Raw genomic sequence first — 113010 nt, 5'->3', positions numbered from 1 at the left:
ATCGGCAGCGGATCCAGCGCGCCGCGGTCCCGGGCCGCGAGGACCTCCGGAACCATCACGATGTCACCGAGGTCGGTGATACCGCCCGGATCGGGGCGTCCGGCCGCCAGCGCCAGCGCGCGCCGCGAGGCCATCTCGAACAACACGCGTCCGTCGACGTCGTCCGGCAGGAACCGCGGCGGCCGGGTGGTCACCCAGGTGGTGTCGGTGACCTCCGAGATCTCGGCGACCAGCTGGGCGCCGGAGTTGCCGCCGCCGACCACCACGACCGCCTTACCGGCGAATTCACCCGGGGTGCGGTACTGCACGGTGTGCAACTGTCTGCCCGCGAAGCCGCGGGCTCCGGGACAAGCGGGCCAGAACGGTTGCTGCCAGGTGCCGGTGGCGCTGATCACCCGCCGTGCCCGCCACACCCGCTCCGCGGTGTCCACCCGCAGCCGCTCCCCGTCGTCGTCGCGGGTGACCGCCCGCACCCGCACCGGCCGCCGCACCGGCAGGCCGTAGCGGCGCTCGTACGCGGTCAGATACTTGATCACGTGCCGGGCGGGTGGGAACCCGTCCCGCCACGGCGGCATCGGCCATCCCGGCAGCGACGCGTACTCCGCGGGGGAGAACAGCCGCAGCGACGGCCAGGTGTGAGGCCACGCGCCGCCCGGTGTGGGCTGATCATCGAGGACGACGAACTCGAGCCCGGCCCGGCGCAGGTAGTACCCGGCGGCCAGGCCGGCCTGCCCGCCCCCGATCACCACGACGTCCACCTCGACCGTGCTCATCGTCTCCCTCGTCATCGCGTGCGCAGATCGTCGATCCCGGCCGTCAGGGGTGACCGGGGGCGTCGAGCAGGCTCGCCGCGGCGATCAGGGCGGCCTTGACGATCAGTCGTTCGGGGATCTCTTCGAAGGTGACCGGTCCGAGTGCCACTGTCCGGCACGGGGAGTCGCCGCACACCGAGCAGCATCGGCTGCTGCCGACGTCGGCGTCGAGCCAGTCCTCGAGCGGGCGGCCGGCGATCCAGATGCGGTTGGATTCGGCCGGGTTCGCGGCGAAGGCGGCGTCGTCGAGTTCGCGGACCTCGAGGTGCGGTGCGATGCCGAGCGGGCGCAGGACCTGCTCGAGCGTGCCGACCGCGTCCTGGACCTGCTCACCGGTGCCGGCGCAGCGGCGGCACGTCTGTCCCTGGCTGACCAGGCGTTGCCAGACGATGGGCAGTGCCGTCATCGCGCACCCCTTCTCGGTTCGCGGGGAAGGTGGGAGTCGACCCGGCTCCAGTGTGGCCGACCCGGCCGGGCCGCAGGGCGTGTCCTGGTGGATCCGGCCGGACACGCCCTGCGCTCGGTCAGCTGCGGACGGCGCCGGGGACGAGTTCGGCGATCAGCGCCTCGACCCGCGTCTTGATCTCGTCGCGGATGGGGCGGACCGACTCGACGCCCTTGCCGGCCGGGTCCTCGAGCACCCAGTCGCGGTAGCTCTTGCCGGGGAAGACCGGGCAGGTGTCGCCGCAGCCCATGGTGATCACCACGTCGGAGGCTTCGACGGCGTCGGTGGTGAGGATCTTCGGGGATTGGGTGGAGATGTCGATGCCGAGCTCGGCCATGGCCTCGACGGCGGCGGGGTTGACCTGATCGGCGGGGGCGCTGCCGGCGGAACGGACCTCGACGGCGTCGCCGGCGAGGGCGGTGAGGAATCCGGCGGCCATCTGGGAGCGGCCGGCGTTGTGCACGCACACGAACAGCACGGACGGCTTGGTGGTCATCGAGGGAACCTTTCGGGTGTCAGGCGGTGGGAACGGCGGTGAGGTCGGCGAGCAGAGCGCGGACCCGGGCGTCGACGTCGTCACGGATGGTGCGGACGACCTCGAGGGATTGCCCGTCCGGGTCGGGGACGGTCCAGTCGAGGTAGCGCTTGCCGGGATAGACCGCGCAGGCGTCGCCGCAGCCCATGGTGACGACCACGTCCGCGGCGGCGACGACGTCGTCGGTGAGCGGTTTGGGGAACTCGGCGCCGAGATCGAGGCCGAGCTCGGCCATGGCCTCGACCACCACCGGGTTGATCGCCGCGATCGGCGCGGAGCCCGCGGAGCGGACGTGGACGCGGCCACCGGCGTGGTGATCCAGCAGGGCGGCGGCCATCTGGGAGCGGCCGGCGTTGTGCACACAGACGAACAGCACCTCCGGAACGTCCTTGGCGACGGCGCCTTCGGCCTGGGCCAGTGCGGTCAGGCGTTCGGCGGCGAAGCGCGGGGCGAGCGCGGTCAGGTGGGTGTAGACGGTCGCGGTGCGGCGCAGCGCCGCATAGGACTCGAACACCACCCGTTCGACGGTCTGCGGGGAGAAGATCCCGTCGTACTTGTCGGCGAGGTGCTCGGCGGCACGCTGGAGTACCGCCTGCGGCATGAGCAGTTCGGGCTGGTGGCGGTCGGAGTGGTCGGACATGTCGGCTCCCTGGCTCTCGGGCTTCACGAAGCGGCGGGGGTGGCGGAGGGGGCGAAGCGCTTGCGTAGGGCGAGCGAGACGTAGACGAGGCCGACGAGCACGGGCACCTCGATGAGCGGTCCGACCACGCCCGCGAGGGCCTGTCCGGAGGTGACGCCGAAGGTGGCGATGGCCACGGCGATGGCGAGTTCGAAGTTGTTGCCGGCCGCGGTGAACGCGAGGGTGGTGGTGCGCTCGTAGCCCAGGCCCATCGCCGCGCCCAGGAGGTAGCCGCCGCCCCACATGATCGCGAAGTACGCCAGCAGCGGCAGGGCGATGCGGGCGACGTCCCACGGGTGGGAGGTGATCTGCTCGCCCTGCAGCGCGAAGAGCATCACGATGGTGAACAGCAGGCCGTACAGGGCCCACGGCCCGATCCTGGGCAGGAACTTCTGCTCGTACCAGGTCCGGCCCTTGGCCTTCTCGCCGAAGTGGCGGGTGAGGAAGCCGGCGAGCAGCGGGATGCCGAGGAAGATGAGCACCGACTTGGCGATCTGCCAGGGCGAGACGTCGAGGGTGGTCTGTTCGAGTCCGAGCCAGCCCGGCAGCACCGAGAGGTAGAACCAGCCGAGGCCGGCGAACATGATCACCTGGAAGACGGAGTTGAGCGCGACGAGCACGGCGGCGGCTTCGCGGTCGCCGCAGGCGAGGTCGTTCCAGATGATGACCATGGCGATGCAGCGGGCCAGACCGACGATGATCAGTCCGGTGCGGTACTCGGGCAGGTCGGGCAGCATCAGCCAGGCCAGGGCGAACATCAGCGCCGGCCCGACGATCCAGTTGAGGACCAGCGAGCCGATCAGCATCCGCCGGTCGCCGGTGACGGTGTCGAGCCGGTCGTAGCGCACCTTGGCCAGCACCGGGTACATCATGATGAGCAGGCCGAGGGCGATCGGCAGCGAGATGCCGTCGATCTCGACGGTGGAGATGATGTCGCCGAGGCCCGGGATCAGGCGGCCGAGCAACAGGCCGGCGACCATGGCGACGCCGATCCACACCGGCAGGAACCGGTCGAGGGTGGACAGCTTGCCGACCACGGCCGGGTGGTCGCGGGTGGTGGTCACGAGGCGACCTCCTCGAGGGTGCCGGCGGGCGCGCACGACGAGGTCGCGACGAGCCCGGATTCGACGGACAGCACCGCGGACAGCTGGGCCAGGGCGGCGGGGACGACCCGGTAGTGCACCCAGGTGCCGCGACGTTCGCAGTCGAGGAGGCCGGCCTCCCGCAGCACCTTCAGATGATGCGAGATGGTCGGTTGCGACAGGTCGAAGGACGGTGAGATGTCACACACGCAGCACTCGCCACCCTCGTGGCTGGCGATCAGGCTCAGCATCCGCAGGCGCACCGGATCGCCCAGGGCCTTGAACATGCGGGCCAGGTCACCGGCCCAATCGGAGGTGAGCGGCTCGCGGCTGAGCGGCGGGCAGCAGGGCTCGTCCCCGCGCGGCGGTTGATTCGGCATGCGTCTATATTGACGGTTGTCGAAACACGGCGTCAAACGGACAGCCGGCCCGGTCGAAAGGAAACCCTCCCGTGCACACACCCTCGGTGCTGTTCGTCTGCGTGAAGAACGGCGGCAAGTCCCAGATGGCCGCCGCGCTGATGCGCAAGGCCGCCGGCGGCCGCATCGTCGTGCACTCCGCCGGGACGGCACCGGGTGCGGCGCTCAACGCTCTCTCGGTGCAGGTGCTCGAGGAGGTCGGCGCACCGGTGGCCGGCGAGTACCCCAAGCCGGTCGATCCGCAGCTACTGACCGAGGTCGACCTCGTCGTCACCCTCGGCCGCGACGCCCGCGTCGACGCGGCGCACGCGGAGAACTGGGACACCGACGAGCCGTCCGAGCGCGGCATCGACGGCATCGAACGGATGCGCCTCGTGCGCGACGACATCGCCGCCCGAGTCGACGCCCTCGCCGCCCGGCTGCTCGACTCCGCTTCCCCCACCCGCTGATCCGACCAGGAGAAACCATGAGCACCATCGCAGTCTTCGAGCCGGCCCTGTGCTGCAACACCGGCGTGTGCGGCGACGACGTGGACCGCAACCTCGTCACCTTCACGGCCGACATGCAGTGGCTGAAGGATCAGGGTGCCACCATCACCCGCCACAACCTGGCCAACGATCCGCTGGCCTTCGCGCACACTCCCGCCGTCAAGCGCTTCCTCGAGGTCGCCGGCTCCGCCGGTCTGCCGCTCGTGCTCGTCGACGACGTCACCGTGCTCACCGGGCGCTACCCCGATCGGACCCAGCTCGCCGCGTGGGCGGGACTCGACGTCGCCGAGGCACCCGTCGGCGCGACGATGCTGAATGTCGCGGACGATGCCTGCTGCACACCCGGCGACGCCACCTGCTGCTGAGCCGTCGAGGACGAGGAGAGCACCGGATGACCACCCCCACGTTTCTGACCGACCCGCCGAGGTTCGTGTTCTTCACCGGCAAGGGCGGCGTCGGCAAGACCTCCATCGCCTGTGCGAGCGCACTGCGTCTCGCCCGCGCCGGGAAGAAGGTGCTGCTGGTCTCGACGGACCCCGCCTCGAACGTCGGTCAGGTCTTCGGCCTCACGATCGGCAACGCCCTCACCGCGATTCCCGCGGTGCCCGGCCTGTCGGCGCTCGAGATCGATCCCGAGCAGGCCGCCGATGCCTACCGGGAACGCATCGTCGGGCCGGTGCGGGGATTGCTGCCCGACGCCGAGATCGCCTCGATCACCGAGCAGCTCTCCGGCTCCTGCACCACCGAGGTCGCGTCGTTCGACGAGTTCACCTCCCTGCTGACCGACACCGACGGCGAGATCGCCTCGTTCGACCACGTGCTGTTCGACACCGCCCCCACCGGACACACCATCCGGCTGCTGCAGCTGCCCGGGAACTGGACCGAGTTCCTCGCGGCGGGCAAGGGTGACGCGTCGTGCCTCGGACCGCTCGCCGGGCTCGACAAGCAGAAGACCATGTACGCCGCCGCGGTCGACGCCCTGGCGGACCCGCAGCGCACCCGGCTCGTGCTCGTCGCCCGCGCCACCCGCTCCGCTCTCGCCGAGATCGACCGCACCCACGGCGAACTCGCCGCGCTCGGGCTGAGCCGCCAGCACGTCGTCGTCAACGGCGTCCTGCCGGCGCCGTCCGGCGACACGGACCCCCTCGCCCTCGCGATCCACCGCCGCGAACAGGCCGCGTTGGCGGGCATGCCGGCGGCGCTGAAACCCTTGCCGCTGGACCTGATCGAGCTCGAGGCCGCGAACATGATCGGTCTCGATGCCCTCGGGACGCTGTTCGAGACGGCCGACGTCGGCACGGACCTCCCTCCGGAGATCGGTGCGGTGCCGGACGTCGCGGATGCACCGCTGCGCGCCCTGATCGACGACATCGAGCGGGACGGGCACGGTCTCGTGATGTGCATGGGCAAGGGCGGGGTCGGGAAGACCACGGTCGCCGCGGCCGTCGCCGTGGCCCTGGCCGAACGCGGGCACGAGGTCCACCTGACCACCACCGACCCTGCCGCACACCTGACCGAGACCCTGCACGGCGACGTCGAACACCTCCATGTCTCGCGCATCGATCCCGCCGAGGCCACTCGCGCCTACCACGAGCGGGTGATGGCCACCAAGGGTGCGCACCTCGACGAGCAGGGCCGGGCGACCCTCGCCGAGGACCTGCGCTCCCCGTGCACCGAGGAAGTGGCGGTGTTCCAAGCATTCTCGCGGGTGATCCAGGAGTCCCGGCGCAAGTTCGTCGTCGTCGACACCGCGCCCACCGGCCACACCCTGCTGCTGCTCGACGCCACCGGGTCCTACCACCGCGACGTCACCCGGCAGCTGGGCCCGGGCCTGCACGCCGTCACCCCGATGATGCGCCTGCAGGACCCGGCTTCGACCAAGGTCCTGTTGATCACCCTCGCCGAGACCACTCCCGTGCTCGAGGCCGCGGGGCTCCAGGGCGACCTCGAACGTGCCGGCATTCACCCCTGGGCGTGGGTGATCGACAACTCCGTGGCCGCCGCCGCGCCCACCGCACCGCTGCTGCGCCGCCGCGCCGCCGCCGAACTCGGGCAGATCGACAAGGTCCGCACCGAACTCGCCGAGCGCTACGCGGTCGTGCCGCTGCTCGCGACCGAGCCGGTGGGAGTTCCGGCGCTGCGAGCACTCGGCGAGGCCCCCACCCGCGTCGCCGCCCGGTAGATCACGGCCACGAAAGGCACGGCCCCACCCCGGTATCCGGGGTGGGGCCGCGTGTGGGAGGCAGGATCAGGCGCCCGCAGCCTCGAGGCCGGTGGTGAGGTCGGCGAGGATGTCGTCGATGTGTTCGATGCCGACGGCGAGGCGGACCTGGCCGGGGGTGACGCCGGCGGCGAGTTGTTCGGCGGCGGTGAGCTGGGAGTGGGTGGTCGAGGCGGGGTGGATGACCAGCGAGCGCACGTCGCCGATGTTGGCGACGTGGCTGTGCAGGGTCAGCGCGTTCACGAACTTCTTGCCGGCGTCGACGCCGCCGGCGAGTTCGAAGGTGACGATCGCGCCGGTCCCGCGCGGGGCCAGAGCCCGGCCGCGCTGGTACCAGGGGGAGGAGTCGAGGCCGGCGTAGGCGACGGCGGTGACCTCGGGGCGGCGGGCGAGGAAGTCGGCGACCCTGCCGGCGTTGGCGACGTGGCGTTCCATGCGCAGGCTCAGGGTCTCGAGGCCCTGGGCGATGAGGAAGGCGTTGAACGGGGAGACCGCGGCGCCGAGGTCGCGCAGCAGTTGCACGCGGGCCTTGAGGGCGTAGGCGGGGGCGCCGAGGTCGGCGTAGACCACGCCGTGGTAGCTGGGGTCGGGGGTGGTGAACTGGGGGTGGCGGGCGGTGCCGTCGGGTCCGGCGGCGGTCCAGTCGAAGGTGCCGCCGTCGACGATGACCCCGGCGATGGCGGTGCCGTGGCCGCCGAGGTATTTGGTGGCCGAGTGCACGACGATGTCGGCGCCGTGCTCGAGGGGGCGGATCAGGTAGGGGGTGGCGACGGTGTTGTCGACGATCAGCGGCAGGGCGTGCTCGTGGGCGACGGCGGCGACGCCGGGGATGTCGAGGAGATGGTTCTTGGGGTTGGCGATGGTTTCGCCGTAGAAGGCGCGGGTGGTGGGGCGGACGGCGGCGCGCCACTGGTCGAGGTCGTCGGGGTCGTCGACGAAGGTGACCTCGATGCCGAGGCGGGGCAGGGTGTAGTGCAGCAGGTTGTAGGTGCCGCCGTAGAGGTAGGGGCTGGCGACGAGGTGGTCGCCGGCGGCGGCGAGGTTGAGGATGGCGTAGGTCTCGGCGGCCTGGCCGGAGGCGAGGAGCAGGGCGGCGACGCCGCCCTCGAGGGCGGCGATGCGTTGTTCGACCGCGTCCTGGGTGGGGTTCATGATGCGGGTGTAGATGTTGCCGGGTTCGGTGAGGCCGAACAGGGCGGCGGCGTGGTCGGTGTTGTCGAAGGTGTAGCTGGTGGTCTGGTAGATCGGCAGGGCGCGGGCGCGGGTGTCGCCGCCGGCGGGCTGTCCTGCGTGGATCTGCTTGGTCTCGAAGCTCCAGGAGGCTGCGGGATCGATGGGGATTTCGCTCATGGGGTTGCTGCTCCGTTGTTCGGTCGACGATCGTCTCGGGGTGACGTGACGGTTCCCGCCCGGGACGAGACACGGGGACGCCACGTCGATGCACACTCGGGATGCCCGGTACGGGCGAGGATCGGGTGCGGCCGGTCAGACGGCCGGACACCCGCACATACACATGCGCACGGCGTGGCAGCGGGCGGAGGGCCCCGGCATTGCCTGAATTCGTGTCCGGCTCACGCGCCCGACACTATCTGCTCCGCGGGACGCCGACCAGTGCGCCCCGAAATTCACGCGATCTCGACCACGGTTCGCACCGGGGTCGGGTTGCGCGTCAGATCGAGGACGGGGCAGTGGGCGTCCACCGCTTCCTGCAGTTCGAGGTAGCGTTCGCGCGGCTCCGGTCCCGACAGCGTAACGGCGACCCGCACCTCCCCGAATCCGGGGCGGACGTCGCCGAAGCCGAAGAACCCGCGCACGTCCAGATCGCCTTCGGCGCGCGCCGAGATGTCGTCGACGCGGATCCCGAGCTGCTCTGCCCAGACGCGGTAGGTCACCACCTGGCAGGACAGCAGCGAGGCGAGGTAGTACTCGACGGGGTTCGGCGCGGTGTTCTCCCCGCCGAGAGCCGGCGGTTCGTCGACCTCGACGCTGAACCTGCCGAGGGCGACGGTGCTGGCGACGGCGTCGTGCCCGTGCGCTTCGGCGCGGAAGACGGCGTGAGCCCGGGTGGGGTCGCCGGCGATCGCCTCACGATTCGTGTCGACGACGGCGCGCAGGTGGGTGGACGGAGCAGTGGTCATGAATGTGCTTCCTCGACAGTCGGTTCGGGGGAGAGACGGGCCTACGGGCACGGACACGTGGACGTCGCCGTGCGGGCGAAGTCGATGTGGCGGCGACGGGTCAGCAGGAGCACGGCGCAGACCGTAACCAATTCCCGACCGGAAAGCTAGGGATAGGTGAGTGTGTTCCGCGGCTCAGTGGGTGCACCCGGCGGACGTCAGTTCGGCCAGCCGGGCGATCACGTCCTGGGCGGTGCCGCCGGCGGCGAACACCCGTCGCTGCCGGACAGCCCCGTTTCCGCACGCCAGCACGGTGTGCAGGCCCTCGCGGGCGTGCTGGTAGCTGCCGAGATCCTCGAGGGCCGGCCGGACGTGCTCGATCATCGCCCGGAGCAGGTGCGCGGCCGGGCGGCGGGCGGTCGAGGGCAGGTCGATGCCGTCGCCGGGCAGGCCGTCGCGCGCCGCGCGCCAGTACGCGGCCCGCAGTACTTCGGAGGAGAAGGCCACGGCGGTGCGGCCCGCTTCGAGATCGCGCAGAGCCGTGAGCACCAGAGCGCGAACGAGGACGGCGACGAGGACCGTCTCGGCGACGGTCACGGGGACGTCGCACACCCGCACCTCGACGGTGGGGAAATTGGTCGACGGACGGACGTCCCAGTAGACCATCGCCTTGTCGAGGATGCTGCCGCACTCCAGCATGGCCGCGACGGTGTTGTCGTACTCCTCCACCGACGAGAAGTACGGTGGCGGACCGGCGCTCGGCCAGCGCGACCACAGGATCGAGCGCCAGCTCGCGTACCCGGTGTCGACTCCCCGGTGGATCGGGGAGTTCGCCGACAACGACAGCAAGGTGGGCAGCCACGGCCGGAGGTGATTGCTCACCTGCACGGCGGTCGCCCGGTCCGGCACGGCCACGTGCACGTGACAGCCGCAGATGCCCTGTTCGCGGGCCAGCATGCCGAAGTGGCGTTCCATCCGCAGGTACCGCGGCTTCTCCGTGACCGGAAGCTCCCGGGACCCGACGACCGGGACACCCACCGCCACCAGCCGGGAACCGCAACGGCGGGCGGCCTCGGCGACGAGGGATCGCCGGGTGGACAGGTCGGTGTACAGCTCGTGGGCGTCGTGGCAGACCCCTGACGCCGTTTCGACCTGGCACCGGTCCAGTTCGTACTGCAGTTCCACCCCGAGGGCGCGGGCCTGCTCGACGACGTCGGAGTTGTTGACGGCGGGTTCTCCGGTTTCCGCGTCGACGAGGAGGAATTCCTCTTCGACCCCCACCGTGGGGAGGTCGGACGATGTGGCCATGGTGCCCCCGGCGGGAGTCGCGGTTCGTACCTGAATTCTGCGCCGCCGCCGACGGCGGCGCAGCACTTGTCCGGATACGCGTTCCCGGAGCGGGTGCGCCGGCGACGGGATTCCGTCGAGGAGGCCCGGCGGACGGCCCGGCCGAGTAGGGTCGTTTCCCGAACCGGGGAGGCGTGGTGAACGAATCGGCATCGGTTCCGGGCGAGGCGTGGCCGCGATTGCGCACGGCCGACTGGGCCGCGACTCGGGACACCCTGCACATGTGGTTGCAGATCGTCGGCAAGATCCGGCTGGCTCACGCGCCGATGGTCAACCACTGGTGGCAGGCGACGCTGTACGTCACGCCTCGCGGGCTGGGGACCTCGTCGATTCCTTACCGGCACAACGTATTCGACATCGAGTTCGACCTCTGCGAGCACATCCTGCGCATCCGCTCGAGCGACGGTGGCAGCGGCTGCGTCCCGCTCGCTGCGCAGTCGGTGGCGGATTTTCACGGACGCGTTCTCGGCACCCTGGACGAGTTGGGCATCGCCACCCGGATCCAGGGCACCCCGAACGAGGTGGATCCGGCGATTCCGTTTGTGCAGGACCACGAGCACAACACGTACGACCCCGACGCGGCCCACCTCTTCTGGCGGCAACTGCTCGAGGCCGATCGCGTCCTGCACGAGTTCCGAGGGGACTTCCTCGGCAAGGTCAGTCCGGTGCACTTCTTCTGGGGCGCGATGGATCTCGCCTGCACGCGCTTCTCCGGGCGCACCGCGCCACCGCACCCCGGAGGCATCCCCAACTGCGCCGACTGGGTGATGACCGAGGCCTATTCGCACGAGCTCAGCAGCTGCGGATTCTGGCCCGGGGGCGCGGACGAAGGCGCCTTCTATTCCTACGCCTATCCGGCGCCGGAGGGTTTCGCCGAGTATCCGGTGCACCCGGACGCCGCGTACTACTCCACCGAACTGGGCGAGTTCCTGCTGCCGTACGAGGCGGTGCGGACCGCGGCCGACCCCGACGCGGAACTACTGCGGTTCCTGCGCAGCACCTACGAGGCGGCCGCCGATCTCGGCCGCTGGGAGCGAGCCGATCTCGAGCGGCCGACCGGATGAGGGTGCGTGCCGGCGACCCCGACCGGACGGGTCGCGCGAGACCCCACGACCTCGCGCGACCCCGCCGGTGACGGCTCAGAGCAGGTGGACCTTCTTGTAGAGAATCTTCGACGGCCCACCGATCAGGCCGACGCTGTCGAGGAACGTCATGAGCTTGGCGCCGGACTTGCGCACGCGGTCGTGGTAGTGGGTGTTGTTCGCGGCCTCGGCGAGTGCGCGGTCTCGGTCGAGTCCCGCGTTGCTGTACACGTCGGGATGGATCATGCTCTTGACCACGAAGTACACGGTCACCGCGGTGTTGATCCGCTCGAACTGCAGGCGGGCGCGGCTCGCCCCGGCCAGCCGGCGCGCGACCTCCTCGCGGGCGAACCGGATGTGCCGGGCCTCTTCGAGGACGTGGATCTTGCTGACCGTGCGGGTGACCGGCTGGACGCGTTCGTCGCGCATGAAGTCGCGCTGCATCATGTCCAGGATCTCCTCCGCGGCCATGACGCTCGCGTAGGCGTTGGCACCCCGGAAGAACCCGCCCCACACCCGGCCGAGGCGGTGGATGTAGCGGGCCGGGCCGTAGTCCGGCATGCCGAGGCGTTCCCCGGCCCGGCCGAACATGACGGAGTGGCGGCACTCGTCGGCGACCTCGGTGAGGGCGAACTGCACGTGGCGGGAGTGCTTGTCACGGTTGTAGACGTCGCGCAGCAGCATCTGCATGAGCAGGATCTCGAACCACAGGCCCACGCTCGAGACGCTCGCGGCCTCGTGCTTGGTCAGTTCGATGCGCTGTTCCTCGGTCATCTCGTCCCACAGCGCCGTGCCGTACAGCGTGCTCCACTCGGGGGTCATGCCGTACTTGTCGGTGGGGACGGGGGCGTCCCAGTCGACCTCCACCGTCGGGTCGTAGGACTTGCGGGCCGACGAGGCGAGCAGGCGCTGCGCGGTCTCCTCGCGCTCGGACAGCGGGACGCCGGGGACGAAGCCCTTGCTCTCGGCTTCCGACGGGCGGGTGAGCGATGCGGTCATGTCTCCACCTTTTAGTGTGACGACTGGTAACTGTTAACCCGAGGTTACCTCGACAGCCGTCGGTGCACAACGGGTGCGTGCGGATCGGGGCCGTGAGGGCCCGTGCGCGTCCGCCCCGGCAGTGCGTCGACGACACACCGCCGTGAATCGGGGCGCTGCTCAGCCCTGGGCCGGCCGCAGCACCGAGGGGCGCAGCCGATGGAAGTCCTTCACCCGCAGCGCCCGCAGGGGACGCAGCCGGAAACGGTTGTCGCCTTCGAGCACGTCGGCGAGGGTCGAATCGACCAGCACCGTCCCCGGTCGTGCGGCGCCGGTCAGTCGCGCGGCGATGTTGACCGCCGAGCCGAACATGTCCCCGAACCGGGCCAGGACCGGCCCCTGCGCCATGCCCACCCGCAGATCCGGGGCGTCGGGTCGCGAAGTCGACGACTCCTGCAGCGCGAGCGCGATCCGCGCCGCGTCCGCCGGATCCTCGGCGGCGAACATCACCTCGTCGCCCACGGTCTTGATCACCCAGCCGCCGCCCTGGGTCACGATGCCCGTCGCGGTCGACTCGAAGTCCTCGAGCAGATCGTTGAGCTCGTCGGCGTCGATCCGACGGGTCAGGCGGGTGTACCCCACCATGTCGGCGAAGCCGACCACCAGGACCCGGCCGGCGGACTCGCCCCCGGCCCGCACCACGTTGCGCCCGGTCGTGGCCACCAGGTGCCGGCGCCACACGTACAGCTGCAGGTTCTCGGTGAGCGGCAGCACCCGTTGCAGCAGGCCGTCGACGAACGACCGGATCTCCTCCTCGGACGGGGTGGCTCCGGTGTACTCGGTCTCGAGCCGGTCCAGGATGTGGGTGTTCATCAACGTCACCTCCCACTCGGCCAGTCGCGACATGGACTGCCCCAGCGACCGCGCGGCCGCGAGCTCCAGGTCGGGGTGCAGGGCGCCGCTGCTCACGATCGCGTCGATGTTGCGCAGAGCCGCGACGTCACCGTCCGTGAACGTCCGCGCGTCCGGGTCCGGGTCCACGGTGAATCCCAGCGCCTGCCAGAGCCGTTGGGCGCGTTCGAAGTCCACGCCGGCCAGGGCGGCGCTCTCCTCCTGGGTGTAGCGGCGTTCGCCGCCGAGCAGGGTCCGTTCGAGTTCGGCCTGCACGGCCTGCAGGAGCTCGGTCCCGAGCTCCGGTTGCTCCGACGCGCTCACGTCGCTCCTTCCCGGCCGCCGAAGGTGACCGGCCGACCCAGCATCGCCCACCACAGTTCGGGTGCGCAACGAATTCGCGAGAGTGTCGCACCTGTGTGCGACAGTGATCGCGCCTCCTGCACCCCCAGCACGAAAGGACGCGCATGCCGCCCCGCAGACGAGCCGGCGCCACCGGCCCGGATCACCTCACCGACGAGCAGCTCGCCGAGCTGACCTCCGCCGTCGCGGACGGTCGCCGTGCCACCGTCTATCTCATCGAGGGCATCCCGAGCCTGGGCATCGCGCCGGGCGCGTCGGCCCGGGCTGTGTCGGTGGCGGGCCGCACCGTCACCGTCCGGCCCAAGGGCGTCGACGACGAACTGCCCTTCGAGGCCGAGGAGTTGCGCCTGACGAAGGAGCCGGCCCGCAAGGCCGCGGATCGATCCACCCCGCGCCCCACCGCCCCGCGCCCCACCGCCGCGCGCCCCACCGCCCCGCGCACCCCCGCGCCGCAGCCGGCGGCATCGGGGGCCGCCCGCGGTCCCGCCCCGACGAGCTCGTCCCCGGCGTCCCCGCCCGCCACGAAGGAGACCACCGCCGTGCCGCCCACCGCACCCGAACCGCAGACCGGCGCGACCCCGAAGCCCAAGGCCGCGCCGCGCCGGGCCAAGAAGCAGCCCGGAGTGACCGTCACCATCACGATCGATCCCGAGCAGGAGTGGACGGTCGGTGTCGCGCAGGGCACCAGACGTCTGAGCAAGGCCAATCCCGTCAGCCCCGACGCCGTCGAGCGCGCCGTGCTCGAACTCGGCGACGAGGCGGCCCTCGAAGCGGTCCGGTCGGTGATCGACGCGGCGCGTCAGGCGGCGGAGGAACGCGTCGCGCAGCTCAGCCGTGAACTCGAGGAGGCCAGAAAGGCGTTGGAGAGCCTGGGGTCGGGTTCGACCGGGTAGGCTGACCCGCTGATGCGGCCGGAACCGGCCGGGCGGGAGGGCTCATGTTCAAGCGCGTTGCGATGGCGATCGTCGCAGGTGTTGCACTGCTGGCAGGTGGGACGGGCGTCGCGGTCGCGGCGCCGCCGGTTCCGCTCGGGGGCGGGTCGGGCATCACGCTCGGCAACGGTTCCGAGGATCTGTTCGACTGCACGCTCGCCACGATCGGCAACGACCGGGCCGGCCGGCTCGTCGGCTTCACCGCCGGACACTGCGGCGGGCCCGGGACGACCGTGAAGTCCGAGATGGACCTCGGCGCCGGCGTCCTCGGCCGGATCGTCGGGACCAACGAGGTGCTCGACTACTCGGTCATCGAGTTCGACCGCGGCCGAGTCGCACCGGTGAATCGGGTCGGCAACGTCACCATCACCGGCGTCGGCACCCCCGTGGGGTTCCCCAACGTGGCGTGCAAGGAGGGCCGCACCACCGGCAACACCTGCGGTGTCGTCTGGGGCGACGTGTTCAACTCCCAAGAGACCTGGACGCAGGTGTGCGTCGTCGAGGGCGACTCCGGTGCCCCGCTGGTCGTCGGCACGACCCTCGTCGCCATGGTCAACGCGTACCTGCTCACCCCGTGCATCGGCCCGGAGGTGGGCACCAACTTCGTCACGATCCTCGGCGACGTCGACGCCCGCGGCGGCGTCGGTGCGGGGTACCGCCCCATCTGACGTACCGGCGCGGGCTCGTCGGCTACGGGACCGACAGCGGTAGCGGCCGGCCGACGAGGCTCCGTCTCGGGGCCGGCAGGGCCGCGGCGATCTGCCGGATCTGCGAGACGGAATGGGCGTGCGGCGTCGCCACCACGGCCGGGACGCCACTGTCTCCCGCCGCGCGTAGCTCGATGTCGAGAGGCACCTGCCCGAGGAGCGGTGCCGCGATGGCCCGGGCCAGGCGCTCGCCGCCTCCGGTACCGAACAGCGGTGTGCTCGCCTGGCAGGACGAGCACACCAGGGCCGACATGTTCTCCACGACGCCGGCAACCGGCATCCGCAGGTCACGCGCCATGCGGCCCACCCGCTGGGCGACGGTCTGGGCCGCCGGTTGCGGCGTGGTGACGGCGAGGAGCGCCGCATCCGGCACGAGTTCGAGCAGCGAGAGGGTGACGTCTCCGGTGCCCGGGGGCAGGTCGACGAGCAGGACGTCGAGCTCACCCCAGTACACGTCGCGCAGGAACTGTTCGATCGCCTTGTGCAGCATGGGGCCGCGCCAGACCACCGGCTCGTCGTCGCGGACGAAGAACCCGACCGACATGAGAGCGACGCCGAAGGCTTCGACCGGCAGCATCGTTCCGTGCAAGGCGACCGGTGCGCGGCGCACTCCGAACAGATGCGGAACGGAGTAACCCCAGACGTCGGCGTCGAGAACGCCGACCCGCTTGCCCTGCTGGGCCAGCGCCACCGCGAGGTTGGCCGTGAGCGTCGACTTGCCGACACCACCCTTGCCGGAGGCCACGGCGTACACCCGGGTCGGCGAATCCGGACCGAAGGGGGGAGCGTCCGTGGGTTTCGCGCCGCGCAAGCGGGCGGCGAGTTGCCTCCGCTCGGTTTCGTTCATCGTCGCGAAGTCGACCTCGACGCCGGTCACGCCGGCGACTGCCCCGGCGGCCGCGGCGACGTCGGCGGAGAGGGTGGCCCGCATCGGACACGAGGCGGTGGTGAGCCGGACGGTCACCCGGACGAGTCCGGAGCGATCGATCTGCACCTCGCCGAGCATGCCGGCCTGCTCGAGCGGCAGATGCAACTCGGGATCCTCGACCCGGGCCACCGCGGCCCGCACCGCCGCCGCGGAGACTGCCGGGCCGGACGTCCTCCGCGACAGCAGACTCATGCTCGCTCCTCCGCCCCGGGCGCGCGGAAGGCACGCCGACGGGGTTTGACCGGCCGCATCAGGAACTCCGGGCGGCGCAGCCCGGACCGGCTGGGCCCGGGCCGGGTGCACTCCATCCAGGTGCGGTAGACCTCCCGGGACCGCCGGGTGTCCACCACCACGTCGCCGTACCGGTCGTCGGTGCGGGCCTTCTCCACGCGCACCTTCTGGTGCCAGCAGTGCATGCCCGACAGGGGGTCGGGGTGCACGGCGAAGGCGAGGTTCTGATGCACGCCGGGATCGTCCCAGTAGATCCGCTCGCTGTCGGGATCGTCGCTGCGGAACGGCTGTACCCCCTGCTTGTAGCGCAGCCGCCACACCCCGTTTCCGTCGTTGTCGAGATCGACGAGGCCCATGGCCCACCGGGAGCCGGCGTTCTCGGACGTGCGCCAGCGGCCCATGTGGTGCGAGAGCGCGAGGACGCCGGGGCGGATCGCCTCGGTGGCCCACACCCGGGCCACGAAGTACCCGATCTCGGTGTTGATCCGGACCAGATCGCCCGTGCCGACGCCGAAGCGCGCGGCGTCCGCGGGATTCGTCCACAGCGGATGCGTGTTGCTGATCTCGTTGAGGTACTTCGCGTTCCCGGAGCGAGTGTGGACCAGGGTCGGCAACCGGAAGGTCGGTACGAGCACGATCTCGTTGTTCGCCGGGTCGATCGAGCGGTGCCCGACGTGGGACTCGATGTAGCCCGGGGTGGCGTACTCCTCCCACCCGAAATCGACCATGGTCTCGCTGAACAGCTCGAGTTTGCGCGACGGGGTGAGCCACCCCGCGGTCCTGCTGCCGTCCTCGTGGACGACGCCGACCGCACCCGCCTCGCCGACGAGAGGTGGGGTCGAGTCCAGGGTCACGGCTTTGCGCAGGACCCCGTGCTCGTCCGGGTCCGCCCCCTCGGTCTCGGCGGCCGTCAGCGGCCGCTCGTCGAGTCGGTAGGTGTCCTTGGCGACCTCGAAGACGCCGTATCTGCGCATGTACTCCAGCGGGGTGAGCCCTCGGTCGGCTGCGGCCTTCGGCAGACCCGGCACGCTGTTCTCGAACACCCACCGGTAGTACTCGTCGACGGTGACCTTCTCCCCGGGCCGGTAGGGGGATTCGAAGAACTTGCGGATCCCGAGGCTGCCGTCGGGGTCGATGCGCCAGGACAGCTCGAACCAGAACTCGTTCTCCTCCCACACCTCTCCCGGATTGGACTCGCGGGAGTCGGACACGCTCCGGCCCATGCGCTCGAGCGCCACCCGGGTGACGGGCTGACGGAACCCGAGCCACTTGCCGGCGTACTGCTCGTAGGACTGGGTGTCGTGCCGCTCGGTGCTGTGGCCCATGGGCAGGACGTAGTCGGCGAAGGTGGCCGTCTCGGACCACGTGGGGGTCAGCGCGACGTGGCAGCCCACGAGCGATTCGTCGGTCAGGGCCTCCAGCCAGCTGAAGCCGTCGGGGTTGGTCCACACCGGGTTGTAGACGCGCGAGAAGTACATCGACAGCGTGCCGCGGCCGTCCCGGAGCAGATGCGGCAGCAGGATCGACATCTCGTTGGTCGACAGGGGGAACTCGGCGGGCCAGAGCAGCTCGTTCCAGGACTCGTGTCCCTGCGGCACGTTCGGGCCGTGCGCGATGATCTTGTCCCAGCCGTTGGGGCTGGTGCCCCCCTTGGTGCCGACGCTGCCGGTGAGCACGTTGAGGAAGAACAGGGCCCGCGAGACCTGCCACCCGCCGAGGTTGCCGGCGGTCGCCGCCCGCCAGACGTGCGCCGACAGGGCCGAACCGGCGGTGGCGACGATCCGGGCGAGCTCGGCGATCTGCGCCTCGGGAACCTGCGCTTCCTGTGCGGCGTAGGCGAAGGTGTACCCGGAGTAGTCCTCGGTCAGTGCGCCGACGAACGCGTCGAAGTCGTCGGCGGGCAGTTCGGGGTGGCGGTGCTTCATGTAGGTGGACCAGTTCACCCAGCGACGCAGGAAGGCCCGGTCGATGCGGTCGGTGCGCAGCAGATGCGATGCGACGGACAGCAGGATCGCGGCCTCGCTGCCGGGCCACGGGGCGATCCACAGGTCGGCGTGCGACGCGGTGTTCGACAACCGCGGATCCAGGACGACGACCTTGGCGCCGCCCTGGATCTTGCCCTCCATGATCCGCTGCGCGTGCGGGTTGAAGTAGTGCCCGGTCTCGAGGTGGCTCGAGATCAGCAGGATGACCCTGGCGTTCGCGTAGTCCGGGGAGGGCCGGTCGTAGCCGCCCCACAGGGAGTAGCCCAGCCGGGCGCCGGCGGAGCAGATGTTGGTGTGGCTGTTGTGCCCGTCCACGCCCCACGCCAGCAGGAACCGCTCGGCGAAGCCGTCCTCGCCGGGCCGGCCCACGTGGTAGACGACCTCGTCCCGGCGGTCCTCCACGATGGCGGCCCGGATCCGGGCGGCGATGTCGTCGAGGGCCTCGTCCCAGCCGATGCGCTCCCACTGCCCACTGCCGCGGGCACCGACGCGCTTGAGCGGGTGCAGGATGCGCTCGGGGTCGTTGATCTGGTTGATCGTCGCGGGACCTTTGGCGCAGTTGCGCCCGCGTGAGCCCGGATGGGCCGGGTTCCCTTCGAGTCGCTTGATGGACAGATCGGACTTGTCGACGTACGCGAGCAGACCGCATGCCGATTCGCAGTTGAAGCAGGTGGTGGGCACCAGCATGTACTCGTGCGGAACCTTACGCGGGTGGGCCTTGGCGTCGTATTCGACGTGATGGTCCCAGTTCTCGACCGGAGGAAAGTTCCGCAGCCGCTCGTGCGTGCGCTGACCGGGCAGCACCGGCTCGGCCGCGATGTGTTCCGGCTCGGCCGCGATGCGCTCCGTCTCGGCAGTCATGGCAGTTCCCTTCGGATGGATGGGCGGGTGCCCGGTGGGCCCCTCACGACAGCGGCGGATCCTGACCCGCCCGGACGAACACCGTCTCGTAGGCCAGCAGCGCGACCTGCGTCAGCAGACCGGCGGCAATCAGGAGGACGGCACCGGCGGAGCCGTTCCACGACGGGGCGGCCAGCGCGGCCGCCACCACTGCCGGGGCGATCGCCCCCAGCCGGAACAGCCGGGCGTAGCGGCCTCGGGTGACGATGTGCGCGGCGACGGTCGCCTGCCGGCTCGCATGCCTGCCGGAGTACTCGATGCCCAGCATCAGCAGATGCAGCACGGTCGAGATCACGAAGACGCGGACGAGGAAGGCGACCGCACCGTCGGTGAGACCCGCGAACGGCGCGAGGACGAGCAGTGCCCCGGTCCCGACCATGGCGGCCTGGACCAGCAGGTGCCAGAACAACAGCGGTGACTGCCACAGGTCGCGCCCCTCGGCCTGCCCGAAGAGGAACCCGGTGTAGCCGGCGACGAGCGCGCCGGAGGCGAGGGCGGCCCAGGCGAGTACCGTTGTCGCCCAGCTTGATTCGAGCAGGCTGGCGAGGACCCACAGGGCGGCGACACCGCCGAAGACGGCCAGCGCGTACGCGCCCCACACGAGCCACGAGGACCAGTTGGATTTGAGGAAGATGTTGAGAAAACGCTCGGGCCGCTTCAGGTCCCAGATCAACAGCACTCCGGTGAGCGCCGCGCCCGCCATGGCCACCACGGGGGCCGCGTAGTCGCCCAGCCACCCCAGGTCGATGCCGAGGAGGTGGGCCAGCCCTGCGACGGCGAGGGCGCCGGCTCCGACGGCCTTGGTCCACAGGTAGGTCGTCACGCGCCATCCCCACGGCCGCGGATGGGCCGTGTTCAGCGTGGTGCGCGCCTTGGTCGTGCGATCCCTGGGCAGGTCGGCGGCGGTCTCGCGGCGGTGCGCGTCCGGCTCCGCCCAGATGTAGGTGTCGGCGACCGGCGCGGCCAACGGATCGAGGACCGCCCGGTCGGCACCGAGATAGAAGACGTTCGGCCCGGTGTTCTGCTCCGGGGAACGCACGGTGGTCTGCTGCGTGCTGACCAGGGTGGCGATGCCGCTCGTCGGATCGTCGAGGTCACCGACCCAGATCGAGTGGGTGGGGCACACCACGACGCAGGCAGGCTCCATCTCGTTGTCGATACGATGCGCGCACATGTTGCACTTCGCCGCGGTGTGGGTGTCCTGATCGATGTAGATCGCGTCGTAGGGGCACGCCTGCATGCAGCTCTTGCACCCGATGCAGCGCTCGTTGTCGAAGTCGACGATCCCGTCGTCGCGCTTGAACAGGGCTCCGGTGGGGCAGATCTTCACGCACGGCGCATCGGTACAGTGGTTGCACCGCATGACACCGAAAGATCTTGTGGTGTTCGGAAACTCGCCGGAATCGACGTACTTCACCCACGTACGGAACTGGCCGAGCGGCACCTCGTGCTCAGTCTTGCAGGCGACCGTGCAGGCGTGGCAGCCGATGCACGTGCGCTGGTCGATCGCGAAGCCGTAGCGCACCGAATCACTTCTTCCGGATGAGGTAGCGGTGGATGCCGTCTTCGCTGTTGTTGTCCAGCAGTTCGTTTCCCGTGTCGTTCGCCCACGAGGGGATGTCGCGTCTCGATCCGCCGTCGGTGGCCTCGACGAGCAGGATCTGCCCCGACTCGAGCTTCTTGATCGCGCGCGAGGCGAGCAGCACCGGCATCGGGCACTTCTGTCCCTTGGCGTCGACGACGACGTCGATCTGGTAGTCCACGGTCGGCTCCTGTGTCGGGAACGGATCAGATGAACAGGCTGATCTGGGACCTGCTCATGGCGGAGAGGGCGGTGGCTGCACCGACGGGCTCGCCGACGCCCTCGATGAGCTGGTCGTGGCGCACACCGAGCAGGTCCATGCTCATCTCGCACGGCCACAGGTTCACCCCCATTTCGGTGCACATCTCGACCAGCTCGGCGGGATGGGCCACATTCTTCTGGCGGGCAAGCTTTTTCATCATCCACGGGCCGGCGCCACCCAGGTGGAGCTTGGACAGTTTCATGTGCTGCATCCCGGGCCGGTTCATGCCGGCCAGCGCCTTGGTCATCGCGTCGGTCCCGGTGATCCGGACGTCGTCGCGCACCAGGGGGAACAGTCCCCAGAAGGTGAAGAAGATCGTGGTGGACATTCCGTAGGCGGCACCGGTGGAGCCCAGGATCAGCGCCGGCCACATCCTGTCCAGATCGCCGCTCCAGGCCACGATCGTCATGCTCTCGTCGTCGACGTCACGCTGCGGGTTGTCCGACATGCGCCGGCCCCTTTCGTGGTTGCCGGGGAGGCCTTGTCCGGCCTTCGCGCGGAGTGTTGCGATATGTGATCCAGGACACTACATTCGTGTATGCGCATACCGCAAGATGGTTCGGAAAGTCGCCCTCCCGGTGTGCGGACCACCCGCCCGTTTCGTCCCTGGGAGGACACGTGGCCGATACCGTCACCGCATCGGAGCTGTTTCTCGAGCTCCGGGCGGGCACCGTTCCCGAGATCCTCGACATCCGCAGCACCGAGGATTTCCGGGCCGGCAGGATCGAAGGACCCCGGCCCGTTCCCACTCGCCACGTCCCGGTCTATCGGGTGATGGAAGAGCTCGAGGAACAGGCCGCCGCCACGCGGTCGGGTGCCGTCGTCGTCTGCGGGCAGGGCAACGGCTCCGAACTGGTCGCCGAGGAATTCGAGACGCTGGGCCTGCGCACCCGTTCCCTCGAGGGCGGTACCGACGCGTGGAACCGGCTCCTCGTTCCCGTCGAGATCACCGGACTGCCCGGCGACGTGCGCATCTGGCAGTTCCAGCGCCCGGCGAAGGCCTGCCTGTCGTACCTCGTCGGCGTGCCCGGCGGCCGCGGCATCGTCGTCGACCCCGCCAGGTCGACCGAGGCATACCTGGAACTCGCTCGAAAGCAAGATGTTTCGATCGTGCACGTCGTGGACACCCACGTGCACGCGGACCACGTCAGTGGTGGCCCGGCGCTGGCGGCCCGGCTCGATGCGGAGTATCACCTGCCGCCGGAGGACGCCGGCGGCATCGTCCCGTTCCCCAACCGGCCGCTGAAGGAGGGCGACGAACTCGACCTGGGATCCGCCGCCGTCCGGGCCATGACCATGCACCTGCCGGGCCACACTCCCGGCACGACGGCACTGCTGGTCAGCGAATCGGTCCTGCTCGTCGGCGACACCGTCTTCGTCCGGGGCCTCGGCCGGCCCGACCTGACCGGCCGGGCCGAGGAGCTGGCGCGGGATCTGTTCCGCAGCGTGCACGACAGGCTGCGGCCCCTCGACCCGCGAACGACGATCGCCCCGGCCCACTGGTCGAGCAACGAGGAGATCAACGCCGACGGACTGGTCGTCACCACGCTCGAAGAGATCTTCACCGCCACACTGCTGAACGAGCACGCCCTCGAACGCTTCGTCGAGCAGATCGTGAACTCGCTGCCCGCCGCCCCGGACACCTACGAGACGATCCGCCGCGTGAACGCCGGACAACTCGCTCCCGCCGACGACGAGATCGACGTCCTCGACGTCGGCCGCAACCAATGCGCGGCCTCGACCTCCCTGAAGGCCGCCCACTGAGCGGCACGGCCGCCGACGACACCAGCACGCTCGCCGCGCTCGCGCCCCGGCCGCGATCCGGGACGCCGCTGCCCCCCGACCGGCACACCTATACTCGGCACCCGACGCTCGGAGGAGTGATGGAACAAGACATCGCGGCACAGTTGCAGGAACTCCACGCCCGAGTCTGCAAGGCCATCGCCGACCCCAAGCGACTGCTCATCATCAACGAACTCCGGGACGGTGAACTCAGCGTCGGTGACCTGTGCGAGGCGCTGGGCTTCAGCCAGTCCAACGCCAGCCAGCACCTGTCCGTTCTCCGCGAGCGCGGGATCGTGAACGCGCGACGTTCCGGCAACAACGTCTTCTACTCGCTGCGCAGCCGGAAGATCGTGCAGGCGGTGGACCTGCTCCGGGAATTCCTGGCCGAAGACCTGGCCGACCAGGCGAACCTGCGGGGCGCCCTCGACGGCCGGAAAGTCGACCTCGGCCTCGATCGGTAGGGCGCCGTCGCGCAGGCCGATTCTCCACCGTCCCGACGGATCCGCGAATCGGGTCAGCCGCAGACCGCCCCGCCCGACGCCGAACCGACCAGCTTCGTGTACTTGGCCAGCACCCCGCGCGTGTAGCGGGGAGGCAGCGGCTCCCACCCCTGCCGGCGGGACGCGAGTTCGTCGTCGTCGACCAGCACGTCCAGGGTGCCGTTCGCGACGTCCAGCCGGATCGGGTCGCCGTCGCGGACGAACGCGATCGGGCCGCCGTCCACGGCTTCCGGCGCCACGTGCCCGACGCACAGGCCCGTCGTGCCCCCGGAGAACCGGCCGTCGGTGAGCAGCAGCACGTCCTTGCCGAGCCCGGCGCCCTTGATCGCGCCGGTGATGGCGAGCATCTCCCGCATTCCCGGCCCACCCTTCGGGCCCTCGTACCGGATCACCACCACGTCGCCCGCCGTGATCGTGCCGTCCTCGAGGGCATCCATCGCCGCCCGCTCGCGCTCGAAGACCCGGGCGGTGCCCTCGAACACCGACTCGTCGAACCCGGCGGACTTCACCACCGCCCCGCCCGGGGCGAGACTGCCCTTCAGGATCGTGATGCCACCCGTGGGATGGATGGGCTCACCCAGGGCGCGCAGCACCTTGCCGTCCGGATCGGGCGGGGCGATCTCGGCCAGGTTCTCGGCGACGGTCCGCCCCGTGACGGTGAGGCAGTCACCGTGCAGCAGACCCGCATCGAGCAGCGCCTTCATGATCACCGGGACGCCACCGATGTGGTCGACATCCTTCATCACGTGCCGGCCGAACGGCTTGACGTCGGCCAGATGCGGAACGCGAGCACCGATGCGGGAGAAATCGTCCAGCGTCAGCTCGACCCGCGCCTCGTGCGCGATCGCCAGCAGGTGCAGCACCGCGTTGGTCGACCCGCCGAACGCCATCACCACGGCGATCGCATTTTCGAACGCCTCCTTCGTGAGGATGTCGGAGGCCGTGATGCCGCGGCGCAGCAGGTTCACCACGGCCTGGCCGCTGCGGCGGGCATATCCGTCGCGGCGGCGGTCCGTCGCCGGCGGCGCCGCGCTGCCCGGCAGCGACATACCGAGCGCCTCGGCCGCGCTGGCCATCGTGTTCGCCGTGTACATGCCGCCGCACGCGCCCTCGCCGGGGCAGATGGCCCGCTCGATCGCGTCGACGTCCTCCCGGCTCATCAGCCCCCGGGCACACGCGCCGACCGCCTCGAAGGCGTCGATGATCGTCACGTCGCGTTCGGATCCGTCGGACAGCTTCGCGACGCCCGGCAGGATCGACCCCGCATACAGGAACACGGCCGCCAGGTCGAGACGCGCGGCGGCCATCAGCATCCCGGGCAGGGACTTGTCGCACCCGGCGAGCAGCACCGACCCGTCGAGCCGCTCCGCCTGCATGACGGTCTCCACGCTGTCGGCGATCACCTCGCGTGAGACCAGCGAGAAGTGCATCCCCTCGTGGCCCATCGAGATGCCGTCGGAGACGGAGATCGTGCCGAACTCGAGCGGGTAGCCGCCGGCGGCGTGCACGCCGTCCTTGACCGCCTGCGCCAGCCGGTCCAGCGACAGGTTGCACGGGGTGATCTCGTTCCACGACGAGGCCACCCCGATCTGCGGCTTGTCCCAGTCGTCGTCGCCCATGCCGACTGCACGGAGCATGCCGCGTGCGGCGGTCTTCTCGAGGCCGTCGGTGACGTCGCGGCTGCGGGGCTTGATGTCCGGCTCGGTCACACTGCTCGCCTCCGGCTCGGTCACACTGCTCGCCTCCGGCTCGGTCACACTGCTCGCCTCCGGCTCGGTCACACTGCTCGCCTCCGGCTCGGTCACACTGCTCGCCTCCGGCTCGGTCACACTGCTCGCCTCCGGCTCGGTCACACTGCTCGCCTCCGGCTCGGTCGCCCTGCTCGCCTCCGGCTCGGTCGCCCTGCTCGCCTCCGGCTCGGTCGCCCTGCTCGCCTCCGGCTCGGTCGCCCTGCTCGCCTCCGGCTCGGTCGCCCTGCTCGCCTCCGGCTCGGTCGCCCTGCTCGCCTCCGGCTCGGTCGCCCTGCTCATCGCGTTCCTCCCGGCCGGGGGTCGCGCCCGGTCAGCGCCAGCAACCGGTCCTGCAGGGGCGCGTCGTCGGGCATCGGCACCGGCGGCGCGAACAGCCCGCTCGCACCCAGCATCTCGCGCTGTGGCTGCAGGTCCTCCCAGACGGCCGTCACCAGGTCGGGGTCGAGGGTCTCGTCGGCGCCGACGGCCCGCGCCAGATCCCAGGTGTGGATCGCGATGTCGCCCACCTGCTGTCGCAGATAGTCCCGCGCGGGGACCATCCCGTACGACAGGTGTACCTGTCTGTCCGGATCGGTGGACGCCCACGCGACGGACGCGTCGACCGCGTGCCGGTCCCACTCGGCCGACAGGTCGTCGCCGAGGGGGACGAGGTCGGCCTCCGCCTCGGCGATCGTCTTTCCGGCGAGGAGGGGCGGCACCCACCGTTGCTCGTCCACCACATGCCGGACCAGCGTGGCGACGTCCCATTCGGTGTCGGGGGTGGGGGCGGACCAGTCGGTGACCGCCGAGAGCCGGTTCTCGAAACCCTGCCGGGCGATGCGCTGCAATTCGAGCCAGTCGTACGACATGGATTCAGCGTAGGCGGGTGGTGGCGACGGCACCGGGTTTCCCGGACGTGCGCCGGATGCCGATGTTCGGAAGGATCGAGCAGGCGCGCCCGGCGCGCCTCCCGCTCGTCCGACATGCACTGGAGAATTCATGCCCGTCCCCACCGTCGCCCTCGCGCCCGGCCTGACCGTCAGTGCCCAGGGATACGGCGCGATGTCCGTCTCGCCCGCCTACGGCCCGGTCGACCTCGACGAGGCCCTCGCCACGCTGCATCACGCGGTCGATCTCGGCATCACGTTCGTCGACACCGCCGACGTCTACGGCGACGGCACCAGCGAGCGGGTCGTCGGGAAGCTGCTGAAGGATCGCGGCGACGAGGTGCAGGTGGCCACCAAATTCGGCCTGGTCGGCGCGCTGGGTACCGGCAACCGCGGTATCGACGGCCGCCCCGAATACGCGAAGCGGGCGATCGACGAGTCCCTGAGCCGGCTCGGGGTGGACAGCGTCGACCTGTACTACCTGCACCGCGTGGACCCGACCGTCCCGATCGAGGACACCGTCGGCGCCCTCGCCGAGCTGGTGCAGGCGGGCAAGATCCGGCACATCGGCCTGTCCGAGGCCACCGGCGACGAGTTGCGGCGCGCGCACGCCGTGCACCCGATCGCCGCGATCCAGTCCGAATGGAGCATCGTCTCCCGTGACGTCGAGAAGAACGTCGTGCCGACGGCCGCCGAGCTGGGCATCGGATTCGTGCCGTACTCGCCGGTCAGCCGGGGTCTGCTCACCGACGACTTCGACGCCGGACAGATCGGCGACCGGGATCTGCGCCGGCGTTTCCCCCGGTTCGACGCCGAGGCGCTGCCCGCCAACCTGCAGGTGCGCGCCGCGGTGCGCGCGGTCGCGGACGAGGCGGAGGCGACCGTCGCCCAGGTGGCGCTGGCGTGGCTCGACGCCAGGGCGCGGCAGTTCGGGTTGCCGTCGATCGCGATCCCGGGCAGCCGCTACGCCGCGCGCGTCACCGAGAACGCCGGGGCACTCGACGTGCGGCTCACCGACGAGCAGCTCGTCCGGCTCGACGCCCTCGCCGACACCGTCGTGGGCGGGCGGGCCGCGGACCCGACCTGGGTGTCGTGGGGCCGGGAGTGACTACCGGCGGGTAGACGCCTCGCCGCGTAGGGTCGTTTCATCATGAAACGGGTGTGGTGGGTGTGGGGCGTGGGTGTCTTCGCCTATGTCGTGGCCGTCATGCATCGCACGTCGTTCGGCGTGTCCGGTCTCGCCGCCACCGAACGTTTCGACATCACTCCGGCCGTGCTCTCCGGATTCGTGGTCCTGCAGATCGTGGTGTATGCGAGCATGCAGATCCCGGCCGGGGTGTTGCTCGACCGGTTCGGTTCGCGGGTGATGATCGCCTCGGGTGCGGCGATCATGGCGTCGGCGCAGCTGGTGCTGGCGTTCACCGAATCCCTGCCCGCCGCCTATGCGGCCCGAGTCTTCGTCGGCGCGGGCGACGCGCTCACGTTCATCTCGGTGCTCCGACTGGTGCCGGTGTGGTTCGACGTGCGACGGGTGCCGCTGGTCTCCCAGCTCACGGGCATCCTCGGGCAACTGGGGCAGGTGCTCTCGGCGCTGCCCTTCGTGCTGATCCTGAACGGATCGGGGTGGAGCGCGGCCTTCGCGAGCGCTGCCGCTCTGGGGGTGCTCGCGTGCGTGCTCGCCGTGGCCGTGGTGCGCGATGCACCGCCCGGCGTGGTCGTGCGGACCCAGGCTGCGGGGATGCGGCAGGTGCTCGGGCAGCTCGGGGTGGTGTGGCGCCGGCCGGGGACGCGGCTCGGGTTCTTCACCCACATGGGGACCCAGTTCTCCATCACCACGTTCGCGTTGTTGTGGGGCATGCCGTATCTCCAGTCGGCGCAGGGACTGTCCGCGGCCGCCGCCGGTTCGCTGCTCACCCTCTCCGTGGTGTCGGCGATCGCGGCCGGCCCGGTGCTCGGGATCCTCAGCGGCCGCTTCCCGCTGCACCGCTCGTGGCTGGTGCTGTCGATCATGGTGAGCAACGCGGTGATGTGGACGATCGTGCTGCTGCTGCCGGCGCCGGCCCCGATGTGGCTGCTCGTCCTGCTGATCGTGATCATCTCGGTCGGCGGGCCCGGGTCTATGATCGGATTCGACTATGCGCGGACATTCAACCCGAGCACCGCGCTCGGCACCGCCCAGGGCATGGTCAACATCGGCGGATTCCTGGCGTCCCTGCTGGTGATCCAGGCGATGGGGGTGATCCTGCAGCGTCTCGGTGGCTACACCTTCGAGGCGTTCCGGGTCGCCTGGCTGGCGCAGTATCCCGTGTGGATCGTGGCGATCGTCGGGGTGCTCGTCACCCGCGGCAAGGCTCGCCGCGAGGCGGGCGTATCGCCGCGGACGTTGCGGCAGGTGCTGCGCGACGGTCGTCGCGCAGGGCCGGCGAATCCGCAGACGCGCGTCGAGGAGGCTGGCGATGACGGGGATCGGACCCGAGCGGACTGACAGCCCCCGACGGGATCCGGCCGGTGTCGGCAGGTCCGGCGGATTCGCCCTGGAGGACTTGCGGACCAAGGTCGGAATCGTGCGGGACGAGTTCGTCGATCGTCACGGCTACGACCCCGTCGAACACGTCGAGTCGTGGACAGCCGCTGCCGCGCCGTCGTCCGGGCTCGCCGGAATCCGCATCACGTGCGGAGTGAACGCCGACGTGTACCGGCTGCGGGATCTGCTCGCCGTCCGGCGGGACGTGCGGGTGGTGGAGGCGCGGGACTACATCAGACGCGCGGGTCCCGACGGATACCGGGGTCTGTGCCTCGTCGTGGAGGTTCCGGTGGCACGGTCGGACGGCGTGCGCGCGGTGCGCGTCGAGGTGCAGATCCGCACCGGGATCATGGAATCGTGGGAGTTCGTGGCGACCCGGCTGCGCACCGGATTCGCCGATCACCTGCCTCCGGAGATGCTCGACGAGCTGGGCGCGGCAGCCGAGCGTGCCCGCGACCTCGACTCGCGGATCGGCGCCCTGCACCGGCGCATGGAGGACCGCATCGCCGGGTCGCAGCAGGAGGCGCCGCCGGCCTAGGCCCGGCCGTGCACTTGCGCGCGCAAAACCTTGTCGCGCGGGCATTTACGGGCGCATACAGCACCACCCCGCGCGGGGACGACGACGGCACGGACCCCCGCCGAGAACTCGACGGGGGTCCGCGGTGTGAGGCTCAGTTGTAGCTGTAGAAGCCCTGGCCGGTCTTGCGGCCGAGACGGCCGGCGTCGACCATGCGGCGCAGCAGCGCCGGCGGCGCGTAGTGCGGCTCGGCGAACTCGTCGTACAACGACTGGGCGGCGTTGAGCGTGACGTCGAGGCCGACGGTGTCGATGAGGGTGAGCGGACCCATCGGGTAGCCGCAGCCGCCCTTCATCGCGGCGTCGATGTCTTCCTTCGTCGCATAGCCCGACTCGAGCATCCGCACGGCGGAGGTCAGGTACGGGATCAGCAGCGCGTTGACGATGAAGCCCGCGCGGTCGCCGGCGCGGACCGTCGTCTTGCCGAGGGTGTTCTTGACGTAGTCGAAGACGGCGTTCGCCGTCTCCTCCTCGGTGGTCAGCGCCGAGATGATCTCCACCAGCGGCATCACCGGCACCGGGTTGAAGAAGTGCACACCCACGACCTGACCCGGACGCGACGTCGCCTGGGCCATCTTGATCACCGGCAGCGACGAGGTGTTGGTCGCCAGGATGCCGGACGGCTTCACGACCGCGTCGAGCTTGGTGAAGATGTCGACCTTGAGCGACTCGATCTCGGGCGCCGCCTCGATGACGAGATCACGGTCGGCGAGATCGGTGACGTCGGTGGTGACGCGGACCCGCGCGACGGCGGCGTCGGCCTCCTCCTGCGTGATCTTGCCGCGGGCGACGCCCTTGCCGATCGAGCCGGCGACACGCTTGCGTGCCGCCTCGGCGAATTCCTCGCTGGTCTCGAGCACGATGACGTCGCTGCCGGCCTTGGCGCACACCTCGGCGATGCCGGCACCCATCGTGCCGCCACCGACCACGCCGATCAATTCCACTGCCACGGGGGATTCTCCTCGTTACGAAGGTTGGACCAGGGTGAACTTACTGCCGCGGGGTCAGCGCAGCAGCGCGCGGGACATGACGACCCGCTGGATCTGGTTGGTGCCCTCGTAGATCTGGGTGATCTTGGCGTCGCGCATCATGCGCTCGACCGGGAAGTCGGTGGTGTATCCGGCGCCGCCGAACAACTGCACGGCGTCGGTGGTGACCTCCATCGCGACGTCGGACGCGAAGCACTTGGCGGCGGAGGAGATGAAGCCGAGGTTCGGCTCGCCGCGCTCGGCGCGTGCCGCCGAGGTGTACACCATCAGGCGTGCGGCCTCGACCTTCATGGCCATGTCGGCGAGCATGAACTGCACGCCCTGGAAGTCGGAGATCGGCTTGCCGAACTGCTTGCGGTCCTTGGTGTAGGCGATCGCGGCGTCGAGCGCGCCCTGGGCCAGGCCCACGGCCTGCGCACCGATGGTGGGCCGGGTGTGGTCCAGCGTGGCGAGGGCGGTCTTGAAGCCGGTGCCGGGCTCGCCGATGATGCGGTCGCCGGGGATGCGGCAGTTCTCGAAGTACAGCTCGGCGGTCGGGGAGCCCTTGATGCCGAGCTTCTTCTCCTTGGGACCGACCACGAAGCCCTCGTCGTCCTTGTGGACCATGAAGGCGGAGATGCCGTTGGCGCCCTTGTCGGGGTCGGTCACGGCCATGACGGTGTACCAGCTGGACTTGCCGCCGTTGGTGATCCAGCACTTCGAGCCGTTGAGGATCCAGTCGTCGCCGTCGGCCTTGGCACGGGTACGCATGCCCGCGGCGTCGGAGCCGGCCTCCCGCTCGGACAGCGCGTACGACGCCATCTCGCCCTTGACCAGGTCGGGCAGGACCTTCTGCTTGAGCTCCTCGGAGCCGGACAGGATCAGGCCCATGGTGCCGAGCTTGTTCACGGCCGGGATCAGCGAGGACGAACCGCAGACGCGCGCGACCTCCTCGATGACGATGCAGGTGGCGACGGAGTCGGCGCCGTCGCCGCCGTACTCCGTGGGGACGTGGATCGCGTTCAGGCCGGACTTGTTGAGGGCGTCGAGCGCCTCCTGCGGGAAGCGGGAGTTCTCGTCGACGTCCTTGGCGAAGGGCGCGATCTCCTTCTCGGCCAGCGCGCGGATCGCGGCGCGAAGCTCGTCGTGCTCCTCGTTCAGCTTGAACAGACCGAACTCCGGGTTGAAGGCCATGACGGCGGACTCCTATCGGCACGCAGTGCCAGTATCTGAGTTGGTGTCGCCTTCACCCTAGCGGACGTAGGGCGCGCGACGTCATGAAATTGCATCAAGTGAAGCACGGCACTCAGTGCCAAGTCAATGGCTGTGCTGGTCGGTTGTCCCCCGCGACGTCAGTCCGGTGTCCCCTCGAGCTGCGCCTGCACCCGACGGGCGACCTCCGCAGGCGGGGTACCCGGCGGATAGGTCACGACCGTGATCGCCCGCTCGCCGGTGGCGTGCGCGGCATCGGGGGCCCCGCCCTGTCCCGGTGCGACACCGAACGACCGTCGCACCTCGAGCAGCGCGCGGCGCAGTTCCTCCGCCGTCGCGGACTCGTCGCCGCGGATCATCGCGCGCAGCAGGAAGTTGTGCGTCGCGGTCATCGCGGCCGCGAAGCTGACGATCCGCACCCCCGACTCCGACGGCACGGCGGAACGCAGGTAGTCGGTGAACAGCCGCTCGTAGCGGTACGTCGTGACCAGCTCCCGCTCACGCAGCGCGGGCACCCGCTGCACCACCCGGTACCGCCACACCGCAAGCTCCCGCTTGTCCCGGAAGTGCCCGAACACCAGCTCCGCGGCCTCGGCGGTGGCCGCCCACGGATCCGCGAAATGCCCCGACAGGTACCGCGCGACCTGCTCGAGCAGCGACTCGTGATCGGCGAAGATCACGTCCTCCTTCGAGCGGAACTGCCGGAAGAAGGTCCGGCGCGAGACCCCCGCGGCCGACGCGATCTGCTCGACGGTGGTCGACTCGTAGCCGTACTCGGAGAACAGGCGGATCGCCTGCGTCACCACGTGCACCCGGAACTGGGCGGGATCGGGGCCGGTCGCGTCGATGCGGCGGGTGGAGTCGGGACCGAGTGCCATGGTTGTCAGTATCCAATCCGCCGCATCGAAGTCGAAACGGCCGCGCCGCCGATCCTTGCGCCGCGGCCGGCCTCAGGCCTGCGGCGAGTGCGCGGCCCGCAGCTCGAACTTGAGGATCTTGCCGGTCGGCGTGCGCGGCAGATCCAGCGGGAACACGATCTCCCGCGGCACCTTGTACCCGGCGAGCAACGTGCGGGTGTAGGAGATGAGTTCCTCGGCCGTGACGGTCTCGTCCTTCTTCAGGATCACGAACGCCTTGGGCCGCTCGCCCCACTTCTCGTCGGGCACGCCCACCACCGCGACGTCCAGCACGGCCGGGTGGCTCACGATGGCCTGCTCGACCTCCACGGTGGAGATGTTCTCGCCCCCGGAGATGATGATGTCCTTCGCGCGGTCCTTGAGCTGGATGTAGCCGTCCGGGTACATCACGCCCAGGTCGCCGGTGTGGAACCAGCCGCCCTCGAACGCCTTCGCCGTGGCTTCCGGATCCTTGAAGTAGCCCGCCATGACGTTGTTGCCGCGCAGCACGATCTCGCCCATCGTCTGCCCGTCGGCGGGCACGTCGTTCATGTTCGCGTCGACGACCCGCGCGTTCTCCGCCTGCAGCATGCCCACGCCCTGACGCGACAGCAGCGCCGCGCGTTCCTCGGCGGGCTTGTCGTCCCACGAGTCCTGGTACTCGCAGATCGTGTACGGCCCGTAGACCTCGGTCAGGCCGTACACGTGCACCACGGTCACGCCGATCTTCTCGAGCTGTGCGATCACCGTCGGCGACGGCGGCGCGCCCGCCGTGGTGATCCGCAGCGGCCGGTCCAACCGGTGGGCCTGCGGGGCTTCGGCGATGGTCGAGCACACCGCCGGAGCGCCGCACAGGTTGGTGACCCCGAGGTTGTCGATTGCGTCCCATATGGCGTCGGCCCGCACGGCGCGCAGGCAGATGTGCGTCCCGCCCGCCGCCGTCACCGCCCACGGCGTGCACCACCCGTTGCAGTGGAACATCGGCAGGGTCCACAGGTACTGCGTCTTCCCGTCGAACGCGTTGTGGAACGTCTCGCCGAAGGAATTGAGATACGCGCCGCGATGCGTGTACATCACGCCCTTCGGCTTGCCGGTGGTGCCCGACGTGTAGTTCAGGGTGATGACCTGTTCCTCGTCGTCGACGCCCCAGTGCAGCGGGGTGTCGTCGAGGCCGTCGGCGGCGGCGAGGAACTCGTCGTACCGGGCGGTGACGATCCCGGCCGGAACGTCCGGGTACGGAACCGTCGAATCCGGCACCTCCACGACCTCGGTCAGCGACGGCACGCTGTCCGCGACGCCCGCGACCGAGCCGACGAACTCCGAGTCGACGAACAGCAGCGACGCTTCGGCGTGACCGAGGATGTACTCGAGCTCGGGTCCGGCCAGCCGGGAGTTCAGCGCGATGAGCACGCCACCGGCGAGCGGCACCGCGAAGTGCGCGATGAGAAGTTCCGGCACGTTCGGCGCCAGGAACGCCACCCGGTCGCCGGGCTGGATGCGGCTGCGCAGAACCCGTGCGAAGCGCTGTGCCTCGTCGGCGAACTGCGCGTACGTGTAGCGGCGGTCGCCGTGGATGATCGCGGTGCGATCCGGGAACACGGACGACGATCGTTCGAGGAACCGCAGCGGGCTGAGCGGGGTGTGGTTCGCCGTTCGGGCGGCGGAGCTGGACGTGAGGGTGGACGACGGGGTGGACACGGATACCTCCGGAACTTCGGCACTCGGTCGGTGTACGCCATTGTGATCGCTGCAACACCGGAACGGGTGGAGGTTATGGGTCACGGGAGATCCCCCGCTACCCTCCGAAGTGGGTATTCGTGGTCTCGGAGGTGGTTCCGGTGAGTTCTGTGTCGGAGAAGCTCGGGACGTCGACTGCTGCGCCGACGCGGCCGGGCCGGCACGCGCAGCTGCGGCCGAGCGACGAGGACGCGCTGCGCGCCGAGCTGCGCCGGCTGCAGACCTCCACGGGGATGCCCGTGCTGTTCGGCGGCACCGTGCACGGCGGGGACATGCTCCTGTCCGGGTTCGTCGGCACGCGCAGCGGCATCCTCCGCGACCTGGTGATCAGCTCCGAGTGCGGGCTCGGCGGCAAGGTGGTCGCCGAGCAGCGGCCCGGCGCGGTGTCGGACTACTTCAACTCCCGCCAGATCTCCCACGAGTACGACCGTGAGGTCGCGGGTGAGGGCATCGAGTCGCTGCTCGCCGTGCCGGTGGTGGTGCGCCGCCGCACCCGCGCCGCCCTGTACGGCGGCCTGCGCACCAACCTGCCCATCGGCGACGTCGTCGTCGAGCAGGTGCTGCGGTCGGCCCGCACCCTCGCCCGCGAAATCGAGATCCGTGACGAGGTGGACCGGCGGGTCGCCCTCCTCGACAACGCCCGCGCCGCGGCCCCGCCGGTCGTGTCCGCGGCGGTGTCGGAGGGCATCACCGAGAGCTACCTGGCCCTGCGGGAGATCGCGGCACAGACGTCCGACCCGGCGATCGAAGCGCGCCTGCGGGAGGTCGAGGAGAAGCTGCGGACGCTGACCGGTGGGAACGCGGCACCGGCGGTGCGGCTGTCGGCGCGGGAGCGGGACGTGCTGGCGTACGTGGCGCTCGGGTGCCGCAACGCCGAGATCGCCGAGCGGCTGGCGCTGAGCGTGGAGACCGTCAAGAGCTACATGCGCAACCTGATGGGCAAGCTCGAGGTGGGCAGCCGGCACGAGGCCGTCGTCGAGGCCCGCCGGCAGGGCCTGCTGCCCTAGCGAAGCTTTGTCGCAGCCCACCTGCGTAGCGGACCGAGTCGGATTCCCGGCTCGGCGCCAGCCGGTAGCGGTGGGCAGCACCGGTATCGGATGAGCTTCTTCAACAGATCTTCACGGGATTTCGTGCCCGACTACAGAAGTGGACACCTACGGTGGGTGAACCCGCCGCAACCGCGGTCGGAGAAGGCGCCGGTGGCGCGCGCATGCCTCCGAGGTGAGAGATGTCTGCACCCGAAGCTGGTTCTGCGGAATCCGTAGGTGGATCGGGTGGTTCGACCCAGGCCCCGCTGCTGACGGCAGAGGGGGTCGAGAAGAGTTTCGGTCGTGGCTGGTGGCCGCGGCGGCACCGCACCGCGGTGCTGCGCGGGGCGGAACTGGAGTTGCACCCCGGCGAGGTGGTGGGGTTGGTGGGGGAGAACGGCTCGGGCAAATCGACGCTGATGAAGATTCTCGTCGGGGATCTGCGGGCCGATGCCGGCAGTGTGCGTCGTCCGCGGCGACTGGGCTATTGCCCGCAGCAGCCGGTGGTCTACGACCGGCTCACCTGCGACGAGCACTTCGAGTTGTTCGGACGGGCGTACCGGATGAGTCCGGAGGCCGCGCACCTCTCCCGCGGCCGCCTGTACACCGCGTTGGGGTTCGACCGCTACGCCGGTACCCGTGCCGACCGGTTGTCCGGCGGGACGCTGGCGAAACTGAACCTGGGGCTGGCGCTGCTGGCCGATCCGGAGGTGTTGTTGCTGGACGAGCCGTATGCCGGGTTCGACTGGGACACCTATCTGCGGTTCTGGGAGATCGTGGCGCAGCGTCAGCAGGCGGGTCGCTCGGTGCTGATCATCAGTCATTTCGTGGCGGACGAGCAACGGTTCGATCGCATCGTCGATCTGCGGGGGGGGCGGACGGTGCCGCGATGATCCTCACCCCCACCGCGCGGTCCGCGGTCGACGATGTCCGGGCGCTGAGCGGCCGGTTCCTGGCCGACTACGCCCGCAACCCGGTGAATCTGCTGGTGCTGGTGGTTGTGCCGGTGGTGTTCGTGATCGTTGCGGCCGGCGCGATGGCCGATGCGGCCCGGCTGCTCGGGGGTGCGAGCGGCCCGGCGGTGGAAACGGCGACGGCCGGGTGGGCGGCGGGTTTCCTGGCCGGGATCGCGATGTACTTCCAGATCAATGCCGCCCGCGCGGCGGACCGTCGACTGGTGTCGGCGGGCCTGACGGCACGGCGGCTGGTGCTGGCCCGGCTCGGTACCGGAGTGGTGTTGGCGGTGCTGGTCTCGGCGGTGGCGTTGCTGGCGCTGGCGGTGCGGGTCGGAATCGATGCTCCGGTGCGGGTGACGGTGGGCACGATGATGTTCGCGGTGATCTATCTGGCCATCGGGGCGATGGTCGGGGCACTGGTGCGCAACCCGGTCAACGGCACCGTGCTGATCCTGTTCGTTTGGATCGTCGACGTGTTCTTCGGGCCGGCGATCGGCTCGGCGCAGCGGGTGGCCACCCGCGGATTTCCCACCCACTTCGTGACGCTGTGGATGGTGGATGTGCCTTCCCGACACGGCGGGAAGGTCGGGGACCTGGGATGGGCACTGGTGTGGATGGCCGGGGCGCTGCTGCTCGGGGCGATGGTGGTCACCGCCACCGTCGGGGGATTGCACGGGCACCGCAAGCGCACCGGCCGGGGTGGGCGGGCGGACCGGTTCTCGGTCGGTCTGACCATGGGATTGCGGGACTGGCGCCGCAATCCGGTGCTGTGGGTGCTGCTGGTGGTGGTGCCGATCGTGTTCATCGCCTTGTCGAAGGCGATGACCGTCCCCGAGTTCGGAATGTTCTCCCTGGTCGAGGACGGACAGGCGGTGACGGAGGTGTTCTGGCTGCCGGACGTGCATGCCGGGACCATGACTCCGATCGCGATTGCGTCGCTGTCGGCGCTGGCCGGGTTGTTCGTGGTGCTCGATGCGCGCAGCGGTGATCGGCGACTGTCGCTGGCCGGCTTCGGCGCCGGGGTGCTGCTGGCGGTCCGGTTGACGGTGATCGCGGTGGCGGCGATGGTGGTGACCGCCTCGTCGTTGCTGGTCACCGCCGCGGTGTTCGATGCCCGTCAGTGGGGCCTGTACGCGGCCGGGAATCTACTGCTGGCATGGACCTACGGGCTGGTGGGCGTGTGCCTCGGGCCGCTGTTCGGGCGGGTCGGCGGCGTGTTCATCGCGTTCTTGGTGCCCTTCCTGGATCTGGGGATCGGGCAGAGTCCGATGCTTCGTCCGCAGCCGCCGCAGTGGGCGCAGCTGCTGCCCGGCTACGGCGCGACCCGGATGATCCTCGACGGCGGGCTGACCGACAGCTTCGACACCGCCGGCCCGCTGCTGGCCGCGTTGGGGTGGCTGGTCGGGCTCACCGCGGTGGCGGCCTGGTTGTTCCGCCGGGCCCCGGCAAGCACACCGCGGCCCGGCGCCGGGCTCTGAACCACCCGGCAGGTCAGTAGCTGGCAACGGTGAGCAGCGCGACCGTGTCGGCGACGGCGTCGATCCGGTGCCGGGTGCGGGGCAGGGCGATCAGGTCCCCGCCGCGCCCGTCCCAGCTCGCCTGGTCGGCGACGACCCGCAACCGCCCGCGCAGGATGTACACCGTTGCCTCACCGGGACCGACGTGCTCGGCCGTGGACTGCCCGGCCTGCAACACCATCAGAGTCTGCCGCAGCACATGGTCGTGCCCACCGTAAACGGTTTCGGCACTTCGACCGCTGGATGCGGTGGCGGCATGCGCGGCCAGGTGCCGGGCGAGCGCGTCGAGCGAGAGCTTCCTCATCGCCGCCCCCGTCCGCTGGTGCCGGCCTGCGCGGTACCGCGGGCAGGGATGGTGCGCGCGGTGCTGCGGGCACCTGCGGCGGCGGTGGCGGGCAGGCGCACGGTGAATCGGGCGCCGGTTCCGGGTCCGCCGCTGGAGGCGGTCAGCGTACCGCCGTGGGCCTCGACCAGGGCGCGGGCGATGGTCAACCCGATGCCGCTGCCCCCTTCTTGCCGGCGACGGGAGGGGTCGGCACGGTAGAACCGGTCGAACAGGTGTCTCAGGTGTTCGGGGGCGATGCCGTCGCCGGTGTCTGTAACGGTGATCTCGACGTCGCTGTCGACGGTGGTGGCGGCGAGGGTGACCGTGCCCCCGGTCGGCGTGTGCCGCAGGGCGTTGTCGAGCAGATTGCCCAGCACCTGCCCGATCCGATCCGGGTCGGCCGTGACCGCGTCGGGGTGCTCGACGTCTTCGACAAGCGCAACGCCCTTGGCGGCGTAGCGGTCGGCGGCGACGCGGACGGCGGCGTCGACGAGGGAGCGGGTGTCGGTGCGCGCGGGCGTGACGGACAGCCGGCCTTCTTCGGCACGGGAGACGGCGCCCATGTCCTCGGCAAGCCGTCCGAGCCGGGCAGTGCTCGACCGTAGGACCGCGAGGGTCTCGGCGTCGGGAACCCGGATGCCGTCTTCGAGGGCCTCGATGTGGGCATCGAGTGTGGCCAGCGGGGTGCGCATCTCGTGCGCGAGATCCGAGAGCATGCGCCGCCGGGTGGTTTCCACCGAGTCCAGCCGATCGGCGAGCTTGTTGAATGTTTCGGCGAGCTGGTCGAACTCGTGGCCGAGACCGGGGCCGGGCAGACGCACGTCGTAGTGGCCGCCGGCGATCTCGGTGGCCGAGGTGGCCACGCCGGTGACCGAGCGCTGCACCCTGCGGGTGAAATACCAGCTCACCGCCAGCGCCATCAGCGCCGAGACCACCAGCGCGATGGCCAACGAGATGATCATCGCCGAAGTGAACGCCTCCTCGACGTGCGCCGCCTCGGTCGAGACGTGCTCGATACCGGCCTGCTGGAGGTGATTGTGGAACAGTCCCGGGGCGACGGCGGCGGCCACCAGCCAGGCGCTGATTGCGCCGCCGACGACGACGATCGCTTGCGCGGCCAGTAGTCGGCTGCCGAAGCCTGCACTGCGACGCCCGGACCTCCGTCCTGCGGCCGCGGGTGGGGTCGTCATTGCCCGGCTCCCATGCGGTATCCGACCCCACGCACGGTGCGGACGAACACCCCGCGGGTGGCGTCGTCACCGAGCTTGCGACGCAGATGCCCGATGTGCACGTCGACCAGGTGTTCGTCACCGACCCAGCTCGGCCCCCACACCGCGGTGATGAGCTGCGCCCGGGTGAACACGACGTGGGGGTGCGCCGACAGCGCAGCGAGGATGTCGAATTCGGTGCGGGTCAATGCGATCGGGACGCCGTCGACCCACACCTCGCGTCCGGCGGCATCGAGGGTCAATGATCCGAAGGTACGGCGGCCGGTGTCGGCGCCGGACGACGCAGACGCAATGCTGTCGCCGGTCGAGGGCCGGGGGCGACGCAGCATTGCCTGGATGCGGGCGATGAGTTCGCGGGGGCTGAAGGGTTTGGTCATGTAGTCGTCGGCGCCGACCGAGAGCCCCACGAGGGTGTCGATCTCGTCGGCGCGGGCGGTGAGCATCACGACATAGGCATCGGAGAACGTGCGCAGCTGCCGGCACACCTCGATCCCGTCCAGACGCGGCAACCCCAGATCGAGCACCACGACATCCGGATCGACCTGGCGGGCACGCTCGACGGCAGCGAGCCCGTCGTGTACGAGCGTGATCTCGAAGCCGGCGCGTTCGAGGTAGGTGCCTACCACCGTGGCCAGCGCCATTTCGTCTTCGACGACCAGCGCCCGCAGACCGGTCGGGGGGCCCGGTGCGGTCGCGGCGGGTACAGGGACGAGCTGATCGGAACCGGAGGCCATGGTCCTATCGTGGCCGTCGCAGCAGGCTGGTGGCGACGTTCTTCAGCGAACCTTCATCGAACCCCCACCCCCGGCGTCGGGTAACGCACCCAGACTCGGATGCGAGACTTTCGAGAAGGGAGCAGCCGTGATGTGGGGTACGGGTGCGATGGGCTGGGCCGGCTGGATGGTCATGGGGCTGGTGATGATCGGTTTCTGGGCCCTGGTGGTCTTCGGCATCGCCGCAGTGTTCCGCACCGGTAAGCCACCGCGCCCGACATCGGGGGATCCACTGCGCGTCCTCGACGACCGGTTCGCCCGGGGCGAGATCGACGCCGAGGAGTACCGGGCCCGGCGTCGGGCCCTGCGTCCCCAACCGTGAGTGGCGCCGACCCCGTGTCGTGCGTTGTCGTCGCCAGTCGATCCAGGAGATCGTGTGATGCAGATGTCCCGCCGTTCGTTTCTGCTCGGTGCGTCCGCAGCCGCCGGGGCGATGGCCCTCGGTGGGCTGACCGGCTGCGCCCGCCCCGGTGTGGCGGGAGATCCGGTCGGGCCGAGTGCCGAGGTGGTGCGCCGGCTCGAGGCCCAGCGCCGTACCGCAGGGCAGACGGTGGTCGCCGCGCAGGTGACAGCGCGGCCGGTGCAGGTCGAACTCGGCGGTGCGGTGGTGTCGACCTGGGGATACGGTGACTCGTTGCCCGGTCCGCTGCTGCGAGCCGGAGCCGGAGATCTGCTGCGAGTGCAGGTCGACAATCGGCTCGACGTCGACACCAGCATCCACTTCCACGGCATCGCGATGAGCAACGACATGGACGGGGTCCCGGGACTCACGCAGCAGCCCATCACGGCCGGGGAGTCGTTCACGTACGAATTCACCGCCCCGCACCCAGGCACCTACTTCTACCACTCGCACAGCGGGCTGCAACTCGACCGCGGACTGTACGGAGTGGTGGTGATCGACGATCCGGCCGAGCCAGGCGGTTACGACGACGAATGGGTCGTCGTGCTCGACGACTGGGTCGACGGCACCGGTCGAACCCCCGAGGATGTCGCCCGCGAGCTCGGCATGCCGGCCCCCGGCCGGCCCGCCCCCCGCACGGGTGGGATGGGCTCGATGATGGACCACGGCGCGATGGGCGACATGGGCTCGATGATGGGTGCAGAGAGCATGCGCTCGGACCTGCTCGGCGGCGCCGGCGATGTGAACTACCCGTACTACCTGCTCAACGGCCGCACCCCTGTCGACCCGGTGACCTTGACCGCCGCGCCGGGACAGCGGGTGCGGATCCGGCTGGTCAATGCCGCCTCGGACACCGCCTTTCGCGTCGGGCTCGGCGGACATGCGATGACCGTCACCCACAGCGACGCCTTTCCTGTGACACCGGTCGACACCGACGCGGTGTTGCTCGGCATGGGCGAACGGTTGGATGTGCTGGTCACCCTCGCCGACGGGGTGTTCCCGCTCTTCGCCGACGCCGAAGGCAAACCCGGTCATGCGGTGGCCGTTGTGCGCACCGCCGCCGGGACAGCCACCACCGATACCCGGCCCGACGAGCTGGATCGACTGGTGCTGCTCGGTACCGACCTGTCCCCGGCCGAGCAGGTTCGCCTGCCCCGACGCTCCCACGACAACTACCTGAGCGTCGACATGGGCGGCACGATGATGCCGTACCGGTGGATGCTCAACGGCGCCACCTTCCCCGACGCCGCGCCGCTGACCGTCGCCGAGGGACAACGGGTGCGGATGCGGCTGCGGAACATGTCCGACATGTTCCATCCGATGCACCTGCACGGCCACACCTTCGCCCTGGTCGACGGCGGAGCCCGCAAGGACACCGTGACGGTGCGCCCGATGCAGACCGTGGAGATCGAGTTCGACGCCGACAACCCCGGCCAGTGGGCCCTGCACTGCCACAACGCCTACCACCAGGAAGCCGGGATGATGACGACCCTGTCCTACCGCGCCTGAAGAAGCGCCTGGAGACAACGGAGCCTGCGTATGACAACTCCTCCCGGTGACCGTCCCGGCACCGCCGAAGCCACGAGTATCCCCTCGGCGGCCCTGCCGTCACACAAGCGTCCGCTGGCCGCAGCCTGGAACGCCGTGTCCGCGACCCTCGGCGCGGTGATGGGGCTCGTGCCGCACGTGCTGCATCACGTGGGCCTGATCGCCGGCGCCGCGCTGGTCACCGGAGCCGGGGGCAACCTGTTGTTCTTCGCCCTCGGGGTGGTGCTCTCGATTCCGTTGCTGCGCCGACTGTATCGGCGGTTCGCCACCTGGAAGGCCCCAACGATCGCCCTGGTGGTGTTCGCGGTGATGTTCGCGTTGTCGGCGTTCGTGATCGGACCGGCCCTGACCGGCCGCTCGGATCCCGATCCGGCGCCGGGACCGAGTCCGGTGCCGACCTCCACCGTTCCGGCCGACCACGGCGAACACCACGGCGGTTGAGCAACTGGCACCGCAGGATCGGCCGGTACGGGTCCGGGCCACCTGCGATGCCCACCTCCGAATCTTCAACCGATCTTCACGGAACCGCCAGCCGAAACACGTACCGGGACCGGAAGAGTCATCGGTGGGCGTGGTACTTCCACCCGCACATCGCCGATCCGAGGAGGCGAGATGGTCGACGCGCCGGGAGTGAACATCACCGGAGTCGAACGCGTGGGGCGGATGTTCCTCGGCGGCGCCACCGGATGGACCGTCGTGCCGGCGGTGCTGCCGCCGGCGGCCGGGGTGGACCTGCCGGTCACCGCAGCGATCGGACACTGGCCGCTGTACCACGAGTTCAGCTGCGTGCCGACGTCGTCGAGGACGGAATCGCGATGAACGAGACGAACGCACACGACTGGCGTCCCAGGGAATCGGTGGCCTCCGACCCCCCGACGGAACCGGCGGGCACCGGGGGACGGATCCGTCACCGCTGGATGATGCTCGTCTGCTGCGTACCGATGTTGATCATTGCCGGGGTGCTGGTAGTGACCGGAAATGTGAGCGTCGGCGGGCTCGTGTTCGCGGTCGTCTGCGTGGCGATGATGGCGATGATGATGGCCTCAGCCGGCAGTCACCGCCATTGACCGTCCCCGAACTGCTGCCGGAGGTGCAAGGTGAACGTCATCGGTGAGCCGGTTGCGTCCCGACCGTCTCTTCGGTCCCGACGTCGGCGCCGGAGTGCGGTGACCGCCACGGTCTTTCTCACGGCGGTGGCGCTGGCAGGGTGTTCCGAGGAAAGCGGTCCCACCCCGGGTCCGGCCTCGACGGCGGCCACCTCCGGCCCGCCCGGGCCTGTGACCGGGTCGGTGTGGGTCGCCGACGAGGACGGCAACAGCCTCACGGTCCTGGACGCGGCCACCGACGAGGTGGTGACGACCGTGACCGGGGTGGACTCCCCGCACAATGTTCAGGTCGGGCGCGACGGTGCGACCGTGTACACCGTCAGCGGTGACGACCGGGTGATCGAGATCGATCCCGCCACCTATGCGGTGCGCGCCGTCGCGCCCACCGGTGCAGCGCCGGCACACGTGATCGACGCACCCAACGGCAAGGTGTACGTCACCGATGCGGGGAACGGCACGGTCTCGGTGTTCGCGACCCCCGGACTGCAGCCGGCAGGGCGAATCGAGCTCGGCGGGATGCCGCACGGTCTGCGGCCCGCGGCCGGCGGCTCGGTGATCGTGGTCGCCGACACCGCAGCCGGCGTGGTGCACGTGATCGACCCGGCCGCCGATCGGGCCATCGGGGCGGTACCCGTCGGCGCCGCCCCGGCTCAGGTCGCGGTCACCGGCGACGGACGGTTCGCCTACGCCGGGACCACCGAGCCGGCCGCGGTGGTCAAGGTGGATCTCGCTGCCCGCCTGGTCGTGGGTGCCGCTCCGGTGCCGGCCGCGCCCGTGCAGCTGTACCTGTCCCCGGACGAGAAGACCGTGGTCTCCGCAGACCAGGGCACCCGGCAGCAGCCCGGGAGCACCCTCTCGGTGATCGATACAGCCGAGATGACGATCCGCGGGGCGGTCGGCACCGGCGCCGGTCCGCACGGGGTGGTGATCGATCCCTCGGGTACGCGGGCGTGGGTGACGAACACTTACGACGACACGGTGTCCGTGGTCGATCTGCCCAGCCTGTCCGTGGTGGCGACCGTGCCGGTGGGCGAGCGGCCCAACGGGGTCAGTTTCTCTCCCCGCTCGCCTGCGGTGGCCGGCAGCCGCACCCAGTTACCGCTTCCCACGTCGACCACCCCCGGTCACGGCACCGACGAGGGGGCCGAGCGAGAGCATTCGGACGAACACGGACCCTGACCCGAGACCCGGAGTTCTTCAACGAATCTTCATCCAACCGCCAGAAGATGCCACGGCGGGGCCGAGCAGACTCGGACACGGTCGGCGACGAGCGTGTATCGGTGCCGACCATCGGTAGCGGTATCGGAGCATCGCACCGCGCAGAGGGCGGGCATTGCGTGCCCGGCCATGAGAGGGAGGGACCGGATCGTATGAACCGAACCACCGTTCTGGAAGTAGGCGGCCTGCACTGGGCGACGTCGACGTCGGCCATCGAATCCACCTTGCTGCGCCGACCGGGGGTGTCCGCGGTGGAGGCGAATGCGGTGAATCAGACCGCCACTGTCACCTACGACTCCGACCGCACGTCGGTGGTGGAGCTGTCGGGGTGGGTGCGGGACTGCGGCTATCACTGCGCCGGACGGTCGGTGCCCGAGCACGTGTGCGACCCGATGAGCGAACCGGCTCCCGGCCCCGGCGCACCCGCACATCCCCCGCACCCGGCGGCGCACAGCCACGTCGAACAACAGGGACCTGCCGGGAAGGAGCACCGCCCCCACGCCGAGCACGGCACCCGCTCCGCCCAGGAGATGATGGGTCACGGCGGGCATGCGGGGATGTCGATGGATGCGATGGTTCGGGACATGCGCAACCGGTTCCTGGTGGCGCTGGCGCTGTCGATTCCGATCATGTTGTGGTCGCCGATGGGCCGCGACATGTTCGGTTTCACGACGCCGGCGCCTTTCGGGTTGCGCGACGACGTGTTCGCCCTGGTGCTGAGCCTGCCGGTGATCTTCTATTCGTCCTGGATCTTCTTCGACGGCGCCTACCGGGCTCTGAAGGCCCGGACCCTGGACATGATGGTGCTCGTCGCCGTCGCCATCGGCGCCGGCTGGCTCTACAGCGTGGGCGTGACCCTGACCGGCGGCGGCGAGGTGTTCTACGAGGCCGCTTCCGTGCTGGCGAGTTTCGTGTTGCTCGGGCACTGGTTCGAGATGCGTGCTCGCGGCGGCGCCAACGATGCCATCCGCACCCTGCTCGAACTCGCGCCCCCGAAGGCGGTGGTGCTGCGCGGCGGTGAGCCGGTGGAGGTCCCCACCGCCGAGGTCGTGGTCGGGGATCTGCTGCTGATCCGGCCGGGGGCGAAGATCCCGGTCGACGGTGTCGTCGTCGAGGGCAGCTCCGAGGTCGACGAGTCGATGGTCACCGGTGAGTCCCTGCCGGTGACCAAGGCCGAAGGCGCGGAGGTGATCGGTGCGTCGATCAACACCACCGGCACCCTGCGGGTCCGGGCGACCAAGGTCGGCTCCGACACGGCCCTCGCCCAGATCGTCGCCCTGGTGCAGGAGGCGCAGAACTCGAAGGCGCCCGGTCAGCGCCTGGCCGATCGGGCCGCGTTCTGGCTGGTCTTGGTCGCCCTGATCGGCGGGGTGAGCACCTTCCTGGTGTGGTGGCTCGTCGACGGTGACGTGCAGAGGGCGCTGCTGTTCGCGATCACCGTCGTGGTGATCACCTGCCCCGACGCGCTGGGGCTGGCCACCCCGACGGCGATCATGGTCGGCACCGGCCTGGGCGCCAAGCGCGGCGTGCTGTTCAAGAACGCCACCGCCCTCGAGACCTCGGCGCGGATCGACACGGTCGTGATGGACAAGACCGGCACCTTGACCAAGGGCGAGCCGGAGGTCACCGACGTCGTGGCCGACGGGCTGCCGGAGGACGAGATGCTGGCCTTGGTGACCGCGGTCGAACGCGAATCGGAGCATCCCCTGGCGGGGGCGATCGTGCGCTACGCGACCGCCCGTGACATTCCAGAGGTGTCGTTGGGGCACTTCCGCAACGTGCCCGGTCACGGCGCGGTCGCCGAGGTGGCGGGCCGGCGGGTGGCCGTGGGCAACCGCAAGCTGATGGTGGCCGAGAACGTCGACTTCGGCGCGTTGACGGACCGGCGCGACCAGCTGGCCTCGACCGGGCGTACCGCGGTGCTCGTGGCGGTCGACGGCCGCGGCGTCGGGGTGGTCGCCCTGGCCGACGCCGCCCGGGAGACCTCGGCCGAGGCGGTGGCGTCGCTGCACGATCTCGGCATCGAGGTGGTCATGCTCTCCGGCGACAACGAGGCCACGGCCCGGCGTATCGCCGGGCAGTTGGGCATCGACACCGTCATCGCCGAGGTGCTGCCCGGTGACAAGGCCGACAAGATCGCCGAACTGCAACGCGGCGGGAAGAAGGTCGCGATGGTCGGCGACGGTGTCAACGATGCCCCGGCCCTTGCGCAGGCGGATCTGGGCATTGCCATCGGTGCCGGCACCGATGTCGCGATCGAAACCGCCGACCTGGTGCTGATGCGTTCGGACCCGCTGGATGTGCCGATCGCGCTGCGCATCGGCCGCGGCACCTTGCGCAAGATGCGGCAGAATCTCGGTTGGGCGATCGGTTACAACACCATTGCGCTGCCGATCGCCGCCGGCGTGTTCGAACCCGCCTTCGGACTGGTGCTCCGCCCGGAGATCGCGGCGCTGTCGATGTCCGGCTCGAGTCTGATCGTCGCGGTCAACGCGCTGATGCTCAAGCGGCTGCAACTGCCGTCCCCACCGCAGGAGCAGCCGGCCCCGCGCCCGGCGCCGGAGCCGATTCCCACCAGTCCGCGCCGCTGATCCTTTTCGGGCCGCTGATCCTTTTCGGGGTGCCGGTGCATCAGTGGGCACCGACGAGAAGTCGGGTGGGCCGGCGTGGCGGTAGAATCGGTGGTGTGGTCCTCGTATACGAGATCGCGCTCGTGCTGGTGGCCGTGCTGATCGTCTGGTTCTCGGTCTATGTGCTGTACCGCCTGGTCACCGACGACTCCACCGGTCGCCACTACCGTCGCTGACACCGCCGCTTCCGGTCCCTGCGCAGCGGACGTGGGCGGAGCGATCGAATCCGATTGCAGGGGTCACGCTTTCGGGTCCGGACGATGGGTGTGCAAGGCGTCGAGACGGCGCCGGTATTCGTCCTCGTCGATCTCGCCCCGGGCGAAGCGCATGGCTACGACCTCTTCCGGCGTCGGGGCATAGCCCGACGGGGGCGGTGTCGACCGGGGAGCCGCGGCGCGCACCAGCATCACGATTCCGACGATCACCAGGGCCCAGAACGCCACCATCCCGACTGTCATGAGCACATAACCCCAACCGCTCATGCCGTCGCCGTACCAGAACATCATCGTCAACCACCCTTCCTCGGTCGGTGCCCGTGCACCGACTGTCCGGCCCCCGCACAGGGCCCACAGTGCCGGTCCCGTGCTCAGCGGCGCGATCCCGGTTCTGCGCTGTCCACGGTGCCCGGCCCGGGTGCGTTCTTCTCCGTCGTTTTCGTGAAGATCTGCTCAAGAACTCCGGTGACGGCCGCTCGGACGCCCGGGTGGAGTTCTTCAGGAAATCTTCACAGAATGGTCCGGGCTGCCACCGGGTGCAGCTGCCAGGCTCGGATCCGAACAAGGTGCACCGGCTCACCGGCCGGTCTGCAGCGCCGGCGCCCGCAGTGGTCCGCGTCCCGACGAGGGGCCCGTAACGGGACCGGGTTTGCCGCCTCCCCTGTGAGGGGATGCTTGCGATATCGCCACCGCGGGGCCTGCCGGTGCGCGTACACAACGGAAAGGAATGTGCTTGTGAGGAAGAAGTCCCTGGCCACCGGCGCGGTGGCAGTTGCCGCGGCGCTCACCCTGGCCGCCTGCAGCGACTCCGGCAACGATCAGGCCTCGCAGGCGAGCCCGTCGGCGACGGCGACCGCGAGTGCCTCCGCCGAGGCTGCCGCCGACCACAACCAAGCCGACGTGACCTTCGCCCAACAGATGATTCCGCACCACAGCCAAGCCATCGAGATGAGCGATGTCATCCTGGCCAAGGAGGGCATCGACCCACGGGTCACCGAACTCGCCCAGCAGATCAAGGCCGCCCAGGGTCCGGAGATCGAACAGCTGCAGAGCTGGCTCGCCGACTGGGGGCAGCCCACCATGCCCATGGGCACGACCAGCATGCCGATGACCACACCGAACATGCCCATGTCGTCACCCGGCATGGAGATGCCCGGTCACGACATGCCCATGCAGTCCACCCCCATGCCCGGCGGCGGACAGATGGGCGGCGGCATGAGCGGAATGATGTCGGCCGAAGACATGGCCGCGCTGCAGAACGCGGAAGGCGTCGACGCCTCCCGCCTGTTCCTGACCCAGATGATCGAACATCACCGCGGCGCGATCGAAATGGCGCAGACCGAGATCGATACCGGGCAGAATCCCGAGGCGGTGGCCATGGCCCGCACCATCGCCGAGACCCAGCAGCAGGAGATCGCGACGATGGAGAACATCCTGTCCTCGTTGTGATCACGAGAGAGTCGGTGAGCTCGCGGGACCGACACGGCAAGGCCCGGCACACACGTGTGCCGGGCCTTACCGGTTTGCTGGGCCGCAGCGCGGCCGGTCGCGTCAGGTCAGGGTGTACAAGGCCTCGGCGGTAGCGGCGTAGGCGGTGTCGAACCCTGTGGCGGTCAGCGCCTCCACCGCCCCGACGAAGACCCGCTGCTCCCAGGCGGCTCCGTCCCGGCTGCGCCAGGCGTAGCCGTCGGTGTCGATGCCCCACAGTCCGTCGCCGGTGCCGGTGAGCAGCACGAGGGCGGGTGTGTCCTCGACCGGGGTGAAGGTGTGTGCCAGGTCGGTGCTGCGCTCGAGCCCGGCCGGCGTGATCGCCCACACCGTGGCCGGGGTCAGCGCCAGGGCCGCAGCCGCCACGGGAGCACCGGCGCTCCAGGTGGTGCCGGCGTCGGTGGATACCCGGATCCCGCGGGTGCCGTCGAAACCGACCACCACCGTGCCGTCCGTGGCCAGAGCATGAAAGTCCACCTCTCCGACCAGGGACCGATCGGTCCAGGTGCGCCCGCCGTCGTCGCTACGGCGCAGTCCCAGCGGGTTCGGACCGGGGTTCGACGGCCCCGGGTGGCCCGAGGCGACCAGGACGTCGCTGCCGGGCACCCCGGCCAGCCCCATCAAGTCGTCGTCGGAGGTGCCGACCTCGGTGGTGGTGCCGGACGGCGCGAGAGCGACCAGTCCGCTGTGGGTGCCGGCCAGGATAGTGCCGGCGGAATCGACGGTCAGCCCGTGCACGTGATCGAGCGTCGGGGACAACGCAACGTGCGGTGCGACGACAGCGCCGGGAGGTGCGGTCGCCGCGCTCCGGGTGTCGGGGGACGAGCACCCTGCCACGAGCAAGGCGGCTGCGGCAATTGCCGACACGGCGCCCGGCAGGCGGGACACAGACATACGGGGATTCCTCTCTTCGGGCCGGACGAAAGGGTGCCGGCGGGGGCATCATGCCGAGGCCGAGACCTGCTCGTCGGTCGGCGTCGGGGGTGGCGCGGTGAGCCGGCCGGTGCGGTGGAGCAGAAACAGCGCTGCCGCGCACCCGATCCCGATCGCGGTGAGCAGCACCCAGATCAGCCATTCCAGGCCGGCGTCGGCGGCCCACCCGAACACCGCCCCGGTGCCGAGGTTGCCCAGCAGGATGCCGACCCCGACGACGGTGTTGTAGAACCCGTAGTGGGTGGCCACAAGCCGGTTCCCGGAGAGTGCGACGACGGTGTCCATCTCGAACGGGAACACCGCCGCCGTACCGACGGAGAGGATCACCGCCGACAGCACCAACGCCCCCGCGGCCATCGCCCAGCCGGTCCCAGTGGGGGAAGAGAACACCGCTACGGGTACGAACGCGGTCGCCATGACCACCATCCCGACGGCCAGGCTGCGTCCGGGTCCCCACCGGTTGCCGCACCAAGAAGTGATACGTAGCTGCCCGGCGATCGCCACCAGCCCGGAGACCGCGAACAGCGAGGTCACGAGCACCGTGGCCGATACCTGGTCCGGGGCGACGACCTCGGCCTGCAGCGGCAGGGCCAGATACACCTGGAACGAGAGAACGTACGAGCCGATCATCGCCGCCGCGAACAGCACGAACGACCTGTTGGTCACCACCGTGCGCCAGTCGTCGAGTATCGAGGGGCGGGGTCCGGCAGGGGTAGTGGCCTCGACGGTCTGCGCCGGCAGCGCTCGGATCTGCGTCAGCGTCAGCGCCGCGAATACCGCCGCTGCCACCAGCGCGGTGATCCGGAAGTCCACCGCGGTCAACGCCAGACCGACCAGCGGACCGAGCAGGATCCCGGCCTGGTAGAAGACGTTGAACACCGCGAAGGCCTCGACGCGGCGGGGCCCGGCGTCTGCGGCCAGGTATGCCCGCACCGCGGGGTTGAACAACGCGCCGGCGAATCCGGTGGCTGCTGCGGCCACCAGCACCGCCGGCAGCGAGTCGACGGCGGCGAGCAGCACGAACCCTGCGGTCCGTAGCAGGCAACCGGCGACGATGAGCGGCTTGTAACCCAGCCGGTCGGCCAGGGTGCCGCCCACCAGGAACATGCCCTGCTGGGAGAAGTTGCGCACCCCCAGCACCAACCCGACGGCCCAGGCTGCCAATCCGAGCGGTCCGGCCAGGTAGCTCGCCAGGTACGGCATGAGCATGTAGAAGCCGACGTTGATGGAGAACTGGTTGACCATCAGCACCTGGCTGGGGCGGTCGAAACTGCGGAATCGGGTGATCAGCGCCTTCACGACCGCAACTCCGCGGGGTCGACGACGGTGGCGCACCGCGTCCACGAGCGTACGACGCGGTCGGTGGGATGGTCGATGGTCATCGGTTCGGTCGGCGCCGGTCCGTCCAGCAGGCCGTGCTCGGCGCAGAAGTCGTCGTTGTAGACGGTGTCGAAGTACCGCTGGGGGCCGTCGGGGAAGATCGCGGCGATCCGAAGGTCGGGGGCGTGGGTGCGGGCGAGCCAGCCGGCGGCCAGGGCGACCGCCCCCACACTCCAGCCCCCGCTGGCGTGGTGAGTGGCGGCCAGGGTGCGGCACGACCACACCGCTTCCCGCGGAGCGACCCAGTGCACCTCGTCGAACGCGCCGTAGTCGATATTGCCCGGATGGATGCTCGAGCCCAACCCGCGCATCAGGCGGGAGGTGACCGGCTGGCCGAACAGGGCCGAGCCGACGGTGTCGACGCCCACCAGTTTCAACTGGGGGCAGAACTGGCGCAGCACCCGGGCGATGCCGGCCGAATGCCCACCGGTACCGACCGAGCAGACGAGTATGTCCACGCGACCGAGCTGGCCGAGCAGTTCCAGGGCCAGTGACTGGTAGGCCTCGACGTTGTCGGGGTTGTTGTACTGATCCGGGCACCAGGAGCCGGGGTGGGCCTCGAGCAGCTGACGCACCCGGTCCCGCCGGGCTTGTTGCCATCCGCCGGTCGGGTGCGGTTCGGTGACGAGCTCCACGTCGGCACCATAGGCGGCGAGCATGCGACGGATGATCGGTTCGAGACCGGGGTCGGTGACCACGGTCACCGGGTGACCGTGGACGATGCCGGCCAGCGCCAGGCCGAGTCCGAGAGTGCCGCTGCTCGACTCGATGATGCGGGCCCCGGGGGCCAGCTCGCCCCGGCTGCGGGCGCGTTCGACCATGTGCAGGGCGGGGCGGTCCTTCATGCCGCCCGGGTTGTTCCCTTCGAGCTTGGCCCAGAACCCGGCGCCGGCATCGGCGAAGGGTTCACCGATCCACAGCACCGGCGTGTTGCCGACCATGGTGGTCGGCTCCGGGCAGCACGGGGCAGAGGTCAACAGCCGAGCCGACGATTGCGGCGGAGTGGAAACGGGGAAGACAGCACTGTTCATGACGAGTCATCTCTGTGGTGGCGCGCAATGAGCGCACGATGCGATGGGCAGCACGAGACGGGCCGACAGGGGGTCCCTGCGGCCGGTCCGCTGCCGATCAGCACCTGCTGATACAGAGTTCGTCGAGGATCGCCCGGCCGCTGCGGGCCGGGGCGGGCGCCGGTGGCGGGGCCCGCGACAGGGTCGGGGCGTGCCGCCGGGCGATCGCGGCCGTAACCACCACCGCGACCACCGTGACCACCGCGATCGGACGCCCGGCGTTGTCCGCACGAGGGCCGAGGAACAGTTGATCGTGGTGAGGATCGAGGCCGGACGAGTCGTGATCGACATGGGCATGCCCGGGCGCCGTTTCCGCACCGGGTTGCGCGGTCGCACTCACGTGCACATCGTCGTGATGATGGCCGTCCGCCACGGTGAGACCGCACTGCACCAGGGTGTAGCCGAGAAGGTAGAGGACGACCAATGCGACCGCGGTCCGCAGGGGCGGAGAAGTCGATCGGGCCGTCACAACTTCCCGACTGTAGCAGTGCAGCACCGGCGACCCGGCCGACCGTACATCCCGTCGCCCCGTTTCGGCACCCGCTCCGACACTGCTGGGTCAGTGGGTGAGGATGCGATTACAGAGACACAAGTGATGAAAGTGCACTAGCGTTACGGTGTGTCGCCTTGACAAACCCCCATATACCTCTCCAATCGGACATTTCTCGTGAGGCGGCGGGAGGAAGTGCCATGCACCGCACGCACAGCGGCCGGTGGGCCGCGTTGATCCTGGGAGCGTCGACGGCGGGACTGACGGTCCCGTTGCTCACGGCCCCGACGGCCGGAGCGACGCATCTGTCACCGGAGCCGGTGGCGGCGTCCGTGGCCGATGCGCTGACCATCACCGGAGCCGACCCGGCCGGGCAGGTGGTCGATCCCGCTCGATGGCAGACGGTGGCGAACATCGCCGCCGCCGGCGTGCGCGCCGCCCGGGACAACGGCGCACTCGACGACACGGTCGCCACCCTGCAGTCCCTGGCCGGCTGCGCGGCCCGATGGAGCGCCCAGGGCACCGGGGCAAGCCTGTTGTCGGTGTGCCGCACCGAACTGGCCGGACTGGATTACAGCATCGCTCCGCGTCTGCTGGCAGCGTTGGCCGCCGACCCCGGTACACCTACGGCACCGGGTCGTCACGGCCCCCCGGCACCGGAGCCCGGGACGCCACCCGAGGAAGACGATGCGCCGGCTGCGGGCGCACCCGATACGGCCCCCGGGAACGAGGGCGCCACCCGGCTGGAAGACCCCGGCGCCGCACCGGCAAGCCCTACCCCGCCGCGCCCGGCCGAGGGCGGGCGTTGGGGTGGGACCGGCCGGCCCGTCGCCCCGACCGCCGGGGTGATCACCTCCACCTTCGGTGACGGGCGCGGACACGGAGGCATCGACATCGCCAACACCATGGTCGCACCGATCGTCGCCGTCGCCGACGGAGAGGTCGTCAGCGCCGGACCGGCACAGGGTTACGGGTTGTGGGTACGCATCCGGCACGACGACGGCACGGTGACCACTTACGGCCACAACAACGCCAACCTGGTGAAGGTCGGGCAACGAGTCGAAGCCGGGCAGAAGATCGCCACCATCGGAGATCGCGGCAACTCCACCGGACCCCACTTGCACTTCGAGGTCGAAGACCCCTCCGGCGCCAAGACCGACCCGGCGCAGTGGCTGGCCGACCGCGGCACCCCCCTCATCGCTGCGGACTGACCTCCGAGCGGGCAACCGCACCTCCTCCTGCCGTGCCGGGACCCCGATGGTCGAGATCCCGTGAAGATCTGTTGAAGATCCCGGATCTCGCACTCGAGGCGGCACATCGGGATCGTCGGCGGGCGATAGTGGGACGATCCCTCCCCGAGGACTACTCGGCTCCAGGAAAGGTCACGGCCGTGAACATGATGGGCATGATGGACCAAGCGCACACCCTGCTGCACCAGCTGATGATGTGGCTCCACGAGATGGGTGGGATGCCCATGATGAACATGCCGATGTAGCGCCACCGCTCGTCGCATCTCGCCGACTGTCCGGGGCCCGCCCCAGCCGGCAGTTCCGGCCGTCTACAGTGGAAGATCCCAGGCGGGAACACCCCCACGGTCGCCTGCGCGGCGCGCCGCAACAGGGACCGCGTGTGCGGCGCCGGTTCACACATCCAGCGTCACCGAACACGACCATCCTCCCGGTCCGCGCTCGAGGCGCAGCCCGTGCAGCGACACGGCCTTCGGGACCGCACCCACCTGTGTGACCGAGGCGACGTCGGCCATCGAGAACCGCACTTCCGCCGTGCCGGCACCGGAGTCGACGGCCACATCGACCGGGACCTCCCCGGCCGCGTCGAGCAGGTAGACGATCTCGTCGAGTACCGCGACGAGCAGGTCCTCGTCGCCGTCGGCTGTCAGCCGGCGGGTGCGCACCCGGACCGGCCCGGCGGAGGAGGTTTCCGCGAAGCTCGCGACGGCGCCGTGCACCGCCTGCGCGATGCACTCGTCACGGGTGGGTGCCCACGCCTCGATGCGCAGGTCCGCCGTGTGCGGCACCGACCGGTATCCGCTTTCGTTCATGACGCGCTCCTGTGCAGCGGGCATTGCAGATTCTATGGTGGAACGAAGCCGCCGACGCCGCGTTCTCCGCCCCGGATCGGACAGTGATGAGGATCGTCGAGGAGACCCAGTACCGGTTCCGGATCGACCGGACCGGCGCGATGCGCGTACCCGGGATCGTCTTCGCGGCCCGGTCCCTGCTTCCCGCCGCGGAAGGAGACGAGGCGCTGACCCAGGTCGCGAACGTCGCGACCCTGCCGGGAATCGTCACCGCGTCGTTCGCCATGCCGGACGTGCACTGGGGTTACGGCTTTCCCATCGGTGGAGTTGCGGCGACGGACATCGACGACGGCGGCGTCGTCTCTCCCGGTGGGGTGGGCTTCGACATCTCGTGCGGCGTGCGGCTGCTGATCGCGCGTGACGCCGACCGGTCCGCGCTCGCGCCGCGCCTCGGGCTGCTGATGGACCGGCTCGGTCACGTCGTGCCCCGTGGCATGCAGACCCGGGGCGTGTGGGAGCTGCCGAACCGCAGCGTGCTGCATAGGGTGCTCGAGGGCGGCGCCCGGTTCGCGGTGGACCAGGGGCACGGTGTCGTCCGCGATCTCGAGCGGTGTGAGGACCGGGGCGTGTTGGCCGGCGCCGACTCGGCCGCGGTGAGCGACCGGGCCGTCGAGCGGGGCCTCGGTCAGCTCGGCAGCCTGGGGTCGGGCAACCACTTCCTCGAGGTGCAGGCCGTCGAGCAGGTCTTCGACCCGGCCGTTGCCCGGCCGATGGGTCTCGACGTGGGCACGGTGTGCGTGATGATCCACTGCGGGTCCCGCGGTCTCGGCCACCAGATCTGCACCGACCACGTACGTGAGATGGAGAAGGCGATGGGCCGCTACGAGATTCACGTTCCCGACCGACAGCTGGCGTGCGTGCCGGTCCGGTCACCGGAGGGGGAGGCGTATCTCGGGGCGATGGTGGCGGCGGCCAACTACGGCCGGGCCAACCGGCAGTTGCTCACCGAGGCGACCCGCCGGGTCTTCGAGGACACGGCCGGTACCACTCTCGACCTCCTCTACGACGTCTCGCACAACCTGGCGAAGATCGAGCGGCACGAGGTGGACGGGCAGGTCCGCACCCTGTGCGTGCACCGCAAAGGCGCGACGCGATCACTGCCGCCCCGCCATCCCGACGTCCCCGAGGACCTGGCGGACGTCGGTCAGCCCGTGCTCATTCCCGGCACGATGGGCACCGCCTCGTACGTGCTCGCCGGTGTCGCCGGGAACCCGGCGTTCTTCTCCACCGCGCACGGGGCCGGCCGGGTGCAGAGCCGGCACCGCGCCGCTCGACACACCGACGGCCGGGCGGTACGCGACGCGCTCGAGTCCCACGGCGTGCTCGTGCGGGGGAGTTCGTGGCGGGGACTGGCCGAGGAGAAGCCGCAGGCGTACAAGGACATCGACGCGGTCACGGAGGTGAGCGAGCGGGCCGGTCTGGCCCGTCGGGTCGCACGGCTCGTGCCGCTCGGCGTCGTCAAGGGGTAAGCACCCCCGCCCTGGGCCGAATGTCACATTCGGTCGACTACATCGATGCGATGTGACATTCGGTCGCCCCGCCGGGCGGTGTCGTGAGGGTCGACGTCGAAACCCGGGCGCGGCAACAGCTCTCAAGCGATACCGCGAATGGGCCACTGCGGGTCCACATCCGACACGTCGCGCCCGAGACCCGCGAGATACTCGGCGAACGTGCGTTGCCGCTCCGCGTGCCAGGCCGCCTGGTCCGTCATGATGTCCAGGTCGGCGAGCTGCGGGAAGCGGGTGCACAGCGCCCGCGCCAGTTGCCCCGCCGCGAGGGCGTCCGCCTCGGCCTGATGCGCGGCGGTCAGCGCGATGCCGTACGCATCGCAGACCGCCTGCAGGGTGCGGCTGCCCTCGCGGTCGCGGTCCATCTCGCGGTCGACGACGTACGGGTCGAACACCAGGCCCGTCTCGAGTCCCGGCAGGCCCAGCCGGCGGCCCTCGGCGTCGACCACCGTGAGGTCGTAACTGGCGTTGAACGCCACGACGATGTGATCGCGGACCCACGCCTCGCACAGCGCCTCGCGGATCTGGGTGTAGCCGGCCGTGTACTCGAGGCCCTCGGCGCGCGCCCGCTCCGTGGTCACGCCGTGGATCGCCGCCGTCTCCTCCGAGATCTCGATGCCCGGATCGAGCAGCCACGTCCGCGACGAGACGGTGTCGCCGTCGAGGACGACGACGGACGCAGTCACGATGCGCGCGACCCGCGGATCGCGGTCGGTGGTCTCGAGGTCGAACGCGCAGATCGGTCGATCGGGCCAGTGCGTCATCGGGGGGTCCTGTCGTCGGTCGGTCGGGTCGGTCACGGCGATTGTGGCCGCAGCCACCGACACCGCGCGCGGCGCGACGCCGTGCACGGGACCGGCTGGCTCCGCACGGCACGAAGGCGTACGCTGCTGGGGGTTCGTCAGGCCCCCGGCACGGTTCCGGGTGATGTGGAGGAGGTGGGACTCGCGATGCGCAGTCGACCTCCGAGTACCAGCTGACGGCAGCCCGTACGCGCCCTGTCGGTGCGCGACGGTTGCCGTCGCGTGTGCGTCCCACGGCGACCACCCTCGCCGTCGCCCTCCGTGCCTCCGAAAGGCCGTGCCGACATGCTGCCCAACCGTTCCGTCCGTGCCCTGCTGCCGCGTCGCTCCGCCCCGGCGACCGCCGACCCGTCCGCCGGTTTCGGCGCGTCCCTGAATCCTGCCGCCGCGCAGAGCCCCGGCCGGGACGGTGCGGCGCGGGCGGAGAACAGCATCGTCGACAGCGCGGTCTACCGGGACGGCCGCCGCGTCGCGTCGCCGGCGACACTCGCGCAGGCCCTCGATTGCCTGCCCGAGCCCGGTTCGATGGCCTGGATCGGGATGTACCGGCCCACCGACGCGCAACTCCATGCCGCCGCAGAGCAATTCGGACTGCACGAACTGGCCGTCGAGGATGCCATCGCCGCCCACCAGCGCCCGAAGCTCGAGCGCTACGGCGACACCCTGTTCGTCGTGCTGCGCGCTGCCCGCTACGTCGACGAATCCGAGCGGGTCGACTTCGGTGAGGTGCACGTCTTCGTCGGACCGACGTTCGTGCTGACGGTCCGGCACAGCGAATCGCCCGACCTGTCGGCGGTGCGGGACCGGATGGAGAGCGAGCCCGATCTGCTGCGGCTCGGTCCCGAGGCGGTTCTCTACGCGATCCTCGACGCCGTCGTCGACGGGTACGCTCCGGTGGTCGCGGGCCTGCAGAACGACATCGACGAGATCGAGACGGAGGTCTTCAGCGGGGATCCCGGGGTCTCGCGCCGCATCTACGAACTCTCCCGCGAGGTCATCCAGTTCCAGCGCGCGGCCAAACCGCTGCTCACCGTGCTGTCGGGTCTGTCGTCGGGCTTCGCCAAGTACCGCACCGACGACGAACTGCAACGCTACCTGCGGGACGTCACCGACCACGCGACGACGGTCGTCGAGCAGGTCGACAGCTTCCGGCAGTTGCTCGGCAACATCCTCACGGTCAACGCGACGATGGTGTCGCAGATGCAGAACGAGGAGATGCGCAATCTCAGCCGGGCGAGCATCGAGCAGAACGAGGAGATCAAGCGTATCTCGGCGTGGGCGGCAATTCTGTTCGCGCCCACGCTGATCGGCACGGTCTACGGGATGAACTTCGACACCATGCCGGAATTGCATTGGGCCGCAGGCTATCCCATGGCCCTGTTGATGATGGTCATGACGTGCGCGGGTCTCTACGCGATCTTCCGCCGCCGCGGCTGGCTGTAGCCGGCCGCGGCGGACGGCGGCCTCAGAGCGTGTCGGTGCAGACCACGAAACGACGCTCGCTGTAGACGAATCCACCCTCGGAGACGGAGCAGTCGTTCACGTTGTCGGTGTTCTGCAGGATCTCGGTGACCTTCTCCGTTTCGGGGCCGGGTGCGGCGCAGTCGATGCGCTGCGGGTCCTCGCCGGAGATGTCCATGCAGCTGTCGACCACCCAGTCGACGTCGAGGCACAGGGCACCCACCTCGACCCCGGCGGAGGACTCGTAGTAGGTCTGGTCGGCGTCCGAGACGCACTGATCGCTCGTCTCGACGATGTCGATCACCTTGTAGTTCGAGTCCATGCTGCCGCAGGTCGCATTCTCGATGGTCGCGTCGTCGACGGTGCCACCGAGGCGCACGCAGTCACCGATCTCGACGTCGATGTCCAGACCGGAGGAGCCGGGGGACGTCGGTGCCGTGGTGGTGGTCGGACGGCCGGTGGTCGTCCGGGTATCCGATGCGCTCGCCGACGTGGTCTCGGACCCGGGCTCGGGCACCGCCCGGGGCTCGACGTCCGATCCGCACGCGCCGAGCACCAGAGCCGCCGCAGCCACCGCGACGACGGTGCCGCTCACCCGTCGAATGAAGTTCATGGGGGGAGAGTACGGAATGTCCGCCTCGGGCGGGAACCGTAGGGCGATTTCTCACAGATCCGGCGGGCACGTGTCGGCCCCGGGTGCGACCATGAGCCGGTGCAGCTGCCAGTCGAACCGCCGATCGCACCGATGCTCGCCAAGGCCGTGCCCGAGGTTCCGGCCCAGCCTGCCGACGGCGACCCCGAGTGGTCGTACGAGCCGAAGTGGGACGGCTTCCGGGCTGTCGTGTTCCGCGACGGCGACGAGGTGGTGCTGAGCTCGCGGGGCGGGAAGGACCTGGTGCGCTACTTCCCGGAACTGACCGCCGCGGTGCGGGCGGAGCTGCCCGCCCGGTGCGTGGTCGACGGGGAGATCGTGGTGCCGCGCCCGCACGACGGCCGTAGTCGGCTCGACTGGCAGGCCCTGTCGGAGCGTATCCACCCGGCGGCGAGCCGCATCGCGCTGCTCGCCGAACAGACCCCCGCGCAGTTCGTCGGCTTCGATCTGCTCGCCCTCGGCGACGAGAACCTGATGGAGACGCCGTTCGCGCGGCGCCGGGAGCGGCTGCGGGCGGCGGTCGGGGGCGGCCCGAGCTGCCATGTCACCGCCGCGACCCTCGACGCGCAGATCGCCGGCCGATGGTTCGCCGAGTTCGAGGGCGCCGGCCTCGACGGGGTCGTCGCCAAGCGTCTCGACGGACCCTACGTGCCGGACAAGCGGGAGATGCGCAAGGTCAAGCATGCCCGCACCGCCGACTGTGTGCTCATCGGCTACCGCCCGCACAAGAGCATCGACGGGGTCGGGTCCCTGCTGCTGGGGCTGTACGACGGCGGGGACGAACCGGTGATGGTCGGGGGCGCGTCGGCGTTCACCGTCGAGCAGCGCCAGGAGTTGCTCGCCGACCTCGCGCCGCTGCGGGTCGGTGCCGACGTCGTCGCCGAGGGCGAGCCGAGCCGGTGGCGGACGGCCGCGGACCGCCGATGGATACCGCTGCGGCCCGAGCGGGTCCTGGAGGTGGCCTACGACCAGATGGAGGGCAACCCGGAGGCCGGCCTGCGGTTCCGGCACGCGGCCCGGTTCCTGCGGTGGCGGCCCGACCGCGATCCGCGCAGCTGCACCTTCGAGCAGTTGGACGTGCCGGTGCGGTACGACCTCGCCGACGTCCTCGACCGGACAGGAGTGTGACCTGCGGTGCCCGACGCGAAGCGCTCTCCCGCGATGGAACTGGACGTCGGCGGTGTGCCCGTCCGCCTGTCCAACCCCGACAAGGTCTACTTCCCCCGCCTCGGTGAGGCCGGCAGCAAGCGCCGCCTCGTCGAGTACTACCGGACCGTCGCGACGGCCGGCTCGGCGCCGCTGCTGCAGGCGCTGCGGGAACGGCCCACGCACCTGCAGCGGTTCCCGGACGGGATCGAGGGCGAGGAGATCTACCAGAAGCGGGTACCTGCCCGCCGGCCCGACCACATCGCGACATGCGAGGTCACGTTCCCGTCCGGCCGCACCGCCGACGTGCTGCGGGTGCGCGCCGCCGCGGACGTCGTGTGGGCGGCGAACCTGGGCACCGTGACGTTCCATCCGTGGGCGGTGCGCTGCGGGGACGTCGACCGCCCCGACGAGTTGCGCATCGATCTGGACCCGCAGCCGGGGACCGCCTTCGACGACGCCCGAGCGGTCGCCCTCGAGGTGCTGCGGCCGCTGCTCGACGAACTGGGTCTGGTCGGGTTCCCGAAGACGTCGGGGGGCCGCGGCCTGCACGTGTACGTGCGCATCGTCCCGGAATGGGACTTCGTCGGTGTGCGCCGCGCCGGGATCGCCCTGATGCGGGAGGTGGAACGTCGCAGCGGCGGACGGGCCACCACCGCGTGGTGGAAGGAGGAGCGTGGGCAGCGCATCTTCCTCGACTTCAACCAGAACGCCCGGGACAAGACGATCGCATCGGCCTACTCGGTGCGGCGCACCCCGATCGCGACGGTGTCGACACCCCTGACGTGGGACGAACTCGCCGACGCCGACCCGGACGATTTCACGATCGCGACCGTGCCGGGGCTGCTCGAACGCCGCGGTGACCCGATGGCCGCGATGGACGAGACCGCGCAGACGCTCGACGTGCTGCTCGAGATGGCCGAGCGGGACGCCGCCGCAGGCCTCGGCGACCTGCCCTACCCGCCCACCCACCCGAAGATGCCGGGCGAGCCGAAACGGGTGCAGCCGTCGCGCGACACGGATCGCAAGCGGCCCGGTTAGGCATTCCGCTGGGCGTAGTCACCGGAGCGGTGACGTCCCGTGACCGCATCGATGCCCGCCCACCCGGTGAACCGGTGCGCGTCTCCGTAGACTCCCCTGAGGGGATTCGGTTTGCGGGGGACGAGGCCGGAGGAGGCAGTCACCGTGTCGGTGGTAGCGGATGCACGGAAGTCGGTTCGGGTGCTCGGCGGTGGTGCGGTGGTGGTCGCGGGTGTCGCGGCCGCACTCGTCGCGGCACCGCCCGCCCAGGCGGTGACGTGCGCGGCGCCCCCGGGTTCGGCGACCTCGGTCACCCAGCTCGACGGGCGGACCGCGTGCGGTGCGGTCGCGGATGCGCCGAGCGGCGCGTGGGGCTACGGCGACGGCGGAGTCGGCTTCGCCGACGCCCGCACCGGGGCGCGCGTGCTCGCGGCCGGACTGGCTGGGGGTGTCGGGGCGGGCGAAGCTGCGGGAGGTCCTCTCGCCGCCGTCGGCTACGGCGAGAACGCCCTGGCACTGGGGATCGTCGAGGAGCCCGCGGCCGCGCTCGTCGTGGCCGGCCCGCAGTCCCAGGCGTTCATCGGTGACCTGCGCGATCCGGTGCTGTGTGAAGGGTCCGCCGCGACCGCGGTCAACCTCACCACGGGACGGGGCTGCGTCGTGCTGGGGACGTTCCGGTACGTCGCCCCCTGACGGGACCCTTCGGCAAAACCCGTTCGGGAACGGACGCTGCGACGTAGCCTGGCGGCACGAAGTCGACTGGGAGGTATCACGGATGACAGCCCGACCGGTGCGGGGCGCGGCGGCGGTCCAGGACCCGCCGCCGACCGAGATGCACGTCGACCGGCGATTCCTGCCGCTCGCGGATCGCTTCTTCGACCTGTACCGGCTGCCCCGGCACGGCGGCGGTGCCCTCGCCGCCTACCTGGACGGCGAGAAGGTACTCGACATCTGGGCGGGCTGGGCCACCCGCGACCGGCGGTGGAACCGCGACACGGTGTCGCTGTCCTTCTCCACCGGCAAGGGCGTGGCGTCGACCGTGGTGCACCGCCTCGCAGACCGCGGCCTGATCGACTACTTCGCGCCGGTCGCCCGGTACTGGCCGGAATTCGCGGCGGCCGGTAAGGAGCACGTCACCGTCGCGGACGTCCTCACCCACCGGGCCGGACTGCACCGGGTGCGCAACCTGCGGCCCGGCCGGATGGGCATCGTCGACTACGACGCGACGGTTCGTGCGCTGGCGGCGGCGCCGCCCGATTCTCGGCGGCTGAGCGGACCGGGGTACCACGCGGTGACCTACGGCTGGCTCGTCGCGGAGATCGTGCAGCGGGTGACCGGGCTGCCGTTCGTCGACGTCGTCCGGCAGGAGATCGCCGAACCCCTGGGCACCCCCGAATTCTGGTTCCGGGTTCCGGAGGACCAGCGGCACCGCATCGCCAAGCTGTTCCCGCGGATCAATCCCGCCGGACTGCACTGGGGGATGACCGCTTCGGTGCTGTCGCGGGTGAGCCTCACCCGCGGTCTCGCGGAGGCTGCGATGCCGGAGGAGTTCGACGAGCTGGTGCGTGATCCGTCGGTGCACGACGCGGTGATGCCCGGGTGGAACGGGGTGTTCTCGGCGCGGGCGCTGGCACGGATGTACGGGGCGATCGCCGCGGGCGGCACGATCGACGGAGTGCAGTTCCTGAAGCCGGAGACCGTCGAGGCCATGAACGAGGTCCGGGTACGCGGGCGCGACTACGTGCTCGGCGTCCCGATGGCGTGGCGCCTCGGCTACCACCAGCCGGTGTTCGTCAGCCGGGAACGGCCGCGCGGGGCGCTCGGCCACTACGGGGTCGGCGGTTCGGGCGCCTTCGCCGACCTCGACACCGGCCTGTCGCTCGCGTTCACGACGAACCGACTGGGCAGCGGCCCGATCGCGCTGGGCGATCTGCGGCTCGCGCGACTGGGTGCGGTGGCGCGTGAACTCGCCCGTCGCGCGTGAGAGGACGGCCACGAGTGTTCGAAGCAGTTCGATACGGAGGGAGCGAAGCTGTGAGCCACGTGTACCGGGTGATCGAGGTGGTGGGGTCGTCGACGGACAGCGTCGACGACGCGATCAAGCAGGCCGTCGCGCGGGCGGCGGAGACCACGCGCCATCTCGAGTGGTTCGAGGTGATGAACGTCAGGGGCCACATCGACGACGGGGCCGTCGCGCACCTCCAGGTGACCGTGAAGATCGGCTTCCGTATCGAGCCGAGCGACGGCTGACCCCCGGCGCGGGGGACACGCCGGGAGAGCAGGTGCAGCGAACCGGATCTCGACCGGAATTGGAACACGTTATAGTCTGGGGGGGTCGTCGAACCCCCGGCACTTCAGGCAGGTATCCACCGTGGTTTACGTGATCACCCAGGCGTGTTGCAACGATGCCTCGTGCGTCGAGGTCTGCCCCGTCAACTGCATTCACCCCACGCCCGACGAGGCGCCGTTCGCCACCACCGAGATGCTCTACATCGACCCGGACACCTGCATCGACTGCGGCGCGTGCGTGGACGAATGCCCGGTGGACGCGATCTACGCCGACAACGAGCTTCCCGCCGAGCACGAGCCGTACCTGAAGATCGCCGAGGACTACTACCGGCGCTACCCGATCGGACCGGACTGGCCCGAGGAGCGCGACCGCACCAAGATCCCCGCCGAACTCGGCTCCCTGCGGGTCGCGATCGTCGGTTCGGGCCCGGCCGCCTGCTACGCCGCGCTGGAGCTGACCAGCCGGTCCCGCGTCGAGGTCGACATCTTCGACCGTCTGCCCACCCCGTACGGACTCGTCCGCGCCGGTGTCGCCCCGGACCACCAGAGCACCAAGTCCGTCGGTGAGCTGTTCCGCAGCGCCCTCGGCCACAAGAAGAGCCAGTGCTGGTTCAACGTCGAGGTGGGCACCCACATCAGCCACGAGGAACTGCTCGCGCACCACCACGCCGTGATCTACGCCGTCGGTGCCGCCGCCGACCGGCACCTGGACGTGCCCGGCGAGGACCTGCCCGGCTCGCACGCCGCCACCGAGTTCGTCGCCTGGTACAACGGGCACCCCGACTACGCCGACCGCACCTTCGACCTGTCCGGCGAACGCGCGGTGATCATCGGCAACGGCAACGTCGCCCTCGACGTCGCGCGGGCACTGGTCGCCGACCCGGACGAGCTGGCGAAGACCGACATGGCCGATCACGCCGTCGCCGCCCTGCGCGCGTCGAACATCCGCGAGGTCGTCGTCGTGGGACGGCGCGGACCCGCCCAGGCCGCCTACACCAATCCGGAACTGCTGGCCCTCGGTCAGCTCCGGGGCGTCGACATCGTCGTCGACCCGGCCGACGCCGAACTCGACCCGGCCAGCCGGGCCCTCGTCGACGACCCCGCCGTCGAACCACGGATCGCACTGAAGGTCGAACAGGTCCAGGGCTTCGCCCGCCGGACCCCGACCGAGGACAACAAGCGGATCGTGCTGCGCTTCCTCGCCGCACCCGTCGCGCTGAACGGGGACGGCCGGGTCGACTCGATCACCCTCGAACGCACCGAACTGGCCGAGACCAACGGCCGCCTCGAGGCGCACCGCACCGGGCAGACCGAGACCCTGCCCACGGGCCTGGTCCTGCGGTCGGTCGGCTACCGGGGGCGTCCCGTCGCCGATCTGCCGTTCGACGAGACGCGCGGCATCCTCCCCAACGAGGAAGGCCGGGTCGTGGACCCGGAAACGAACGAGCCCCTGCCCGGGGTGTACACCGCAGGCTGGATCAAGCGCGGGCCCACCGGCGTCATCGGCACCAACAAGCAGTGCTCCGCGCAGACCGTCGAGCACCTGGTCCAGGACTTCGTGGCCGGCCGCCTCGTCGCCCCCGTCGCCGACCGGGAGAAGCTCGCGGCGCTGATCTCCGAGCGCCGGCCGGACTACGTGGACTACCGGGGCTGGCAGCAGATCGACAAGCAGGAACGCGCCCGGGGCGGTGCTGCGGGCCGCTCCCGCGTGAAGTTCGTCGCTGTCGACGATCTCCTCGCTGCCTCCCGAATCGAGTCCTGACCTGGCGTCGAGCTCCCGACGGGCCACCGGACGGGCGCGGTCGAATTGCCCGCCCGCAGGTGTGCTGTGTCTAATGGGTGCGCCAAGTCGTCGCTGTCGGGGCGGACGTGGGTGCGACGGCACGAACGAACGATGGGTTGTCGAATGTTCGAGAAGAAGGGTCGGCCGAACAGTCGCGGCCGCGCCGGACGCTGGTCCGGCCGTGTCGTCACCGCGCTGGTGGGCGTCGGCGCCGCCACGCTCACCATGACCGGACCCGCCGCCGCGGTACCCCTGTGGCCCGGCGGACCCGAACTGCCGAGCGTGCAGGAACTCGTCGAACGGCTGCCCGGCCAGGCGCCGGAACCCGCCCCGTTCTCCGCCCCGTCGATCAACCCGTCGAACGGTGAGACGGTGGGCGTCGCGCAGCCGATCATCATCCGCTTCGACGAGCCGATCACCGACCGCGCCGCCGCCGAGCGGCACATCGAGGTCCAGGCCGACCCGCCCGTCGACGGGCACTTCTACTGGGCGTCGGACCGGCAGGTGCGCTGGCGGCCCTACGAGTTCTGGCCCGCCCACACCCAGGTCACCGTGAACGCCGGGGGCACGCAGTCGTCGTACACCGTCGGCGACGCGCTGGTCACCGTCGCGGACGACGCCACCAAGACCATCACCGTCACCCGCAACGGTGAGGTCGTCAAGACCATGCCGACGTCGTTCGGCAAGCCGGGCTACGAGACGCCCAACGGCACCTACATCGTCGGCGAGAAGTTCCGTGACATGTACATGGACTCGTCCACGTACGGCGTGCCGGTGGACTCGCCCGAGGGGTACCGCACCTACGTCGAGTACGCGACCCGCATCTCCAACAGCGGCATCTTCGTGCACGCGGCGCCGTGGTCCGAGTGGGCGCAGGGCAACACGAACGTCAGCCACGGTTGCCTGAACGTGAGCACCGAGGACGGCCGCTGGTTCTTCGAGAACGCCCGGAAGGGTGACCCGGTGATCGTGCAGAACACCGGGGGCGGCATCCTCAACGGCTGGGACGGCCTCGGCGACTGGAACCTCTAGCCGGACAACGGCCGGCGCCGGCGAGCACTTCGTACCTCGACGGTGACGAGAGTACTCGTCGGCGCCAGACCGGCGTAACCTCCGGTTCGTCCGCGGCAGACACACTGCCGCAGTGCGCTCGAGTCCGGAAAGAGTACTGCCCCGAACCGACCGGGGTCCGTGGGGACGCCCGTGGGGCGACTACGCGCTGTTCGCCGCGCTGATCGGGCCGAATCTCGCGCTGCTGGTCCTGTTCACGTACCGGCCGCTCGTCGACAACATCCGACTGTCGTTCTTCGAGTGGAACATCTCGAGCCCCACCGCGACGTTCGTCGGACTGGGCAACTACCGCGAGTGGTTCGGCCGTGCCGACACGTGGCAGATCGTCGGCAACACCGTCGTCTTCACCGTCGCGACCGTCGCGGGCTCCATGCTGCTCGGACTGGCGCTGGCGCTGCTGCTGGATCGGAAACTGCTGGGCCGCAACCTCGTCCGGTCCGCACTCTTCGCGCCGTTCGTCATCTCCGGTGCCGCGGTGGGGGTGGCGTTCCAGTTCGTGTTCGATCCCAACTTCGGCCTCGTCCAGGATCTGCTGGGCAGGCTGGGGCTCAACACCCCGGACTTCTACCAGGATCCGGCCTGGGCGCTGGTGATGGTCACCCTCACCTACCTGTGGAAGAACCTCGGCTACACGTTCGTCATCTATCTGGCGGCCCTGCAGGGCCTGCGTCCCGAACTGTCCGAGGCCGCCGCGATCGACGGCGCCTCGTCGTGGACGGCCTTTCGGCGCGTCCTGCTGCCGCAGCTCCGTCCCACCACGTACTTCCTGTCGATCACCGTGCTGCTCAACTCCTTCCAGGTCTTCGACATCATCAACGTGATGACCCGGGGCGGGCCGCTCGGTACCGGCACCACCACGATGGTCTACCAGGTCTACAACGAGTCCTTCCGGAACTTCCGGGCCGGCTACGGTGCCACCGTCGCGACGATCATGTTCCTCGTGCTGCTGGCCGTCACGGTCTACCAGGTGCGCCTGATGGACCGCGACGACACTGCGCGCCCCGCCCGCCGTCCCCGGCGCGCGCGTGGGGGTAGGCGTGGGCGTGCGACCGAATGTGACACGCGTTCGATCACATCGAAGCCATGTGACATTCGGTCGGTCCAGCGGACGGGGGGTGCGGAATGACGACGCTCCTGGAGCGCCCGGTCACGACCACGGAACCGGCAGCGGCGCAGCCGTATCGGCGTCGCGAGCGCACGATCCGGGTACTCGCCTACGCCGCGATGGTCGTGGCACTGCTCGTCGTGGCGCTGCCGCTGTACTGGATCGTGGTGACCTCGTTCAAGCAGCGACCCGACATCTACACGCTGCCGGTCACCTGGTGGCCCTCCGTGTTCCATCCCCGGAACTACACGGAGGCAGTCACCTCGGTGCCGTTCGGCACGTTCCTGCGGAACTCGTTGATCATCACCACGGTGCTGTCGAGCGTGAAGTTCGTCCTCGGCATCCTGAGCGCCTACGGTCTGGTGTTCCTGCGCTTCCCCGGCAAGAACCTCGTGTTCCTCGGTATCGTCGCCGCGCTGATGGTGCCGAACCAGATCACTGTCATCTCCAACTACGCGCTGGTGGCGGAATGGGGGTGGCGCAACACCTTCCAGGGGATCATCGTGCCGCTGGCAGGTGTGGCATTCGGAACGTTTCTGCTGCGCAACCATTTTCTGTCCATTCCCGCCGAGATCATCGAGGCGGCGCGGATGGACGGGGCCGGGCACGTCCGCCTGCTGTGGCGGGTCGTGCTGCCCGTGTCCGGACCGACCCTGGTCGCGTTCGCGCTCATCACCGTGGTCAACGAGTGGAACGAATACCTGTGGCCGTTTCTCATGGCCGACGACGCGTCCGTGGCGCCGCTGCCGATCGGGCTGACCCAGCTGCAGAACAACGACGGCGTCACCAACTGGGGGCCGGTGATGGCCGGCACGGTGCTGGCCATGCTGCCGATCCTCGTGATCTTCCTCGCGCTGCAACGTCACATGATCAAGGGCCTCACCTCCGGTGCGGTCAAGGGCTGAACTCTCTAGGAGCAATTTCGTGAACATCGACAGGCGTGGATTTCTGGGACTGACCGGGCTCGTCGCCGCGAGCGCCGCGCTGGCGGCGTGCGCCGGCACCGGGTCGTCCGGGTCCTCGGAATCCGCATCCGCGGCGAACACCATCAAGTTCTGGTCCAACCACCCGGGCAAGTCCCAGGACGTGGAGCGCGAGCTCATCGCCCGGTTCGAGGCGAAGTACCCGGACCTGACGGTCGACCTGATCGACGGCGGCAAGAACTACGAAGAGGTGTCGCAGAAGTTCAACGCGGCCCTGTCCGGAGGCGACCTGCCCGACGTCGTCGTCCTGTCGGACGTGTGGTGGTTCAACTACGCGCTGACCGGCGCGATCACCCCGCTCGACGACCTCTTCGCCGAGGTCGGCGTGGACACCGGGGACTACGTCGATTCCCTACTGGCCGACTACCTCTTCGAGGGTCGCCACTTCGCGCTGCCCTACGCCCGCTCGACGCCGCTGTTCTACTACAACCGCGACGTCTGGCGGCAGGCCGGTCTTCCCGACCGCGGACCCGCCACCTGGCAGGAGTTCGCCGAGTGGGGTCCCGAACTGCAGCGGGTGGTCGGGTCCGGCAAGCTGGCACACGGCTGGGGTAATGCCAAGGACTACCTCGGCTGGACGTTCGAAGGACCGATCTGGACGTTCGGCGGAGCCTACTCCGACGGCTGGCGGCTGCGTTTCGGCGACGCGGAGACGATCGCCGCGGGACAGTTCCTGAAGGACATGATCCACACCGGGAGGTACGCGGGCGTGTCCACGGACATCGCCAACGACTTCTCCGCCGGTATCATCGCGTCCACCATCGCCTCGACCGGCGATCTGTCCGGCATCACCGCGAACGCCGCGTTCGACTTCGGCACCGCGTTCCTGCCCGCCCCCGACGGAACGCCGGGATGCCCCACCGGCGGTGCGGGACTGGCGATTCCGGCGAACATCTCCGACGAGCGGAAGCGCAACGCGCTGAAGTTCGTCGACTTCGTCACCAACGGGGAGAACACCGCCTACTTCTCGCAGAAGATCGGCTACATGCCGGTGCGCAAGTCCGCCACCGAGGATCCCGGGATGAAGGCGTTCCTCGAGCAGAACCCCAACGCCCGCACCGCTGTCGACCAGCTCGCGCGCACCCGGTCACAGGACTACGCGCGCGTCTTCGTGCCTGGCGGCGACCAGATCATCGGCACCGGCCTCGAACAGATCGCACTGCAGGGGGCCGACGTGCCGACGGCGTTCGGCGACGTCGCGCGGCAGCTGCAGCAGATCATCGACCGTCAGATCACCCCGAATCTGTAGGGAAAGCATTGGCAAGCATACGTTTCCGGTCCGTCACCCACCGCTACCCCGGTGCCGATCGGCCGTCGGTGGACCGCCTCGACCTCGATGTCGCGGACGGGGAGTTCCTGGTCCTGGTCGGTCCGTCGGGCTGCGGGAAGACCACGAGCCTGCGCATGCTCGCGGGCCTCGAGGCGGTCGACGACGGTCGCATCGACATCGGCGGGGCCGACGTGACGGGACTGCCGCCCAAGGCCCGCGACGTGGCGATGGTGTTCCAGAACTACGCGCTGTACCCGAACATGACGGTGGCCGAGAACATGGGTTTCGCATTGCGCAACGCCGGCGTCGGCAGGGTGGAACGGACGGCGCGGGTGCTCGACGTCGCGCGGATGCTCGAACTCGAGCCGCTGCTCGACCGCAAACCGGGCAAGCTCTCGGGCGGGCAGCGACAGCGCGTGGCCATGGGCCGCGCGATCGTGCGACGGCCCGCGGTGTTCTGCATGGACGAACCGCTGAGCAACCTCGACGCGAAGCTGCGCGTCAGCACGCGTTCGCAGATCGCCGGACTGCAGCGGCGACTCGGCACGACGACCGTGTACGTCACCCACGACCAGGTGGAGGCCATGACGATGGGGGACCGGGTGGCCGTCCTCGACGGCGGTCGCCTGCAGCAGGTCGCCGCACCCCGCGTCCTGTACGACAACCCCGTCAACACCTTCGTCGCCGGGTTCGTCGGTTCGCCCGGCATGAACCTGCTCGACGCGCCCGTCCGCGACGGCGCGGCCGTGCTCGGTGCTCTACGGGTGCCGGTTCCGGCCGACGTCGCCGCCGACCGGATCGTCGTCGGGGTGCGGCCCGAGGCATGGACCCCCGTGGGCGCGTGGCGGTCCGGGACGCTGTCCCTGACGGTGGACCTGGTCGAGCAGCTCGGCGCGGAGGCCTTCGTCCATGCGACGGCGACCGGGCCGGCCGACTGGTCGAGCGCGACGGGCAAGGTCGTCGTACGGGTGGATCGACGAGTTGCGATCGGTCCGGGGGAGCAGGTGCACCTGCTCCCGCAGCCGGGGGAGGTCTACTTCTTCTCCGCGACGACCGGTGCTCGCCTCGGTGTCGGCGACCGAATGTCACATACGTTCGATTCGATCGAACGCGTGTGACATTCGGTCGAACCGGCGGCATGCGGTCGAACCGGCGGCATGCGGGCGAACCGGCGGCATGCGGGCGAACCGGCGGCATGCGGGCGAACCGGCGGCATGCGGCGGGCGGGCTCAGTCCGGATACGGCGGGTACTGCCGTTCGCGCAGCACGGTGCTCAGATGGACGGCGTTCCGTGCCAGTGCCTGCGTGGTCGTGGATACCTGTTCCGGAACCTCGGACAGGTCCTTGAAATCCGTGCCGGACATCGCTTCCCCGTTCCAGTAGGTGCAGCCCTGGGCCGGGATGCTGAACCCGATGTCGTTGAGACCCTGGAACAGGTCGGCGACGATCTTGTGCGCACCGTCCTCGTTGCCCACGACCGCGGCGACGGCGACCTTCCCGACCATGCGTGGCCGGTTCTCGTCGTCGGTGCTCGACAGTTCCGCGTCGAGGCGTTCGAGCACGCGCTGGGCGACGCTGGACATGTGGCCCACCCAGGTCGGCGTGGCGACGATCAGGATGTCGGCGGCGGCGACGCGTTCGAGCAGGCCCGGCCACTCGTCGCCGTCACCCATGTCCGCCTCCACACCGGGACGGACGTCGTGGTCGACGACGCGCACCGATTCGGTGGTCACGCCGTGCCCGGCGAGCGCGGACAGGACATGCGACACCATCAGGTCGGTGCTGGACTCCGCCGGGGACGGTTTGAGTGTGCAGTTCAGGGCGAGGGCACGAAGGGTGGTCATGGGTGCGGTTACCCGGTCCGGTGGGTGTCAATCCCCGGCCGCGGGTTTCCCCGGGCTCGGTTCGGGCACCCGGGTGATCGCATCGGTGCCGTAGCGAGCGGCGCCGGCGCTCAGAGCGAAGTGCGGACCGGAGGAACACCTGATGACAGAGCCGAATTCGTATCGATACACCGCAACGGCCGAGGACACCTCGGTGCGCATCGACGGGCATTCACCGGACCTGCGCGTGACGACGCCGGACAACGCCGCCGGGTTCGACGCGGTGACGCCCGAGCAACTGTATGCGGCGGCATTGGCGGCGTGCGTGTACCAGACCCTCATCGCGACGGCGTCGGCCGGCGATCACGACCTGGGGGAGTGCGCCGTGGACGCCCGCGTCGAACTCACTTCACGGGGCAACCAGGAGTTCGATCTCTCCGCCGAGGTCGACGTGCGGCTGCCTCGTGTCGAGGATCGTGATGCCAGGGAAACCCTCGCGTTGCGGGCCGTCGAACGGTGTCCGATGGCCAAGTCGGTCCAGGTGCGACTCGCCGGCGCGCACGCGTAGTGACGAGCACGAGCCGGAACGCACGGTGACCGCGCCGTCCGGATGGAGCGGACGGTCGAGCGCTACCGCTCCGCGGTGGCCGGCGCCTACCCGGCGGGAAGGCACGGTCCGTCGGGCGGCGGGGTGTGTTCGTAGCCGGGGTAGCAGGGCAGTACCTGTGGTGCTGCGGGCGCCGGTGCAGGTGCCGGGGCGGGCGCGGGAGCCGACCCGGCGGGAAGGCACGGTCCGTCGGGCGGCGGGGTGTGCTCGTAGCCGGGGTAGCACGGCAGTACCTGTGGTTCTGCAGGTGCAGGTGCAGGTGCCGGGGCGGGCGCGGGAGCCGACCCGGCGGGAAGGCACGGTCCGTCGGGCGGCGGGGTGTGCTCGTAGCCGGGGTAGCACGGCAGAACCTGTGGTCCTGCGGGCGCAGGTGCCGGAGCCGGGACGGGGGCAGGGGCAGGAGCCGGCGGTGCCGATCGAGGCGCCGGCCTCGCGGGGGCGGCGTCCTGGGGTGGAACTTCGCCGTCCTGGGCTGGAACCTCGGCAGCCTGGGACTCCGTCCGAGGTGGCGTCGGCTCCTGTTCCGCGGCTGTCGAGGTGGTCGGTGCGGCCGAGGGCGTGGACGTCGGAGAGGCCGGCTGCACCGCGATGGGGACGGGCGTCGGGTCGGCGTCGTCGGACGACACGGCCCCGAGGGCCACGCCGCCGACGACGAGGACGGCGACGATCGCCGCGAGAACCGGGATCATGACGCGCCGGTTCCGGGTGAGCGGAGCGACCGCGGGAACGGACCTGCCGGTGGGATGTGACGGCGCGGCCGCGGCGCGTGCCGCCGCGGCCAGCTCGCTCACCGATCCGTAGCGCCGCGCGGGTTCGGGTGCCGTTCCGCGTGCGACGACCTCGACCATGCCGGCCGGAAGATCCGAGACCGCCGACGACGACTGCGGGGCCCCCGCTCGTCCACCCGAGGACTGGAAGAGTCTGCCGGTGAGGCATTCGTACAGCACCGTCGCCAGGCCGTAGACGCCCGTCGCCGCGCCGGGATGCGGGGGGAACCCGACGTCGGTGAGGAGAACATTTCCGTCGCCCTGCACCAGGACGTTCGCCGACGTCACTTCCTGTTCGACCAGCCCGGCCGCGTGCACGGCCTCGAGCGCCGACGCCAATTGCTCGACGACACCGACTGCCCGCGGGACGTCCATCGCGCCGGTGGACCGGAGCATCGTCTGCAGATCGGTGCCCTCGACGACGGGCGTTGCGAGGAAGAGCCGGGTGCCGATCTGCCCGAAGTCGTGGATCGGGAGCACACGAGGGTTCCGGATCCGGGCGGCGATCTCGGCTTCGCGTTCGAAACGAGCGCGGTACTCGTCGTCCTCGGTCACCTCGGGTGGCAGCGCCCGCACCGCGACGTTCCGGCCGGTGGTGGTGTCGAACGCGGCCCATACCTCGCCCGTCGCGTCCACCGACAGTGGACGGTCCAGGCGATACCTGCCGAACAGGGCACCAACTTGCATCTGTCACTCTCCGCCCCTGGAAGTAGCTGTGGCTGCGGATCCGTGCACCGGAAGGATCGACCGCCTCCTCCACCGGAAGTCTATGCGGCGGATGTGCGCAGTGTCGCGCTCGGCCTCGAACCGCGCTCCTACGCTGGTTCTTTCGCCCGCGACCTCAGGCCACCGGCTGCGTCGTTGCCGGAAGCGCTGCCCGGGAGAAGCGCACGGCGCCGTCCTCGAGTCGTCCGCGGCGCATCATCACCAGGTCCCGGACGTAGTTCTGGAACAGCCGCCACGGCGCCGCGGGGCCCTGCCTGGGCATCGAATCGATGCTGCGCAGGACGTACCCGGACGCGAGATCGACCAACGGGGACGTCGCGGTCGTGGTCGCGGGGGCCGTCGGGGTGCAGTAGGCGTATCCGCGGGCGTCCATGTGGCGCAGCAGGCGGCACACGTATCCGGCGACGAGATCGGCCTTCAACGTCCACGACGCATTGGTGTATCCGACGGTGAATGCGAGATTGGGCACCCCGGAGAGCATCATCCCCTTGTACGCCAGCGTCTTTCCCATCTCGACGTCGCGACCGTCGACGCTCACGGCCATCCCGCCGAGCAGAAGCAGGTTCAGTCCCGTCGCGGTGACGATCACGTCGGCGGCGAGTTCCTGCCCGGATTCCAGGCGGATCCCGTGTTCGGTGAAGGTGTCGATCGTGTCGGTGACGACCGTCGCCCGGCCCTCCCGCAGCGCCCGGAACAGGTCGCCGTCGGGCACGAAACAGACGCGCTGGTCCCACGGGTCGTATCGCGGCCGGAAGTGCACGTCCACCTCGTAGTCCGCGGGCAGGTGGCTCTGCACGCCCTTGCGTAGCAGCCGCTTGACCAGATCGGGCCGGCGCCGGCTCAACTGGAAGAAGGCCATGCTGCCCAGCACGTTCGCCCAGCGGACGACAGGGTAGGCCAGCTTCAGCGGTATCCGGCCGAGCAACGCGCCGGCGACCGGGTCGATCGAGGGACGCGACATGACGTAGCTCGGGGAGCGCTGCAGCATCGTCACGTGTGCGGCCGTCCTCGCCAGTGCTGGGACGAGAGTCACGGCGGTGGCGCCGCTGCCGACGACGACGACGCGCTTGCCGGTGCAGTCCAGGTCCTCTGGCCAGTGCTGTGGGTGTACGAGGGTGCCGGTGAACCGTTCCACGCCGGGAAACTCGGGGGTGTAGCCCTCGTCGTAGCGGTAGTAGCCCGAATTGACGAACAGGAAGCCGCACGTGAGGCGAACTCGTTCCCCGGTGTCGGTGCGCTCGGCCGTCACGGTCCAGCGGGCGGCCGGCGTGGACCATTCGGCGCGGACCACGCGATGCCGGAACCAGACCTTCTCGTCGATGCCGCGATCCCGTGCGGTGCGGCGGACGTAGTCGCGGATGGACGGGCCGTCGGCGAAGGTCTCGGGCTCGGCCCACGGCTCGAACGAGTACCCCAGGGTGAACATGTCGGAGTCGGACCGGATGCCCGGGTAGCGGAAGAGGTCCCAGGTGCCGCCGATGACGTCGCGTGCCTCGAGGACGGTGAAGGTCTTGTCCGGGCATTCGTCCTGCAGGTGACAGGCCGCGCCGATACCGGAGAGTCCGGCGCCGACGATCAGGACGTCGACGTGTTCGTCGTGCATCGCGCTTCTCCGTTCCCGGGGGTCTGGGCGACCGGGGCAGCTGACGCAGACACTACCAACGCGCCGAGCACTCGGCGGCGACGCCGCTGTGGAATCAGCGGCGACGCCGCTGTGACATCGGCGGCGACGCCGCTGTCGTATCGGCGGTGATGCCGCTGTGGAATCAGCGGCGACGCCGCAGCGCCCCCTGCAACGCTGCGGTGCCGCCGATACCTGCTGCCAGCACGAACAGCAGCAGGACGACATTGGCGGTCACGGCTGCACCTGCCGTGCCGCGCTTCGGAGACCGCACCCGCGGGGTGTGGTCAGGATGGCGAGCAGATGGACCATGGCTGTTCCTCCGTCGACACTTCCGACTGCTGGAGCAACGCCCGTCCGGGCAGGGAGCGCAGCAGTCGCCTCTACGAGACGAAACCGGCTGCTTCTCAACCTTGTTTGCAAGAGTAACGTCTCCGCGGCGTGCCCGTAGGCCGAATCCGTGAAGATTCCGTGAAGATGCCGGAAGTCCCGTCGCGGCCGTGGCCCGAGCATCTCAGCGGGCTCCGGAGCGTACGGACCGTACCGACCGCGGATCCGCCGGGACACACCTCTCGTAGGTGCGCACGGCGTCGGCCGCGGAACGGTCCCACGAATAGCGGGTGCTCGCCCGGTCGTGGCCGGCGAGACCGAAGGCGGTGCGCTGGACGTCGTCGGTGAGCAGGGTGTGTACCGCCGCCGCGACCGCGTCGGCCGCGTGCGGGGGCACCAGCGTGCCCGTGACCCCGTCGACGACCGTGTCGAGCAGGCCGCCGACCGCGGTGGCCACCACCGGCCGCCCGCATGCCATGGCTGCGAGCGGCACCAGGCCGAGCGGTTCGTACCAGGGCGTGCATACGACGACGTCCGCCGACCGCAACAGCGCCGGCATGTCCGTCCGGGACACGTGCCCGGTCATGTGCACCCGGTCGAGCACGCCGTGGTCCCCGGCGACGGCGCGCAGACGTGCGGCCTCGTCGGGGGCGCCGTCGTCCGCCGGTCCGCCGGCGATCATCAGTTCCGTGCCGGGGAGCAGGGCCAGCGCCCGGATCGCCACGTCGAAGCCCATCCGCGGCACGAGCGGCCCGACAGCGACGATGCGGCGCCCCGGCCCGCGCGCCGGAGCCTCGGGGCCGGTGGGTGCGAACTGTGCGAGGTTCACCCCGCAGGGCACGACGGACGTGCGGGTGCGGGGCAGGCCCAGCGCGGCGAGCTCGAACACCTCGTCCGTGCAGGTGGCGGCGACCCGGCTCGCGCCGCGCGCCAGGAGCCGCTCGATACGGATCCGGTTCGGCGACCCGGTCTGCGCCCCGCCCCGGTGCCGGCTCTCCACCACACCCAGGGTGTGGAAGGTCTGCACCGTGGGCACCGTGACGGTGCGGGCGGCGAGCTGCGTCGCGATCCCCGGCATCCAGCAGTGGGCGTGGGCGACGTCGGGCCGATCCCTCGTCCATTCCCGTTCGAGGAAGGTACCGAGCTCACCCATCCGTGGGAGCAGCTCGTCCGCCGGTAGCGGAGCCGGCGGACCGGCGGGGACGTGGACCACCTCGTACCCGTCGTCGGTCGGGACTCGCTCGGGTATGTCGGGGTCGTCGCGACGGGTGTAGACGGTCACGTCGTGTCCTGCGCGCACCAGCGCCGCCGACAGCTCGGCGACGTGCACCTTCCGGCCGTCCGCATCGACGTCGCCGGGGACCGTGAAGGGGCTTGCGTGATCGGACACCATCGCGATCTTCATGGCCCTTCCCTTCTGCGGATCGTCGTGCCCGTCGCCTCGCCTGACAGCGCCTCGCCTGACAGCCTCGTCGCGCCGCCCGACCGCGCGTACGACCCGCGGACCCACCGCCGGTCGTGGTGCAGGTCCGGACTCCGAACGTGCGGGGGCATCACGTGCGGGGGCATCGACGAGCCGTGGACGTGCCACGACGGCACGTTCACCGAGGACGCCATGGGTGCAGGGTTGCCGATTCTGCGGCAGGTAAACCGCGCGGACGGAAATTGCCGCCGGATCGGTGCGGGCACGTTTACTCGCGTGGGTCGGGGGCACACGAATCGAGAGACCGTGAGGCACCGACGAAGGAGTAGCTGTGCACGCCGATCGATTCGCAGACTTCACCACCGCGACCGGCCCGTTCGCCTCGGTGTACTACGAGGATTCGCACGCGACCGAGGATGCCGCAAAGGTTGCGGAACTGACCTGGCGTTCCATCGCGGAGCAACTGGAACAACTCGGGACTCCGCAGGCCGTGCTCGGCCACGTCGAGCGCGCGGTGACCGAGGCGCCGGCGGCGGTCGGCAGCGGTGGCCGCGCGATCGTCGCGAACCCGGACGGGGTACTCGTGCACGAGCGGCTCGTGCGCCCGCCGCTGCGCACCGAGGTGCGACTGTCCGACATGCCTTACCTGCTCCCGCTGGTGGAACACGGCACGAGCGGCCGGCCCTACCTCGTGGCCGCCGTCGACCACGCGGGCGGCGACCTGACCGTCTACGACCGGCACGGCGGCGTGCTCCACGAGGAGACGGTCGCCGGGGAGGGCTACCCGATCCACAAGGCGGCCGGCGCCCAGTCGCCCGGTTACGGGGATCCCGAACCCAACGTCGAGGAGCAGCGGCGCCGCAACATCGCCGCCGCCGCCGACCGCATCACCGAACTGGCCGACGAGCACCACGCCGAGCCGGTGTTCGTGATCGGCGAGGTCCGCTCCCGCACGGACCTGGCGGAGGCCCTGCCCCAGCGCACCGGCGACGTCCTGGTGCAGGTGCAGACCGGTTCTCGCGCCGACGGCTCCGACCGCGAGCGGATCCGGGATGTCATCCAGGAGGAACTGGCGCAGCGTCGCCTCGCCGAGATGGACGACGTGGCCGAGCGCTATCGGGCCGGCGCCGGAACCGGCCTGGCCGTCGAAGGGGTGACCGAGGTGACGGCGGCGCTGCGCGAACGGCGGGTCGACACGCTGATCCTGGGGGACCTCGACGACACCACGGTGCTCGTGGGCGACGACCCGTCGCTCGTGGCCGCCGACGCAGGAGCGCTGTCCGAGATGGGTTCGGGCAGCGAGCGCGTCTGCCGCGCCGACGAAGCCCTGCCGTTCGCGGCCGTGGCCACCGGCGCCGCCGTGCTCCGCATGGACGAGCGCCTCACGCCGGCGGACGGCATCGGCGCCCTGCTGCGCTACTGACGGCCGGTGTCAGGACTGCACCGGCCACGGCACCGTCGCCTGCAGGACAGCCTCCTGCAGCGCGTCGGTGCGCCACGCCGTGACCCGCTGGTACTCGGGGTCGGCGACCATCTCGGAGAAGGCACGCCGCGTCGGGTAGCGCACGAGCAGGACCGCGTCCCAGTCCTGCCCGGTCTCCGCCACGAGCGCGGTCGACCCGTCGCCCGCGTAGAGCACCTCGCCGCCGTAGCGCGGCAGGAACGTCTCGTGGAGGGCGTCGGCGTAGCGGGCGTAGATCTCGCGACCACCGGTGCCGAACCGCAGCAGGTTCAGCATCACCACCGGCCCGCCCGGGTCCTCGGCGAGAAAGCGCTTCAGGTCGGCACCACGTGGATCGACAGCCATGTTCCGGAGTCTGGCACAACATCGGACACGCCGTGCTCTCCGACTGCCGGCGCGGCGGCCGGTCATGGGGGCCGAACCGCAGTCGCTGCCGTACCGCGTACGGTCGGAGAACGTTCCGTGCACCCCTGGTTCAGGAGCCCACCACATGACCGAGCCCGCCGAACCCATCGTCGTTCTGCTGGTCGAGGACGACGCCGGCGACGAATTGATGACCCGCGAGGCCCTGGAGGACCACAAACTGGCCAACGCACTGCACGTCGTACGCGACGGTGAGCAGGCGTTGAGCTTCCTCTTCCGGCGCGACCCCTACGCCGACGCGCCGCGGCCCGATCTGATCCTCCTCGACCTGAACCTGCCCCGCTACGACGGCCGGGAGGTCCTCGCACAGATCAAGGCCGACCCGGAACTGCGGCACATCCCGGTGGTGGTGCTCACCGCCTCCGCCGCCGAGGAGGACCTGCTCCGCAGCTACCGGCTGCACGCCAACGCCTACATCACCAAGCCGGTCGACTTCCCGCAGTTCGCGGAGGTGATCCGGCGGATCGACAACTTCTTCCTCCACATCGTGCGCCTTCCTCGTTCCCACTGAGTTCCGTCGGCGGCAGGTTTGGTTCGTTGCGCAGGGGGTAGCGCCTCCGGTATGACGCGTACGGACCGGATCCGGGACCCGTGGGGTGCTCGCACTCCCTACGGTCCCGGTGAGACGTGGCCGACCAGGGTGGACATGTATCTCGCCGAGGGGGTGGACGAGGACGACGTCGACACCTGGGTGCAGTCGGCGACGATCCTGCACTCGAACGGGGACGGGCTGGATATCGCCGTCGAGAACGGGCGCATCGTGGGCGTGCGGGGCCGGGCGGTCGACCGGGTCAATCACGGCCGGCTCGGTCCGAAGGACCTGTTCGGCTGGCAGGCGAACCATTCGCCGGATCGGTTGACCACACCGCTGATCCGGCGCGACGGTGCGCTCGTGGAGACGGACTGGGACACGGCGATGGACGCCGTCGCCGGGCGCACGAAGGAGTTGCTGGCCGAACGCGGTCCGAGTTCGATCGGCTTCTACACCACCGGTCAGCTCTTCCTCGAGGAGTACTACACGCTGGCGCTGATCGGACACGGCGGCATCGGCACCAACCACATGGACGGCAACACCCGGCTGTGCACGGCGACGGCGGCCGCGGCGCTGAAGGAGTCCTTCGCGTGCGACGGTCAACCGGGGTCGTACACCGACATCGACCACGCCGACGTGATCGCCCTGTACGGGCACAACATGGCCGAGACCCAGAGTGTGCTGTGGACCCGGGTGCTCGACCGGCTCGCCGGCCCGAACCCCCCGGCGATCGTCTGCGTCGACCCGCGGGAGACGCCGGTGGCGCGCGCGGCCACCGTGCACCTCGCACCCCGGCCCGGCACCAATGTGATGCTGATGAACGGGCTGCTGCACGAGATCGTGCGGCACGGCTGGATCGACCGCGACTACGTCGACGCCCACACCGTCGGCTTCGACGAGCTGGAGAAGCAACTCGAGGGCTACCCGGCGGAGAAGGTCGCGCAGGTGTGCGACGTCCCGCTCGCCGACCTGCGGGCGGCCGCCCGGCTCCTGGGCACCGCCGAACGGTTGCTGTCCACCGTGCTGCAGGGTTTCTACCAGTCCCATCAGGCCACCGCCGCTGCCGTCCAGGTGAACAACGTGCACCTGATCCGCGGCATGCTCGGGAAGCCGGGGTGCGGGGTGCTGCAGATGAACGGCCAGCCCACGGCGCAGAACACCCGCGAGTGCGGGGCCGACGGCGACCTGCCGGCGTTCCGGAACTGGGCCAACGACGAACACATCCAGGAGCTGGGGCGGGTGTGGAACATCGACCCGATGCGGATCCCGCACTACACCGCGCCCACCCACCTGATGCAGATGATGCGGTACGTCGAGGACGGTTCGATCCGGTTCCTGTACGTCAACGGCACCAACCCGGCGGTGTCGTTGCCGGAACTCGGCCGCATCCGCGAAATCCTGTCCCAGAAAAGGCTTTTCCTCGTCGTGCAGGACATCTTCCTGTCCGAGACCGCGCAACTCGCCGACGTCGTGCTGCCGGCCGCCACGTGGGGGGAGAAGACCGGCACGTTCACCAATGTCGACCGCACCGTGCACCTGTCGGAGAAGGCCGTCGACCCGCCCGGGCAGGCCCGGCCCGATCTGGACATCTTCCTCGACTACGCCCGCCGGCTGGGACTGCAGGACAAGGACGGGCAGCCCCTGGTCAAGTGGTCCACGCCGGAGGAGGCGTTCGAAGCCTGGAAGCAGTGCACCGCGGGACGGCCGTGCGACTACACCGGCCTCTCGTACGACAGGCTCCGCGGCGGCAGCGGCATCCAATGGCCCTGCAACGACGAGCACCCCGACGGCACCGAGCGCCTCTACGCCGACGGGAAGTTCTGGAGCGCACCGGACTACTGCGAGAGCTACGGTCGCGACATGGTCACCGGCGCCCCGCTCGAACCGACCGAGTACAAGGCGATGAACCCCCTCGGCAAGGCCGTGATCAAGGCAGGGGAGTACCTGCCCCCGCACGAGGTGGTCTCCGAGGAGTTCCCCTACCTGCTGACCACCGGGCGGACCCTCTATCACTTCCACACCCGCACCAAGACCGGGCGGGCACCGCAGCTGCAGAACGCCGCCCCCGAGGTGTGGGTGGAGATGTCCGCCTCCGACGCCCAGCGGCACGGCTGGGGGGAGGGCGACCTGCTGCTCATCACCACCCCGCGTGGCCGGGTGGAGGCACGGCTGCGGATCAGCGGCATCCGCCCCGGCGTGCTGTTCCTGCCGTTCCACTACGGCTACTGGGACACCCCCGGCGGGCACGAGCCGGGCGACTCCGAGGGCCGCGCCGCCAACGAACTGACCGTCACCGACTGGGATCCGGCGTCGAAACAGCCACTGTTCAAGACCGGCGCCGCCCGGGCCGAGCGTCTCCTGGCCGGGGACGGCACACCGTCCGCCGCGCCGACGACCACCGCCTCACGACCGGTGGGCACCGACGTTCCCGACACCGTGGGCGGTCCTTCCGGCACCGCGACCGAGACCGTCGTCGACACGAGCGGAGGCGCATCGTGAACAAGGTAGGTCTGGCAATCCGCGAACTGCACCGCGCCGAGAACGACCTGGCGGGGGAATTGCTGCAGATCTCGGACCGGCAGAAGGCCGACCACGAGATCTTCTACCTCGGACGGGATCTCGCACGCTGGTCCCAGGAACACGTGCGCGAACTCGCCCGGGTCGGGCGCGACTACGACCTCGACCTCGACGCCGAACCGGAGGACGACCACACGATCCTGGCCCGCCTGCGGCAGAAGGGCAGCGAACTGCTCGGCCGGCGCCACGAGCCCGGCCTGCTGCTCCTGCACGACCTGCGCGAGATCCACCGGATGGCAGCCGGGGTCTCACTGGACTGGGAGATCCTGGCCCAGACCGCGCAGGCCATGCAGGACCGGGAACTGCTCGCCACGGCCGAACGCTGCCACCCGCAGACCCTGCGTCAGTTGCGCTGGGCCAACGCGAAACTCAAGGAGAGCGCCGCGCAGATCATGGTCACGGGCTGACCGGTACTCGTCCACGAGCACCGACTCCCGTGGTGAAGACAATTCCGCGGGAACGGATTACCTGTCGGAACCGCCCCCGAGTTCGAGGATGTCGACAACCTTCTCGGCCCGGGCGATCCACTCCCGTACTCGCGTCCCGGAAACCCGGCGGGGAAGCTGCCCCAAACGCAGCGTGCGCGTGTAGCCGCCCGCTCGGTCGCGAACCGGCAGTACGACGGAACCGATGTCGTAGGTTTCCTCTTCCTCGAGGTCGCGCAACGTGTAGTCGACCGCCGATTCGACCACGCGCTCGCGGATGTTCCGCTCCTGCGCCGGGGTCAGTCTCCCGTTCGCATAACGGTGGGTGGCGTCGCGCATCCCTTCGTATGCGGCTCCGCCTTCCCGAGGAAGGAACGACAGCAGGAACCCGTGTGCGCGGACGAAGTCGAGACGGTCCCGGTAGAGCTGCCTCCCGGGCTCCTCGACGCCGTGGGCCTTGGCGAGCCACCGCTCCTGATCTTCCGGCGGGAGATCGAACACGAGCGAGTCACCGATCGGGGGCACGATCGGAACTCGCTGCGCCAGGCCGTTCTCCGGATCGACTCCGGGAGCCGACGCCGAGAGTACCGTTGCCATCTCGTCCCGACCGACCGCGGTGTAGACCGTGACCTCGCAACCGATGTCGTGCGCGAGGTCCTCGACGGCCGTCCGTGCGCAGTCCGCCTCCCGAATCGCCGACAGCAGCCGGTGCTCCATCCGAGCCATCAAGGAGGTCCCGACGAAACTCCCGTAACCGCCCTGGAAGAAGATCAGCGGGGCCACCGGGTTGGTGACGGCCATGTCCGCCACAGCGCACAGGACGATCCAGTGATCGCCCGCCTCCACCGTGTCGGTGATGCGGGTGTCGATCCATGCCACCGAGTCCGCCAGCACCGGATCCCCCGACGGGGACGGGAACCAGTCGATTCCGTCGAACTTGTTCTCCCAGCGCCGGGCGAGGGTGGAGACCAGTTCCTCCTGCTCACCGCCCACGATGTTGATGCACAGCGACGCGCACTCCCGCATCTTGGCGAACGTCTTCGACGTCTTCATCGGCATGAAGGAGACGAGGGGCGGATCGAGAGACACCGACCCGAAGGTCCCGACCACCAGCGCCAGCAGTTCGCCGTTGTCCGCACGGCCGGTCACGACGGCCACTCCGGTCGGGTAGTGCCCCATCACCTCCCGGAAGAGCCCTCGGTCGACCGGGGTCGCGATATCCGTCATTGCGGTCCTCCTGATCTCGGGGACGGGATGGCTCCGGCGTGCATCGAGATGCCGGTTCAATGCTTGACGTACTCGGACTGCAGTTTCCGGCCGAGGCTCTCGGGCCGGAGGAACAGGATGCAGAGCACGCCGCCGACGAGGAGGATGATGCCGGTGATGGTGAATGCCTGGTGCACACCGACCGCCATGTTCGTCGCCATTTCGGGAGCCAGTGTGCTGCCGGCAGGGGGCGAGACATAACCGGCGCGGGCCATCAGCCAGCCCACGAGCGTCGGGGAGACGATGGCACCGATCGAGGCCACGCCGCCGAGCGTGGCCATGAGAATCGGTCGCTGCTTGGCGCCGACCGCATAAGCGATCGCAGAGGCGGTCATCGGGTACGCGAGGCTGCAGCCGGCGGCGAGGCACAGCAGGGCGACGGCCGGCACACCCGACGTCGTCTGGACCAGGATGAAGCAGATTCCGGCCACCAGCGCTGCGATACCGAACGGGACCGCGATCGCGCGATGCGCGTTGTGGCCGTGCTTCATCAACCGGTGGCCGAGGAAGCCGAGCAGCAGCAACACGGCGGCACCGAGGATCCAGGGAATGGTGGTGACGGTGCCGACCTGAGGAAGTGACAGGCCGACCACGGTGCCGAGGTACTGAGGCAACCAGGTCGTGACGAAACCCTGGACCCAGAAGTTGGAGGCCCCTCCGATCACCGCGGCGAGGAAGGTCATGCTGAGCAGGGCGCGCCATACGACGACCGGCTTCTGCTCGTCCACCTCGGCCGTGGCGACCTCCGCGGTGCCCTGCGCCGGCTTCCGGTCGCCGGTACGGTCGTTCGCCGGAGTGTGCTTGCCGTGCCCGGCGAACGGTCCGTCGGCGGCGATCAGGAGCCAGGCGACGACCCACACGAATCCGACGATGCCGAGGACGCCGAAGGCCCAGCGCCAACCCCAGGCGACGATGACCCAGGCGAGGGCAGGCGCGGCGATGACCGGTCCCAGGGTCGAGCCGGCAGCAACCAAGTTGGACGGCAATGCGCGACGACGCGGCTCGAACCACGAATGAGCCGAGGTGAGGGACATCGCCGTCGCGGGGCCTTCAGCGCCGCCGAGGACGATGCGGGTCATCAGCAGCACCGCAGCACCGCCACCGAGGAGCATCGGGAACTGCATGACCGCCCAGACGACGCCCATCGTGAGGATGATCCACTTGACCGAGAATCTGGCAGCCAGGAAACCCGTGATCACGGAGACCACTGCGTAGAGGAAGAAGAACGCACTGCCGATGAATCCGAACTCGACGGCGGAGATTCCGAGATCGGGCATGGCCTCGGAGGCCACCAGGCCTAGTACGGCCTTGTCGGCGAAGGCCACGATCTGGAAGAGGACGAGCAGCGCCGTCACTATCCACGCCTTGCGGTTCATCCTGTGGAAGTCGATCCTCTTCTCCCCGTTTTCCGGGGAGGCGGAGACATCGGGCGCCACGGTCGAAGCCATGAGCAGCCACCTTTCCTAGCGAGCCGCGGATGCTGAATCCGTCGGCGAGTCGACAGTGGTTCAGAAGCTATTTCCACGCATCCCTACTGCGGTAGGAGGGAAACCTTTACTGTCGGCTCCCGCCGTGTTCACCCAGAATGAAGGGGTCGAGACCGGAGGAGGACTATGAGCACGCGCGCGTCGGACCTGTCCCTGGGTGAGCAGGTCGGGGCTGTCCGAACCGGGTCGGTGACGGCCGAGGACCTTGCTACGCAGGTCAGACGAGCGATCGAGCTGCGGGAACCGGAACTCGGTGCGTGGGTGTGCCTGTCGTCGACGATTGCGGAGCAGGCCCGTGCCGTCGACCGGGACTCCGGCTCTGCACCGTTGGCCGGGCTGTCCGTCGGAGTCAAGGACCTCATCGACGTCGCCGGGATGCCGACGCGCGGCGGTTCCGCAGTGACCTCCCCGAATCTGGTCGGCACCGACGCCGCCTGCGTGAGCCGCCTGCGTTCCCTCGGTGCGATCGTCCAGGGCAAGACCGTGACGACGGAGTTCGGCTACTTCACCCCCGGGCCCACCCGCAACCCGCACGCCCTCGGTCACACCCCCGGCGGGTCCTCCAGTGGCTCTGCTGCGGCCGTCGCAGCGGGGACCGTGCCCCTCGCGCTCGGCACCCAGACGGCCGGCTCGCTGACCCGGCCGGCCTCGTACTGCGGAGCCGCCGGCATGGTTCTCGCGCACGGCACCACGGACATGTCCGGCATCACCGGTCTGAGCGAGTCACTGGACGCCCTCGGCCTGCTGACCCGGTCCGTGTCCGATCTTCGCTTCGTGCACAACGCATTCAGCGGCCACGGGCACTCGGAGGTCCCGGCTCCGGAGCCGGTGACTCGGGGCCTGGTCTGGAACGCCGGTGCCCTCCACCCCGTGGAGCCCCCAATGTCGGCGTTGCTGGAACATGTGCCCGCCCTGTTGGAGGAGATCGGGGTGAAGGCCGAGCCTCTCGACTGGGACGATCATGTCCAGACCTTGTCCGAGGACCACGTCACCGTCATGTCGTACGAAGCCGCGCGGGCGCGGGCCCACGAATTCGACGAACACGCGGGTGCACTGAGCGCGCCGATCCGGGATCTGCTGGAGAACGGCCGCAGGATCGCCGGAACCGAGTATTCCGCGGCCCTGACCCGTCGGGACCGCTCCCGGGAACTGCTGGACGCGATTCTGGCCTCCGATCCGATCATCGTCGGCCCTGCAGCGCTGGGACCGGCCCCGCTCGGTCTGTCCGCAACCGGGTCGCCGATACTCAGCCGCCCGTGGCAGCTGCTCGGATTGCCGGTCGTGGTCGTGCCAGGTGCCCGCACGTCCGCGGGACTGCCACTGGGTCTTCAGATCGTCGGGCTACCGGGGCACGAGGACCGGCTGCTCGCCGTGGGCGAGAAGCTCGAAGTGCTCCTTCGCGAACTGCCGGAGATTGCCGTCTGAGCCGGCAAGCTCGCTCGGCTCGGTGAAATCTGCTCGCTCGGCTCGGTGAATCTGCTCGCTCGGCTCGGTGAATCTGCTCGCTCGGTAGAAAGGACCGCTCATGCTCGAACCCCGCCCGACCAACCATCACAGGATGTTCCTCACCTGCTACGAGGACACCTTCGACCGCGGTTGGCACCACGTCGATCTGTTCGTCCACGACGAGTACGGCCGTGAGGTCAACTGGGTCCACTGGACAGTGGAGGCCGACGGCCCGGAGGCGGCCGACGAGTCGGTTCGCAGAGAGGAACCGCTCCTGCGACGGACCACGGAGTGGCAGCACCGGGTGAGCGCCGCGGGAATGGACTATTGGACTGCCGATGCCTGCTGGGACGACGCTCCGGCGGACGTTGCGTGAACCGGTCGTTCCCGCCCGGCGGGGGCGGGGACAATGTCGGGAGTCGGGGAGAAGCCCTGGCTCCCGAATTCGGAGGTGGTGACGAGCCATGGTGGAAAGCGCGGAAGACCTCCGAGCCGAGACGACGGTGTACGTGGTCGACGACGACTTCGAAGTATGCGAATCCGTCGACTGGTTGCTGGAGAGCATCGGGATCAGACCGGTGGTCTGCCACAGCGGCGAGCAGTTCCTCGACGCCTACGACGGCAGCCGGCCGGCCTGCATCGTCCTCGACGTGCGCATGCCCCGTATGAGCGGGACGCGGTTGCAGGAGAAGCTCAACGAGTTCGCGCCGCACGTCGCGATCATCTTCGTCTCCGCCCACGGTGACATCCGGATGTCCGTCTCCACCCTGAAGGCGGGTGCTCTGGATTTCCTCGAGAAGCCCTACGATCCGCAGCGGCTGTTGGACGCCGTGCAGGCCGGGGTGGAGAAGGCCCGCCTCCGTTTCACCGATCACGTACTGCGAGAATCGGTGCGGAGCAAGGTCTCGTCCCTCACCCCGCGCGAGCGCCAGATCCTGGCCCTGGTGGTCGAAGGTCTGCCCAGCCAGAACATCGCCCGGAAACTCGGCATGAGCGTGAAGACCGTCGACGTCCACCGCGCTCGCATCAAGAGCAAGACCGACGCCGACAGCATCAGCACCCTCGTACGGGACGTGCTCCGGTACGGGGTGGACGTGCCGGTGGAGGATCAGTAGTAGTCCAGCACCAGGCGCTCGCCGGCGGCCCGCGACACGCAGACCGCCATGACCTCGCCGGACTCCTTCTCGGACCGCGTGAGAACGTTGTCCCGGTGGACCGGAGTCCCTGCGACCACCTGCATGATGCAGGTACCGCAGATGCCCTCCTGGCAGGACGTGTCGACGTCGCAGCCGTTCTCCTGGAGCACCTCGACGATGCTCCGGTCGGCCGGGACCCGATAGGTCTCCCCTTCCAGTTCCACCTCGAACGCGGAGTTCTCGGATGCGTCCGGCTGTTCCGTCGCGTGGAAGTTCTCGAGGTGGATCGATCCGGCCGGGACGTGCCGGCTCGCGAGCGCAACGACCTTGTTCATGAACCCGTCGGGTCCGCACGTGTAGACGTGGGTTCCGGGATCCGTTCCCGCAAAAATGGTTCCGAGAATCTCGTCCTGCTCGTCCCGGCCCACCCCGAGATGGGCATGGAGCTTGTCCGGGCAGCGCTCGCGCAGCAGCGGCAGGAAGGCGGCTTCCGTCTCGCTGCGGGCGAAGTAGTGCAGTTCGAAGCTGATGCCGTGGACGTCCATGTAGCGTGCCATGCTCAGCATCGGCGTGATGCCGATGCCGGCCGCGACCAGGACGTGGTGCGTGGCGTCCGCCGCGATGCTCAGCAGATTCCGTGGCGGGCTGATCCGGAGAGCGTCGCCCACCCGCAGCTCGTGGAGGGCCGCTGAACCCCCGCGGGAGTTCTCCTCGCGCTTGACCGCGAACGCGAACGAATCCTGCGCATCGGGTGTGCTGAAGAGCGAGTACTGACGGGTGATCGAGGTGGGTCCGACGACGTCGATGTGCGCACCCGGCCGGTACGTACCCAGTGGCGACCCATCGGTCTTCGTCAGCTTGAACGATCTGACGGTGGGTGATTCCTGAACGATCTCGGCGACGGTGACGTCGATGAGTGCCATGTCCGTTTCTCCTCGTGAATTTCTCCGGACGGAAGTGCCGACCGGACCCTCCCGGGCAGGAGGATTCCGGTCAGCGCAGATACAGTCCGCCGTTGACGTCCCAGCAGGCGCCCGTGACGAAGTAGGCGTCGTCCGAGGTGAGCAGCCCGACCATGTCGGCCACGAACGACGGATTTCCCAAGCGTCCCACGGGGATCCCGGCGACGATGCCTTCGAGTCTGTCGGGGGGCACCGTCGCGCGCACGACCGGGAGGTCGTGCGGGCCGGGAGATATCGCGTTGACGGTCACTCCCCGGCCCGCCAGCTCGCGCGCGAAGACCTTGGTGGTGGTCAGGATCGCTCCCTTGGAGGCCGCGTAGTGGCCCCCGGTCGCCGTCCCGCCGTTCTGTCCGGCGAGCGACGCCATGTTGACGATCCGTCCGAAGCCCCGCTCGGCCATGGCCGCACCGAACACCTGGCAACCGAAGAAGATGCTGTTCACGTTCGTCGTGAGGACGCTCGTGAAGTCCGCCTCCGCCAGGTTCATCAGATCCGCTGCCTGCGTGACGGCGGCATTGTTGACGACGATCGTGGGGACGCCCCAGAGCTGCCGGCAGGTCGCCAGCGCTTCCTCGAATCCGTCCTTGCGGCTGACGTCGAGCTCGAGGCCACGTGCGGTCGACCCGTCGCGGGACAACTCCGCTGCGAGGGCTTCGACACCGGCCGTGTCGATGTCGGTGAGCAGTACCCTCCTACCGTCGGTGTGGAGTTTCCGGGCGATCGCCGCACCCATACCTCCGGCCGCGCCGGTGACGACGGCGATGCCGGGTCCGGTGGACTGAGAGATCACATCGGCCCCCTACAGCAGGTAACCCGAGGCGCTGACCGCGTCCTCGCTGTCGATGAGCCGAACGACCTTGAGGGCGATCGCGTCCCTGTCCTCTCCGAGAGCGATCCGGTGGGTCAGCTCGGCACCGACGGTCGTGAACTCGTTGCGCTTGAACGCATTGAGGATCTGGGCCGACCGGAGGGTGACCGACGTGTCGGTGACGTCCTCCACGGTGAACCGCGAGACGATCCGCACGGTCCGGGCCGCGGCCACCGCAGAAGGCGAATAGCCCTGCATCATCCGCTCGACGCGCAGGTGCCGCATGCGCTTGTCGTCGTAGACCATGTTCAGGCCTGCGGCGAAGTCGTCGGTGTGCGGATCGATGGGAATCACGTAGTGAGCATCGTCCGTGTACATCTGCTCCCAGGTCCGATAGTCCTTGGCATCGAGGACCTGTGCTTCCTTCCAGACGAGCTCGATCGCGCGGAGGGTGCGGGAGTCCGTCAGGGTCGACATCGTCAGGGCCTCAGTCATTGCTCATCATCTTCTTCCACATCGCGTAGGCCTCCCGCATGCCCGTCTCGTCGGTGACATGTGAGGTGGGCCAGCCTTCTTCGGTCGTGTACTCGCGTCCCTCGCCGCGGTTGACGAGGATCGGCATGTTCGGATTGCCGCCGGCCCCGATCTGCACCCGGATCCACCCCTCGGCGTCGTCGGGGCTGCCGAAACCGAACGGGCCCTGGAAGTGCTCGTGGATCCTCAGCCGCTCGCGGTTGATGCTCTCGGGTCCGCCGTCCATTCCCAGTGCCATGTGCCAGATCTCGGTCTCGTCGACGGAGAGGGGGATGAGGACGCGGAAGAACGACGACGACATCGCGACGTTCGGGAAAGTGTTGAGATTGAAGCCGCAACCGTGCATGGACCGCATGTAGCGACGGATCCGTTCGGGGCTTTCTCCCGCGGCGGCGAGCTCGTCGACCAGGTGCTGGAACCGAGGCTGGATTTCCTCGCTGCCGTCGTCGATGTCGAGATCCGCGTGGGCTGCGGCCATGATCGCGACGCTGTGTCCGTTGCCGAGGGCGTGGGTCTCGGCCGTGGGGTCGTCCATGAACGACATCATGTCCGCCGTCTCGGCGTCGACCGAGGCCATCCACGACTTGTGCACCATCGGGAAGTGGTAGCCGTCCGTGGTGTTCTCGAGCTGGATCTTCCAGTTCCCCTTGAAACGGAACTTGTGAACTCCGATCACCTTGGTCGGAAATCCATTGCTCTGCTTGAAGAAGCGCTCCATCCAGATCTTCGCGTCCCCCAGGAAGTCCTCGAGGGGTTCGATGTCCGGGTCGAATGTTGCCCAGATCATTCCCAGGTAGCTCTCGGTACGCAGGGTCTGGAGCGGGAAGTCCTTCTTGTCGACGACGCCCTCGTATCCGTCCGGGTAGGGAATGCCACGAAGGCGTCCGTCGAGTGCGTAGGACCAGTTGTGGTACGGGCACGTGAAGCCGTTGGCCTTACCGCTGCGCTGATCGCAGACCGTCGCACCGCGATGCCGGCACCGGTTCAGCAGCGTGTTGAAGTTGCCCTTGCGATCCCGGGTCACGATGACCGGCTGATCCCCGACCTGGGTGGTCTTGAACGAACCCGCTTCCGGGATCTCGCTCTCGTGTGCCACCCACACCCAGGTCTTGTAGAAGATCCTCTTCATCTCCTCCTGGAAGATGTCCGGGTCGGTGTACAGCCGGCCCGCGACCCGATCCTTCGCGACGAGGTCCGCGTAGGTGCGTGCGGTGGGTTCTTCTGTCGTCGTCATGTCATCCTTCGTTCGTGAGGTCGGGCGGTCGCCCCGGATAGGTGGGCCATCGCGTCGGTCGGCAGCGGCGCGGCGAACATCCGCCGGGTGCGGAATCGGCTCATGCGGGCCGCCGTCCGTCCGGATGCCCGGTCCAGGTCGAAGTCGATCGTGAGCCGGGCGCAGAGAAGTTCGGCCGTTCCCGTCGGATGGAGCGAGAACTGCTGCATGATCCACCGTCCGCTCGCACGGTTGCCGTCGAGACGGATCTGCTCGCTGCCGAGGAGGTGCACGTTGCGGAGGAAGTGGTCGGCCGGCGGCAGGTACCGGGACACGAGAGTGACGACTTCGTCTCGCCCACGGGCGATTCCGAACTTGTCGGCGTACTCCGGACCCAGCCCTTCCCACGTCGCGTCGTCGGTGAACAGGACGCCGAGCTGCTCCGGGCTCTGCAGAGGTCCGGGCACATCGCACAGGTCCAGGTAGCGAGCGATGCAGTCACGGACGGCGTCCTTCGCCTCGACGACCTCGAGGCGCTGGTCGGTGCCGGTCACGGGTCAGACCGCGACGTCCGCGCGGATCGTCAGTTCCCGGCCCATGCGGGCCTCGATCTTGAAGTACTTCCACAGGGCGTACTCGCCGATCATCGTCGTCCGCAACAAGTTGCACGCGGCCCGGACGGTTTCCTGGTCCTTCACGTCGGCCAGGACGTAGCAGGTCCAAGGCCAGCCGTCGGACGGGCCGACCATGTGGGCGTCGTCGTCGAAGGTGCCGATGACCTGGACGCCGTCCATGTTCGCGAGAGCCGAGAGCATGGTGGAGATGCCGACCCACACCGGGCCGATCTCCGCCTTCGGCAGGTCGAAGAAGTTCTGGTTGTTGCCGATGCAGAACAGGGTGCGCAACGGTTCGGCGGTCATGGGCGTCCTTTCGCGGGGAAGGCAGGAACTGGTCTCGAACGGTCGTGTCCCGGTCAGGGGAAGCTGGGAATGCCGGGGTCGAGGCCCAGCAGGACGGCTCCGGCCGCCTCGAAGGTGTTGGTCTGGAGCATGGCGTGCTGGGCCGGGACGAGAGCATCCCGCAGGTAGCGCTGCAGCGGGTGGCTCTCGTAGATCGCCCCGGTGCCGGCCAGGTCGAACGCGGCGAGCACGACGTTGCGGCCGACGTGGGCGGCCTGGGTCGCTCCCAGGCGGAGCAGGGCCGTGTGTTCGGCGGTGATCTCGTCGCCGCGGACCGCCAGGCCCCACACCTCGTCGGTGATCTCGTAGAAGAAGGCCCGAGCGGAGCGGAGATCGGCCTCGGCGCGGGCCAGCCCAGTCTTGTACGCGGGACGGTTTCCTTTGCTGTCACCGCCGGTGATGCTGGATCGCACCGCCCCGACCTCGTGGGCGTAGTCGAGAGCCCCCCGTGCGGCACCGAGAGTCACCACCGCCAGCACCTGGGCCGCGTAGGCGAGCGTCGGATACCGGGTGAGCGGCTCGTCGATTCGGGGAGCGCCGCCGCGGACGAACGTCATCTCCTCGGGGACGAAGAGTCTGTCGGCCTTCACTGCGTGTGATCCCGTCGCCTTCATGCCTGCGACGTCCCAGTTCTCCACTATCTCGACGTCGGCGGGGTCGACGAGGGCGGTCAGCGGCTTGCCGTTCGTTTCCGGACCGCCGGCGAGGCCGATGCCGAGGATGTCGGCGCCCAGGCATCCGCTGGCGAACTGCCAGAGGCCGCTGCACAGGTAGCCGCCGTCCACCTTCTCGGCCTTCTGCATGGGGAACAGCCCGCCGGCATAGGCGACGTCCGGGCCGTCGGAGTAGATCTTCTCCTGGGTTTCGACCGGCAGGGCCGCGAAGTACACGAGTGAGGACCCGAAACTTGCCACCCAGCCGGTGGCCGGATCCACCGCGGAGATCCGCTCGACCTGATTCATGAAGGAGGCGGGGGCCATCGGTTCGCCGCCGAACTGTGCGGGGGTCGACGCGCGGTAGAGCCCGGCGCGCTTGAGGAGCGCGACGAAGTCCCTCGGTACGAATCGTTGCCGGTTGAACTCGTCGCGCCGGTCCCGCAGCACGGCGAGAGCGTCCTCGAAGGCCTTCTCCCGCGCGGGGCCCGCTGTCGCGGCCCGCACTGGATTCATCGTGCTCCGGATCGCCATCGTCGTCTCCATCCACCTCGTCGTGTCGCGCTGAGGAGAACGCTAGGAAAGGTTCGGACGAGGCGGTATCGGGATTTCCTCCGCCGGTCATAAAGCAATCCCCTATGGTCGATCCGCCGATCGTGGGTCGACAATGAACCGTCACGGCACCCGGAAGTGAGGATCGATGTTCCCGACAGGCCGCGACTTCCAGGAGATGGTGGAGAAGACGGAGACGGGGATCCTCATCCACGAGGCGGCGTCGAAGAACATCCTCTGGGCCAACCCGGCTGCGTGCCGGATGTTCGGTTTCACGCTCGAGGAGCTGCGACCGCTGAAGGCCCACCACATGAGCAGCCAGGAGCGTCAGTACCGGCGCTCGGTCGGGGTGGCGTGGCTGCAGGACGCCGTCGTACGTGGTTCGAGCCGCAGACAATGGAAGTACCGGACCAAGGACGGGCAGGACTTCCTGGCCGATGCGGTCGCCTCACGCCTGACGTTCCAGGACGGGCAGGTCGTGATGGTCGAGTTCCGCAACATCGCGGAAGAGGTGGAGCTGCAGGAGGAACTCAGCTGGGTGTCACAGTCGCTGCAGCGCATCATGACGCACACGTCGGCGGGCATCGTGGTGCTCGACGAGACGAACTGCATCGAAGACATCTCGCCGCTCGCGGCCCGGCTGTTCGGCAGAACCCCGGACGAACTGTCCGGGGTGTATCTCGAGGATCTGGGCCGTTGTGAGCCCCGGCTGACCGCCGAGCCCGTCGTAGCCAAACTGGACGCGGCGGCAGGACCGGTGGGCATCATGCAGGAGATCGAGAAGAGCGACGGGACGACGACCTGGTTGTCCGGCTTCCTCGAGGCCGTGGTGCACGACGGAATGACGTCACGGGTGCTGACGATCCGAGACGTCACGGATCGTGTGGAGTGGGAACGCCGTCATGCCTACCAGGAGGCCAACCTCCAGTACCTCAGCCGGTACAACGCAATGGGGGACATGGCCATGATCCTCGCTCACGAACTCGGGCAGCCCCTCGCGGCCTCGACGAACTACCTGAGCGGCCTCAAGGCACGGATCTCCGATGGATCCCTCGACCCCGAGGCCCTGAGCTACGGGCTGGACAGGATGGAGAAGCAGCTCGGCCGGGCGGCGGAGATCGTGTCCTCCGTGAAGCGCTATGTGCGGCGGATCGAGAGCACCAAGGCCGCCATCGACCTCAACGAGACGGTCGACGAGAGCCTGTACTTCGTTCGGCTGCGGGCAGCCGAACGGGGGGTGCACATTTCGCTCGACAGGTCCCGTTCGCCGTTGCCCGTGGTAGGGGAGAGCGTGCTGATCGGGCAGGTGGTGATCAACCTCTGCTTCAACGCGATCGACGAGATCGTGTTGCCCTCGACCGCCGTCAAGGAGCTCACCGTCCGGACCGCTCGGCGTGGAGAGTGGGCCTGTGTCTCCGTTTTCGACCAGGGACGGGGCATGGATGATGCCTCGGGAAACCGGCTGGCCTCCGGGGCGTTCTCGGCCAAGCAGGACAGTTCCGGCATCGGTCTGATCATCTCGGAGCACATCGTCGAGCGACACGGGGGCAGCATCCGCTATCTGCCCAACGAGCCGCACGGCACCGAAGTCCGGATGTGCCTGCCCCTCTCCGAATCCGGAGAGGATTGACGGTGCCGTTCTCCGGGCAACACTGCACGCATGAGCATCGACATCGTTCTCGCCACCGTCGGGGTGCTGGGGGTCGGTGTGGCGGCGTTGTCGGCGAAGATGCGCCGCCTGCCGCTGTCCGAACCCCTGCTCGGACTGGCAGCGGGTGTGCTGCTCGGACCGTACGTGCTCGATGTGCTGTCCCTACCGCCGCTGACGGCCGAGCACGGGTTGTTGCACGAGGCGAGCCGGATACTGCTGGCGGTATCGGTGATGGCGGTGGCGCTGCGGTATCCGATGGCGGACGTGCTCCGGCAATGGCGTCCCGTCGCCGTGTTGCTGGCCGTAGCGATGCCGGTGATGGCGGCCGTCACCGCCGGGTTGGGGTGGGCGTTGCTGTCCATGCCCCTGGCCACGGCCGTGTTGCTGGGCGCGGCCCTGTGCCCGACGGACCCGGTTCTCGCCTCGAATGTCGTCACCGGAGAGGCGGCCGAGGAGGATCTGCCCGCCCGGAACCGGCAGGTCCTCTCGCTCGAGTCCGGGGCGAACGACGGTCTGGCGTTGCCACTGGTGCTGGCCGCGGTCGCCGTCGCCGGAGGCATGGGAGCGGGCACGGCGGCACTGGAGTCGCTGTGGCAGGTGGCCGGGGCCGTGCTGATGGGGGCCGCGAGCGGATGGGCCGGTGGCCGGGCCCTGCGCTGGGGTGAAAGGTACGGGGCGACGGATCCGGCGCCGGCCCTGTTCTTCACCGTCGTGCTCGCGCTGGGAATTCTGGGTGTCGCCGGGTTGATCCATGTCGACGGGGTGCTGGCGGTGTTCGTCGGCGGGCTGGCATTCAACCTCACCAGTACCGGCAGCGAGCGGACGGCGGAGGTGCCGATCGACGAGGCGATCAACCGCTTTGCGGTGTTGCCGCTGTTCGTCCTGCTGGGGGCGGCGCTGCCCTGGCCGCAGTGGGCCGAGCTGGGCTGGGCGGGGGTTGGTCTCGTGGTGGCGGTGCTGGCGTTGCGCCGGGTGCCGGTTCTGCTGTTGCTGCGCCGTCCGCTGCGCTTGTCGATGCCGGATGCTCTGTATCTGGGCTGGTTCGGTCCCATCGGGGTGTCGGCGCTGTTCTACCTGACGCTCGAAGCGGAGCGGATGGGTGCGGACGAGACGGTGCTGGCGGCGGGGTCGCTGGTGCTGGCGGCGAGCACGGTGATCTTCGGTGTCACCGCGGTGGCCGGCCGGGTGCTGTACCGGCGGGCCACGGCTCCGGCGGCGCGGTCCCCCGAGCGGCACCGGTGAGCGCCGCCCCGGTTCCGAGTGTGATTGCCGGGCCGTTCCCGGGGTATTCGCAGGAGATGTGGTTCGAGACGTGGTCGGAAATTGTGCGGGTGCTGCTGGTGGGCTCGGTGATGCAGCACCGAGTGAGCCTGCGATGACCGACGACTCCCGGACCCGGACACGACAGGGACCGATCGGGGCTGCGCTGAAACGCCGGCAGGTGTTCGTCGAAGCGATACGGTCGCGGCTGTGGCCGGTCCCGGCAGCTGCGGTGCTGGTGGCCGTGCTGGCCGGCATCGGCATACCCGAGCTCGACGCCGCCATCGACGACCGGCTGCCACCGACGGTGGCGGGGTATCTGTTCGGTGGTGGTGCCGACGCCGCCCGCGAGGTGCTGAGTGCGATCGCCGGCTCGCTGATCACCGTCACCTCGCTGACGTTCTCGCTGACCCTGGTGACCCTGCAGCTGGCCAGTAGTCAGTATTCACCGCGGTTGCTGCGCACCTTCGCCGCCGACCGGGTCGTCCAACGCACCTTGGGACTGTTCCTCGCGACGTTCGTCTACGCGCTGACCGTGCTGCGCACGGTCCGCAGCGGCACCGACGACACCGACGACAGTGCCTTCGTCCCCCAGCTGGCGGTCACGACGGCGTACCTGCTCGCGGTCGCCAGCGTCATCGCACTCGTGCTGTTCCTCGGGCATCTGGTCCGGCAGATCCGCGTCGAGGCCGTGCTCGAACAGGTGCGCGCCGACACCTGCGAGACCGCCGCCAGGTTGCTACCTCCGGATCGGCAGGATCGGCCCACACTGCCCGTCCCCCCGCCGGCCCCGCATGTCGTCGAAGCGGACTCGTCCGGATTCCTGGTCGAGCTCGACGAGTACGCGCTGCTCGCGGCGGCCGAGGAGGCCGAGGCCGTGGTGTGGGTGAACCGACCGGTGGGCAGCCCGGTGCTGGCGGGCACGCCGGTCGCGTCGTGGTGGTCCCTGCGTCCGCAGCCCCTGACCGAGGACCAGGCCCGAAGGCTGTGCGACCGGGTGCGCGGTGCCCTGCGCACCGGTAGCGAACGCACCGCCGTCCAGGACCTCGGGTACGGACTGCGGCAGCTGACCGACGTGGTGGTGCGGGCCCTGTCGCCCGGCATCAACGATCCGACCACCGCGGTGCACGGCCTGGTCTCGTGCACCGCGGTCCTGGGCGAGCTGCTCGACCTCGAGCTCGGCCCGTACCCCCTGTGCGACGAACACGACCGGGTCCGGGTGGTGCTGGCGCGACCGACCTTCGCCGAACTGCTGGATCTGGTGTGCACCCAGCCGCGGCTCTACGGCGCCGACGATCCGGTCGTGCTGGACGCGTTGCTCTCGATGCTGCGGGAGCTGGCATGGAAGGCCACCACTGCGGAACAGCGTGCGGCGATCACGGACCAGCTCGGTCGACTGCGGGAGCACATCCCGGGCCACGGTACCGCGACGCGTGGGCACTTCGACGAGCTCACCCGGCAGGTAGGCAACGCCCTCGAAGGACGATGGCAGACATCATGATCTGGATCTCGAGCATCGTGGGCGCGGCGTTGATCGTCGGGGCACTGCGGGACATCTTCGTCACGTTGTGGCATCCCCGGGGATTGGGCACGATCTCCCGGGGGGTGTTCGTCGTCCTGTGGCGTGGGGCGCACCACGCCGGGCGACGAGGGCGGCTGCTGGGCTCGGTCGGGCCGGCCGGACTCGTCGTCACCGCCGGGGTGTGGGCGACGATGATCGTGCTCGGCTGGGCACTGATCTACCTGCCGCACATGCCCGACGGGTTCTACTTCGCCAGTGCGCTGCGCCCGTCGGCCGCGTCGGACCCGGTCATGGCGCTGTATCTGTCCCTGGTGACCGTCGGCACCCTCGGCTTCGGGGACATCACCCCTGCCTATCCGGCGCTGCGACTGCTGATTCCGTTGCAGGCGCTGATGGGGTTCGTGCTGTTCACTGCGGCCATTTCCTGGGTGCTGCAGATCTATCCGGCGCTGAGCCGTCGCCGCGCCACCGCCCGCCGGCTCGTGCTTCTGACGGCCACCGGCACCGAGCAGATCCTTCCCGCCGCCGAGGCGAGCATCGCCGTGCAGTGGCTCGACTCGGTCACCGAGTCGCTGATCACGTGCGAACTGGACCTGATGCAGTACGGCGAGACCTACTTCTTCCGCGAATCCGACGCGGACCTCTCGTTCGCCGCCGCTCTGTCGTATGCACCGCGACTCGCGGCCGCGGGCGCCGGGTCGTCCGCGGTCGAGGTCCGCCGAGCCGCGGCGATCCTCGACGAACAGACCCGTCGCCTCGCCGGGCGTCTGGACACCGGGTTCCTCCACACCGGCGGAACCGTCGACGAGATCTGCGAACGCTTCGCTGACGACCACCGACATCGGCCGGTGAGCGCCTCGTAACAGGACGCCCTGCAACTGGAATCGCCTCGGGGAACGAATCGTGTGTCTGGTGTTATCTCGTCGATCCTGTGGGTACGCGAGTCGGTACCGGATCTCGGTCGACACCGATCCGGATCAGCCGAACAACGAGTCCCCACGAAAGGACGCACATTCATGAGCACTGCAGCGACCATGCTCGACAGCTACCCGAAGGACCTCGGCGGCGTCGACACCGGCAAGCTCGCCGCGTGCATCGAGGCGTGTATCGAATGCGCTCAGGCGTGCACCGCCTGCGCCGATGCCTGCCTGAGCGAGGATTCGGTGGCGGAGTTGATCAAGTGCATCCGCACCGATCTGGACTGCGCCGACATCTGCGAAACCACCGGCCGGGTCCTCTCGCGCCATACCGGCTACGACGCCGACCTGACCCGTTCGGTGCTCGAGACCTGCGCGGCGGCGTGCAAGTCCTGCGGGGACGAGTGCGCCCAGCACGCCTCCCGTCACGCGCACTGCAAGACGTGCGCCGATGCGTGCCGGCGATGCGAGCAGGCCTGCCGGGACCTGATCGGTTCCCTCGGCTGAGAGTCCGCCGTCACCACCCTTGCCGCGAACACCGGACGCTCGGCCGCTGGGCTGGACGATCGGCGGGTGCCCACCGTCATTGCGCCGAGCGTCCGGTGGACCGCCGGCGGTGTGCCACGTGGCGGCGCACGATCAGCCATTGGCTCGCGAAGACGGCTGCGGCCACCACCGCGGTGACAACCACCGTGAACAGATCCGTGCGCACCTTCATGATCACGAACGGCACGAGCACGAGCACGTCGAGCGCGATCGCCACGGCCGGGACCCAGGTCGCGAACTCGACCTCGTCGCGCAGGCGGCGGACCATGCCCCAGTGGATGGCGATGTCCATCGACAGGTACAGCATCGCCCCGAGTGAGGCGATCTGACTCAGGTCGAACACCGTCGCCGTCACCAACGCCAGCGCGGCCGTGATCAGCAACGACTGCCGGTTCACCGACCCCGGCAACCCGGGCACCTGTCCCATCTCCCGCAGCATGTCGTACAGCCGCGACACGGAGAACAGGCTCGCCACCAAGCCGGACAGGGTCGCGACCACCGCCACCGCCACCGTCAGCCACACGCCCCAGGACCCGAACAGCGGCTCGGCGGCCTCGGCCAGTGCGTAGTCCCGGGCGGCGACGATCTCCGGCACCGACAGGCTCCCGGTGACCGCGACGGTCAGCAGCAGATACAGCACCGTGCACACCGCGATCGCGATCACGATCGAGCGCGCGATGTTGCGCTGGGGATCGCGCAGATCGTCACCCTGATTGGTGATCGTGGTGAAGCCCTTGTACGCCAGGATGCACAGAGCGATGCCGGCCAGGAATCCGAGCAGTCCGCTGTCCGGCGGCGTCGCGTCCGCACCCCCGGTGACCAGCCGGGAGAAGGCCGACACCCCGGTGGCGGCGATCCCGGCCACCGCGAGCGCCGCGATCCCGACGATCTTGATCGCGGCGGTCACCGTCGCCGACCCTTCCACCCACCGGTTGCCGACCAGGTTGACCACCGTCGCGGCCGCGATCGCCACCACGGCCAGGACCGGCACCCACACCGCCGAGCCCTGCATCCCGAACGGACGCAGCAGGTACGTGCCGAAGGTCCGGGCCAGCAGGCTCTCGGCCAGGATCATCGACACGTACATGAACAACGAGAACGACCCGGCCGCCACCCCGGGGCCGTAGGCGGCTTTCAGGATCATCGCGATCCCGCCCGAGGACGGGTTCGTGCTCGAGTACCGCACGTACGAGTAGGCACTGAAGGCCACCACCACCGCGCCCGCGACGAACGCCCAGGGGATCCAGGACCCGGCCAGTTCCGCCACCTGCCCGACCAGGGCGAAGATGCCCGCGCCGATCATCACCCCGGTTCCCAGCGCGACCGACCCGGTCAGCGACAACTTCTTCTTCTGCTCGGTCTCCGACGGCACGCGTTCCACCTCGTCTCACGTCCACAACCTCGTCACCTCGACCTCCGGGCGACCGGTGATGCGAGCCCCACCGAACGGCGCACACATCGGCGGACGCACCGGGGACGGAGCGTGCGACGGCAACTCCACGGAGGACTGCACGGCTGGATTACCCTCGGTCTGCCCGTCGAACACCTCGACGGACCCTCCTGTCCACAGCTGTCCGGACGCCCGGCCGAACCGGTCCGTCGGATCGAAAGGGGAGACGGTGCCCCACAGCGTCCTCGTCGTCGACGACGAACCTCACATCCGTCGTGTCCTGCGCGGCTATCTGGAGGCGGACGGCTACGACGTCATCGAAGCCGCAACAGGCTCACAAGCGTTGACATCGGTGCAGTCCCGCCGCCCCGACCTGGTGTTGCTCGACATCCGCCTTCCCGATCTCGACGGCCTCGAGGTGCTGCGCCGGATCCGCGGGTTCTCGGACGTGTACGTCGTGCTGGTCACTGCCCGCGCCGAGGAGGTCGACAAGCTGGTGGGACTCGCGGTCGGCGCCGACGACTACATCACCAAACCGTTCGCGCCTCGCGAGGTCGCGGCCCGCGTCCGTGCCGTCCTGCGCCGCGCCCGCGGCACCGGCGGGGCGCCCTCCTGGGTCGTGGCCGCCGGTCTGACGGTGGACCCCGAGACCCGGGAGGTGACGGTCGACAGCATGCCCGTGGAACTGTCCGCGCTCGAGTTCGATCTGCTTCTGGCCCTGGCGCAGGCCCCGGGCCGGGTGTACTCGCGGCGGCAGCTGCTCGAGAAGGTCTGGGGCGGAGACTTCTTCGGCGACGAGCGGGTCGTGGACGTGCACATCCGCAGCATCCGCCGGGCGCTCGGCGACGATGCCACCGCCCCTCGTTTCATCGGGACGGTCCGCGGTGTCGGCTACAAGTTCGTGGCCGCGAGCGAGGTCGACCGGTGAACCGCGGTCTCCGGCTCCCGGTGCCGAGCCTGACGATGCGACTGTTCGTCTCCCACGTGCTGGTGGCGGTGGTCGGAGCGCTCGTCACCTTCGCCGTCGTCCGCGCCGCGGCACCGGCGCTGTTCGAAGAACGCGCCGCCGGCCCCGGCAACGGCCGCGGTCGTGCGAACGGGTCTGGGCCGTTGCGGGAGGTCGTGTCCGATGCCGTGACGACGGCATTGCTGCTCGGGGTGCTCGCCGGAGTGATCGCGGCCGCCGCGCTGGGTCTGCTGGCGTCCCGCCGCCTGCTGCGGTCGCTGCGGTCGGTGCGGTCGGGTACCCGGGCAATCGCCACCGGTGACTACCGGCACCGTATCCCGGTGCCGCCGGAGTCCGAACTCGCCGCGGTCGCCGGCGACGTCAACGATCTCGCCGTCCGACTCGCCGACACGGAAGCCCGGCGGGTCCGGCTGCTGTCGGAGGTGGCGCACGAGATGCGCACCCCGCTGACCGTGATCGACGGCTACGCCGAGGGCGTCCTCGACGGGGTCTTCGCGCCGGCAGAGCTGGTCCGGATCGAAGCCGAGGTGGGTCGACTGCGCAGGCTCGCCGACGATCTGTCCACCCTGTCCCGGGCGGAGGAGGGCCGGCTGGACCTGCAGCCGGTCGAGGTCGACCTGTACGGGCTGGTGACCCAGGTCGCGGGCCGGCTGCGCCCCCAGTTCGACGACGCCGGCCTGACCGTGACCGTACTCCCGCCGTCCCGCCCGGTCGTGGTGTGGGCAGATGCCGACCGGATCACGCAGGTGCTGACCAATCTGCTCGGCAATGCCCTGGCCGCCACGGAGACCGGCGGGGTGAGCATCGACGTCACCGCCGGTCGGGACGTCGCCACCGTGACCGTCACCGATACCGGCGAGGGACTCGAGCCCGACGATGTGGAACGGATCTTCGAGCGGTTCTACCGTGTTCCGTCCCGGCGCCGGCAGGAGCACGATCCAGGTTCGGGCATAGGCCTGACCATCAGCCGGGGAATCGCCCGCGCCCACGGCGGCGACCTGTCCGCCGAGTCCCCCGGCCGCGGTCACGGATCACGGTTCACACTGCAGTTGCCCACCCGAAACCGCCATCCGGCCGGAGACTGACGCCGGGCCGGTCCGAGTCGGACCGGCCCGCGTGCCGTAGGTTCCCGGCGGGCTGCACTCCGACAGCGAGCCGGCTGCCAGGTGTTACTCCGGGTGCTGCGGCCCCTGGCCGTGCCCCTGCTGCCCCTGGCCGTGCCCCTGCCCCTGCCCCTGGCCGCCGGGTAGCTCCTCGCCGGCCGCGGCTGCCTGGAAGGCCTGCAGGTGATGCTCGGAACCGGTGCGCAGCCTGCCGTACACGCGGTCGATCGCGTCCTCGTCGCTGACATCGATCGCGCGGGACAACTCGGCGATATCGGCGGCCTCGAGTTCGGCGCCGACCGCGTACGCCTCCTCGACGGAGGTCAGACCGCGGGCCAGCCAACTGTCGTAGGCGCCCTGCAGTCGAGAGTCGCCGTAGGTTCCCGCCGCGAGCCCGGCCGACGGATCGCTCACGCCGTACCGGTCGAGCAGACCGCCGACGGCATCGTAGTGGCGCTGTTCGCTGTCGGAGATGCGCTCGAAGGTCTGCACCCCCCACTTCTGCGCGAACTGCTGGTACAGATCTCGCGCCAGCCGTTCCTCCTCGCGCATCGCCACCAGATCGGACTGCTCCTGCGTGGACAGCGCACCGCCGCTCGTATTGCCCTCGGGCGCTTGGGCGGTCGCAACGGCCGTTCCGAATCCGGCGATTCCGATCGCCACCCCTGCCGCGAGTGCGGCCACAGTCCTGCGCCGTGTGTTCATTGCCGGCACCACCTTTCTCTCCCCACCGAGTCAACGCACCGTCGGTGAAGACTTCCCGTTCCGGAATGTGAAGCTTGTGTGAGAGCACCCGTCGTCCCTCCTCCCGGCGGCCTCGGATCCGAGCCCGGCGACACGAGCGGGACCGCCTACGCTGCGGCGTCACCGAACGCCGATCCTCAGGGGCGAACGACGGGCAGGGGCCGAACTGTGGGCTTTCGGCCCTTGAGGGCCGGTGCAGGGATTCGTAGCGTCGGAGTCGGGCATCGTGACGAGGAGGCCGGCGATGACGAAGGCAACCCCCATCCCGCCCGGCATCGAGTCGCCGGACCAGGTGCACACCCGGGTGGGCACCTTGCGGTTCTTCGACGGCGTTCCGGACGACGCGACGGTCCGGACGTTGTTCGACAACCTGGACTTCCAGCGCGCCGTCCAGGCATACCTGCTGGCTCTGCCGGTGCTGAACATACAAGCAATGCGCACGGCCCTGCTGAAGTGGGGCCCGGTCAATTCGACGGCGTACGTCTTCGAAGACCTGATGCACCCGTGCACCGTCTGGCTCACGGCGAACACGAGTACCTCCTACACCGCCATCTGGATCGACCTGCGCGACGGTCCGCTCGTGGTCGAGGCGCCGCCCGGTGTGCTGGGGGCGATCAACGACAGCTGGGGACGCTGGGTGGCCGACGTCGGCGTGTCCGGCCCCGACAAGGGCGAGGGCGGCGCCTACCTGCTGCTGCCCCCGGGCTACGACGGTGAGGTCCCCGACGGCTACTTCGTGGTGCGGACCGACAGCTTCGGGATGGTGCTGTTCGCGCGGGGTTTCCTCGACGAGCACGGCGATCCCCACCCCGCCGTCGAGGTCGTCAAGGCCCGGACCCGGGCCTACCCTCTCGCCCTCGCCGATCGTCCACCGTCCATGCGGTTCGTGAACGTGTCGCCGGAACCGATGGTCGGCGTCCCGCCCGCCGACTTCCGGGCGTGGGAAATGCTCGACGAGGTGGTGCAGTCCGAGCCGGCCGAGTCGTCGGATCCGCTCACCCTCGGATTCTTCGCCTCGATCGGCATCCGGCGTGGCCGGCCGTTCGACCCCGACGAGCGCATGCGGGCGATCCTCACCGAGGCCGCCGCGGTGGGCGACGCCACCGGTCGCGCCCTCACCTACCGGTTCCGGGAGCCGGCGGCCTACCGCCACCCGGGCGGTGCCTGGCGCGCCATCTTCCTCGGCGGCCACCGGTTCGAGGAGGACGGGGTCGCCCTGCTCGACGCGGCCGCGCAGTTCAACTTCTCGGTCATCGGCATCAGTCCGGCAGAGGACGTCGAGAAGGTCGGCGCCGGCTCCCAGTACGTCGTCGCCTGCGTCGACTCCGAGGGGGCCCCGTTCGACGGCGGAAGCGCCTACCGGCTCCGCGTCCCTGCGGACGTTCCGGCAGCCGATTTCTGGTCGGTCCTCGTCTACGACACCCAGACCCGGTCCATGCTGCAGACCGGGCAGGAGTGGCCGTCGGTGACGAGCCAGGACCGCGATTTCACCACGAACGACGACGGTTCCGTCGACATCCACTTCGGTCCGGAGCAGCCCGAGGACGGCCACAACTGGATCCAGACCGTGCCCGGCAAGAGCTGGTGGGCCATGTTCCGGCTGTACGGTCCCCTCGCACCGTGGTTCGACAGGACGTGGCGGCTGCCGGACGTCGAGCCGGTGTGACGTCAGATCTCGCGCCAGCTCTCCTCGGTCATGTCGTGACCGTGCGCGGCCATGAGCATCAGCCCCCCGTCGACGGGGATCGAACCGCCCGTGAGGTACGACGAGCGCGGCGAGGCGAGAAACGCGATGGCCGAGGCGACTTCGTGGACGTGCCCGGGCCGGCCGACCGGATTTCCGGGACGGTCCTCGTGAAACGCCTGCGACTCGTCCATGCCCGTCATCGGTGTCGAGATCTCGCCGGGCGCAACCGCATTGACGAGGATCCCGTGCCGGCTCAGCTCCAGTGCGAGGCACTTGGTGAGCATGCCCAGGCCGGCCTTGGCGCTGCAGTAGGCGGCGGCCCCGAGCCGGGGGATGTGCTCGTGCACGCTCGTGACGTTGATGATCCGGCCCCCGCGGCCACCGGCGATCATCCGGCGGGCCGCGCGCTGGGCGCACAGGAACGGACCGTCGAGGTCCGTCGCGAGCACCTCGCGCCACGTCTCGTAGCCGAGGTCGAGGACCCGGTCCATGTGCCCGGTTCCGGCGTTGTTGACCAGAACACCCAGCCCGCCGAGCTTCTCGGCGAGCGTGTCGACGACGTCGGCGGTGTCCGGACTGGTCAGATCCTGGCGGACGACGAAGCAGCGCTGGCCGCGCTCCTCGATCCCCTCCCGGGTGTTCCGGGCGCCGGCGTCGTCGGTATGGAACGTGATGCCCACGTCGAATCCTTCCGACGCCAGCGCCTCGGCTGTGGCTTTGCCGATTCCGGAATCGGCACCGGTGACGATCGCGAGCCGCTCGTGTGCGGGAATGCTCATGCCCGGCGAGTACCCACTCGCCGGGCGCCGACACGTCATCGGTGGTCGGCGGGTGGTCGTCTCGAGTAACCTCACGCGGGGGAGCACAGGAGGCGCACATGACCACCTTTGCCGTGACCGACACCGGCGACGGGCTGGACGTCACACTGAACGGCACGACCCACCGTCTCGACGTGGCGGACGCGAGCCGGCTGGCGCACCGGATCCTCGACGTCGTCCATGCCGCCTACCCCGAGCGCACGGGCCGGGGCCTGGAATCGTGGCCCACGGAGCGCGTGGAGGAGTTCGTCGCCGACCTCGAACGGACCGTGAACCCGGACCGGCCCGGGCACATTCTCAGGGCCGCCCGGGTAGAGCTGGATCGCCGTCGGGGCGACGTCCGGTGATCAGGAAGACGACCCGTTCGGCCACGTCCACGGCCTGGTCACCGAAGCGTTCGTAGAAGCGTGCCACCAGGGCGAGGTCGACGGCGGGGGTCACGCCGTGCGTCCAGGACGGGTCCTGCAGGGTCCCGAGGACGCGGGCGTGGACGAGGTCGAGTTCTGCGTCGGTGCTCCGGATCTGCGAGGCCGGCTCCAGCTTCGGCTCGCGGAAGGCATCGCACAGGGCGCGGACCATCGTGGCCGTGAGCTCACCCATCCGGGTGATGTCGCCCCGGACCTGATCGGGGACGAGCTCGCCGGGGGTGCGGCGCCGGGCTGCGCGCGCGATGTGCAGGGCGAGCTGGCCCATACGCGCCAGATCGCTGCTCATGCGCACCGCGGAGAACACGAACCGGAGATCCCCGGCCACCGGATGCTGCAACGCGAGGATCGCCACGGCCCGCTCGCTGCACTCCGTGTGCAATGTCTCGATGTCCTCGCCGAGGTCGAGCGCTTCCTCGGCCGCGACGACGTCGCCGTCGAGCAGCGCGCGTGTCGACAGCTCCAGCGCCTTCGCCGCGAGTTCGGCGAGGCCCCGGAGCCGATCGGTGAGATCGCGCAACTGCTGATCGAACGAAGCCCTCATGTACCGATCCACTGCGCTGTCCTCCGTTGCTGTCGGGAAGACATACCCCGAGCCGGCCGCCGGTATACCCGCATCGACGAGTTGTCCCCGAACCGGCCGTCGACCGTCGCGGCACGAAGTCCGACGATCTCCGCAATACGGTCCGAACGGACGGCCGAGGTTTCGGGGCGACCGGACGGGGATAGCCCGTTCACGATGAGTAAGAACATTTTCGTACCCGGACTGACCGATCTGCAGCGCGGAGAGCTCGGCACCGTCGAGGTTCCCGAAGGGTTCACCCTCCACGGGTTGCTCGACTACGAGTCGCTGGTCTCCGCCGACAGCTTCGACTTCGACGCCTTGCTCGAGAGAGCGGACAAGGAGCTCGATTCCTTCGAGGGCAGTGTCGACGCGATCATCGCCCACTGGGACTTTCCGACCAGCGTGCTCGTGCCCGTTCTCGCGGCCGAACGCGGTCTGCCGTCCCCGAGCCTCGAGAGTGTGATCCGCAGCGAACACAAGCTGTGGAGCCGCATCCTGCAACGCGAGGTCGTGCCCGAGTGTGTGCCGGCCTTCGACGCCTTCGATCCCTTCGACCCCGAGGCACTCGACAAGATCGACGTCCCGTTCCCGTTCTGGGTCAAGCCGATCAAGGCGCACTCGTCCCAGCTGGGATTCGAGGTCTCGAACGCCGAGGAGTTCGCCTCCGCCACCGCCCGCATCCGAGAGGAGATCGGCCGCATCGCGAGTCCCTTCGACCAGGCGCTGGCTCACGTGGACGTCCCGGCGGAGGCGCGTGCCGCGGGCGCACGCACTTGCCTGGCCGAACAGATCGTCACCGGGACGCAGGCTGCACCGGAAGGGTCGATCTTCCAAGGGGAGTTCGGGGTGCACGGCGTGTTCGACATGCGCAAGGACGAGGCCGGCCACAGCTTCGATCATCTCGACTATCCCGCGCGCACCGTCCCGCCCGAGGTGCAGCAGCAGATGATCGACGTCACCGAGCGCTATCTGCGGCACACCGGTTACGACAACGGCTGCTTCAACTCCGAATTCATGTGGGACGCCGAGACGGGCAAACTGTGGCTCATCGAGGTGAACACCCGCATCTCGCAGTCGCACAGCGACCTGTTCGCGAAGGTGGACGGAGCGTCCAACCACGCGGTGGCCATCGACGTCGCCCTCGGCCGCCGGCCGCGGATGCCGCACCGGCAGGGCGAGTTCGCGGTGGCGGCCCAGTGCATGGTGCCCCGCTACGACGACGGCATCGTCACCCGCGTCCCGAGCGAGAGTGAGATCGCCGCGCTGCAGACACGTTTCCCCGGTACGGTCGTGCGAATCGATGTACGGCCCGGCACCCGGCTGTCGGACCTGCCCAACCAGGACGCCTACCGATACAAGCTCGCCACCCTCTACCTCGGCGCTTCCGGTCACGACGAACTGGAGCAGCGGTACCGCGACTGCCTCGAGGCACTGCCCTTCGAATTCGAGGAGGTCACCTAGTGCACACGGTCGAGTCGTTCCCGTACGAGGTGCGAGACGTCGAGAACGTGTTCATTCCCATGCGCGACGGCGCGCGTCTAGCCGCCCGGATATGGCAACCGATCACCGACGAACCGCTCCCGGCGGTGCTCGAGTACATCCCGTACCGGAAGCGGGACCTGACCCGGGCGCGGGATGCCCTCAACCATCCCTATCTCGCCGGGCACGGCTACGTGTCCGTGCGCGTGGACATGCGCGGCAGCGGCGACTCCGACGGGGTGCTCGCCGACGAGTATCTGGACGCCGAGCACGACGACGCCTGCGACGTCATCGCGTGGCTCGCCGAACAGCCGTGGTGCGACGGCAACGTCGGCATGATGGGCATCTCGTGGGGCGGGTTCAACAGCCTGCAGGTGGCCGCCCGCCGCCCGCCGGCGCTCAAGGCGATCGTCAGTGCCTCCGCCACCGAGGATCTGTACGTCGACAACATGCACTACATGGGCGGATGCCTGCTCTCGGACAACCTGTCCGAGGCAACGGTGATGTTCGCGTTCAACAGCCTGCCCCCGGATCCGGCGATCGTCGGTGACCGGTGGCGGGAGATGTGGCACGAGCGCCTGTCCGGCAGCGGATTGTGGATCGAGAAGTGGCTCGGGCATCAGCACCGCGACGACTACTGGAAGCGCGCGTCGGTGAACGAGAACTACGGCGACGTGGAGTGTCCGGTGCTCGCGGTGGGCGGCTGGGCCGACGGCTACACCAACGCGATCTTCCGGTTGCTCGAGCATCTGCACGTTCCGCGTCTCGGTCTGATCGGCCCGTGGGGGCACCGGTATCCGCACCTGGGCGTGCCCGGCCCGGCGATCGGGTTCCTGCAGGAACTCGTCCGCTGGTGGGACCACTGGCTCAAGGGCCGCGACACCGGGATCATGGACGAGCCGGTGTTGCGGGCCTGGATGCAGGACAGCATCCCGCCGCAGCCGTCGTACGCGGACCGGCCCGGTCGCTGGGTGTCGGAACCGTGCTGGCCGTCCCCGAACATCGAGGACCGGCGATACACCCTGACCCGGCATTCGTTGTCCGACAAGCCCACCGAGGAAGCCGAACACCATCGGATCCGGCTGCAGTCGCCGCTCAGCGTGGGCATGTTCGCCGGCAAGTGGGCCTCGTATGCCGCGACGCCGGACCTGCCGGGCGATCAGCGGGAGGACGACGGCGGATCGCTGGTGTTCGAGACCGAACCGCTCGGCGACACCTTCGAGGTGTTCGGGCTGCCGACGCTCGAGTTGGACGTGTCGGCGGACCGGCCCAATGCGATGGTGGCGGCGCGTCTGTCGGATGTGGCGCCGAACGGCGAGGCCACCCGCGTCACCTACGGCCTGCTGAATCTCACCCACCGCGACGGCAGCGGCGACCCGCAACCCCTCGAGCCGGGCCGGACGTATCACGTGCGTGTCCCGCTCAACGGAATGGCGCATTCGTTCCCCGCCGGCCATCGCATCCGGTTGTCCGTGTCCTCGTCGTACTGGCCGCTGGCATGGCCGTCGCCGGAACCTGTGATGCTGACGGTGAATACGGGAACCAGCACCCTGACGCTGCCCCACCGCCCCCAGCGTCCCGGGGACGACGAGAGACTACGAGCGTTCGGTCCCCCCGAGGTTGCTCCCGAGGCGCCCGCGACGCACCTGGAACCGGGCAGGCACCACTGGAAGGTCGAACGGGATCTGGCGACCGGGGTCTCCACCCTCGAGATCGAGAACGATCAGGGCACGATCCTGCTCGACGACGTCGGCACGACGGTCCGCCGCGCCACCACCGAATGGTTCAGTTTCCGGGGCAACGACGTCGATTCCGTACGGGGCGAGACGCGGACCGTGCGCCGCCTCGAACGCGGCGACTGGCGTACCGAGATCACGACGAACACCGTGCTGCGCTGCACGGCAGACGAATTCATCATCGACGCGCGACTGGACGCGTTCGAGTTGGGAAATCCGGACGTCGATCCGCGGCCGGTGGAGAATCGGGTCCACTCGCAGAACTGGCACCGCCGGATCCCGCGAAATCTCGTCTGACCGCCGAGGTGGAACCTCGTCTGACCGCCGAGGTGGAACCTCGTCTGACCGCCGAGGTGGAACCTCGTCCGACCGCCGAAGTCAGTTCGCTGTTTCCTGCTCGCGCTGCCGGCGCAGCCGCTGTGCGGCCGTGTGGGCGCCCTCCCGCTCGAGGGCGTCGAGCATCGTCTTGACCTTGTCGGCGGAGGCACGCGGTGGCAGCAGCGGGGTGGCCGGGTCGACGACCGCCTGGATCAGCACCGGACGGTCGGCGGTCAGGGCGGTGCGCCATGCCTCGTCGACGTCCTCGGGCCGATCGACCCGGATGCCTTCGAGACCGAGCAGGCGGGCGTAGTCGGCGTAGGGGAACGGCGGGACGGTCTGCGAGGCGGGGATGCGGGCGTCGCCCTCCATTTCCCGCTGCTCCCAGGACACCTCGGTGAGGTCGCCGTTGTCGAGGACGAGGACGGCGAAGCGGGGATCGGCCCAGTCACGCCAGCGGTGGGCGAGAGTGATGAGCTCCGAGATGCCGTTCATCTGCATGGCGCCGTCCCCGGCCAGCGCGACCACCGGGCGATCCGGGTGGGCGAGCTTGGCGGCCAGCCCGTACGGCATCGCGGACCCCATCGAGGCGAGGGTGCTCGACAGGTGTGCCGGCACCCCCGGTGGCAGTCGCAGGAACCGGGCGTACCAGTACACGACCGAGCCGACATCCACGGCCACCTGGGCGTCGGGTGGGAGGTGATCGGACAGGGCCGCGACGACCGCCTGCGGATCGAGCCCGTCCGCGGGCTCCGCGCATCGTGCGGCGGCGATCCGCCGCCAGGTCCGGACCATCTGCTCGACGTCGCGCCGCCACGGACGGTCGGTCCGGTGCAGCCGCGGCAGCAGGGCATGCAGGGTTTCGCGGGCGTCTCCGGCGAGCGGCACCTCGACGGGGTACTTGGCACCGAGGTTGCGGGCTTCGATGTCGATCTGCACGGCCCGCGCCTGGCCCGGAGCGGGATAGAACTCCGTCCACGGGTCGTTGCTGCCCACGATCAGCAGGGTGTCGCAGCCGGTCGTCAGGTCCGCCGCGGCGGTGGTGCCGAGATGCCCCATGACGCCACAGGCCCAGTCCCGGGACTCGTCGATCACCGGCTTGCCGAGCAGCGACGTCGTCACCCCCGCACCGAGCAGGTCGGCGAGTTCGTCGATCTCCCGGGCCGCACCGTATGCGCCCTGGCCGACGAGCAGCGCGATCCGCTGCCCGGAGTTCAGCAGGTCGGCGGCCCGGTCGAGGTCGGCGTCGGTGGGCAGGACCCGCGGGACCGCGACCGTCGCGGCGCTGGGAACCACGCCGTGCGTGTGCTCGTCCTCCGCGACGCCCGCCTGCTGCACGTCGTGCGGGACGATCACGCACGTCGGGCTCGAGGTCGCCCGGGCGGTGCGGAACGCGTTGTCGAGTACCGCGCCGAGCTGTTCGGGGGTGTCGAGGGTCTGCACGTACTGGGCGCACACGTCCTTGAACAGGGTGGGCAGCGCGACTTCCTGCTGGTAGCCGCTGCCCTGGGCCGTCGTCACCACGTGCCCGACGATCGCCACCACCGGCTTGCCGTCCAGTTTGGCGTCGTACAGCCCGGTGAGCAGATGCACCGCTCCCGGTCCCTGGGTGGCCAGGCACACCCCGACCTCGCCGGTGTACTTGGCGTGGCCGGTTGCCATGAACGCGGCCATCTCCTCGTGCCGGGCCGTGACGAGTTCGATGTGCTCGCCCGCGCGGTCGAGCGCGGCCAGGATGGGGTCGATACCGTCTCCGGCGTAACCGAAGACGCGGTGCACGCCCCAGGCCCGGAGCCGGTCGACAATCCCGTCGGCGACGTTGGCCATGGTGTTCCTCCCGGTGGTGCCCGCCGTCCGCCGTGGGCATCGTTCGTCGTGTATGCGTTCGTCGCGTACTCGGGGCCGGGTGCCCGGTGGGAGCCGTGCGAAACCTCGGATGTCCCGGTGGGCGGCACACTGGTCGCATGAGGTTGCTGCTGCTGGCCGACACCCACGTCCCCGTCCGCGCGCGGGACCTGCCGGCGCGGGTGTGGGAGGAGGTCGACCGCGCCGATGTGGTGCTGCACGCCGGTGACTGGGTCGACATCGCCCTCTTCGACGCCCTGTCCGAGCGGGCGGCCCGGTTGGTCGCGTGCTGGGGCAACAACGACGGTGCCGAATTGCGGGGCCGGATGCCCGAGATCGCACGCGTGACGCTGGAGGATGTGCGCTTCGCCGTCGTCCACGAGACCGGAGCCTCGGCGGGCCGCGACCGGCGGATGTCGGCGGCGTATCCGGACACCGACGTCCTGGTGTTCGGGCACAGCCACATCCCGTGGGACACCACCACGGCCACGGGGCTGCGGCTGCTGAACCCGGGGTCGCCGACGGACCGCCGGCGACAACCGTTCTGCTCCTTCATGACCGCCGCCGTCGCCGACGGCGCACTGGGCGAGGTCGCACTGCACCGCCTGTGACCGGAAATCGAGCCGGACGACCGGTTCGGGCGTACGGTGGGTGTGCCCCGCCACCGCCCGAGGGAGCTCACATGCCCGCATCCTTCTTCGCGCATCCCCACCAGGCGTTCACGGCAGGTTTCTACCGCGACGAGGACTTCGACTTCGACGTCCGCTTCCTGCTCGGGCAGGCCGTGCACGGCGCGGCGGACGTCGGCGAAGTGCTCGCCACGATCGCCCCGCTCGGCGAGAAGGACCACGAGAAGTGGTTCGACGCCTGGGTTGCGCTCGGCACTCGCGTCCGACGCCTCGCCGACGCCTCCGCCGAGGCCGGGCACGCGGTCAGTGCCGCGGGCGCATACCTGCGTGCGGCAACGTATTTCGCCACCGCGGTCAACTCCGTCGACGGGCTGGGCGAC

At 69.7% G+C, this 113010-nt stretch carries 109 protein-coding genes (2 of these 109 running past the window's edge); 57 read left to right on the top strand and 52 right to left on the bottom strand.

The features are described from left to right. From LZP97_RS17670 to LZP97_RS17645, 6 genes are all read right to left on the bottom strand, one after another. Positions 1-773, bottom strand: the 5' portion of a protein-coding gene (locus tag LZP97_RS17670; RefSeq protein WP_048771606.1) for an ArsO family NAD(P)H-dependent flavin-containing monooxygenase. 289 nt of this gene lie to the left of the window's left edge; only the first 773 of its 1062 coding nucleotides appear in the window; its start codon is at positions 771-773; its stop codon lies beyond the left edge, outside the window. Between the two features lie 43 nt (positions 774-816). Then, positions 817-1218 carry a DUF2703 domain-containing protein gene (locus tag LZP97_RS17665; protein WP_048771608.1) on the bottom strand — a complete coding sequence of 134 codons (402 nt, stop codon included), beginning with the start codon at positions 1216-1218 and terminating at the stop codon, positions 817-819. A 118-nt stretch (positions 1219-1336) separates the two neighbouring features. Next, the gene (locus LZP97_RS17660; RefSeq protein ID WP_006945074.1) at positions 1337-1753 is read right to left on the bottom strand and encodes an arsenate reductase ArsC; all 417 of its coding nucleotides are present in this window, start codon (positions 1751-1753) and stop codon (positions 1337-1339) included. A 19-nt stretch (positions 1754-1772) separates the two neighbouring features. Next, the gene (locus tag LZP97_RS17655; protein ID WP_048771612.1) at positions 1773-2432 is read right to left on the bottom strand and encodes an arsenate reductase ArsC; all 660 of its coding nucleotides are present in this window, start codon (positions 2430-2432) and stop codon (positions 1773-1775) included. A 23-nt stretch (positions 2433-2455) separates the two neighbouring features. Next, positions 2456-3535, bottom strand: coding sequence for an ACR3 family arsenite efflux transporter (gene arsB, locus LZP97_RS17650; RefSeq protein WP_010595621.1), 1080 nt, complete (start codon positions 3533-3535; stop codon positions 2456-2458). Continuing rightward, positions 3532-3933 carry an ArsR/SmtB family transcription factor gene (locus LZP97_RS17645; RefSeq protein WP_029540137.1) on the bottom strand — a complete coding sequence of 134 codons (402 nt, stop codon included), beginning with the start codon at positions 3931-3933 and terminating at the stop codon, positions 3532-3534. The genes arsB and LZP97_RS17645 overlap by 4 nt, the downstream gene beginning before the upstream one ends. A 71-nt stretch (positions 3934-4004) precedes the next feature. Between LZP97_RS17645 and LZP97_RS17640 the strand changes: the two genes are divergently transcribed. Genes LZP97_RS17640 through arsA form a run of 3 tightly spaced genes read left to right on the top strand, consistent with a single transcriptional unit; the run spans position 4005 to position 6642 of the window. Further along, entirely contained in the window at positions 4005-4421 is a 417-nt protein-coding gene (locus tag LZP97_RS17640; RefSeq protein WP_048771615.1) for an arsenate-mycothiol transferase ArsC, read from the top strand. Between the two features lie 17 nt (positions 4422-4438). After that, entirely contained in the window at positions 4439-4825 is a 387-nt protein-coding gene (gene arsD / locus LZP97_RS17635) for an arsenite efflux transporter metallochaperone ArsD (protein WP_010595618.1), read from the top strand. Positions 4826-4851: 26 nt separating this feature from the next. Beyond that, complete coding sequence (arsA, locus tag LZP97_RS17630; protein WP_048771618.1) at positions 4852-6642, top strand: arsenical pump-driving ATPase; 1791 nt, start codon at positions 4852-4854, stop codon at positions 6640-6642. Positions 6643-6708: 66 nt separating this feature from the next. Here the strand turns inward: arsA and LZP97_RS17625 are convergent, their stop codons facing one another. The 3 genes from LZP97_RS17625 to LZP97_RS17615 all read right to left on the bottom strand — a co-directional run bounded on the left by LZP97_RS17625 (position 6709) and on the right by LZP97_RS17615 (position 10106). Further along, on the bottom strand, positions 6709-8031 hold the full coding sequence (locus tag LZP97_RS17625; protein WP_040274731.1) for a bifunctional o-acetylhomoserine/o-acetylserine sulfhydrylase: 1323 nt from the start codon (positions 8029-8031) through the stop codon (positions 6709-6711). 275 nt (positions 8032-8306) lie between these two features. Continuing rightward, positions 8307-8819, bottom strand: coding sequence for an OsmC family protein (locus LZP97_RS17620; RefSeq protein ID WP_010593711.1), 513 nt, complete (start codon positions 8817-8819; stop codon positions 8307-8309). Positions 8820-8993: 174 nt separating this feature from the next. Beyond that, a complete protein-coding gene (locus LZP97_RS17615; RefSeq protein ID WP_234574859.1) occupies positions 8994-10106 on the bottom strand; it encodes a carboxylate-amine ligase in 1113 nt (370 codons plus the stop codon). 173 nt (positions 10107-10279) lie between these two features. Between LZP97_RS17615 and LZP97_RS17610 the strand changes: the two genes are divergently transcribed. After that, positions 10280-11209, top strand: coding sequence for a DUF5996 family protein (locus LZP97_RS17610; RefSeq protein ID WP_072786501.1), 930 nt, complete (start codon positions 10280-10282; stop codon positions 11207-11209). Between the two features lie 75 nt (positions 11210-11284). Here the strand turns inward: LZP97_RS17610 and LZP97_RS17605 are convergent, their stop codons facing one another. Both LZP97_RS17605 and LZP97_RS17600 read right to left on the bottom strand, forming a co-directional pair. After that, positions 11285-12226, bottom strand: a complete 942-nt coding sequence (locus LZP97_RS17605; protein WP_017679675.1) for an AurF N-oxygenase family protein — start codon at positions 12224-12226, stop codon at positions 11285-11287. A gap of 159 nt (positions 12227-12385) precedes the next feature. Further along, positions 12386-13420, bottom strand: a complete 1035-nt coding sequence (locus LZP97_RS17600) for an adenylate/guanylate cyclase domain-containing protein (protein ID WP_010593707.1) — start codon at positions 13418-13420, stop codon at positions 12386-12388. Positions 13421-13563: 143 nt separating this feature from the next. Here LZP97_RS17600 and LZP97_RS17595 point away from each other — a divergent pair, with 143 nt between their 5' ends. Together LZP97_RS17595 and LZP97_RS17590 are read left to right on the top strand one after the other, a co-directional pair. Continuing rightward, the gene (locus LZP97_RS17595) at positions 13564-14352 is read left to right on the top strand and encodes a DUF6319 family protein (RefSeq protein WP_010593706.1); all 789 of its coding nucleotides are present in this window, start codon (positions 13564-13566) and stop codon (positions 14350-14352) included. 44 nt (positions 14353-14396) lie between these two features. After that, positions 14397-15059: a hypothetical protein gene (locus LZP97_RS17590; RefSeq protein WP_010593705.1), complete on the top strand. Its 663-nt coding sequence runs from the start codon at positions 14397-14399 to the stop codon at positions 15057-15059. Between the two features lie 22 nt (positions 15060-15081). Here the strand turns inward: LZP97_RS17590 and LZP97_RS17585 are convergent, their stop codons facing one another. Genes LZP97_RS17585 through LZP97_RS17565 form a run of 5 tightly spaced genes read right to left on the bottom strand, consistent with a single transcriptional unit; the run spans position 15082 to position 21434 of the window. Continuing rightward, the gene (locus LZP97_RS17585) at positions 15082-16218 is read right to left on the bottom strand and encodes an Mrp/NBP35 family ATP-binding protein (RefSeq protein ID WP_017680821.1); all 1137 of its coding nucleotides are present in this window, start codon (positions 16216-16218) and stop codon (positions 15082-15084) included. Next, on the bottom strand, positions 16215-19103 hold the full coding sequence (locus tag LZP97_RS17580) for a molybdopterin-dependent oxidoreductase (protein WP_017680820.1): 2889 nt from the start codon (positions 19101-19103) through the stop codon (positions 16215-16217). Before LZP97_RS17580 ends, LZP97_RS17585 begins: the two co-directional genes overlap by 4 nt. A 43-nt stretch (positions 19104-19146) precedes the next feature. Beyond that, positions 19147-20667 carry a 4Fe-4S dicluster domain-containing protein gene (locus LZP97_RS17575; protein ID WP_048773693.1) on the bottom strand — a complete coding sequence of 507 codons (1521 nt, stop codon included), beginning with the start codon at positions 20665-20667 and terminating at the stop codon, positions 19147-19149. Positions 20668-20671: 4 nt separating this feature from the next. Beyond that, the gene (locus LZP97_RS17570) at positions 20672-20905 is read right to left on the bottom strand and encodes a sulfurtransferase TusA family protein (protein ID WP_010593701.1); all 234 of its coding nucleotides are present in this window, start codon (positions 20903-20905) and stop codon (positions 20672-20674) included. 25 nt (positions 20906-20930) lie between these two features. Continuing rightward, complete coding sequence (locus tag LZP97_RS17565; RefSeq protein ID WP_010593700.1) at positions 20931-21434, bottom strand: DsrE/DsrF/DrsH-like family protein; 504 nt, start codon at positions 21432-21434, stop codon at positions 20931-20933. A 170-nt stretch (positions 21435-21604) separates the two neighbouring features. On the opposite strand from LZP97_RS17565, the gene LZP97_RS17560 reads away from it, so the two are divergent. Both LZP97_RS17560 and LZP97_RS17555 read left to right on the top strand, forming a co-directional pair. Further along, positions 21605-22750: an MBL fold metallo-hydrolase gene (locus LZP97_RS17560; RefSeq protein ID WP_010593699.1), complete on the top strand. Its 1146-nt coding sequence runs from the start codon at positions 21605-21607 to the stop codon at positions 22748-22750. A 119-nt stretch (positions 22751-22869) separates the two neighbouring features. Then, positions 22870-23232, top strand: coding sequence for an ArsR/SmtB family transcription factor (locus LZP97_RS17555; protein WP_026137777.1), 363 nt, complete (start codon positions 22870-22872; stop codon positions 23230-23232). 53 nt (positions 23233-23285) lie between these two features. Here LZP97_RS17555 and ilvD read toward each other — a convergent pair whose 3' ends face one another. Together ilvD and LZP97_RS17545 are read right to left on the bottom strand one after the other, a co-directional pair. After that, positions 23286-24980, bottom strand: coding sequence for a dihydroxy-acid dehydratase (ilvD, locus tag LZP97_RS17550; protein WP_040274818.1), 1695 nt, complete (start codon positions 24978-24980; stop codon positions 23286-23288). A gap of 317 nt (positions 24981-25297) precedes the next feature. Next, positions 25298-25870 carry a TIGR03086 family metal-binding protein gene (locus LZP97_RS17545; RefSeq protein WP_010593696.1) on the bottom strand — a complete coding sequence of 191 codons (573 nt, stop codon included), beginning with the start codon at positions 25868-25870 and terminating at the stop codon, positions 25298-25300. 130 nt (positions 25871-26000) lie between these two features. Here LZP97_RS17545 and LZP97_RS17540 point away from each other — a divergent pair, with 130 nt between their 5' ends. From LZP97_RS17540 to LZP97_RS17530, 3 genes are read left to right on the top strand one after another with little or no spacing between them, the layout of a single operon-like run. Then, positions 26001-26996 (top strand): aldo/keto reductase, encoded by a 996-nt coding sequence (locus LZP97_RS17540; RefSeq protein WP_017680815.1) that lies wholly within the window; start codon positions 26001-26003, stop codon positions 26994-26996. Positions 26997-27038: 42 nt separating this feature from the next. Further along, a complete protein-coding gene (locus LZP97_RS17535; protein ID WP_017680814.1) occupies positions 27039-28373 on the top strand; it encodes an MFS transporter in 1335 nt (444 codons plus the stop codon). Further along, positions 28345-28950, top strand: coding sequence for a GTP pyrophosphokinase (locus LZP97_RS17530; RefSeq protein ID WP_017680813.1), 606 nt, complete (start codon positions 28345-28347; stop codon positions 28948-28950). The genes LZP97_RS17535 and LZP97_RS17530 overlap by 29 nt, the downstream gene beginning before the upstream one ends. A 133-nt stretch (positions 28951-29083) precedes the next feature. Here LZP97_RS17530 and LZP97_RS17525 read toward each other — a convergent pair whose 3' ends face one another. The 4 genes from LZP97_RS17525 to LZP97_RS17510 form a co-directional block, all read right to left on the bottom strand. Next, positions 29084-29932, bottom strand: coding sequence for a 3-hydroxybutyryl-CoA dehydrogenase (locus LZP97_RS17525; protein WP_010593692.1), 849 nt, complete (start codon positions 29930-29932; stop codon positions 29084-29086). Between the two features lie 60 nt (positions 29933-29992). Beyond that, positions 29993-31150 carry an acyl-CoA dehydrogenase gene (locus LZP97_RS17520; protein WP_010593691.1) on the bottom strand — a complete coding sequence of 386 codons (1158 nt, stop codon included), beginning with the start codon at positions 31148-31150 and terminating at the stop codon, positions 29993-29995. A gap of 158 nt (positions 31151-31308) precedes the next feature. Beyond that, positions 31309-32046 (bottom strand): TetR family transcriptional regulator, encoded by a 738-nt coding sequence (locus LZP97_RS17515; RefSeq protein WP_010593690.1) that lies wholly within the window; start codon positions 32044-32046, stop codon positions 31309-31311. A 72-nt stretch (positions 32047-32118) separates the two neighbouring features. Next, a complete protein-coding gene (locus tag LZP97_RS17510; protein WP_010593689.1) occupies positions 32119-33762 on the bottom strand; it encodes an acyl--CoA ligase family protein in 1644 nt (547 codons plus the stop codon). A gap of 149 nt (positions 33763-33911) precedes the next feature. Here LZP97_RS17510 and LZP97_RS17505 point away from each other — a divergent pair, with 149 nt between their 5' ends. The 3 genes from LZP97_RS17505 to LZP97_RS17495 all read left to right on the top strand — a co-directional run bounded on the left by LZP97_RS17505 (position 33912) and on the right by LZP97_RS17495 (position 37263). Continuing rightward, positions 33912-34808, top strand: coding sequence for a helix-turn-helix transcriptional regulator (locus tag LZP97_RS17505; protein WP_010593688.1), 897 nt, complete (start codon positions 33912-33914; stop codon positions 34806-34808). Between the two features lie 221 nt (positions 34809-35029). After that, complete coding sequence (locus LZP97_RS17500) at positions 35030-35722, top strand: ATP-binding cassette domain-containing protein (RefSeq protein ID WP_234574857.1); 693 nt, start codon at positions 35030-35032, stop codon at positions 35720-35722. After that, positions 35719-37263, top strand: a complete 1545-nt coding sequence (locus tag LZP97_RS17495; RefSeq protein WP_010593686.1) for an ABC transporter permease — start codon at positions 35719-35721, stop codon at positions 37261-37263. The genes LZP97_RS17500 and LZP97_RS17495 overlap by 4 nt, the downstream gene beginning before the upstream one ends. A gap of 13 nt (positions 37264-37276) precedes the next feature. On the opposite strand, the gene LZP97_RS17490 is transcribed toward LZP97_RS17495, so the two are convergent. The 3 genes from LZP97_RS17490 to LZP97_RS17480 are packed head-to-tail and all read right to left on the bottom strand — an operon-like array spanning position 37277 to position 39515. After that, positions 37277-37606, bottom strand: a complete 330-nt coding sequence (locus LZP97_RS17490; protein ID WP_010593685.1) for a cupin domain-containing protein — start codon at positions 37604-37606, stop codon at positions 37277-37279. Then, complete coding sequence (locus LZP97_RS17485; RefSeq protein ID WP_010593684.1) at positions 37603-38817, bottom strand: sensor histidine kinase; 1215 nt, start codon at positions 38815-38817, stop codon at positions 37603-37605. Before LZP97_RS17485 ends, LZP97_RS17490 begins: the two co-directional genes overlap by 4 nt. Beyond that, a complete protein-coding gene (locus tag LZP97_RS17480) occupies positions 38814-39515 on the bottom strand; it encodes a response regulator transcription factor (protein WP_026137774.1) in 702 nt (233 codons plus the stop codon). The genes LZP97_RS17485 and LZP97_RS17480 overlap by 4 nt, the downstream gene beginning before the upstream one ends. Before the next feature lie 205 nt (positions 39516-39720). Between LZP97_RS17480 and LZP97_RS17475 the strand changes: the two genes are divergently transcribed. The 7 genes from LZP97_RS17475 to LZP97_RS17445 all read left to right on the top strand — a co-directional run bounded on the left by LZP97_RS17475 (position 39721) and on the right by LZP97_RS17445 (position 46492). Next, the gene (locus LZP97_RS17475; protein WP_010593682.1) at positions 39721-39951 is read left to right on the top strand and encodes an SHOCT domain-containing protein; all 231 of its coding nucleotides are present in this window, start codon (positions 39721-39723) and stop codon (positions 39949-39951) included. Between the two features lie 57 nt (positions 39952-40008). Further along, a complete protein-coding gene (locus tag LZP97_RS17470) occupies positions 40009-41538 on the top strand; it encodes a multicopper oxidase family protein (protein ID WP_010593681.1) in 1530 nt (509 codons plus the stop codon). A gap of 30 nt (positions 41539-41568) precedes the next feature. Then, positions 41569-42018: a hypothetical protein gene (locus LZP97_RS17465; protein ID WP_010593680.1), complete on the top strand. Its 450-nt coding sequence runs from the start codon at positions 41569-41571 to the stop codon at positions 42016-42018. Between the two features lie 171 nt (positions 42019-42189). Beyond that, positions 42190-42396, top strand: coding sequence for a YgaP family membrane protein (locus LZP97_RS17460; RefSeq protein WP_010593679.1), 207 nt, complete (start codon positions 42190-42192; stop codon positions 42394-42396). Beyond that, entirely contained in the window at positions 42393-42644 is a 252-nt protein-coding gene (locus LZP97_RS17455) for a hypothetical protein (protein ID WP_010593678.1), read from the top strand. Before LZP97_RS17460 ends, LZP97_RS17455 begins: the two co-directional genes overlap by 4 nt. A gap of 99 nt (positions 42645-42743) precedes the next feature. Then, entirely contained in the window at positions 42744-43862 is a 1119-nt protein-coding gene (locus LZP97_RS17450; RefSeq protein WP_010593677.1) for a YVTN family beta-propeller repeat protein, read from the top strand. A 191-nt stretch (positions 43863-44053) separates the two neighbouring features. Then, entirely contained in the window at positions 44054-46492 is a 2439-nt protein-coding gene (locus LZP97_RS17445) for a heavy metal translocating P-type ATPase (protein ID WP_010593676.1), read from the top strand. A gap of 278 nt (positions 46493-46770) precedes the next feature. Here LZP97_RS17445 and LZP97_RS17440 read toward each other — a convergent pair whose 3' ends face one another. Further along, positions 46771-47037: an SHOCT domain-containing protein gene (locus LZP97_RS17440; RefSeq protein ID WP_010593674.1), complete on the bottom strand. Its 267-nt coding sequence runs from the start codon at positions 47035-47037 to the stop codon at positions 46771-46773. 444 nt (positions 47038-47481) lie between these two features. On the opposite strand from LZP97_RS17440, the gene LZP97_RS17435 reads away from it, so the two are divergent. After that, the gene (locus tag LZP97_RS17435; RefSeq protein ID WP_017680803.1) at positions 47482-48195 is read left to right on the top strand and encodes a DUF305 domain-containing protein; all 714 of its coding nucleotides are present in this window, start codon (positions 47482-47484) and stop codon (positions 48193-48195) included. A 102-nt stretch (positions 48196-48297) separates the two neighbouring features. Here LZP97_RS17435 and LZP97_RS17430 read toward each other — a convergent pair whose 3' ends face one another. The 4 genes from LZP97_RS17430 to LZP97_RS17415 all read right to left on the bottom strand — a co-directional run bounded on the left by LZP97_RS17430 (position 48298) and on the right by LZP97_RS17415 (position 52086). After that, complete coding sequence (locus LZP97_RS17430) at positions 48298-49128, bottom strand: F510_1955 family glycosylhydrolase (RefSeq protein ID WP_010593672.1); 831 nt, start codon at positions 49126-49128, stop codon at positions 48298-48300. Between the two features lie 48 nt (positions 49129-49176). Further along, on the bottom strand, positions 49177-50454 hold the full coding sequence (locus tag LZP97_RS17425; protein WP_228287229.1) for an MFS transporter: 1278 nt from the start codon (positions 50452-50454) through the stop codon (positions 49177-49179). 8 nt (positions 50455-50462) lie between these two features. Continuing rightward, complete coding sequence (locus tag LZP97_RS17420) at positions 50463-51578, bottom strand: PLP-dependent cysteine synthase family protein (protein WP_026137770.1); 1116 nt, start codon at positions 51576-51578, stop codon at positions 50463-50465. Between the two features lie 97 nt (positions 51579-51675). Next, entirely contained in the window at positions 51676-52086 is a 411-nt protein-coding gene (locus LZP97_RS17415) for a hypothetical protein (RefSeq protein WP_228287122.1), read from the bottom strand. A 221-nt stretch (positions 52087-52307) separates the two neighbouring features. Between LZP97_RS17415 and LZP97_RS17410 the strand changes: the two genes are divergently transcribed. After that, complete coding sequence (locus LZP97_RS17410) at positions 52308-53318, top strand: M23 family metallopeptidase (RefSeq protein WP_010593668.1); 1011 nt, start codon at positions 52308-52310, stop codon at positions 53316-53318. Between the two features lie 431 nt (positions 53319-53749). On the opposite strand, the gene LZP97_RS17405 is transcribed toward LZP97_RS17410, so the two are convergent. Further along, positions 53750-54166, bottom strand: coding sequence for an archease (locus LZP97_RS17405; RefSeq protein WP_010593667.1), 417 nt, complete (start codon positions 54164-54166; stop codon positions 53750-53752). An 86-nt stretch (positions 54167-54252) separates the two neighbouring features. On the opposite strand from LZP97_RS17405, the gene LZP97_RS17400 reads away from it, so the two are divergent. Next, complete coding sequence (locus LZP97_RS17400) at positions 54253-55674, top strand: RtcB family protein (protein ID WP_010593666.1); 1422 nt, start codon at positions 54253-54255, stop codon at positions 55672-55674. A gap of 122 nt (positions 55675-55796) precedes the next feature. Here the strand turns inward: LZP97_RS17400 and LZP97_RS17395 are convergent, their stop codons facing one another. Further along, a complete protein-coding gene (locus LZP97_RS17395; RefSeq protein ID WP_029539975.1) occupies positions 55797-56477 on the bottom strand; it encodes a 3'-5' exonuclease in 681 nt (226 codons plus the stop codon). A gap of 324 nt (positions 56478-56801) precedes the next feature. Between LZP97_RS17395 and corA the strand changes: the two genes are divergently transcribed. Continuing rightward, positions 56802-57959 carry a magnesium/cobalt transporter CorA gene (gene corA, locus LZP97_RS17390; protein ID WP_017680798.1) on the top strand — a complete coding sequence of 386 codons (1158 nt, stop codon included), beginning with the start codon at positions 56802-56804 and terminating at the stop codon, positions 57957-57959. Positions 57960-57981: 22 nt separating this feature from the next. On the opposite strand, the gene lppU is transcribed toward corA, so the two are convergent. Further along, entirely contained in the window at positions 57982-58590 is a 609-nt protein-coding gene (gene lppU, locus LZP97_RS17385) for an LppU family putative lipoprotein (RefSeq protein ID WP_010593663.1), read from the bottom strand. A gap of 99 nt (positions 58591-58689) precedes the next feature. On the opposite strand from lppU, the gene LZP97_RS17380 reads away from it, so the two are divergent. The 11 genes from LZP97_RS17380 (at position 58690) to LZP97_RS17330 (ending at position 70414) form a co-directional block, all read left to right on the top strand. After that, positions 58690-59757, top strand: a complete 1068-nt coding sequence (locus LZP97_RS17380) for an ATP-dependent DNA ligase (protein WP_040274780.1) — start codon at positions 58690-58692, stop codon at positions 59755-59757. 33 nt (positions 59758-59790) lie between these two features. Then, a complete protein-coding gene (locus LZP97_RS17375) occupies positions 59791-60816 on the top strand; it encodes a DNA polymerase domain-containing protein (protein WP_040274821.1) in 1026 nt (341 codons plus the stop codon). A 144-nt stretch (positions 60817-60960) separates the two neighbouring features. Further along, positions 60961-61488 (top strand): DUF6764 family protein, encoded by a 528-nt coding sequence (locus tag LZP97_RS17370; protein WP_010593659.1) that lies wholly within the window; start codon positions 60961-60963, stop codon positions 61486-61488. A gap of 82 nt (positions 61489-61570) precedes the next feature. Next, complete coding sequence (locus tag LZP97_RS17365; RefSeq protein WP_010593658.1) at positions 61571-62779, top strand: serine hydrolase domain-containing protein; 1209 nt, start codon at positions 61571-61573, stop codon at positions 62777-62779. 50 nt (positions 62780-62829) lie between these two features. Next, positions 62830-63045 carry a dodecin gene (locus LZP97_RS17360; RefSeq protein WP_010593657.1) on the top strand — a complete coding sequence of 72 codons (216 nt, stop codon included), beginning with the start codon at positions 62830-62832 and terminating at the stop codon, positions 63043-63045. 121 nt (positions 63046-63166) lie between these two features. Then, positions 63167-64846 carry an FAD-dependent oxidoreductase gene (locus LZP97_RS17355; protein WP_048773699.1) on the top strand — a complete coding sequence of 560 codons (1680 nt, stop codon included), beginning with the start codon at positions 63167-63169 and terminating at the stop codon, positions 64844-64846. A 144-nt stretch (positions 64847-64990) separates the two neighbouring features. Next, the gene (locus tag LZP97_RS17350; protein ID WP_040274784.1) at positions 64991-65899 is read left to right on the top strand and encodes a L,D-transpeptidase; all 909 of its coding nucleotides are present in this window, start codon (positions 64991-64993) and stop codon (positions 65897-65899) included. A 112-nt stretch (positions 65900-66011) separates the two neighbouring features. Further along, positions 66012-67064, top strand: a complete 1053-nt coding sequence (locus LZP97_RS17345) for a carbohydrate ABC transporter permease (protein WP_048773702.1) — start codon at positions 66012-66014, stop codon at positions 67062-67064. After that, positions 67061-67948: a carbohydrate ABC transporter permease gene (locus LZP97_RS17340; RefSeq protein WP_040274788.1), complete on the top strand. Its 888-nt coding sequence runs from the start codon at positions 67061-67063 to the stop codon at positions 67946-67948. The genes LZP97_RS17345 and LZP97_RS17340 overlap by 4 nt, the downstream gene beginning before the upstream one ends. 19 nt (positions 67949-67967) lie before the next feature. Further along, on the top strand, positions 67968-69275 hold the full coding sequence (locus LZP97_RS17335) for an ABC transporter substrate-binding protein (RefSeq protein WP_048773704.1): 1308 nt from the start codon (positions 67968-67970) through the stop codon (positions 69273-69275). A gap of 8 nt (positions 69276-69283) precedes the next feature. Further along, positions 69284-70414 carry an ABC transporter ATP-binding protein gene (locus LZP97_RS17330; RefSeq protein ID WP_048773705.1) on the top strand — a complete coding sequence of 377 codons (1131 nt, stop codon included), beginning with the start codon at positions 69284-69286 and terminating at the stop codon, positions 70412-70414. A 111-nt stretch (positions 70415-70525) separates the two neighbouring features. Here LZP97_RS17330 and LZP97_RS17325 read toward each other — a convergent pair whose 3' ends face one another. Next, positions 70526-71140, bottom strand: a complete 615-nt coding sequence (locus tag LZP97_RS17325) for a flavodoxin family protein (RefSeq protein ID WP_048773707.1) — start codon at positions 71138-71140, stop codon at positions 70526-70528. Positions 71141-71282: 142 nt separating this feature from the next. On the opposite strand from LZP97_RS17325, the gene LZP97_RS17320 reads away from it, so the two are divergent. Continuing rightward, a complete protein-coding gene (locus tag LZP97_RS17320; RefSeq protein ID WP_017680791.1) occupies positions 71283-71687 on the top strand; it encodes an OsmC family protein in 405 nt (134 codons plus the stop codon). 86 nt (positions 71688-71773) lie between these two features. On the opposite strand, the gene LZP97_RS17315 is transcribed toward LZP97_RS17320, so the two are convergent. The 3 genes from LZP97_RS17315 to LZP97_RS17305 form a co-directional block, all read right to left on the bottom strand. Next, positions 71774-73180, bottom strand: coding sequence for a serine/threonine-protein kinase (locus tag LZP97_RS17315; protein WP_048773709.1), 1407 nt, complete (start codon positions 73178-73180; stop codon positions 71774-71776). Between the two features lie 154 nt (positions 73181-73334). Next, positions 73335-74822 carry a flavin-containing monooxygenase gene (locus tag LZP97_RS17310; RefSeq protein ID WP_048773711.1) on the bottom strand — a complete coding sequence of 496 codons (1488 nt, stop codon included), beginning with the start codon at positions 74820-74822 and terminating at the stop codon, positions 73335-73337. Between the two features lie 532 nt (positions 74823-75354). After that, complete coding sequence (locus LZP97_RS17305) at positions 75355-76575, bottom strand: glycosyltransferase (protein WP_017680787.1); 1221 nt, start codon at positions 76573-76575, stop codon at positions 75355-75357. Between the two features lie 349 nt (positions 76576-76924). Here LZP97_RS17305 and LZP97_RS17300 point away from each other — a divergent pair, with 349 nt between their 5' ends. Further along, positions 76925-78016 (top strand): Rv2629 family ribosome hibernation factor, encoded by a 1092-nt coding sequence (locus tag LZP97_RS17300; RefSeq protein ID WP_040274798.1) that lies wholly within the window; start codon positions 76925-76927, stop codon positions 78014-78016. A 9-nt stretch (positions 78017-78025) separates the two neighbouring features. On the opposite strand, the gene LZP97_RS17295 is transcribed toward LZP97_RS17300, so the two are convergent. Next, on the bottom strand, positions 78026-78400 hold the full coding sequence (locus LZP97_RS17295; RefSeq protein ID WP_010593643.1) for a DUF1330 domain-containing protein: 375 nt from the start codon (positions 78398-78400) through the stop codon (positions 78026-78028). A 145-nt stretch (positions 78401-78545) separates the two neighbouring features. Here LZP97_RS17295 and LZP97_RS17290 point away from each other — a divergent pair, with 145 nt between their 5' ends. From LZP97_RS17290 to LZP97_RS17280, 3 genes are read left to right on the top strand one after another with little or no spacing between them, the layout of a single operon-like run. After that, positions 78546-78989 carry a response regulator gene (locus LZP97_RS17290; RefSeq protein ID WP_010593642.1) on the top strand — a complete coding sequence of 148 codons (444 nt, stop codon included), beginning with the start codon at positions 78546-78548 and terminating at the stop codon, positions 78987-78989. A 51-nt stretch (positions 78990-79040) separates the two neighbouring features. Further along, positions 79041-81509 (top strand): molybdopterin oxidoreductase family protein, encoded by a 2469-nt coding sequence (locus tag LZP97_RS17285; protein WP_040274801.1) that lies wholly within the window; start codon positions 79041-79043, stop codon positions 81507-81509. Next, entirely contained in the window at positions 81506-81994 is a 489-nt protein-coding gene (locus LZP97_RS17280; protein ID WP_010593640.1) for a hypothetical protein, read from the top strand. Before LZP97_RS17285 ends, LZP97_RS17280 begins: the two co-directional genes overlap by 4 nt. 57 nt (positions 81995-82051) lie before the next feature. Here the strand turns inward: LZP97_RS17280 and LZP97_RS17275 are convergent, their stop codons facing one another. Both LZP97_RS17275 and LZP97_RS17270 read right to left on the bottom strand, forming a co-directional pair. After that, positions 82052-83239, bottom strand: coding sequence for a flavin reductase family protein (locus tag LZP97_RS17275; RefSeq protein WP_010593639.1), 1188 nt, complete (start codon positions 83237-83239; stop codon positions 82052-82054). 56 nt (positions 83240-83295) lie between these two features. After that, positions 83296-84726, bottom strand: a complete 1431-nt coding sequence (locus LZP97_RS17270) for an MFS transporter (RefSeq protein ID WP_040274803.1) — start codon at positions 84724-84726, stop codon at positions 83296-83298. 165 nt (positions 84727-84891) lie between these two features. Here LZP97_RS17270 and LZP97_RS17265 point away from each other — a divergent pair, with 165 nt between their 5' ends. The 3 genes from LZP97_RS17265 to LZP97_RS17255 all read left to right on the top strand — a co-directional run bounded on the left by LZP97_RS17265 (position 84892) and on the right by LZP97_RS17255 (position 87326). Further along, positions 84892-86190 (top strand): amidase, encoded by a 1299-nt coding sequence (locus LZP97_RS17265; protein WP_048773714.1) that lies wholly within the window; start codon positions 84892-84894, stop codon positions 86188-86190. A gap of 100 nt (positions 86191-86290) precedes the next feature. Beyond that, a complete protein-coding gene (locus LZP97_RS17260) occupies positions 86291-86587 on the top strand; it encodes a hypothetical protein (RefSeq protein WP_010593636.1) in 297 nt (98 codons plus the stop codon). 88 nt (positions 86588-86675) lie between these two features. Continuing rightward, a complete protein-coding gene (locus LZP97_RS17255) occupies positions 86676-87326 on the top strand; it encodes a response regulator transcription factor (protein ID WP_010593635.1) in 651 nt (216 codons plus the stop codon). On the opposite strand, the gene LZP97_RS17250 is transcribed toward LZP97_RS17255, so the two are convergent. The 7 genes from LZP97_RS17250 to LZP97_RS17220 all read right to left on the bottom strand — a co-directional run bounded on the left by LZP97_RS17250 (position 87320) and on the right by LZP97_RS17220 (position 93022). Further along, a complete protein-coding gene (locus LZP97_RS17250) occupies positions 87320-88270 on the bottom strand; it encodes a PDR/VanB family oxidoreductase (protein WP_048773716.1) in 951 nt (316 codons plus the stop codon). The genes LZP97_RS17255 and LZP97_RS17250 overlap by 7 nt on opposite strands. A 70-nt stretch (positions 88271-88340) precedes the next feature. After that, the gene (locus LZP97_RS17245; RefSeq protein ID WP_082170417.1) at positions 88341-89099 is read right to left on the bottom strand and encodes an SDR family NAD(P)-dependent oxidoreductase; all 759 of its coding nucleotides are present in this window, start codon (positions 89097-89099) and stop codon (positions 88341-88343) included. 9 nt (positions 89100-89108) lie between these two features. Continuing rightward, positions 89109-89612: an aromatic-ring-hydroxylating dioxygenase subunit beta gene (locus LZP97_RS17240; protein ID WP_010593632.1), complete on the bottom strand. Its 504-nt coding sequence runs from the start codon at positions 89610-89612 to the stop codon at positions 89109-89111. Then, positions 89605-90885, bottom strand: coding sequence for an aromatic ring-hydroxylating oxygenase subunit alpha (locus LZP97_RS17235; protein ID WP_010593631.1), 1281 nt, complete (start codon positions 90883-90885; stop codon positions 89605-89607). The genes LZP97_RS17240 and LZP97_RS17235 overlap by 8 nt, the downstream gene beginning before the upstream one ends. Next, positions 90882-91418 (bottom strand): nuclear transport factor 2 family protein, encoded by a 537-nt coding sequence (locus LZP97_RS17230; RefSeq protein WP_010593630.1) that lies wholly within the window; start codon positions 91416-91418, stop codon positions 90882-90884. The genes LZP97_RS17235 and LZP97_RS17230 overlap by 4 nt, the downstream gene beginning before the upstream one ends. 3 nt (positions 91419-91421) lie before the next feature. Beyond that, complete coding sequence (locus LZP97_RS17225; protein WP_010593629.1) at positions 91422-91784, bottom strand: hypothetical protein; 363 nt, start codon at positions 91782-91784, stop codon at positions 91422-91424. A 53-nt stretch (positions 91785-91837) separates the two neighbouring features. Beyond that, positions 91838-93022 carry an acyl-CoA dehydrogenase family protein gene (locus LZP97_RS17220; RefSeq protein WP_048773718.1) on the bottom strand — a complete coding sequence of 395 codons (1185 nt, stop codon included), beginning with the start codon at positions 93020-93022 and terminating at the stop codon, positions 91838-91840. 154 nt (positions 93023-93176) lie between these two features. Between LZP97_RS17220 and LZP97_RS17215 the strand changes: the two genes are divergently transcribed. From LZP97_RS17215 to LZP97_RS17195, 5 genes are all read left to right on the top strand, one after another. Continuing rightward, positions 93177-94658: a PAS domain S-box protein gene (locus LZP97_RS17215; protein ID WP_048773720.1), complete on the top strand. Its 1482-nt coding sequence runs from the start codon at positions 93177-93179 to the stop codon at positions 94656-94658. A 30-nt stretch (positions 94659-94688) separates the two neighbouring features. After that, complete coding sequence (locus LZP97_RS17210) at positions 94689-95921, top strand: cation:proton antiporter domain-containing protein (RefSeq protein WP_010593626.1); 1233 nt, start codon at positions 94689-94691, stop codon at positions 95919-95921. 133 nt (positions 95922-96054) lie between these two features. Next, entirely contained in the window at positions 96055-97440 is a 1386-nt protein-coding gene (locus tag LZP97_RS17205; RefSeq protein WP_048773724.1) for a DUF2254 domain-containing protein, read from the top strand. Next, positions 97425-98324 (top strand): potassium channel family protein, encoded by a 900-nt coding sequence (locus LZP97_RS17200; RefSeq protein ID WP_234574855.1) that lies wholly within the window; start codon positions 97425-97427, stop codon positions 98322-98324. The genes LZP97_RS17205 and LZP97_RS17200 overlap by 16 nt, the downstream gene beginning before the upstream one ends. A gap of 153 nt (positions 98325-98477) precedes the next feature. Continuing rightward, positions 98478-98885 carry a four-helix bundle copper-binding protein gene (locus LZP97_RS17195; RefSeq protein WP_026137764.1) on the top strand — a complete coding sequence of 136 codons (408 nt, stop codon included), beginning with the start codon at positions 98478-98480 and terminating at the stop codon, positions 98883-98885. Positions 98886-98961: 76 nt separating this feature from the next. Here the strand turns inward: LZP97_RS17195 and LZP97_RS17190 are convergent, their stop codons facing one another. Further along, on the bottom strand, positions 98962-100305 hold the full coding sequence (locus tag LZP97_RS17190) for an APC family permease (RefSeq protein ID WP_048773725.1): 1344 nt from the start codon (positions 100303-100305) through the stop codon (positions 98962-98964). 238 nt (positions 100306-100543) lie between these two features. On the opposite strand from LZP97_RS17190, the gene LZP97_RS17185 reads away from it, so the two are divergent. Both LZP97_RS17185 and LZP97_RS17180 read left to right on the top strand, forming a co-directional pair. Further along, positions 100544-101242: a response regulator transcription factor gene (locus LZP97_RS17185; protein ID WP_048773726.1), complete on the top strand. Its 699-nt coding sequence runs from the start codon at positions 100544-100546 to the stop codon at positions 101240-101242. Beyond that, entirely contained in the window at positions 101239-102366 is a 1128-nt protein-coding gene (locus LZP97_RS17180) for a sensor histidine kinase (RefSeq protein ID WP_017680769.1), read from the top strand. Before LZP97_RS17185 ends, LZP97_RS17180 begins: the two co-directional genes overlap by 4 nt. Positions 102367-102450: 84 nt before the next feature. Here the strand turns inward: LZP97_RS17180 and LZP97_RS17175 are convergent, their stop codons facing one another. Further along, positions 102451-103089, bottom strand: coding sequence for a ferritin-like domain-containing protein (locus tag LZP97_RS17175; protein WP_234574852.1), 639 nt, complete (start codon positions 103087-103089; stop codon positions 102451-102453). 283 nt (positions 103090-103372) lie between these two features. Here LZP97_RS17175 and LZP97_RS17170 point away from each other — a divergent pair, with 283 nt between their 5' ends. Continuing rightward, positions 103373-104794, top strand: a complete 1422-nt coding sequence (locus LZP97_RS17170) for a DUF1254 domain-containing protein (RefSeq protein ID WP_048773727.1) — start codon at positions 103373-103375, stop codon at positions 104792-104794. A 2-nt stretch (positions 104795-104796) separates the two neighbouring features. On the opposite strand, the gene LZP97_RS17165 is transcribed toward LZP97_RS17170, so the two are convergent. Continuing rightward, positions 104797-105594, bottom strand: a complete 798-nt coding sequence (locus LZP97_RS17165; RefSeq protein WP_010593616.1) for an SDR family oxidoreductase — start codon at positions 105592-105594, stop codon at positions 104797-104799. A 98-nt stretch (positions 105595-105692) separates the two neighbouring features. On the opposite strand from LZP97_RS17165, the gene LZP97_RS17160 reads away from it, so the two are divergent. Next, positions 105693-105980, top strand: coding sequence for a hypothetical protein (locus LZP97_RS17160; RefSeq protein WP_010593615.1), 288 nt, complete (start codon positions 105693-105695; stop codon positions 105978-105980). Here the strand turns inward: LZP97_RS17160 and phoU are convergent. Beyond that, complete coding sequence (gene phoU, locus LZP97_RS17155) at positions 105931-106602, bottom strand: phosphate signaling complex protein PhoU (protein WP_048773774.1); 672 nt, start codon at positions 106600-106602, stop codon at positions 105931-105933. The genes LZP97_RS17160 and phoU overlap by 50 nt on opposite strands. 195 nt (positions 106603-106797) lie before the next feature. Here phoU and LZP97_RS17150 point away from each other — a divergent pair, with 195 nt between their 5' ends. Together LZP97_RS17150 and LZP97_RS17145 are read left to right on the top strand one after the other, a co-directional pair. After that, positions 106798-108084, top strand: a complete 1287-nt coding sequence (locus LZP97_RS17150; RefSeq protein WP_048773729.1) for an ATP-grasp domain-containing protein — start codon at positions 106798-106800, stop codon at positions 108082-108084. Then, positions 108084-110135 (top strand): CocE/NonD family hydrolase, encoded by a 2052-nt coding sequence (locus LZP97_RS17145; protein WP_048773731.1) that lies wholly within the window; start codon positions 108084-108086, stop codon positions 110133-110135. Before LZP97_RS17150 ends, LZP97_RS17145 begins: the two co-directional genes overlap by 1 nt. Positions 110136-110216: 81 nt before the next feature. Here the strand turns inward: LZP97_RS17145 and LZP97_RS17140 are convergent, their stop codons facing one another. Continuing rightward, positions 110217-111983, bottom strand: a complete 1767-nt coding sequence (locus LZP97_RS17140) for a thiamine pyrophosphate-requiring protein (protein WP_048773732.1) — start codon at positions 111981-111983, stop codon at positions 110217-110219. A 137-nt stretch (positions 111984-112120) separates the two neighbouring features. On the opposite strand from LZP97_RS17140, the gene LZP97_RS17135 reads away from it, so the two are divergent. Next, positions 112121-112612, top strand: coding sequence for a metallophosphoesterase family protein (locus LZP97_RS17135; protein ID WP_010593610.1), 492 nt, complete (start codon positions 112121-112123; stop codon positions 112610-112612). 71 nt (positions 112613-112683) lie between these two features. Continuing rightward, positions 112684-113010: the start of an alpha/beta hydrolase family protein gene (locus LZP97_RS17130; protein WP_048773733.1), read on the top strand. It continues 972 nt past the right edge of the window; 327 of the gene's 1299 nt are visible here — the first part of the coding sequence; its start codon is at positions 112684-112686; the stop codon falls past the right edge of the window.

Source organism: Rhodococcus sp. DMF-1, from assembly GCF_021441945.1.
In the GTDB taxonomy this organism is placed as follows: Bacteria; Actinomycetota; Actinomycetes; order Mycobacteriales; family Mycobacteriaceae; genus Rhodococcus; species Rhodococcus ruber.
Note: the sequence above shows the minus strand (reverse complement) of the source record. Positions and strands in the feature narration are given on the sequence as shown.

What these genes read in the sequence shown, in the direction of transcription:
- LZP97_RS17165 (WP_010593616.1), bottom strand. Translation starts at nt 105,594, where the DNA reads ATGAGCATTCCCGCACACGAGCGGCTCGCGATCGTCACCGGTGCCGAT.
- LZP97_RS17195 (WP_026137764.1), top strand. Translation starts at nt 98,478, where the DNA reads ATGAGCACTGCAGCGACCATGCTCGACAGCTACCCGAAGGACCTCGGC.
- LZP97_RS17645 (WP_029540137.1), bottom strand. Translation starts at nt 3,933, where the DNA reads ATGCCGAATCAACCGCCGCGCGGGGACGAGCCCTGCTGCCCGCCGCTC.
- LZP97_RS17305 (WP_017680787.1), bottom strand. Translation starts at nt 76,575, where the DNA reads ATGAAGATCGCGATGGTGTCCGATCACGCAAGCCCCTTCACGGTCCCC.
- LZP97_RS17260 (WP_010593636.1), top strand. Translation starts at nt 86,291, where the DNA reads ATGCTCGAACCCCGCCCGACCAACCATCACAGGATGTTCCTCACCTGC.
- phoU (WP_048773774.1), bottom strand. Translation starts at nt 106,602, where the DNA reads ATGAGGGCTTCGTTCGATCAGCAGTTGCGCGATCTCACCGATCGGCTC.
- LZP97_RS17405 (WP_010593667.1), bottom strand. Translation starts at nt 54,166, where the DNA reads ATGAACGAAAGCGGATACCGGTCGGTGCCGCACACGGCGGACCTGCGC.
- LZP97_RS17270 (WP_040274803.1), bottom strand. Translation starts at nt 84,726, where the DNA reads ATGGCTTCGACCGTGGCGCCCGATGTCTCCGCCTCCCCGGAAAACGGG.
- LZP97_RS17585 (WP_017680821.1), bottom strand. Translation starts at nt 16,218, where the DNA reads ATGAGTCTGCTGTCGCGGAGGACGTCCGGCCCGGCAGTCTCCGCGGCG.
- arsA (WP_048771618.1), top strand. Translation starts at nt 4,852, where the DNA reads ATGACCACCCCCACGTTTCTGACCGACCCGCCGAGGTTCGTGTTCTTC.
- LZP97_RS17275 (WP_010593639.1), bottom strand. Translation starts at nt 83,239, where the DNA reads ATGACGGATATCGCGACCCCGGTCGACCGAGGGCTCTTCCGGGAGGTG.
- LZP97_RS17470 (WP_010593681.1), top strand. Translation starts at nt 40,009, where the DNA reads ATGCAGATGTCCCGCCGTTCGTTTCTGCTCGGTGCGTCCGCAGCCGCC.
- LZP97_RS17140 (WP_048773732.1), bottom strand. Translation starts at nt 111,983, where the DNA reads ATGGCCAACGTCGCCGACGGGATTGTCGACCGGCTCCGGGCCTGGGGC.
- LZP97_RS17350 (WP_040274784.1), top strand. Translation starts at nt 64,991, where the DNA reads ATGTTCGAGAAGAAGGGTCGGCCGAACAGTCGCGGCCGCGCCGGACGC.
- LZP97_RS17595 (WP_010593706.1), top strand. Translation starts at nt 13,564, where the DNA reads ATGCCGCCCCGCAGACGAGCCGGCGCCACCGGCCCGGATCACCTCACC.
- LZP97_RS17210 (WP_010593626.1), top strand. Translation starts at nt 94,689, where the DNA reads ATGAGCATCGACATCGTTCTCGCCACCGTCGGGGTGCTGGGGGTCGGT.
- LZP97_RS17545 (WP_010593696.1), bottom strand. Translation starts at nt 25,870, where the DNA reads ATGTCGTACGACTGGCTCGAATTGCAGCGCATCGCCCGGCAGGGTTTC.
- LZP97_RS17660 (WP_006945074.1), bottom strand. Translation starts at nt 1,753, where the DNA reads ATGACCACCAAGCCGTCCGTGCTGTTCGTGTGCGTGCACAACGCCGGC.
- LZP97_RS17590 (WP_010593705.1), top strand. Translation starts at nt 14,397, where the DNA reads ATGTTCAAGCGCGTTGCGATGGCGATCGTCGCAGGTGTTGCACTGCTG.
- LZP97_RS17160 (WP_010593615.1), top strand. Translation starts at nt 105,693, where the DNA reads ATGACCACCTTTGCCGTGACCGACACCGGCGACGGGCTGGACGTCACA.
- LZP97_RS17665 (WP_048771608.1), bottom strand. Translation starts at nt 1,218, where the DNA reads ATGACGGCACTGCCCATCGTCTGGCAACGCCTGGTCAGCCAGGGACAG.
- LZP97_RS17410 (WP_010593668.1), top strand. Translation starts at nt 52,308, where the DNA reads ATGCACCGCACGCACAGCGGCCGGTGGGCCGCGTTGATCCTGGGAGCG.
- LZP97_RS17485 (WP_010593684.1), bottom strand. Translation starts at nt 38,817, where the DNA reads ATGACGACCCCACCCGCGGCCGCAGGACGGAGGTCCGGGCGTCGCAGT.
- LZP97_RS17445 (WP_010593676.1), top strand. Translation starts at nt 44,054, where the DNA reads ATGAACCGAACCACCGTTCTGGAAGTAGGCGGCCTGCACTGGGCGACG.
- LZP97_RS17620 (WP_010593711.1), bottom strand. Translation starts at nt 8,819, where the DNA reads ATGACCACTGCTCCGTCCACCCACCTGCGCGCCGTCGTCGACACGAAT.
- LZP97_RS17490 (WP_010593685.1), bottom strand. Translation starts at nt 37,606, where the DNA reads ATGAGGAAGCTCTCGCTCGACGCGCTCGCCCGGCACCTGGCCGCGCAT.
- LZP97_RS17200 (WP_234574855.1), top strand. Translation starts at nt 97,425, where the DNA reads ATGGCAGACATCATGATCTGGATCTCGAGCATCGTGGGCGCGGCGTTG.
- LZP97_RS17205 (WP_048773724.1), top strand. Translation starts at nt 96,055, where the DNA reads ATGACCGACGACTCCCGGACCCGGACACGACAGGGACCGATCGGGGCT.
- LZP97_RS17255 (WP_010593635.1), top strand. Translation starts at nt 86,676, where the DNA reads ATGGTGGAAAGCGCGGAAGACCTCCGAGCCGAGACGACGGTGTACGTG.
- LZP97_RS17315 (WP_048773709.1), bottom strand. Translation starts at nt 73,180, where the DNA reads ATGCAAGTTGGTGCCCTGTTCGGCAGGTATCGCCTGGACCGTCCACTG.
- LZP97_RS17135 (WP_010593610.1), top strand. Translation starts at nt 112,121, where the DNA reads ATGAGGTTGCTGCTGCTGGCCGACACCCACGTCCCCGTCCGCGCGCGG.
- corA (WP_017680798.1), top strand. Translation starts at nt 56,802, where the DNA reads ATGCTGCCCAACCGTTCCGTCCGTGCCCTGCTGCCGCGTCGCTCCGCC.
- LZP97_RS17235 (WP_010593631.1), bottom strand. Translation starts at nt 90,885, where the DNA reads ATGACGACGACAGAAGAACCCACCGCACGCACCTACGCGGACCTCGTC.
- LZP97_RS17495 (WP_010593686.1), top strand. Translation starts at nt 35,719, where the DNA reads ATGATCCTCACCCCCACCGCGCGGTCCGCGGTCGACGATGTCCGGGCG.
- LZP97_RS17175 (WP_234574852.1), bottom strand. Translation starts at nt 103,089, where the DNA reads ATGAACACACGGCGCAGGACTGTGGCCGCACTCGCGGCAGGGGTGGCG.
- LZP97_RS17310 (WP_048773711.1), bottom strand. Translation starts at nt 74,822, where the DNA reads ATGCACGACGAACACGTCGACGTCCTGATCGTCGGCGCCGGACTCTCC.
- LZP97_RS17400 (WP_010593666.1), top strand. Translation starts at nt 54,253, where the DNA reads ATGAGGATCGTCGAGGAGACCCAGTACCGGTTCCGGATCGACCGGACC.
- LZP97_RS17395 (WP_029539975.1), bottom strand. Translation starts at nt 56,477, where the DNA reads ATGACGCACTGGCCCGATCGACCGATCTGCGCGTTCGACCTCGAGACC.
- LZP97_RS17500 (WP_234574857.1), top strand. Translation starts at nt 35,030, where the DNA reads ATGTCTGCACCCGAAGCTGGTTCTGCGGAATCCGTAGGTGGATCGGGT.
- LZP97_RS17465 (WP_010593680.1), top strand. Translation starts at nt 41,569, where the DNA reads ATGACAACTCCTCCCGGTGACCGTCCCGGCACCGCCGAAGCCACGAGT.
- LZP97_RS17340 (WP_040274788.1), top strand. Translation starts at nt 67,061, where the DNA reads ATGACGACGCTCCTGGAGCGCCCGGTCACGACCACGGAACCGGCAGCG.
- LZP97_RS17440 (WP_010593674.1), bottom strand. Translation starts at nt 47,037, where the DNA reads ATGATGTTCTGGTACGGCGACGGCATGAGCGGTTGGGGTTATGTGCTC.
- LZP97_RS17250 (WP_048773716.1), bottom strand. Translation starts at nt 88,270, where the DNA reads ATGGCACTCATCGACGTCACCGTCGCCGAGATCGTTCAGGAATCACCC.
- LZP97_RS17455 (WP_010593678.1), top strand. Translation starts at nt 42,393, where the DNA reads ATGAACGAGACGAACGCACACGACTGGCGTCCCAGGGAATCGGTGGCC.
- LZP97_RS17170 (WP_048773727.1), top strand. Translation starts at nt 103,373, where the DNA reads ATGACGAAGGCAACCCCCATCCCGCCCGGCATCGAGTCGCCGGACCAG.
- LZP97_RS17375 (WP_040274821.1), top strand. Translation starts at nt 59,791, where the DNA reads ATGGAACTGGACGTCGGCGGTGTGCCCGTCCGCCTGTCCAACCCCGAC.
- LZP97_RS17290 (WP_010593642.1), top strand. Translation starts at nt 78,546, where the DNA reads ATGACCGAGCCCGCCGAACCCATCGTCGTTCTGCTGGTCGAGGACGAC.
- LZP97_RS17565 (WP_010593700.1), bottom strand. Translation starts at nt 21,434, where the DNA reads ATGTCGGACAACCCGCAGCGTGACGTCGACGACGAGAGCATGACGATC.
- LZP97_RS17150 (WP_048773729.1), top strand. Translation starts at nt 106,798, where the DNA reads ATGAGTAAGAACATTTTCGTACCCGGACTGACCGATCTGCAGCGCGGA.
- arsD (WP_010595618.1), top strand. Translation starts at nt 4,439, where the DNA reads ATGAGCACCATCGCAGTCTTCGAGCCGGCCCTGTGCTGCAACACCGGC.
- LZP97_RS17265 (WP_048773714.1), top strand. Translation starts at nt 84,892, where the DNA reads ATGAGCACGCGCGCGTCGGACCTGTCCCTGGGTGAGCAGGTCGGGGCT.
- LZP97_RS17540 (WP_017680815.1), top strand. Translation starts at nt 26,001, where the DNA reads ATGCCCGTCCCCACCGTCGCCCTCGCGCCCGGCCTGACCGTCAGTGCC.
- LZP97_RS17515 (WP_010593690.1), bottom strand. Translation starts at nt 32,046, where the DNA reads ATGGCACTCGGTCCCGACTCCACCCGCCGCATCGACGCGACCGGCCCC.
- LZP97_RS17535 (WP_017680814.1), top strand. Translation starts at nt 27,039, where the DNA reads ATGAAACGGGTGTGGTGGGTGTGGGGCGTGGGTGTCTTCGCCTATGTC.
- LZP97_RS17580 (WP_017680820.1), bottom strand. Translation starts at nt 19,103, where the DNA reads ATGACTGCCGAGACGGAGCGCATCGCGGCCGAGCCGGAACACATCGCG.
- LZP97_RS17625 (WP_040274731.1), bottom strand. Translation starts at nt 8,031, where the DNA reads ATGAGCGAAATCCCCATCGATCCCGCAGCCTCCTGGAGCTTCGAGACC.
- LZP97_RS17240 (WP_010593632.1), bottom strand. Translation starts at nt 89,612, where the DNA reads ATGACTGAGGCCCTGACGATGTCGACCCTGACGGACTCCCGCACCCTC.
- LZP97_RS17655 (WP_048771612.1), bottom strand. Translation starts at nt 2,432, where the DNA reads ATGTCCGACCACTCCGACCGCCACCAGCCCGAACTGCTCATGCCGCAG.
- LZP97_RS17555 (WP_026137777.1), top strand. Translation starts at nt 22,870, where the DNA reads ATGGAACAAGACATCGCGGCACAGTTGCAGGAACTCCACGCCCGAGTC.
- LZP97_RS17285 (WP_040274801.1), top strand. Translation starts at nt 79,041, where the DNA reads ATGACGCGTACGGACCGGATCCGGGACCCGTGGGGTGCTCGCACTCCC.
- LZP97_RS17365 (WP_010593658.1), top strand. Translation starts at nt 61,571, where the DNA reads ATGACAGCCCGACCGGTGCGGGGCGCGGCGGCGGTCCAGGACCCGCCG.
- LZP97_RS17215 (WP_048773720.1), top strand. Translation starts at nt 93,177, where the DNA reads ATGTTCCCGACAGGCCGCGACTTCCAGGAGATGGTGGAGAAGACGGAG.
- LZP97_RS17325 (WP_048773707.1), bottom strand. Translation starts at nt 71,140, where the DNA reads ATGACCACCCTTCGTGCCCTCGCCCTGAACTGCACACTCAAACCGTCC.
- LZP97_RS17475 (WP_010593682.1), top strand. Translation starts at nt 39,721, where the DNA reads ATGTGGGGTACGGGTGCGATGGGCTGGGCCGGCTGGATGGTCATGGGG.
- LZP97_RS17430 (WP_010593672.1), bottom strand. Translation starts at nt 49,128, where the DNA reads ATGTCTGTGTCCCGCCTGCCGGGCGCCGTGTCGGCAATTGCCGCAGCC.
- LZP97_RS17605 (WP_017679675.1), bottom strand. Translation starts at nt 12,226, where the DNA reads ATGACCGCATCGCTCACCCGCCCGTCGGAAGCCGAGAGCAAGGGCTTC.
- LZP97_RS17530 (WP_017680813.1), top strand. Translation starts at nt 28,345, where the DNA reads ATGACGGGGATCGGACCCGAGCGGACTGACAGCCCCCGACGGGATCCG.
- LZP97_RS17520 (WP_010593691.1), bottom strand. Translation starts at nt 31,150, where the DNA reads ATGGCCTTCAACCCGGAGTTCGGTCTGTTCAAGCTGAACGAGGAGCAC.
- LZP97_RS17220 (WP_048773718.1), bottom strand. Translation starts at nt 93,022, where the DNA reads ATGGAGACGACGATGGCGATCCGGAGCACGATGAATCCAGTGCGGGCC.
- LZP97_RS17225 (WP_010593629.1), bottom strand. Translation starts at nt 91,784, where the DNA reads ATGACCGCCGAACCGTTGCGCACCCTGTTCTGCATCGGCAACAACCAG.
- LZP97_RS17320 (WP_017680791.1), top strand. Translation starts at nt 71,283, where the DNA reads ATGACAGAGCCGAATTCGTATCGATACACCGCAACGGCCGAGGACACC.
- LZP97_RS17615 (WP_234574859.1), bottom strand. Translation starts at nt 10,106, where the DNA reads ATGGCCACATCGTCCGACCTCCCCACGGTGGGGGTCGAAGAGGAATTC.
- LZP97_RS17420 (WP_026137770.1), bottom strand. Translation starts at nt 51,578, where the DNA reads ATGAACAGTGCTGTCTTCCCCGTTTCCACTCCGCCGCAATCGTCGGCT.
- lppU (WP_010593663.1), bottom strand. Translation starts at nt 58,590, where the DNA reads ATGAACTTCATTCGACGGGTGAGCGGCACCGTCGTCGCGGTGGCTGCG.
- LZP97_RS17460 (WP_010593679.1), top strand. Translation starts at nt 42,190, where the DNA reads ATGGTCGACGCGCCGGGAGTGAACATCACCGGAGTCGAACGCGTGGGG.
- LZP97_RS17295 (WP_010593643.1), bottom strand. Translation starts at nt 78,400, where the DNA reads ATGGCTGTCGATCCACGTGGTGCCGACCTGAAGCGCTTTCTCGCCGAG.